The 112,298-nt window shown below is 71.4% G+C and carries 108 protein-coding genes and 1 pseudogene (2 of these 109 only partly in view); 67 read left to right on the top strand and 42 right to left on the bottom strand.

Annotated features, from left to right (window positions below; all coding sequences use genetic code 11):
- Both FB382_RS10615 and FB382_RS10610 read right to left on the bottom strand, forming a co-directional pair.
- Positions 1 to 228: the 5' end (the start) of a sigma-70 family RNA polymerase sigma factor gene (locus FB382_RS10615; RefSeq protein WP_125036422.1), read on the bottom strand. Its footprint begins 729 nt before the window's first position; only the first 228 of its 957 coding nucleotides appear in the window; the start codon lies at positions 226 to 228; its stop codon lies beyond the left edge, outside the window.
- Between the two features lie 171 nt (positions 229 to 399).
- Positions 400 to 2,571 carry a S9 family peptidase gene (locus FB382_RS10610; protein WP_182538990.1) on the bottom strand — a complete coding sequence of 724 codons (2,172 nt, stop codon included), beginning with the start codon at positions 2,569 to 2,571 and terminating at the stop codon, positions 400 to 402.
- A 23-nt stretch (positions 2,572 to 2,594) separates the two neighbouring features.
- On the opposite strand from FB382_RS10610, the gene FB382_RS10605 reads away from it, so the two are divergent.
- The 3 genes from FB382_RS10605 to FB382_RS10595 all read left to right on the top strand — a co-directional run bounded on the left by FB382_RS10605 (position 2,595) and on the right by FB382_RS10595 (position 5,157).
- Positions 2,595 to 3,317 (top strand): 5-oxoprolinase subunit PxpA, encoded by a 723-nt coding sequence (locus FB382_RS10605; protein ID WP_182538988.1) that lies wholly within the window; start codon positions 2,595 to 2,597, stop codon positions 3,315 to 3,317.
- Positions 3,318 to 3,706: 389 nt separating this feature from the next.
- Entirely contained in the window at positions 3,707 to 4,300 is a 594-nt protein-coding gene (locus tag FB382_RS10600; protein WP_343055558.1) for a 5-oxoprolinase subunit B family protein, read from the top strand.
- Positions 4,297 to 5,157: a 5-oxoprolinase/urea amidolyase family protein gene (locus tag FB382_RS10595; RefSeq protein WP_182538984.1), complete on the top strand. Its 861-nt coding sequence runs from the start codon at positions 4,297 to 4,299 to the stop codon at positions 5,155 to 5,157. Before FB382_RS10600 ends, FB382_RS10595 begins: the two co-directional genes overlap by 4 nt.
- On the opposite strand, the gene FB382_RS10590 is transcribed toward FB382_RS10595, so the two are convergent.
- Positions 5,132 to 6,457, bottom strand: a complete 1,326-nt coding sequence (locus FB382_RS10590; RefSeq protein ID WP_182538982.1) for a DNA polymerase IV — start codon at positions 6,455 to 6,457, stop codon at positions 5,132 to 5,134. The genes FB382_RS10595 and FB382_RS10590 overlap by 26 nt on opposite strands.
- A 137-nt stretch (positions 6,458 to 6,594) precedes the next feature.
- On the opposite strand from FB382_RS10590, the gene FB382_RS10585 reads away from it, so the two are divergent.
- Together FB382_RS10585 and FB382_RS10580 are read left to right on the top strand one after the other, a co-directional pair.
- Positions 6,595 to 7,599, top strand: coding sequence for a DUF4192 domain-containing protein (locus tag FB382_RS10585; protein ID WP_182538980.1), 1,005 nt, complete (start codon positions 6,595 to 6,597; stop codon positions 7,597 to 7,599).
- Between the two features lie 9 nt (positions 7,600 to 7,608).
- On the top strand, positions 7,609 to 9,072 hold the full coding sequence (locus FB382_RS10580; protein WP_182538978.1) for a glutamate-cysteine ligase family protein: 1,464 nt from the start codon (positions 7,609 to 7,611) through the stop codon (positions 9,070 to 9,072).
- A 4-nt stretch (positions 9,073 to 9,076) separates the two neighbouring features.
- Here the strand turns inward: FB382_RS10580 and FB382_RS10575 are convergent, their stop codons facing one another.
- Positions 9,077 to 9,538: a hypothetical protein gene (locus FB382_RS10575; RefSeq protein ID WP_246377149.1), complete on the bottom strand. Its 462-nt coding sequence runs from the start codon at positions 9,536 to 9,538 to the stop codon at positions 9,077 to 9,079.
- A gap of 125 nt (positions 9,539 to 9,663) precedes the next feature.
- On the opposite strand from FB382_RS10575, the gene FB382_RS10570 reads away from it, so the two are divergent.
- Positions 9,664 to 10,065, top strand: a complete 402-nt coding sequence (locus tag FB382_RS10570) for a universal stress protein (RefSeq protein WP_182538976.1) — start codon at positions 9,664 to 9,666, stop codon at positions 10,063 to 10,065.
- A gap of 7 nt (positions 10,066 to 10,072) precedes the next feature.
- On the opposite strand, the gene FB382_RS10565 is transcribed toward FB382_RS10570, so the two are convergent.
- Positions 10,073 to 12,115, bottom strand: coding sequence for a fibronectin type III domain-containing protein (locus FB382_RS10565; RefSeq protein ID WP_182538974.1), 2,043 nt, complete (start codon positions 12,113 to 12,115; stop codon positions 10,073 to 10,075).
- Positions 12,116 to 12,150: 35 nt separating this feature from the next.
- Here FB382_RS10565 and FB382_RS10560 point away from each other — a divergent pair, with 35 nt between their 5' ends.
- The 8 genes from FB382_RS10560 (at position 12,151) to FB382_RS10525 (ending at position 20,742) form a co-directional block, all read left to right on the top strand.
- Complete coding sequence (locus FB382_RS10560; RefSeq protein WP_182538972.1) at positions 12,151 to 12,717, top strand: HhH-GPD-type base excision DNA repair protein; 567 nt, start codon at positions 12,151 to 12,153, stop codon at positions 12,715 to 12,717.
- Between the two features lie 165 nt (positions 12,718 to 12,882).
- Positions 12,883 to 14,382, top strand: a complete 1,500-nt coding sequence (locus FB382_RS10555; RefSeq protein WP_343055557.1) for an RNA polymerase sigma factor — start codon at positions 12,883 to 12,885, stop codon at positions 14,380 to 14,382.
- 135 nt (positions 14,383 to 14,517) lie between these two features.
- Positions 14,518 to 15,951: an FAD-binding oxidoreductase gene (locus FB382_RS10550; RefSeq protein WP_220481320.1), complete on the top strand. Its 1,434-nt coding sequence runs from the start codon at positions 14,518 to 14,520 to the stop codon at positions 15,949 to 15,951.
- A 202-nt stretch (positions 15,952 to 16,153) separates the two neighbouring features.
- On the top strand, positions 16,154 to 17,416 hold the full coding sequence (egtA, locus tag FB382_RS10545; RefSeq protein WP_182538968.1) for an ergothioneine biosynthesis glutamate--cysteine ligase EgtA: 1,263 nt from the start codon (positions 16,154 to 16,156) through the stop codon (positions 17,414 to 17,416).
- On the top strand, positions 17,409 to 18,686 hold the full coding sequence (egtB, locus tag FB382_RS10540; protein WP_182538966.1) for an ergothioneine biosynthesis protein EgtB: 1,278 nt from the start codon (positions 17,409 to 17,411) through the stop codon (positions 18,684 to 18,686). Before egtA ends, egtB begins: the two co-directional genes overlap by 8 nt.
- Positions 18,679 to 19,371, top strand: a complete 693-nt coding sequence (egtC, locus tag FB382_RS10535) for an ergothioneine biosynthesis protein EgtC (protein WP_182538964.1) — start codon at positions 18,679 to 18,681, stop codon at positions 19,369 to 19,371. Before egtB ends, egtC begins: the two co-directional genes overlap by 8 nt.
- Positions 19,371 to 20,342, top strand: a complete 972-nt coding sequence (gene egtD / locus FB382_RS10530; RefSeq protein WP_182538962.1) for an L-histidine N(alpha)-methyltransferase — start codon at positions 19,371 to 19,373, stop codon at positions 20,340 to 20,342. Before egtC ends, egtD begins: the two co-directional genes overlap by 1 nt.
- A gap of 34 nt (positions 20,343 to 20,376) precedes the next feature.
- Complete coding sequence (locus FB382_RS10525; RefSeq protein ID WP_182538960.1) at positions 20,377 to 20,742, top strand: VOC family protein; 366 nt, start codon at positions 20,377 to 20,379, stop codon at positions 20,740 to 20,742.
- 6 nt (positions 20,743 to 20,748) lie between these two features.
- Here the strand turns inward: FB382_RS10525 and FB382_RS10520 are convergent, their stop codons facing one another.
- The 3 genes from FB382_RS10520 to FB382_RS10510 form a co-directional block, all read right to left on the bottom strand.
- A complete protein-coding gene (locus FB382_RS10520; RefSeq protein WP_182538958.1) occupies positions 20,749 to 21,588 on the bottom strand; it encodes an EamA family transporter in 840 nt (279 codons plus the stop codon).
- Positions 21,588 to 22,064: a DUF456 family protein gene (locus tag FB382_RS10515; protein ID WP_182538955.1), complete on the bottom strand. Its 477-nt coding sequence runs from the start codon at positions 22,062 to 22,064 to the stop codon at positions 21,588 to 21,590. The genes FB382_RS10520 and FB382_RS10515 overlap by 1 nt, the downstream gene beginning before the upstream one ends.
- A gap of 79 nt (positions 22,065 to 22,143) precedes the next feature.
- Positions 22,144 to 22,377 carry a DUF7455 domain-containing protein gene (locus FB382_RS10510; protein ID WP_125036407.1) on the bottom strand — a complete coding sequence of 78 codons (234 nt, stop codon included), beginning with the start codon at positions 22,375 to 22,377 and terminating at the stop codon, positions 22,144 to 22,146.
- Positions 22,378 to 22,748: 371 nt separating this feature from the next.
- On the opposite strand from FB382_RS10510, the gene FB382_RS10505 reads away from it, so the two are divergent.
- Together FB382_RS10505 and FB382_RS10500 are read left to right on the top strand one after the other, a co-directional pair.
- On the top strand, positions 22,749 to 24,830 hold the full coding sequence (locus FB382_RS10505; RefSeq protein ID WP_182538953.1) for a DNA gyrase/topoisomerase IV subunit B: 2,082 nt from the start codon (positions 22,749 to 22,751) through the stop codon (positions 24,828 to 24,830).
- Between the two features lie 38 nt (positions 24,831 to 24,868).
- A complete protein-coding gene (locus FB382_RS10500) occupies positions 24,869 to 25,465 on the top strand; it encodes a GNAT family N-acetyltransferase (RefSeq protein ID WP_182538951.1) in 597 nt (198 codons plus the stop codon).
- Here FB382_RS10500 and FB382_RS22160 read toward each other — a convergent pair.
- The 5 genes from FB382_RS22160 to FB382_RS10475 all read right to left on the bottom strand — a co-directional run bounded on the left by FB382_RS22160 (position 25,371) and on the right by FB382_RS10475 (position 31,716).
- Positions 25,371 to 26,195, bottom strand: a complete 825-nt coding sequence (locus FB382_RS22160) for a COG4705 family protein (RefSeq protein ID WP_220481319.1) — start codon at positions 26,193 to 26,195, stop codon at positions 25,371 to 25,373. The genes FB382_RS10500 and FB382_RS22160 overlap by 95 nt on opposite strands.
- Positions 26,196 to 26,259: 64 nt before the next feature.
- Positions 26,260 to 26,754, bottom strand: coding sequence for a carbonic anhydrase (locus tag FB382_RS10490; RefSeq protein WP_182538949.1), 495 nt, complete (start codon positions 26,752 to 26,754; stop codon positions 26,260 to 26,262).
- Between the two features lie 21 nt (positions 26,755 to 26,775).
- Positions 26,776 to 28,527: an MFS transporter gene (locus FB382_RS10485; protein WP_182538947.1), complete on the bottom strand. Its 1,752-nt coding sequence runs from the start codon at positions 28,525 to 28,527 to the stop codon at positions 26,776 to 26,778.
- The gene (locus FB382_RS10480) at positions 28,524 to 29,237 is read right to left on the bottom strand and encodes an LppX_LprAFG lipoprotein (protein ID WP_182538945.1); all 714 of its coding nucleotides are present in this window, start codon (positions 29,235 to 29,237) and stop codon (positions 28,524 to 28,526) included. Before FB382_RS10480 ends, FB382_RS10485 begins: the two co-directional genes overlap by 4 nt.
- A gap of 4 nt (positions 29,238 to 29,241) precedes the next feature.
- The gene (locus tag FB382_RS10475) at positions 29,242 to 31,716 is read right to left on the bottom strand and encodes a DNA gyrase/topoisomerase IV subunit A (protein ID WP_182538943.1); all 2,475 of its coding nucleotides are present in this window, start codon (positions 31,714 to 31,716) and stop codon (positions 29,242 to 29,244) included.
- A gap of 87 nt (positions 31,717 to 31,803) precedes the next feature.
- On the opposite strand from FB382_RS10475, the gene FB382_RS10470 reads away from it, so the two are divergent.
- The 3 genes from FB382_RS10470 to FB382_RS10460 are packed head-to-tail and all read left to right on the top strand — an operon-like array spanning position 31,804 to position 36,251.
- Positions 31,804 to 34,497 carry a bifunctional acetate--CoA ligase family protein/GNAT family N-acetyltransferase gene (locus FB382_RS10470; RefSeq protein WP_182541461.1) on the top strand — a complete coding sequence of 898 codons (2,694 nt, stop codon included), beginning with the start codon at positions 31,804 to 31,806 and terminating at the stop codon, positions 34,495 to 34,497.
- Positions 34,498 to 34,518: 21 nt separating this feature from the next.
- The gene (locus tag FB382_RS10465) at positions 34,519 to 35,106 is read left to right on the top strand and encodes a DUF5998 family protein (protein ID WP_125036397.1); all 588 of its coding nucleotides are present in this window, start codon (positions 34,519 to 34,521) and stop codon (positions 35,104 to 35,106) included.
- Positions 35,103 to 36,251, top strand: coding sequence for an alkaline phosphatase family protein (locus tag FB382_RS10460; protein ID WP_125036396.1), 1,149 nt, complete (start codon positions 35,103 to 35,105; stop codon positions 36,249 to 36,251). The genes FB382_RS10465 and FB382_RS10460 overlap by 4 nt, the downstream gene beginning before the upstream one ends.
- A 30-nt stretch (positions 36,252 to 36,281) precedes the next feature.
- On the opposite strand, the gene FB382_RS10455 is transcribed toward FB382_RS10460, so the two are convergent.
- Together FB382_RS10455 and FB382_RS10450 are read right to left on the bottom strand one after the other, a co-directional pair.
- Positions 36,282 to 37,505 carry an SGNH/GDSL hydrolase family protein gene (locus tag FB382_RS10455; RefSeq protein ID WP_182538941.1) on the bottom strand — a complete coding sequence of 408 codons (1,224 nt, stop codon included), beginning with the start codon at positions 37,503 to 37,505 and terminating at the stop codon, positions 36,282 to 36,284.
- Between the two features lie 70 nt (positions 37,506 to 37,575).
- Positions 37,576 to 38,229: a thymidine kinase gene (locus tag FB382_RS10450; RefSeq protein WP_125036394.1), complete on the bottom strand. Its 654-nt coding sequence runs from the start codon at positions 38,227 to 38,229 to the stop codon at positions 37,576 to 37,578.
- 44 nt (positions 38,230 to 38,273) lie between these two features.
- Between FB382_RS10450 and FB382_RS10445 the strand changes: the two genes are divergently transcribed.
- Positions 38,274 to 39,083: a sulfurtransferase gene (locus FB382_RS10445; protein ID WP_182538939.1), complete on the top strand. Its 810-nt coding sequence runs from the start codon at positions 38,274 to 38,276 to the stop codon at positions 39,081 to 39,083.
- Positions 39,084 to 39,329: 246 nt separating this feature from the next.
- On the opposite strand, the gene FB382_RS10440 is transcribed toward FB382_RS10445, so the two are convergent.
- From FB382_RS10440 to sepH, 3 genes are all read right to left on the bottom strand, one after another.
- Positions 39,330 to 41,423, bottom strand: a complete 2,094-nt coding sequence (locus FB382_RS10440) for an AAA family ATPase (protein WP_182538937.1) — start codon at positions 41,421 to 41,423, stop codon at positions 39,330 to 39,332.
- Positions 41,424 to 41,809: 386 nt separating this feature from the next.
- Positions 41,810 to 43,816 (bottom strand): SDR family oxidoreductase, encoded by a 2,007-nt coding sequence (locus FB382_RS10435; protein ID WP_182538935.1) that lies wholly within the window; start codon positions 43,814 to 43,816, stop codon positions 41,810 to 41,812.
- Between the two features lie 69 nt (positions 43,817 to 43,885).
- Entirely contained in the window at positions 43,886 to 44,833 is a 948-nt protein-coding gene (gene sepH, locus FB382_RS10430; protein WP_246377147.1) for a septation protein SepH, read from the bottom strand.
- Between the two features lie 130 nt (positions 44,834 to 44,963).
- Here sepH and FB382_RS10425 point away from each other — a divergent pair, with 130 nt between their 5' ends.
- The gene (locus FB382_RS10425; RefSeq protein ID WP_260430682.1) at positions 44,964 to 45,605 is read left to right on the top strand and encodes a trimeric intracellular cation channel family protein; all 642 of its coding nucleotides are present in this window, start codon (positions 44,964 to 44,966) and stop codon (positions 45,603 to 45,605) included.
- Between the two features lie 7 nt (positions 45,606 to 45,612).
- Here the strand turns inward: FB382_RS10425 and FB382_RS10420 are convergent, their stop codons facing one another.
- Complete coding sequence (locus FB382_RS10420) at positions 45,613 to 46,917, bottom strand: D-arabinono-1,4-lactone oxidase (protein ID WP_182538931.1); 1,305 nt, start codon at positions 46,915 to 46,917, stop codon at positions 45,613 to 45,615.
- Positions 46,918 to 46,926: 9 nt separating this feature from the next.
- On the bottom strand, positions 46,927 to 48,111 hold the full coding sequence (locus FB382_RS10415; RefSeq protein WP_182538929.1) for an MFS transporter: 1,185 nt from the start codon (positions 48,109 to 48,111) through the stop codon (positions 46,927 to 46,929).
- 43 nt (positions 48,112 to 48,154) lie between these two features.
- Here FB382_RS10415 and FB382_RS10410 point away from each other — a divergent pair, with 43 nt between their 5' ends.
- From FB382_RS10410 to FB382_RS10400, 3 genes are all read left to right on the top strand, one after another.
- Positions 48,155 to 49,252 carry a ferrochelatase gene (locus FB382_RS10410; protein WP_182538927.1) on the top strand — a complete coding sequence of 366 codons (1,098 nt, stop codon included), beginning with the start codon at positions 48,155 to 48,157 and terminating at the stop codon, positions 49,250 to 49,252.
- Positions 49,249 to 50,094, top strand: a complete 846-nt coding sequence (locus FB382_RS10405) for an inositol monophosphatase family protein (RefSeq protein WP_182538925.1) — start codon at positions 49,249 to 49,251, stop codon at positions 50,092 to 50,094. Before FB382_RS10410 ends, FB382_RS10405 begins: the two co-directional genes overlap by 4 nt.
- Before the next feature lie 201 nt (positions 50,095 to 50,295).
- The gene (locus FB382_RS10400) at positions 50,296 to 50,586 is read left to right on the top strand and encodes a DUF4193 domain-containing protein (RefSeq protein ID WP_125036386.1); all 291 of its coding nucleotides are present in this window, start codon (positions 50,296 to 50,298) and stop codon (positions 50,584 to 50,586) included.
- A 79-nt stretch (positions 50,587 to 50,665) separates the two neighbouring features.
- Here the strand turns inward: FB382_RS10400 and FB382_RS10395 are convergent, their stop codons facing one another.
- Positions 50,666 to 50,983, bottom strand: coding sequence for a DUF4235 domain-containing protein (locus tag FB382_RS10395; protein ID WP_182538923.1), 318 nt, complete (start codon positions 50,981 to 50,983; stop codon positions 50,666 to 50,668).
- Positions 50,984 to 50,992: 9 nt separating this feature from the next.
- Entirely contained in the window at positions 50,993 to 51,454 is a 462-nt protein-coding gene (locus FB382_RS10390) for a DUF3093 family protein (RefSeq protein ID WP_182538921.1), read from the bottom strand.
- Positions 51,455 to 51,491: 37 nt separating this feature from the next.
- On the opposite strand from FB382_RS10390, the gene dut reads away from it, so the two are divergent.
- From dut to FB382_RS10370, 4 genes are read left to right on the top strand one after another with little or no spacing between them, the layout of a single operon-like run.
- Positions 51,492 to 51,956 (top strand): dUTP diphosphatase, encoded by a 465-nt coding sequence (gene dut / locus FB382_RS10385; protein ID WP_425490077.1) that lies wholly within the window; start codon positions 51,492 to 51,494, stop codon positions 51,954 to 51,956.
- 31 nt (positions 51,957 to 51,987) lie between these two features.
- Entirely contained in the window at positions 51,988 to 52,635 is a 648-nt protein-coding gene (locus FB382_RS10380) for a DUF3710 domain-containing protein (protein ID WP_260430680.1), read from the top strand.
- Positions 52,636 to 52,637: 2 nt separating this feature from the next.
- Positions 52,638 to 53,000 (top strand): OB-fold nucleic acid binding domain-containing protein, encoded by a 363-nt coding sequence (locus tag FB382_RS10375; protein ID WP_125036384.1) that lies wholly within the window; start codon positions 52,638 to 52,640, stop codon positions 52,998 to 53,000.
- Positions 52,997 to 53,722, top strand: coding sequence for a DUF3159 domain-containing protein (locus FB382_RS10370; protein WP_182538919.1), 726 nt, complete (start codon positions 52,997 to 52,999; stop codon positions 53,720 to 53,722). Before FB382_RS10375 ends, FB382_RS10370 begins: the two co-directional genes overlap by 4 nt.
- Positions 53,723 to 53,735: 13 nt before the next feature.
- Here the strand turns inward: FB382_RS10370 and FB382_RS10365 are convergent, their stop codons facing one another.
- Positions 53,736 to 54,407, bottom strand: a complete 672-nt coding sequence (locus tag FB382_RS10365) for a potassium channel family protein (protein WP_125036383.1) — start codon at positions 54,405 to 54,407, stop codon at positions 53,736 to 53,738.
- Positions 54,407 to 55,069, bottom strand: coding sequence for an NAD-binding protein (locus FB382_RS10360; RefSeq protein WP_182538917.1), 663 nt, complete (start codon positions 55,067 to 55,069; stop codon positions 54,407 to 54,409). Before FB382_RS10360 ends, FB382_RS10365 begins: the two co-directional genes overlap by 1 nt.
- 46 nt (positions 55,070 to 55,115) lie before the next feature.
- On the opposite strand from FB382_RS10360, the gene FB382_RS10355 reads away from it, so the two are divergent.
- The 5 genes from FB382_RS10355 (at position 55,116) to FB382_RS10335 (ending at position 62,795) form a co-directional block, all read left to right on the top strand.
- Entirely contained in the window at positions 55,116 to 57,164 is a 2,049-nt protein-coding gene (locus FB382_RS10355) for an APC family permease (protein ID WP_343055555.1), read from the top strand.
- Positions 57,161 to 58,357 carry a class I SAM-dependent RNA methyltransferase gene (locus tag FB382_RS10350; protein WP_182538913.1) on the top strand — a complete coding sequence of 399 codons (1,197 nt, stop codon included), beginning with the start codon at positions 57,161 to 57,163 and terminating at the stop codon, positions 58,355 to 58,357. The genes FB382_RS10355 and FB382_RS10350 overlap by 4 nt, the downstream gene beginning before the upstream one ends.
- A gap of 51 nt (positions 58,358 to 58,408) precedes the next feature.
- Positions 58,409 to 59,239: an SDR family oxidoreductase gene (locus FB382_RS10345; RefSeq protein ID WP_182538910.1), complete on the top strand. Its 831-nt coding sequence runs from the start codon at positions 58,409 to 58,411 to the stop codon at positions 59,237 to 59,239.
- A gap of 141 nt (positions 59,240 to 59,380) precedes the next feature.
- A complete protein-coding gene (gene acnA, locus FB382_RS10340; RefSeq protein ID WP_182538908.1) occupies positions 59,381 to 62,056 on the top strand; it encodes an aconitate hydratase AcnA in 2,676 nt (891 codons plus the stop codon).
- Between the two features lie 4 nt (positions 62,057 to 62,060).
- Entirely contained in the window at positions 62,061 to 62,795 is a 735-nt protein-coding gene (locus FB382_RS10335) for a TSUP family transporter (RefSeq protein WP_182541459.1), read from the top strand.
- A gap of 152 nt (positions 62,796 to 62,947) precedes the next feature.
- Here FB382_RS10335 and FB382_RS10330 read toward each other — a convergent pair whose 3' ends face one another.
- Positions 62,948 to 63,529: a TOPRIM nucleotidyl transferase/hydrolase domain-containing protein gene (locus FB382_RS10330; RefSeq protein WP_182538907.1), complete on the bottom strand. Its 582-nt coding sequence runs from the start codon at positions 63,527 to 63,529 to the stop codon at positions 62,948 to 62,950.
- Positions 63,530 to 63,626: 97 nt separating this feature from the next.
- Here FB382_RS10330 and FB382_RS10325 point away from each other — a divergent pair, with 97 nt between their 5' ends.
- Genes FB382_RS10325 through FB382_RS10315 form a run of 3 tightly spaced genes read left to right on the top strand, consistent with a single transcriptional unit; the run spans position 63,627 to position 65,238 of the window.
- Positions 63,627 to 64,289, top strand: a complete 663-nt coding sequence (locus tag FB382_RS10325; protein ID WP_182538905.1) for a phosphatase PAP2 family protein — start codon at positions 63,627 to 63,629, stop codon at positions 64,287 to 64,289.
- Positions 64,286 to 64,585, top strand: coding sequence for a thiamine-binding protein (locus FB382_RS10320; RefSeq protein WP_125036374.1), 300 nt, complete (start codon positions 64,286 to 64,288; stop codon positions 64,583 to 64,585). Before FB382_RS10325 ends, FB382_RS10320 begins: the two co-directional genes overlap by 4 nt.
- Positions 64,585 to 65,238 carry a thioredoxin-like domain-containing protein gene (locus FB382_RS10315; RefSeq protein WP_182538903.1) on the top strand — a complete coding sequence of 218 codons (654 nt, stop codon included), beginning with the start codon at positions 64,585 to 64,587 and terminating at the stop codon, positions 65,236 to 65,238. The genes FB382_RS10320 and FB382_RS10315 overlap by 1 nt, the downstream gene beginning before the upstream one ends.
- A gap of 3 nt (positions 65,239 to 65,241) precedes the next feature.
- On the opposite strand, the gene FB382_RS10310 is transcribed toward FB382_RS10315, so the two are convergent.
- Both FB382_RS10310 and folE read right to left on the bottom strand, forming a co-directional pair.
- Entirely contained in the window at positions 65,242 to 66,429 is a 1,188-nt protein-coding gene (locus FB382_RS10310; protein WP_182538901.1) for an NAD(P)/FAD-dependent oxidoreductase, read from the bottom strand.
- Complete coding sequence (gene folE / locus FB382_RS10305; RefSeq protein WP_125037666.1) at positions 66,426 to 67,043, bottom strand: GTP cyclohydrolase I; 618 nt, start codon at positions 67,041 to 67,043, stop codon at positions 66,426 to 66,428. The genes FB382_RS10310 and folE overlap by 4 nt, the downstream gene beginning before the upstream one ends.
- Before the next feature lie 104 nt (positions 67,044 to 67,147).
- On the opposite strand from folE, the gene FB382_RS10300 reads away from it, so the two are divergent.
- Genes FB382_RS10300 through FB382_RS10290 form a run of 3 tightly spaced genes read left to right on the top strand, consistent with a single transcriptional unit; the run spans position 67,148 to position 68,548 of the window.
- Positions 67,148 to 67,555, top strand: a complete 408-nt coding sequence (locus FB382_RS10300; protein WP_125036371.1) for a YjbQ family protein — start codon at positions 67,148 to 67,150, stop codon at positions 67,553 to 67,555.
- Positions 67,552 to 68,139 carry a GNAT family N-acetyltransferase gene (locus FB382_RS10295; RefSeq protein WP_220481318.1) on the top strand — a complete coding sequence of 196 codons (588 nt, stop codon included), beginning with the start codon at positions 67,552 to 67,554 and terminating at the stop codon, positions 68,137 to 68,139. The genes FB382_RS10300 and FB382_RS10295 overlap by 4 nt, the downstream gene beginning before the upstream one ends.
- Before the next feature lie 37 nt (positions 68,140 to 68,176).
- Positions 68,177 to 68,548: a hypothetical protein gene (locus tag FB382_RS10290; RefSeq protein WP_182538899.1), complete on the top strand. Its 372-nt coding sequence runs from the start codon at positions 68,177 to 68,179 to the stop codon at positions 68,546 to 68,548.
- On the opposite strand, the gene FB382_RS10285 is transcribed toward FB382_RS10290, so the two are convergent.
- The 3 genes from FB382_RS10285 to FB382_RS22150 all read right to left on the bottom strand — a co-directional run bounded on the left by FB382_RS10285 (position 68,532) and on the right by FB382_RS22150 (position 71,531).
- A complete protein-coding gene (locus tag FB382_RS10285; protein WP_182538897.1) occupies positions 68,532 to 69,335 on the bottom strand; it encodes a class I SAM-dependent methyltransferase in 804 nt (267 codons plus the stop codon). The genes FB382_RS10290 and FB382_RS10285 overlap by 17 nt on opposite strands.
- 137 nt (positions 69,336 to 69,472) lie before the next feature.
- Positions 69,473 to 70,108 (bottom strand): helix-turn-helix transcriptional regulator, encoded by a 636-nt coding sequence (locus FB382_RS22155; RefSeq protein WP_343055554.1) that lies wholly within the window; start codon positions 70,106 to 70,108, stop codon positions 69,473 to 69,475.
- Positions 70,109 to 70,223: 115 nt separating this feature from the next.
- Entirely contained in the window at positions 70,224 to 71,531 is a 1,308-nt protein-coding gene (locus FB382_RS22150) for an HNH endonuclease signature motif containing protein (RefSeq protein WP_246377139.1), read from the bottom strand.
- 267 nt (positions 71,532 to 71,798) lie between these two features.
- Between FB382_RS22150 and FB382_RS10270 the strand changes: the two genes are divergently transcribed.
- From FB382_RS10270 to FB382_RS10250, 5 genes are read left to right on the top strand one after another with little or no spacing between them, the layout of a single operon-like run.
- Positions 71,799 to 72,233: an NUDIX domain-containing protein gene (locus FB382_RS10270; RefSeq protein ID WP_182538895.1), complete on the top strand. Its 435-nt coding sequence runs from the start codon at positions 71,799 to 71,801 to the stop codon at positions 72,231 to 72,233.
- Positions 72,230 to 73,159, top strand: coding sequence for an SMP-30/gluconolactonase/LRE family protein (locus FB382_RS10265; protein ID WP_182538893.1), 930 nt, complete (start codon positions 72,230 to 72,232; stop codon positions 73,157 to 73,159). Before FB382_RS10270 ends, FB382_RS10265 begins: the two co-directional genes overlap by 4 nt.
- A gap of 18 nt (positions 73,160 to 73,177) precedes the next feature.
- Entirely contained in the window at positions 73,178 to 75,082 is a 1,905-nt protein-coding gene (gene dxs, locus FB382_RS10260; RefSeq protein WP_182538891.1) for a 1-deoxy-D-xylulose-5-phosphate synthase, read from the top strand.
- Positions 75,063 to 76,313, top strand: coding sequence for a gluzincin family metallopeptidase (locus FB382_RS10255; protein ID WP_182538889.1), 1,251 nt, complete (start codon positions 75,063 to 75,065; stop codon positions 76,311 to 76,313). The genes dxs and FB382_RS10255 overlap by 20 nt, the downstream gene beginning before the upstream one ends.
- Positions 76,310 to 77,221, top strand: coding sequence for a homocysteine S-methyltransferase family protein (locus FB382_RS10250; protein WP_182538887.1), 912 nt, complete (start codon positions 76,310 to 76,312; stop codon positions 77,219 to 77,221). Before FB382_RS10255 ends, FB382_RS10250 begins: the two co-directional genes overlap by 4 nt.
- On the opposite strand, the gene FB382_RS10245 is transcribed toward FB382_RS10250, so the two are convergent.
- The 3 genes from FB382_RS10245 to FB382_RS10235 form a co-directional block, all read right to left on the bottom strand.
- The gene (locus FB382_RS10245; protein WP_343055553.1) at positions 77,218 to 77,907 is read right to left on the bottom strand and encodes a peptidoglycan-binding protein; all 690 of its coding nucleotides are present in this window, start codon (positions 77,905 to 77,907) and stop codon (positions 77,218 to 77,220) included. The genes FB382_RS10250 and FB382_RS10245 overlap by 4 nt on opposite strands.
- A 63-nt stretch (positions 77,908 to 77,970) precedes the next feature.
- The gene (locus tag FB382_RS10240) at positions 77,971 to 80,043 is read right to left on the bottom strand and encodes a 3-hydroxyacyl-CoA dehydrogenase NAD-binding domain-containing protein (protein ID WP_182538885.1); all 2,073 of its coding nucleotides are present in this window, start codon (positions 80,041 to 80,043) and stop codon (positions 77,971 to 77,973) included.
- Between the two features lies 1 nt (position 80,044).
- Entirely contained in the window at positions 80,045 to 81,259 is a 1,215-nt protein-coding gene (locus FB382_RS10235; RefSeq protein ID WP_182538883.1) for an acetyl-CoA C-acyltransferase, read from the bottom strand.
- A gap of 199 nt (positions 81,260 to 81,458) precedes the next feature.
- Here FB382_RS10235 and FB382_RS10230 point away from each other — a divergent pair, with 199 nt between their 5' ends.
- Genes FB382_RS10230 through FB382_RS10220 form a run of 3 tightly spaced genes read left to right on the top strand, consistent with a single transcriptional unit; the run spans position 81,459 to position 84,085 of the window.
- Positions 81,459 to 82,394: a PAC2 family protein gene (locus tag FB382_RS10230; RefSeq protein WP_125036357.1), complete on the top strand. Its 936-nt coding sequence runs from the start codon at positions 81,459 to 81,461 to the stop codon at positions 82,392 to 82,394.
- 1 nt (position 82,395) lies between these two features.
- Complete coding sequence (locus FB382_RS10225; RefSeq protein WP_125036356.1) at positions 82,396 to 83,253, top strand: acyl-CoA thioesterase; 858 nt, start codon at positions 82,396 to 82,398, stop codon at positions 83,251 to 83,253.
- On the top strand, positions 83,246 to 84,085 hold the full coding sequence (locus FB382_RS10220; protein ID WP_182538881.1) for an acyl-CoA thioesterase domain-containing protein: 840 nt from the start codon (positions 83,246 to 83,248) through the stop codon (positions 84,083 to 84,085). Before FB382_RS10225 ends, FB382_RS10220 begins: the two co-directional genes overlap by 8 nt.
- A gap of 18 nt (positions 84,086 to 84,103) precedes the next feature.
- Here the strand turns inward: FB382_RS10220 and FB382_RS10215 are convergent, their stop codons facing one another.
- Together FB382_RS10215 and FB382_RS10210 are read right to left on the bottom strand one after the other, a co-directional pair.
- Positions 84,104 to 84,610 carry a hotdog fold thioesterase gene (locus tag FB382_RS10215; RefSeq protein WP_182538879.1) on the bottom strand — a complete coding sequence of 169 codons (507 nt, stop codon included), beginning with the start codon at positions 84,608 to 84,610 and terminating at the stop codon, positions 84,104 to 84,106.
- Complete coding sequence (locus tag FB382_RS10210) at positions 84,607 to 85,023, bottom strand: winged helix-turn-helix transcriptional regulator (protein WP_182538877.1); 417 nt, start codon at positions 85,021 to 85,023, stop codon at positions 84,607 to 84,609. Before FB382_RS10210 ends, FB382_RS10215 begins: the two co-directional genes overlap by 4 nt.
- A 17-nt stretch (positions 85,024 to 85,040) precedes the next feature.
- Here FB382_RS10210 and FB382_RS10205 point away from each other — a divergent pair, with 17 nt between their 5' ends.
- The gene (locus FB382_RS10205) at positions 85,041 to 86,432 is read left to right on the top strand and encodes an MFS transporter (protein WP_182538875.1); all 1,392 of its coding nucleotides are present in this window, start codon (positions 85,041 to 85,043) and stop codon (positions 86,430 to 86,432) included.
- On the opposite strand, the gene FB382_RS10200 is transcribed toward FB382_RS10205, so the two are convergent.
- Positions 86,377 to 87,225, bottom strand: a complete 849-nt coding sequence (locus tag FB382_RS10200; RefSeq protein WP_182538873.1) for a MaoC family dehydratase — start codon at positions 87,223 to 87,225, stop codon at positions 86,377 to 86,379. The two genes, FB382_RS10205 and FB382_RS10200, sit on opposite strands and share 56 nt — an antisense overlap.
- A 1-nt stretch (position 87,226) precedes the next feature.
- Positions 87,227 to 88,561, bottom strand: a complete 1,335-nt coding sequence (locus FB382_RS10195) for a 3-oxoacyl-ACP reductase (RefSeq protein WP_182538871.1) — start codon at positions 88,559 to 88,561, stop codon at positions 87,227 to 87,229.
- A gap of 153 nt (positions 88,562 to 88,714) precedes the next feature.
- Between FB382_RS10195 and FB382_RS10190 the strand changes: the two genes are divergently transcribed.
- Entirely contained in the window at positions 88,715 to 89,995 is a 1,281-nt protein-coding gene (locus FB382_RS10190) for an acetyl-CoA C-acetyltransferase (protein ID WP_182538869.1), read from the top strand.
- Positions 89,996 to 90,024: 29 nt separating this feature from the next.
- Here FB382_RS10190 and FB382_RS10185 read toward each other — a convergent pair whose 3' ends face one another.
- Positions 90,025 to 90,711 carry a TetR/AcrR family transcriptional regulator gene (locus FB382_RS10185; protein ID WP_182538867.1) on the bottom strand — a complete coding sequence of 229 codons (687 nt, stop codon included), beginning with the start codon at positions 90,709 to 90,711 and terminating at the stop codon, positions 90,025 to 90,027.
- A 110-nt stretch (positions 90,712 to 90,821) separates the two neighbouring features.
- On the opposite strand from FB382_RS10185, the gene FB382_RS10180 reads away from it, so the two are divergent.
- On the top strand, positions 90,822 to 91,589 hold the full coding sequence (locus FB382_RS10180) for a helix-turn-helix transcriptional regulator (RefSeq protein WP_182538865.1): 768 nt from the start codon (positions 90,822 to 90,824) through the stop codon (positions 91,587 to 91,589).
- Between the two features lie 108 nt (positions 91,590 to 91,697).
- Here the strand turns inward: FB382_RS10180 and FB382_RS10175 are convergent, their stop codons facing one another.
- Positions 91,698 to 93,227, bottom strand: a complete 1,530-nt coding sequence (locus FB382_RS10175; RefSeq protein ID WP_182538863.1) for an ATP-dependent DNA ligase — start codon at positions 93,225 to 93,227, stop codon at positions 91,698 to 91,700.
- Positions 93,228 to 93,275: 48 nt separating this feature from the next.
- On the opposite strand from FB382_RS10175, the gene FB382_RS10170 reads away from it, so the two are divergent.
- From FB382_RS10170 to FB382_RS10160, 3 genes are read left to right on the top strand one after another with little or no spacing between them, the layout of a single operon-like run.
- A complete protein-coding gene (locus FB382_RS10170) occupies positions 93,276 to 94,211 on the top strand; it encodes a DNA-3-methyladenine glycosylase family protein (RefSeq protein ID WP_343055552.1) in 936 nt (311 codons plus the stop codon).
- Between the two features lie 13 nt (positions 94,212 to 94,224).
- Entirely contained in the window at positions 94,225 to 95,175 is a 951-nt protein-coding gene (locus tag FB382_RS10165; RefSeq protein ID WP_182538861.1) for an SCP2 sterol-binding domain-containing protein, read from the top strand.
- 2 nt (positions 95,176 to 95,177) lie between these two features.
- On the top strand, positions 95,178 to 96,533 hold the full coding sequence (locus FB382_RS10160; RefSeq protein WP_182538859.1) for an alpha/beta hydrolase: 1,356 nt from the start codon (positions 95,178 to 95,180) through the stop codon (positions 96,531 to 96,533).
- Positions 96,534 to 96,536: 3 nt separating this feature from the next.
- Here the strand turns inward: FB382_RS10160 and FB382_RS10155 are convergent, their stop codons facing one another.
- The gene (locus tag FB382_RS10155) at positions 96,537 to 97,799 is read right to left on the bottom strand and encodes a phospholipase D-like domain-containing protein (protein WP_343055551.1); all 1,263 of its coding nucleotides are present in this window, start codon (positions 97,797 to 97,799) and stop codon (positions 96,537 to 96,539) included.
- 64 nt (positions 97,800 to 97,863) lie between these two features.
- Here FB382_RS10155 and FB382_RS10150 point away from each other — a divergent pair, with 64 nt between their 5' ends.
- Entirely contained in the window at positions 97,864 to 98,268 is a 405-nt protein-coding gene (locus FB382_RS10150; protein WP_182538857.1) for an NUDIX domain-containing protein, read from the top strand.
- A 59-nt stretch (positions 98,269 to 98,327) separates the two neighbouring features.
- Positions 98,328 to 98,912, top strand: a complete 585-nt coding sequence (locus FB382_RS10145; RefSeq protein WP_182538855.1) for a hypothetical protein — start codon at positions 98,328 to 98,330, stop codon at positions 98,910 to 98,912.
- Between the two features lie 51 nt (positions 98,913 to 98,963).
- On the opposite strand, the gene FB382_RS10140 is transcribed toward FB382_RS10145, so the two are convergent.
- Complete coding sequence (locus FB382_RS10140) at positions 98,964 to 99,419, bottom strand: hypothetical protein (RefSeq protein ID WP_182538853.1); 456 nt, start codon at positions 99,417 to 99,419, stop codon at positions 98,964 to 98,966.
- A gap of 58 nt (positions 99,420 to 99,477) precedes the next feature.
- Between FB382_RS10140 and uvrB the strand changes: the two genes are divergently transcribed.
- From uvrB to FB382_RS10115, 5 genes are read left to right on the top strand one after another with little or no spacing between them, the layout of a single operon-like run.
- A complete protein-coding gene (gene uvrB / locus FB382_RS10135) occupies positions 99,478 to 101,589 on the top strand; it encodes an excinuclease ABC subunit UvrB (RefSeq protein ID WP_182538851.1) in 2,112 nt (703 codons plus the stop codon).
- Complete coding sequence (locus tag FB382_RS10130; protein WP_182538849.1) at positions 101,586 to 102,869, top strand: MFS transporter; 1,284 nt, start codon at positions 101,586 to 101,588, stop codon at positions 102,867 to 102,869. Before uvrB ends, FB382_RS10130 begins: the two co-directional genes overlap by 4 nt.
- A gap of 35 nt (positions 102,870 to 102,904) precedes the next feature.
- Positions 102,905 to 103,459 carry a hemerythrin domain-containing protein gene (locus FB382_RS10125; RefSeq protein WP_182538847.1) on the top strand — a complete coding sequence of 185 codons (555 nt, stop codon included), beginning with the start codon at positions 102,905 to 102,907 and terminating at the stop codon, positions 103,457 to 103,459.
- On the top strand, positions 103,449 to 103,838 hold the full coding sequence (locus FB382_RS10120; protein WP_246377137.1) for an MmcQ/YjbR family DNA-binding protein: 390 nt from the start codon (positions 103,449 to 103,451) through the stop codon (positions 103,836 to 103,838). The genes FB382_RS10125 and FB382_RS10120 overlap by 11 nt, the downstream gene beginning before the upstream one ends.
- Positions 103,835 to 104,275 (top strand): VOC family protein, encoded by a 441-nt coding sequence (locus tag FB382_RS10115; protein WP_220481317.1) that lies wholly within the window; start codon positions 103,835 to 103,837, stop codon positions 104,273 to 104,275. The genes FB382_RS10120 and FB382_RS10115 overlap by 4 nt, the downstream gene beginning before the upstream one ends.
- Here FB382_RS10115 and FB382_RS10110 read toward each other — a convergent pair whose 3' ends face one another.
- A complete protein-coding gene (locus FB382_RS10110) occupies positions 104,276 to 104,809 on the bottom strand; it encodes a DUF1707 SHOCT-like domain-containing protein (RefSeq protein ID WP_182538843.1) in 534 nt (177 codons plus the stop codon).
- 183 nt (positions 104,810 to 104,992) lie between these two features.
- Here FB382_RS10110 and FB382_RS10105 point away from each other — a divergent pair, with 183 nt between their 5' ends.
- From FB382_RS10105 to FB382_RS10075, 7 genes and pseudogenes are all read left to right on the top strand, one after another.
- Positions 104,993 to 105,766 carry an MlaE family ABC transporter permease gene (locus tag FB382_RS10105; protein WP_125036333.1) on the top strand — a complete coding sequence of 258 codons (774 nt, stop codon included), beginning with the start codon at positions 104,993 to 104,995 and terminating at the stop codon, positions 105,764 to 105,766.
- Positions 105,766 to 106,602: pseudogene (locus FB382_RS10100) on the top strand (MlaE family ABC transporter permease); the annotation flags it as partial. The gene FB382_RS10105 and the pseudogene FB382_RS10100, both read left to right, overlap by 1 nt.
- Positions 106,603 to 107,769, top strand: coding sequence for an MCE family protein (locus tag FB382_RS10095; protein WP_182541452.1), 1,167 nt, complete (start codon positions 106,603 to 106,605; stop codon positions 107,767 to 107,769).
- The gene (locus FB382_RS10090; RefSeq protein WP_182538841.1) at positions 107,766 to 108,839 is read left to right on the top strand and encodes an MCE family protein; all 1,074 of its coding nucleotides are present in this window, start codon (positions 107,766 to 107,768) and stop codon (positions 108,837 to 108,839) included. Before FB382_RS10095 ends, FB382_RS10090 begins: the two co-directional genes overlap by 4 nt.
- On the top strand, positions 108,836 to 109,816 hold the full coding sequence (locus tag FB382_RS10085; RefSeq protein ID WP_182538839.1) for an MCE family protein: 981 nt from the start codon (positions 108,836 to 108,838) through the stop codon (positions 109,814 to 109,816). Before FB382_RS10090 ends, FB382_RS10085 begins: the two co-directional genes overlap by 4 nt.
- Before the next feature lie 9 nt (positions 109,817 to 109,825).
- Positions 109,826 to 111,016 carry an MCE family protein gene (locus tag FB382_RS10080; protein ID WP_182538837.1) on the top strand — a complete coding sequence of 397 codons (1,191 nt, stop codon included), beginning with the start codon at positions 109,826 to 109,828 and terminating at the stop codon, positions 111,014 to 111,016.
- Positions 111,013 to 112,298: the 5' portion of an MCE family protein gene (locus tag FB382_RS10075; protein WP_182538835.1), read on the top strand. Its footprint extends 22 nt past the window's final position; the window shows 1,286 of its 1,308 coding nt (coding positions 1–1,286); it begins with the start codon at positions 111,013 to 111,015; its stop codon lies beyond the right edge, outside the window. Before FB382_RS10080 ends, FB382_RS10075 begins: the two co-directional genes overlap by 4 nt.

Below are 112,298 nucleotides of genomic sequence, written 5' to 3'. Positions count from 1 at the left end.
CTCGAGCTCCTCCTCCGTCGCCGCGAGCGGCGCACCGCCCTTGCGGCGGCCCACGCGACCCTCGGCCAGGAGCGCCTCGGCCATCAGGCCGGCCTCGATGGTCTTGGAGAGCTCGACCTCGGTGGCGGCGTCGAGGAGGGGGTTGCGTGCGATCTCGTCGAGGTAGAGGCCGACGCTGTCGCGGCCTTCGATCTCCCGGGTCCCGGCAGTTGCGGTCCGTGTCGCCATGGGACGCCCTCCTCAGCTGATGGGCACTCTCACCGGAGTGCCTCGCGATTTGTCCAACGTCCCGGCGTACCCGGAGATTCCCGGGGCATGTGGGGTTGTGTTGGGCCTTCGTTGCAAAGGACGCGTGGGGATTGGTCAGAGTTGCACGCAACGGCAACTCTCAGGGACTTCTCAGTCGGCGGCAGGGTCGGCGAGGCCCATCCGGTCCAGGATCCAGGCCAGCGAGAAGGCCCGGTCGTGCCATGACTTGTAGCGCCCCGAGACGCCCCCGTGCCCGGCCGACATCTCGGTGCGGAGCAGCACGTCGCGCCGCCCGACCGCCGTCGCGCGGAGCTTGGCGACCCACTTGGCCGGCTCGACGTAGAGCACCCTGGTGTCGTTGAGGGACGTCTCGGCCAGGATCGGCGGGTAGTCGGTGGCGATCACGTTCTCGTACGGCGCGTAGCCGCGCATCGTCGCGTAGACGGTGGGGTCGTCCTCGGGGTTGCCCCACTCGTCGTACTCCGTGACAGTCAGCGGCAGGCTCGCGTCGAGCATCGTGGTCAGCGCGTCCACGAACGGCACCCCGGCGACGATGCCGCCGAAGAGCTGCGGCGCCTGGTTGGCGACCGCGCCCATGAGCAGGCCGCCGGCACTGGCGCCCTCGGCGACGAGGCGCTCGGGGGTGGTCCAGCCGGTGTCGACGAGGTGGCGGGCGCAGGCGATGAAGTCGGAGAAGGTGTTCTGCTTGTTGAGCATCTTGCCGCCGTCGTACCACCGGCGGCCCATCTCGCCGCCACCGCGCACGTGCGCGATCGCGAAGCCGGCGCCGCGGTCGAGCAGGGAGAGCCGGGCCACGGAGAAGTAGGGGTCGATGGAGGCCTCGTAGGCGCCGTAGCCGTAGAGCAGGACCGGGATCGGGCCGTCGGCCCGGGCACCGCGGCGGCACACGATCGAGATCGGCACCTGCTCGCCGTCCTCGGTGGGCGCCCAGAGCCGGTGCTCCTCGTAGTCGGCGGGGTCGTAGCCGCCGAGGACGGGGGTGCGGCGGAGCAGGGTGAGCTCGCGGGTGCGGACGTCGTAGTCGTAGACCGAGGACGGGATGGCCATCGAGGTGTAGCCCAGCCGGACCGTCGGCTGGTGGAAGCCGGGGTTGCCGCCCGAGCCGACCGTGTAGACCTCCTCGTCGAACTCCACGAGGTAGTCGTCGGTGACCGGCGCCGCCGGGTCGTCGCCGAGCTCGAGCACGCGGAGCTGGGTCAGCCCCTGACTGCGCTGGTGCACGACGAGGTGGCCGGCGAAGGCGTCGACGTCCTCGAGGCGTACGGCGCTGTCGTGCGCGATCAGCGGCAACCAGGCGTCCGGTGCGGTGGTGGCGCAGGGGGCCGTGGCCAGCTCGAAGTCGTCGCCGGTGTGGTTGTGCAGCACCAGGAACCGGTCCTGGCCGCCGAGGACGGCGTGGTCGAGGTTGTACTCCAGTCCCTCGACGCGCGGCGCGAAGACCTGCAGGCCCTTCTCGGGCGCCTCGGCGTCGAGGAAGTGGTACTCCGACGTGGTCTTGGAGCCCGAGGCGACCATGAGGAAGCGGTCGCTGCGGGTCCGTCCGGTGCCGACCCAGAAGCGCTCGTCGGTCTCGTGGAAGACCAGCTCGTCGTCGGTCTGGGGCGTGCCGAGCCGGTGCCGCCAGATCTTGTCGGCGCGCCACGCCTCGTCGGTGGTCGTGTAGTAGAGCTCCCCGCCGTCGCGGTCCCAGGTCGCGCCGCCGAGCACGCCGGTGATCTCGTCGCCGAGCAGCTCGCGGGTCCGCAGGTCCAGGACGCGCACGGTGTAGCGCTCGTCGCCGACCACGTCGGTGGAGTAGGCCAGCAGGTGACCGTCGGGGCTCACCGCGGAGCCGCCGAGGGAGAAGAACTCGTGGCCCTCCGCGAGCGCGTTGAGGTCGAGCAGCAGCTCCTCGCCGGGCAGGGCCGGCTCGTCGGGCGCGCAGTCCTGGGCCGGCTGCGGGGGAGTCCAGTCATCCGGGTCGCTGACCGGCACGCGGCAGGAGACGCCGTACTCCTTGCCCTCGAAGGAGCGGCCGTAGTACCAGTAGCCGCGGTTGCGGGTCGGCACCGACAGGTCGGTCTCGAGGGTGCGGGCCTTGATCTCGTCGAAGATCGCGGCGCGCAGGTCGGCGAGGTGGGCGGTGCGCGCCTCGGTGTAGGCGTTCTCGGCCTCGAGGTGGGCCACCACGTCCTCGGAGTCCTTCTCGCGCAGCCACTCGTAGTCGTCGGTGCGCGTCTCGCCGTGGATCTCGCGGGTGGTGGGGCGACGGTCCGCGACGGGCGGGTGCGGGACGACGTCGGGTGTTGCTTCGGGGGACATGCCGAGAACGCTAGCGTCGGGGGGTGCACCGATCCTCCATCGACCTCAACGCCGACCTCGGCGAGGAGGTGACCGACGACGCGGCGCTGCTCGCGGTGGTGACCAGCGCGAACGTCGCCTGCGGCTACCACGCCGGCAACCCGGTGATCATGCGCCGGGTCTGCGAGGAGGCCGTGAGGCTGGGCGTGGCGGTGGGGGCCCAGGTCTCCTACGCCGACCGGGAGAGCTTCGGGCGGGTCGCCCGGGACGTCCCGTTCGACCGCCTACGCGAGCAGGTGCTCGACCAGGTGGGGGTGCTGACCGCGATCGCGGTGTCGTGCGGGACCACGGTCGACTACGTCAAGCCGCACGGCGCGCTCTACCACCGGGTGGTGCGCGATGCCGAGCAGGCGGCCGCGGTGCTCGCCGGCTCCGGCACGCTGCCGGTGCTCGGGATGCCAGGCGGCCTGCTGCTCGACCAGGCTGCCGAGGCCGGGCGACGCGTGCTCCGCGAGGGCTTCCCCGACCGGGCCTACGGGGACGACGGGCTGCTGCTGCCGCGCACCGAGCCGGGTGCGGTGCTCTCCGACGGGGAGGTGATCGCCGCCCGTGCGGTCGAGCTGGCGGGCTGGACCGAGCCGCGCCTCGACTCGCTGTGCGTGCACGGCGACAACCGCGGCGCGGTCGACCACGCCCGCGCCGTACGACGGGCGCTGGAGGCGGCTGGTCTGGTCCTGTCGGGGCTCGGGAATCCTCCACAGGACTGAGCCAATCCTGTGGAGGAACGGGCTCGACCTGTGCACTCGCGGGGCCCTTCTGTGGAGGGCGTTGTGGGACCGCAGGAATGTCGGGAAATGTTCCCCGAAAGCCTTGCGGGCCGACGCCACGGGGCATAGAACTCTCCCTACCAGATCGACACCGGCCCAGCCGGCGAAGAGCTGGGGATCGACCAGGAGCAAGGATCCAGACGGCGAGGCAACTCGCCGCGTCGGCCCGGTGACGGGGGCGGCGGGGTCGGAGCGAGAGGTCGGTGGACCGGGCGTCACCGTTTCCGGTCAAAGCCGAGGGGTTCGGTGATGCTCATACCATCGCCGAACCCCTCACCCCATTTTCCCACCCTCGCGCACCCCGGGTCCACGCGGTGTTCACTGGTCCCGTGCTGACCAGGACCGCCGGACCCCACGCCCTCCTCGTGGAGGTCCCCGACGCGGCCGAGGCGCTGTCGCTGGCCACGTGGGCGCGGGCGCTCCCGGTCGATGCGGTCGAGGTCGTCCCCGCCGCCGCGACCGTGCTGTTCGACGGCGTGCCGGACCCCGCCGGCCTGGTCGCCGCCCTGGCGGCGTGGTCGCCGTCCGGGTCGGTGCCCTCGGGACCGTCGGTCACCGTCCCGGTCCGCTACGACGGGCCCGACCTGGCCTTCGTCGCCGAGCGGTGGGGGACCGACGAGGCCGGGGTCGTCGCCCGGCACACGTCCCTGGAGTTCGTGGCGGCCTTCTGCGGCTTCGCGCCCGGCTTCTCCTACCTCACGGGTCTGCCCCAGGAGCTCGCCGTGCCGCGGCTGGAGACCCCGCGCCCGAGCGTGCCCGCCGGGTCGGTCGGCCTGGCCGGCTCGTGGTGCGGCGCCTACCCCACGTCCTCACCCGGCGGCTGGCGGCTGCTCGGGACCACCGACGCGCCGCTGTGGGACCAGGAGCGCCCGTCGCCGGCGCTGCTGCCGCCCGGCACGCGCGTGCGCTTCGAGGCCGTGTGAACGCCGACTGGACCGTGCTGGCCGCCGGGACGCTGACCACCGTGCAGGACCGGGGGCGGCTCGGACAGGCCCACCTCGGCGTGCCGCGGGCGGGTGCGCTCGATCCGCCGGCCGCCGCCCTGGCCAACCGGCTCGTCGGCAACCGGCCCGGGGCCGCGGTGCTCGAGGTGACGATGGGTGGGCTGGTGGTGCGGGCCGGGTCGGGGCGCTGGGTCGCCGTGACGGGTGCTCCGGTCCCGGTGGCGGTCGACGGCGAGGCCCGGGCGCACGGCGCACCCGTGTGGGTCCCCGCCGGGGCCACGCTCGCCCTCGGCACCCCGTCCGCCGGGGTGCGGTCCTGCCTGGCGGTGGGGGGTGGCGTCGCGGTCGAGCCCGTGCTGGGCTCGCGGTCCACCGACACGCTGGCCTGGGTCGGGCCGCCGCGGGTCACCGACGGCACGGTCCTGCCGGTCGGGGAGCCGACCGGCGACCCGCGCTCCCACGACACGCCGCGGCCGCCCCGGCCGGGCCGGCTGCGGCTGCACGCGGGGCCGCGCGCGGACTGGTTCGCGCCGCGGGCCCTCGAGCGGCTCGCGGGAGCGACGTACACGGTTCGGACGGAGTCCAACCGGATCGGGCTGCGCCTCGACGGGCCCGCCCTTGAGCGGGTCCGCGACGGCGAGCTGGCCAGCGAGGGGATGGTGCTGGGGGCGGTGCAGGTCCCGCCGGACGGGCAGCCCGTGGTGTTCCTCGCCGACCATCCGCCGACCGGGGGCTACCCGGTGGTCGCGGTCGTGGACGAGGCCGACCTGTGGCAGTGCGCGCAGCTGCGCCCCGGCGACGAGGTGGGGTTCAGCCTGCTTGCTCGTCCTCGGTGACGGGCGGCCGCCACGCGCTGAGCTGCGGGTCGTCCTCGGGGTAGGACCGGACCGGCCCGGCGGGGGACTCGGCCGTCTCGAACCGCACGGTGACCACGCCGCGCCCGGCGCCCCAGACCCACCCGCGGCCCATCTCGGCGTGCTCGACGTCCATGCCCGGCGCCCAGGTGCTGCGCCGGATCGAGGGCGGCTCCACGACCTCGGGAGGCTCCTCCGCCTCGTCGGTCGTCTCCCCGAAGAGGTCCTCCTGGATCCAGTCGGCGAGGCCGGAGACGCCCACCCCCAGCAGCCGGACGCCACCGGAGGTGTCGAGGTCGGTGAGCAGGCCGCGGGCCAGGCGCGCGATGGTCGCCGTCGAGTCGGTGGGGGAGTGCAGGGTGGAGGAGCGGCTCAGCGTGGTGAAGTCGTGGAGCCGCACCTTGATCGAGACCGTGCGTCCGGAGAGCCCGTGCTTGCGCAGCCGCTCGGCGACCTCGCCCGCCTGCCGCGTCAGCAGGCCCTCCATGAGCCGCCGGTCGGTCAGGTCGGTGTCGTAGGTGCCCTCGACGCTGACCGACTTGGCCTCGCGCTCGGGCACCACGGCCCGGTCGTCCTCGGCGCGGGCGAGGTGGAAGAGGCCGGTGCCGTGGGCCTTGCCCACCAGGCGCACCAGCTCGTCGAGGCCGACCGCCTCGAGGTCGAGCACCGTGTGGATGCCGGCGCGGCGCAGCCGCTCGGCGGTGGCCGGGCCGACGCCGGGGATCACCGTGACGTGCATGGGGCGCAGCAGCTCGGCCTCGGTGCCGGGCGGCACCACGACCAGGCCGTCGGGCTTGTCGAGGTCGCTGGCGACCTTGGCGATGAACTTCGAGGTGCCCAGGCCGACCGAGGCGGTGAGGCCGCGCGTCACCTCGCTGACCCGGCCGCGCAGCTCCTCGGCGAACGCGGTCACCGTCGGCACCTCGAGGTCGGGGAGCCCGGCCTGCTCGAGGTCGATGAACGCCTCGTCCAGCGACAGCGGCTCCACCAGGGGGGACACCGACCGGAGCAGCGTCATCACCGCGGTGCTGGCCTCGCGGTAGGCGTGGAAGCGGCCGGTGAGGAAGGCGGCGTGCGGGCACCGCGACCGTGCCTCGCGGGTCGACATGGCCGAGCGGACGCCGTACTTGCGGGCCTCATAGGACGCCGTGGCCACCACGCCCCGACTCCCGACACCGCCCACCACGACCGGCTTGCCCCGCAACGAGGGTTTGTCACGCTGCTCGACGGCCGCGAAGAAGGCGTCGAGGTCGAGGTGGAGGAGGGAGGCGTGCGCGCGCACGGGCGCAACGTACCGCGAGCCACCGACGGTCCCGCCCAGCGCCACGAGTCGTCCACAGGCCGCTCCCGCGTACGCCGTGTGCACAACCGCGCCCCGGCCACCCCGGCACGGTCGGCAGCGGTGGGGAGCCTCTGCCCATGACACGAGAGACCAGCCGCCATGCCCCCACGTTCGTCGCCCGCACCCCCGAGGACCTCCTGGCCGTCGTGCCCGTGGTCCTCGGCTTCGCCCCGACCGACTCCGTCGTGATGCTCACCTTCGGCGGCGCCCGGCCCTTCCACGCCCGCGTCGACCTGCCCCACGACCCGGATGACGTCGCGGAGGTCGTCGGGGCCCTCGTGGACCCGGCCGTGCGGCACCGCGTCGGGCGGGTCGTGCTGGTCCTCTACTCCGGTGGCGACCAGCCGGCGCGGCGCGTCGCCAACGCGCTCGCGAGGTCGCTGGAGCGGTCCGGCATCGCCGTGGTCGACTGCCTGCGCTCGGACGGCAAGCGGTGGTTCCCGCTGCTGGGGCGCCACCCCGGAGTGCCGGCCCACGGAGTCCCCTACGACGTGACCGGCCACCGCTTCGCGGCCGAGGCCGTGGTCGAGGGCTTCGTGACCCACGCCAGTCGTGACGACCTGGCGCGCTCGATCGCCGCCGACCCCGCCCGGGTCGCCGCGCTGGAGGCGGCACTGGCGGGGGTGGACACCTCGTCCGGGAGCTGGCGGGACGCCGCACTGCGGATGATCCGGCTGGTCACCACCCACACGGGTCTCGGCACCGTCGCCACCGACGATGAGCTGGCTCAGCTGGTGGCCGACCTGGCCGACCGCCCCGTCCTCGATTGCGCCCTCGGCCTGCTCGACCGCGAGACCGCCCGCGCCGACGTCGCGTTCTGGACCGACGTGGTGCGCCGCGCGCCCGACGAGCTGCTCACGGGGCCGGCCGTCCTGCTGGCCTTCGCGGCCTGGCTGGCCGGGCACGGGGCCCTCGCGTGGTGCGCGCTGGACCGGGTCCCCGCGGGCGGCCGCGACCATGCACTGGTCGGTCTGGTGACCCGCCTGCTCGAGCAGGCGGTCCCGCCCCAGGTCTGGGGCGACCTCCACACGCCCGGGACGGACACGGATTCACACGCTCACGAGAGCCCCGATGTCGCCTAGGGTGCGCGCATGGGCGAAGAAGTCGAAGCACAGGAGTTCTCCCGCGCCGACCGCACACGGCACCGGGAGAAGGTCCGGCGCTGCCTCGACGTCTTCGCCCGGATGCTGCGTGAGGAGCGCTTCGACACCGACGACCCGATGACCGGGCTCGAGGTCGAGCTCAACCTCATCGACGAGCGCGGCGACCCGGCCCTCAAGAACGCCGAGGTCCTCGAGGCGATCGCCGACCCGGCGTTCCAGACCGAGCTCGGCCAGTTCAACATCGAGATCAACGGCGCCCCGGCCAAGCTCCGCGAGGGCGGGCTGACGACGTTCGAGGAGTCCCTGCGCCGCAGCCTCAACGACGCCGAGACCAAGTCCGCCGCGGTGGGCGCCCACATGGTCATGATCGGCATCCTTCCGACGCTGGCCGAGGGCCACATGTCCCTCGGCAGCCTGAGCGCCAACCCGCGCTACCGGCTGCTCAGCGAGCAGATTCTCAACGCGCGCGGCGAGGACATCACGATCTCGATCTCGGGGCCGGAGCGCCTCGAGACCACCGCCGACTCGATCGTGCCCGAGGCGGCCTGCACCAGCACGCAGTTCCACGTGCAGACATCGCCGGACCAGTTCGCCGCCTACTGGAACGCCTCCCAGGCGATCGCGGCCGTCCAGCTCGCCGTGGGCTCCAACTCGCCCTACCTGCTCGGCAAGCAGCTGTGGCGCGAGACCCGGATCCCGTTGTTCGAGCAGGCCGCCGACACCCGCAGCGAGGAGCTCAAGGCCCAGGGGGTCCGGCCCCGCGTGTGGTTCGGCGAGCGCTGGGTGACCTCGGTCTTCGACCTGTTCGAGGAGAACGTCCGCTACTTCCCGGCCCTGCTGCCCGTCACGGAGGAGGAGGAGCCGCTCGAGGTGCTCGAGGCCGGCGGCACTCCGACGCTGGCCGAGCTGCGCCTCCACAACGGCACGGTCTACCGCTGGAACCGCCCGGTCTACGACATCGCCGCCGGGGTGCCGCACCTCCGCGTCGAGAACCGCCTCCTCGCCGCCGGCCCGACCGTGGCCGACACGATGGCGAACGCGGCCTTCTACTTCGGCCTGGTCCGCACGGTCGCCGAGAGCGAGCGGCCGCTGTGGTCGCAGATGTCGTTCAGCGCCGCCGAGGAGAACTTCCAGATCGCCGCCCAGCAGGGCGTCGACGCCCAGATCTACTGGCCGGGAGTCGGCCAGGTCCGCGCGACCGAGCTGATCCTGCGCCGCCTGCTGCCGATGGCCCACGCCGGCCTCGACGAGTGGGGCGTCGAGCCCGAGGTCCGCGACCGGCTGCTGGGCATCATCGAACAGCGCTGCCTGACCGGCACCACCGGCGCCGACTGGTTCGTCCGGCGGATGGAGGAGCGGTCCGGCATGGAGCGCTTCGACGCCCTGCGCGCCACGCTGCTGGACTACCGCGAAGCCATGCACAGCAACGAGCCGGTGCACACCTGGTCCTGACGGCTCACCGGTCGGCCGGACGGACCCGCTTCCAGACCCGGCCGACGCCGCTGCGCGGGTCCCGCCAGCCGCGACGGGTCACCACCACCATGGTCAGCGGCCTTTTTGCCTCCGCGGTGGCCGCCCGCGCGGCGGCCAGCCACGCGGCGTCGGCGTCCTGGAGCTCCAGCCCGCCGGTGCGGGTCAGCCAGACGACGGGGGAGTCGTCACCCGTCCGGGCGCAGCGGCGCAGCATCGCGGCGACCACGTCGGTCCGCAGCGTGTGGTCCTGCGGCTCGTCGGGGCCGAACGCGAAGACCGCCTGGGCGCCGCCCGGCTGCCCGACGTGCAGCAGGGCGGGGTGCACGCGCCGCGGCTCGGAGCGCGCGTGGTCGACCACCGCGAGGCGCAGCAGTGACCGGAGGGCGGGCTCGACCGGCGCCGCGATCCCTTCGCCGCGCTCGTCGGTCCCGCCCGTCCCGTCCATCCGGCCAGCGTGCCGCACGGCGACGCATCGTGGGCGCGCCTCTCCACAGGCTCCCCCTCGGGGGCGGAGTTCGGTAGGTTGCCCGCACGGGCCGCAAGGCCGGCACAGCATCGGGAGGAGCGACGATGACCGTCGTGGTGGGCTACGTGGCCAAGCCGGAGGGCGAGGCAGCACTGGTCAAGGCGATCGAGGAAGCGAAGCTGCGCGGCACCAAGCTGGTGGTGGTCAACTCCCACCGGGGTGGCCAGGAGTTCGACGCCGACGCCGCCAAGCAGGCCGAGACCGAGATGGACGCCGTGCGGGCCCGCCTCGACGAGGCCGGAGTGCCCTACGACCTGCGCCAGCTCGTGCGCGGCTTCGAGCCCGCCGAGGACCTGATCAGCATCGCCGAGGCCAACTCCGCCCAGCTGATCGTGATCGGCCTGCGCCGGCGCTCGCCCGTCGGCAAGCTCATCCTCGGCAGCAACGCCCAGCGCATCCTGCTCGACGCGCACTGCCCGGTCCTGGCGGTCAAGGCCGGCGACTGACTCGGAGTCAGCGAACGCGTGCGTTGACGGGGGCGCTCGCCGATCCGACTCCTACGACGTTGCGGGCGGCGACGGTGAATCGGTAGGTGCCGGGAGGGAGCCTGGAGAAGACGGCCTTGCGGGTAGTCGCCGCCACCCTCAGCGTGCGGCCGCTGCTGCAGTGCACGACGTACTGCGTGAGGGCGGAGCCGTTCGCCACCGGAGCGGCCCACCGAAGGGTCACGGAGCGACCCGCGACCGAGGCAGCAGGCCGTGCAACCTGGCCAGGCTTGCCCGCCGGGACCACCGCGTCGCTCCACACTGCCTGGCTTGTTCCCGCCATGCTCGCGGCCGCGACCGTGAACGAGTAGGTCACACCGTTGCGAAGTCCAGTGACGAGGTATGAGGACGCGTCGCCCCCGAAGACCTGGATCTGCCGGCCACCGGGATACGCGGTCAGGACGTAACCGAGGACCTCGGCACCGTTGGCCTTCGATGCCGTCCACGTGACGAGTGCGGAACCGTCGCCGGGCGTCGCCGTCACCGTGGCGGGGGCATCGGGAGCGCGCGCTGCGACCACCTCGTTGGACGTGCCGGACGGAAGCGACGTGCCGACCGAGTTCGTTGCCGAGACAGTGAACGAATAGGCGGTGCCGAGCTGGAGGTCGGAGAAGGTGGTCTCGGTCGTTCCACCCGGCACGGCCATGGTCCGACCACCGGGTGACGCTGCGACCGTGTAGCCCGTTACCGGAGCGCCGTTGGACTCCGACGTCGACCACACGACGCGGACGAATCCGTCGCCCTGTTGCGCGAGCACGTGCTCCGGGGCCGACGGGACGGCGGCAGGGGTGATCGCAGCTGTGGACGACGAGGCGGGGGAGGTACCGACAGCATTTGTTGCGGTGACCGTGAAGGTGTAGGACGTGCCGTTGGTCAGCCCGTCGACCACCCCGGACGTGACATCGCCCGGGAGGTCGATCGTCCGGTCTCCGGGACTCACGGTGACCCGGTAGGTGGTGATGGGGGAACCCCCGTCCGTCGGTGCCGTCCACGAGATCGTCGCTTGCCGGTCCCCGCCAATGCCGATGACGCTTGATGGCTGGGCTGGTGCCGTGGCAGGCGTCTCGGCCGTGGGCGCTGCCAGCAATGGTTCGACCGTCACGACGCTCGGCAGGTTGAGGTCGTCCTCCTGGTCGACGACGCGTGCCTTCGCGGCACTGACGCTGGTCGTGCCCCAGTCGTTGCTGCTGGCGTCGATCTTGCCCGCGGATCGTACGGTCATGACGGGGTTCGGTCCCGGCTCGAAGCTGTTCCCATGGACCTGAAGGGGCTGCTGGTAGGCAGCCCACGACTCCAGGTAGTGGCGGTAAGAGCTGGAGGTCGAGTAGCCGCGGAAGCGGTTGCTGGCCACGGTGGCGACGGCATTGGTCGTGCCGAAGGTCATCGAGGCGGCGTTGACGAAGACGTTGCGCTCGACTCGTGCGTAGTTCACCGGGTACCAGAAGTAGCTCATGTAGGTGGTGCCCGTCACTACCGAGTCGGCGAGCTCGTAGTCGGCGTGCCCGGAACCGCCGGTCGGCGGGAAGACGGAGGCGAATCTTGAGACGTTGACGTGCTTGAGCGTGAGAACGGCGTGAGTCGCGCTGCTGACCGGGCCGGCGAGGCCCGCATACCCCTGGCCGACCAGGGAGACGGGCTCTTCGCTCGAGCCTTCAACGTCGAGCGTGCCGGCGACCTGGAAGATCGGGGCGTAGTTGTTGGGGTTGTACGCAAGGACGACTCGCGTCCCTGGTGCCACGTGCAGGGTGACGCCGGAGGCGATCTGCACCACCCCGTCGACGTAGTACGGACCCTCGGCCGCCGTCCACGTGGTGTCGGTCGTCAGGATCCCGCTTACGTGGACGCCAGGCTCATCGGCGTGGGCCGAGCCCGTCCACGAGATCAGGGGGAGGAGTGCGGCGGCAAGGACCAGCCGGAGAGTGGAGCGCGACTTCATGGGACCTTTTTCGAGACGTGGCAACCCAAGTTGCCGAGAGTGGGCGTCATGAGGACGGGGCTCCACCACGTCCATGACGCGGGTTCTCCCCGCTCGTGCAGAATTCATCCATGGCCATCCACATCACCGGCGACGACCACGCCGACCAGGTCCTGACCGACGACGCGTTCGCGCTGCTCGTCGGCATGATGCTGGACCAGCAGTACCCCATGGAGCACGCCTTCCGCGGCCCGGCCAAGGTGCTCGACCGGTTCGGCACCCTCGAACCGGCACGGATCGCCCAGGCCGACCCCGAGGAGTTCAAGGCGCTCTGCTCCACGCCGCCGGCGATCCACCGGTTCCCGGGCTCGATGGCCGCCCGGCTCCAGGAGCTGGCGGGCCTCGTCGAGGAGAAGTACGACGGTGACACCTCGCGGCTGTGGTCGGAGGCCACCAGCGGCAAGGACCTGCTCAAGCGGGTCATGGAGCTGCCGGGCTTCGGCAAGCAGAAGGCCCAGATCTTCGTGGCCCTGCTGGCCAAGCAGCTCGACGTACGCCCCGAGGGCTGGGAGGCCGTCGTCGGGGACTACGCGCTGGAGGGACACCGCTCGGTCGCCGACGTGGTGGACCCGGCCTCGCTGCAGAAGGTGCGGGACTTCAAGAAGGAGAAGAAGGCCGCGGCGAAGGCCCAGGCCTGACCTCTTTCTCCGCCGCTGGGCGTGGATGACGCGGCGCACATCCGGGGGAATGCCCGGACCTCAGGTGCGCCGTGGCAGAATGAACCCCGCGGCTCTTGACGATAGCGGGCCTTGCCGCGCCCCCATGTGGCCCGCGACCTTGTTTTGACTGTCAGTTGACGAGAGGTGTTCGTGTCCTCGAACGCGCGCAAGATGCTCCTGCCTGCCGAGGTGCTCACGCACCCTGCCGTCGTGGCCCTGATCGATCGAGGGACCCCCACCGGCAGCCTGACTCCGGAGGAGGTGCGTCAGGCCAGTGAGGACGCCCGCATCGAGCCCAAGCACCTGAAGGGCCTGCTGGGTCACCTCAGCTCCCTGGGCATCTCCGTGCACGTGACCGCGTCCAGCACGCGTGCCGTCGCGGCCACCTCGGCCCGCAAGACGACCACGGCCAAGACTGCCGCCAAGAAGGCGCCCGCCAAGAAGACCGCGGCCGCCACCACGGCGTCCGCGACCACGGCCGCGCCGGCCAAGAAGGCCGCGGCGAAGAAGACCACGACCCGCAAGGCGACCGTGGTCGACGCCGAGACCGTCGAGGTCGAGGTCCCCGTCGTCGGACCCGACGGCAAGAAGATCCTCCCCGACGTCCCTGACGAGCAGTTCGAGAAGGACGTCGCGACCGACCCGACGATCAAGGAGGACGAGAAGGAAGGCTCCTTCGTCGTCTCCGACGCTGACGACACCGGCGAGCCCGAGCAGCAGGTCATGGTCGCCGGCGCGACCGCCGACCCGGTCAAGGACTACCTCAAGCAGATCGGCAAGGTCCCGCTGCTCAACGCCGAGATGGAGGTCGAGCTCGCCAAGCGCATCGAGGCCGGCCTGTTCTCGGAGGAGAAGCTCAGCAAGGGCGGCAAGATCACCCCGAAGGTCCTCGAGGAGCTCGAGTGGATCGCCGAGGACGGCCGTCGCGCCAAGAACCACCTCCTCGAGGCCAACCTGCGCCTCGTCGTCTCGCTGGCCAAGCGCTACACCGGCCGCGGCATGCTCTTCCTGGACCTGATCCAGGAGGGCAACCTCGGTCTGATCCGCGCGGTCGAGAAGTTCGACTACACCAAGGGCTACAAGTTCTCGACCTACGCCACGTGGTGGATCCGTCAGGCCATCACCCGCGCCATGGCCGACCAGGCCCGCACCATCCGCATCCCGGTGCACATGGTCGAGGTCATCAACAAGCTCGCGCGCGTCCAGCGCCAGATGCTCCAGGACCTGGGCCGCGAGCCCACCCCGGAGGAGCTGGCCAAGGAGCTCGACATGACCCCCGAGAAGGTCATCGAGGTCCAGAAGTACGGCCGCGAGCCCATCTCGCTGCACACCCCGCTGGGTGAGGACGGCGACTCCGAGTTCGGCGACCTGATCGAGGACTCCGAGGCGATCGTCCCGGCCGACGCCGTGTCGTTCACGCTGCTCCAGGAGCAGCTGCACGCCGTCCTCGACACGCTCTCCGAGCGCGAGGCAGGTGTGGTCAGCATGCGCTTCGGCCTCACCGACGGCCAGCCCAAGACCCTCGACGAGATCGGCAAGGTCTACGGCGTGACCCGCGAGCGGATCCGTCAGATCGAGTCCAAGACGATGTCGAAGCTGCGGCACCCCTCGCGCTCGCAGGTCCTGCGCGACTACCTGGACTGATCCCTCGCGCCCTACCTGCTGGACGGGCTCCGCACGTGCCCAATAGTGGGGATTCTTCGGCTGTCCGCGCGGCCTAGGTTCGGAAGTTGGTGAACCACCGACAACCGGGCGAAGGGCAGAGCAATGACAGTCTCCATGGCGACCCTCTCGGGACCCCAGACACAGATCAGTGACGAGAGCCTCGGCGAGCTCAGGATGATCGTCCGCGGCGACGTGCTGACCCGGGAGGATCCCGGGTACGCCGCGGTGCGGCCTGCCTACAACGCGATGCATCCGGGACGTCCCGCGCTGGTGGTCCGGCCTACGGGAGCCGCCGACGTGATCGTCGCGATCAACTTCGCCCGGGCCAACGGGCTGGTCGTCGCCGTCCGCGGCGGTGGGCACTCGGTGGCCGGACTCTCGAGCGTGGACGGCGGCCTCCTCATCGACCTCGCGCGGATGAACGGCGTCGTGGTCGATCCGGAGGCTCGGACGGTCCGTGTCCAGGGCGGGGCCCTGATCGGCGACGTGGACCACGAGACGCAGGCGTTCGGGCTCGTGGCCCCGTCCGGCATCGTCTCGGACACCGGCGTCGCCGGGCTGACCCTCGGTGGTGGGGAGGGCTGGCTGCGGCGCAAGCACGGGCTCGCGATCGACAACCTGCTGTCGGCGCAGGTGGTCTGTGCCGACGGCGAGCTGCGGACCGCCTCGGCGGACACGAACCCCGACCTGTTCTGGGCGCTGCGCGGCGGTGGCGGCAACTTCGGTGTCGTCACCTCGTTCACCTTCCGGTGCCACCCCGTGGGCCCGATCGTGGCCTTCGCCGGTGTGTTCCACCCGGTCGAGGACGCCGAGAACGTCTACCGGAAGTTCCGGGAGTGGGCGGCGACGGTGCCCGAGGAGATCTCGGCGATGATCGGGTGCACCACGCTCCCGGCCAGCGAGAACACGCCGCCGGAGATCCACAACAGGCCGTTCATCGTGACGGGTGCGCTCTACTCCGGTGACTCCCTGGAGGGCCAGAAGATCATCCAGCCCCTGCGCGAGATCGGCACGCCCCTCGCGGACATCTCGGGCCCGCTGCCGTTTGCCGCCGTCCAGGCGGCCTTCGACGAGTTCTTCCGGCGCGGCACCCTGCGCAGCTACTGGAAGTCGACGTTCGTGGAGGAGCTGACCGACCCGATCCTCGACATCATCATGGACAAGGCGCGCAGCCGCCCGAGCGACCGCGTCTTCGTGATCGCCTTCCAGATGGGTGGTGCCATCAACCGGGTGGGCGCGGGGGAGACGGCCTACAGCGAGCGGTCGGCGAACTGGATGATCTCGATCGACGGCAACTGGGCCGACGAAGCGGACGACGACCGGGTGATTTCGTGGGTCCGCGACGCGTGGGCCGAGGTGCACGCGCACGGCACGGGCACCCAGTACCTCAACTTCACCGGCGTCGAGGGCGAGGGGGTGACGGCGGGCGTGGAGAGCGCGTTCGGCCAGAACCTCGTCCGGCTGGCCGAGATCAAGGCGAAGTACGACCCCCAGAACCTGTTCCGCCTCAACAACAACATCGTCCCCGCAGCCGGAGCCGGCATCTAGGGCCGGCCGGAGGAGCTCTGGGCGGGCAACGCCCCGTCGAAGGTTCGCCGAACAGTCCGCTCGGGTGGTTGGGATTGTCGGTGCCATGCGGTAGGCATGGGACAGCACGACAACTTTCAACGAGGACGGTCCCCCGGGGCCGCCCCCGCACCGACCCGCGGCTGCCCGCAAGGGTGGCCGGTCCGGACCTGGAGGGGGCGGAATGACCGCTCAGAGCATCACCAGCACGATCCCCGACGACCCGCTCGATCTCGTCCTCGACGACATCGACGACGCCCGCACGCGCATCGCCGCCGACGCCCTGCGGCCCGACACCGACCACCGGGTCGGCCTCGAGCTGGAGTTCCACCTCGTCGACCACGCCGAGCCCGCGCGGCGCCCCGACTGGCCGGCCGTCCAGGCCCTCCTCGCCGAGCTCCCGCCGATGCCCTCCGGCAGCTCGGTGACGCTCGAGCCCGGTGCCCAGATCGAGCTGTCGACACCCCCGCGGGCCGACGTGGGCGGTGCGGTCCAGGCGCTGGCCGCCGACCGGGAGGAGCTGCGCACCGCCCTGGCCGAGGCCGGCTTCGGGGCGGCACCCCTCGGGGCGGACCCGGCGCGACCCGTGCGGCGGGTCAACCCGCACCCGCGCTATGCGGCCATGGAGGGCCACTTCTCGGCAATCGGCTGCGCCGGCCCGGGCCTCGAGATGATGACCGCGACGGCCGCCCTCCAGGTCAACGTCGACGCCGGCCCCGTCGCCGGGTGGCCCGACCGGCTGGCGCTCATCCGCTCGCTGGTCCCGGTGCTGGTGGCGACCTCGGCGAGCTCGCCGTACCTCGCGGGACGTTCCTCCGGCTGGCACTCCATGCGCCAGGAGACCTGGTACGGCATCGACCACGGCCGCACCGACCCGATCACCGCGGGCGCCCCGCCGGAGCGGTGGGCCGACTACGCCCTCGCCGCACCGGTGATGCTGGTCCGCGACGCCTCCGTGCTGACCCCGGTCACGCGCCGAGTCTCCTTCGGCGAGTGGGTCGCCGACCCGCGTGCGATCGGGCGGCCCGCGACGGTCGCCGACCTCGACTACCACCTCACGACCCTGTTCCCGCCCGTCCGACCCCGCGGCTACGTCGAGATCCGCTGTCTTGACGCCCTGCCCGACCGGTGGTGGCCGGCGCTGGCCGCCCTGACCGTCACGCTCCTCGACGACCCCGTCGCCGCCGACGCGGCAGCCGAGCTGTGCGAGCCGGTCGCCGGGTCGCTCGACGAGGCGGCCCGCAGCGGCCTGGCCGACCCGGCACTGCGAGCGGCCGCCGCGGCATGCGCGGAGGTCGCCGCCGCCCACTGCCCGCCCTCCCTGAAGGCCGACGTCGAGCGGCTCGCCGAGCTCCTGGCTGCCGGGCGGACGCCCGGCGACGAGCTCCGGCACGTCGCCGAGACCCGGGGACCGCTGCACCTGCTCGAGGAGGAAGCCCGTGCGTGAGACCGCCGCGCGCGGCCTCGAGGATGCCCGCACCCGCACCCTGCGCCTCACCGACTTCGACGACGGCGAGCTCACCGCCCAGCACAGCGTGCTGATGAGTCCGCTCGTCTGGGACCTCGCCCACATCGGCCAGCAGGAGGACCTCTGGCTGCTCCGCGGCGGCAACGCCGCGGCCCAGGGGCTCCTGTCGGCCCAGGTCGAGAAGCTGTACGACGCCTTCGAGCACCCCCGCGCCAGCAGGGTGACCCTGCCGCTGCTGACGCCGGGGGAGGCCCGCCGCTACCTGACCGACGTCCGGGGTCGCGTCCTCGACGGCCTCGAGCAAGCCGACGAGGAGCGGCTGTTCCCCTACGTCATGGTCGAGCAGCACGAGCAGCAGCACGTCGAGACGATGCTCGCCACCCACCAGCTGCGCGACGGCGAGCCCCTCCTCGGCCGAGGTGCAGCCCTGCCCCCGGGGCGTCCGGTGCCGGCCGACAGCGTGCTCGTCCCCGCCGGCCCGTTCACGCTGGGCGTCGACGGCGACCGGGAGCCGTGGTCGCTCGACAACGAGCGTCCGTCCCACACCGTCGACCTGCCCGCCTTCCGGATCGCCCGGGTGCCGGTCACCAACGCCGAGTGGCAGCGGTTCATCGACGCCGGCGGCTACGACGAGCCCCGGTGGTGGTCCGCGCGCGGGTGGGAGCACCGGGTCGCCGCGGGCCTCGAGCGTCCGCTCTTCTGGGCCGCCGACGGCTCGCGCCGCAGGTTCGGGATCGTCGAGGACCCGCCGCCCGACGAGCCCGTCCAGCACGTCTGCTTCTTCGAGGCCGAGGCCTATGCCGCCTGGGCGGGTGCCCGGCTGCCCACCGAGCAGGAGTGGGAGAAGGCCTGTGCCTGGGACCCGGTCGCGGGGCGGCGCCGGCGGTGGCCCTGGGGCGACTCGGAGTGGACGCCCGCCCTGGCCAACCTCGGAGGTGACGCGCTGCGTCCGGCGCCCATCGGCGCCTACGGGGGCGGCGCCTCCGCCTACGGCGTGGAGCAGATGATCGGCGACGTCTGGGAGTGGACCTCGTCCGGCTTCGAGCCGTGGCCGGGCTTCACCCCGATGCTCTACTCCGACTACAGCGCCCCGTTCTTCGGCGGCGACTACCGCGTCCTGCGGGGCGGGTCGTGGGCCGTCGGTGGCGCCTCGATCCGACCGTCCTTCCGCAACTGGGACCACCCGGTCCGGCGGCAGATCTTCTCGGGGCTGCGGCTCGCGTGGGACGTGGAGGCGCCGCATGTGTAGGCACCTGGCCTGGCTGGGCGCCCCACGCAGCGTGTCCTCGCTGGTCCTCGAGAACCCTCACGGGTTGCTCCAGCAGTCCTGGGCGCCGCGTCGCCAGCGGCGCGGCCTCCTCAACGCCGACGGCTGGGGTGTCGGCCTCTACGTCGAGGGCCGCCCGGAGCCGGTCCGCTGGCGGTCCTCGCGGCCGCTGTGGAGCGACGCGTCGTTCGCCTCGGTCGCGCCGGTGCTGGCCTCGGGGGCCGTGCTCGCGGCTGTCCGGTCCGCCACGGTGGGCATGCCGCCCGACGAGACGGCCGCGGCGCCCTTCACCGACGGCCGCTGGCTGCTCTCGCACAACGGCCGGGTGGACCGCTCGGTGCTGCCGGCCCGCAACGACGCCGAGTCGGTCTGCGACTCGGCGATCCTGGCCGCCCACGTCTTCGCCGAGGGGCCCGAGCGCGTGGGCGACACGGTCCGTGCCGTCGCCGCCCTGGACCCCGGCGCCTTCCTCAACCTGCTGCTCGCCGACGGGCGGCAGGTCCTCGCCGTGACCTGGGGCGACCCCCTCAGCTACCTCGTCGAGCCCGACGGGGTCGTCGTCGCCAGCGAGCCCTGGGACGACGACCCGCGCTGGGTCGACGTACCCGACCACCACCTGTTGAGCGCGACCCCGTCGGGGGTCGCCGTGACCGCACTGGAGCCCTGATGTCCGTCTCCGACTTCGACGTCCACCTCGACCCCGGCGCCCTGGCCGACCAGATGGCCCGCGACGTCCGGGCCGGCCTCGGCTCGACCCCGAAGACCCTGCCGCCGAAGTACTTCTACGACGCCCGCGGCAGCGAGCTGTTCGACGAGATCACCCGCCTCCCGGAGTACTACCCGACCCGGACCGAGCGACTGATCCTCGACGAGCGGGTCGCCGAGATCGCGCGGACCACCCGCGCCGAGACGCTCATCGAGCTCGGCAGCGGCACGTCGGAGAAGACCCGCCTGCTGCTCCGGGCGCTCTCCGACGCCGGCACCCTGCGCCGCTTCGTGCCCTTCGACGTGGACCCGGCGGTCCTCAAGGACGCCAGCGCCGCCGTCGCGGAGGAGTTCCCCGGCGTCGTGGTCTCACCCGTCGTCGGCGACTTCGAGCACCACCTCGGCGAGCTGCCCCGCGGCGGCCGCCGGATGCTGGCCTTCCTCGGCTCGACGATCGGCAACCTCGACCCCGGCCAGCGCGCCCGGTTCCTCGCGGACGTGCGTGGCACGCTCGCCGCGGGGGACTCCTTCCTGCTCGGGACCGACCTGGTCAAGGCGCCCGACCGGCTCGTGGCGGCGTACGACGACGCCGCGGGCGTCACCGCCGCCTTCAACAAGAACGTCCTCGCCGTCCTCGATCGCGACCTCGGCGCCGACCTCGACCCCGACGCGTTCGAGCACGTCGCGGTCTGGGACGACGAGCAGGAATGGATCGAGATGCGGCTCCGCTCGCTGCGTGACCAGACCGTCCGGATCGCGGCCCTCGACCTCGAGGTGTCCTTCGCCGAGGGCGAGGAGGTGCGCACCGAGATCTCCGCCAAGTTCCGCCGCGAACGGGTCGCCGCGGAGCTCGCGGCGGCCGGCCTGCGGCTCACCCACTGGTGGACCGATCCGGCCGGCGACTTCGCGCTGTCGCTGTCCGAGCCCGCCTGAGAGCGCTGATCCACGCGGCTCTAGGTTGACCGCCATGAGCAGCCCGATCCAGCGGTCCATCGGCCAGGTCTTCATCCCCGTTCGGGAGATGGATCGAGCGGTGGAGTGGTACGCCCGGCTGCTGGGGTTCGACCCCGGCGAGGTGTCGCACGAGGGGACGATCTTCGACATCCCCACCGAGGGCGAGACGCGACTGGCCCTCGACGCGAACCGACCGGACTTCGAGACCTCGGGGCCGCCCCGGTTCTTCTTCTGGACCCACGACATGGCCGCAACGGTGGGCCACCTGCGCCGTCTCGGGGTCAGGATCACGTCGGATGTCGAGGACATCGGGAGTGTCTTCTTCGTGCAGTTCGAGGATCCGGACGGCAATCCCCTGATGGTGTGTCAGCGCGCCTGAGGGTCCTCAGCCCGCCGCGACCATCGCCACGGCGACCGCGCACAGGCCCAGGCCGACCGCTTGGGCACGGTGGACGTGCTCGCGCAGGACGGTGGCGGCCAGCAGCACGGTGAAGGCGGGGTAGAGCGAGGCGATCACCGCCGTCACCGAGAGGTAGCCGTGGTGGGTCGCGACGAGGAAGGCCCCCATCGCGAGGCCGCCGAGGGCACCGCTGACGAGGCCGGTGAGCGCGAGGGGCTCCCGCGGCAGCCACGGGGTACGCAGAAGGGAAGCGATCGCGACGACCGTGAGCGCGGCGACGACCTGGTTGAGTGCGAGCGGCAGGAAGCCGGCCCGCTCGGGGACCTGGGCGAGCGCGGCGAAGAGCGTGCCGAAGCCGAGGCCGGCCAGGACGCCGTCGGCCAGCCCTGCGCCCAGCCCTCCGGCCGAGGCGTGCCCGTCGACCGGCTCGCGGGACACCAGCCAGATCCCCGGCAGGGCGAGCGCGATCCCGATCCACACGAGCACCGCGGGGCGCTCGCCGCCGAGCAGGCCGGTCAGCACCGGCAGGAGAGCGGCGCCGACGCCGGACACCGGGGCGACCACGCCCATCCGGCCCGAGGCGAGGCCCCGGTAGAGGAACGCCGTGCCGAACCCGTTGCCCAGCCCGGCCACCACGCACCAGGCCAGGTCGGTGCGGGTGGGGGACCCGGAGGTCACGAGGGTCAGCGTCAGCACGAGCAGCCCACCGCCGAACTGGGAGAGCAGCGCGACGGCCCAGGGGCTTACCCGCTGGGAGAAGAAGCCGCCCACGAAGTCGGACAGCCCGTAGGCAACCGCCGCGAGCAGGGCGAGCGCGATCGCCATCAGGTGACCACGACCCCGATGATCCAGACCCACGTGGCGGCGACGGCCGCGACGAGCTCGATGAGGATCGAGAGGCCCACGACCCGGAGCGCGGCCATCGTGGAGGGCCAGGCCCGTTCCTGGCCGACCCGGCCGACCTCGGCGAGGTAGACGCCCAGGACGAAGCCGAGGAAGAGCCCGACGACGGGGACGACGAAGAACCCGACGAGACCGAGCGCTGCCCCCATCCACTGCGTCGAGGCCGGGATGCCGGACGCCTTCAGCCGGCGGCCGGGGACGACGTACTTCACGACGGTGCCGCCCACCAGCAGGACGGAGGCCAGGCCGGCGACGGTCCAGGCGGTGGCCGTGCCGAGGGAGACCGCCCACGCCAGGATCGCCAGCAGGACCAGCACCGAGCCGGGGAGCACCGGGACGAGGATCCCGACGAGCCCCACGGCGATCACCAGGGCGACGAGGACTTCGGTGCCGGTCACGGTCGAGAGCCTCTCACGGGGACGACGAAGGCCCCGGACCGTGGTCCGGGGCCTTCGTGGGTGTCTAGGGAGTGGGTGTTCAGTGCTCGGCGTCAGGCGCCGCCGCGGGAGTGTCAACCAGCTTGTGGGTCTCGTCGACGACGTTGGCCGCGATCTCGCGGAGCTTGTCGCCGTGCTCACGAGCGTGGTGGGCGCAGAACAGGAGTTCTCCGCCGGTCTGAAGCTCCACGCGAAGGTAGGCCTGGGCTCCGCAACGGTCGCAGCGGTCCGCAGCGGTGAGCGCGGCGGAGCTGGGGGCAACTGCAGTGGTCACATCGGCCTCATTTCTTGATCGGTGTCTGGATCAACGTAACCGCCGGGTGGTTGATTCCCGTCGGGCTGTGTCACCGGACACGTCATCTCATCATGGTCTGTCTTCCCCGCCGTCATGGGTTTCAAGCCTCGAAATCCACTTCTGTGATGAAGACGCCTAGCCCTTGCAAGTGTGACGCGAGTGCGACCTGGCTGGTTGCGGTTCGAAAAACCCGAGCCCATCGTGTCCACATCGTGACAAGTCCACCTGCGTCCAACGCTAGACCTGTGCCCGGCCCACCCCCGGCAGGCGAGCCTTCTACGAGCTCCGGCGTGTCGCAGGTAGATTCGTAGCCGTTCACCCGGCCGGATTTCCCGACCCGCCGGACCCCGTTGCGCTGCAGGAGCCCCACGATCGACAACACGTACAACGCCGCCCATCTCCTGGTCCTCGAAGGCCTCGAGGCGGTTCGCAAGCGTCCCGGCATGTACATCGGCTCCACCGACACACGCGGCCTCATGCACTGCCTGTGGGAGATCATCGACAACGGCGTGGACGAGGCCCTCGCGGGCGCTGCCCACCGCGTCGAGGTCACCCTGCACGCCGACGGCTCGGCCGAGGTCCACGACGACGGGCGCGGCATCCCGACCGACAAGGAGCCCAAGACGGGCCTCCCCGGTGTCGAGGTCGTGGCGACCAAGCTGCACGCCGGCGGCAAGTTCGGCGGCGGCTCCTACGTCGCCACCGGTGGCCTGCACGGCGTCGGCCTCTCCGTGGTCAACGCCCTCTCGTCGCGCATGGACATCGACGTCGACCGTTCGCCGTCCCAGCAGGGCCTCTCGTTCCGCCGTGGCACCCCCGGCGTCTTCGACGGCGACGCCCCCGACGCGCCGTTCGAGCCCCGCTCCGGGCTGACCCGCAAGGGTGGTCGGGTCGCCAAGGGCAGGAGCGGCACCCGCATCCGCTTCTGGCCCGACCGCCAGATCTTCACCAAGGACGCCCGCTTCGAGTTCGAGGGGCTGCTCGGCCGGGCCCGCCAGACGTCGTTCATCGTCCCCGGCCTGGAGCTGGTCATCCGCGACCTGCGCGGCGACCAGCTGGTCGAGGAGAAGTTCCGCCACGACGGCGGCATCGCGGAGTTCGCGGAGTTCCTGGCCAAGGACGAGGCCGTCACCGACATCCTGCGCCTGCAGGGCACCGACACGTTCACCGAGACGGTGCCGCTGCTCGACGAGAAGGGCCACATGACCCCGCAGGAGGTCGAGCGCGAGCTGGGCGTGGACGTGGCCGTCCGTTGGGGCACGGGCTACGACACCGAGCTGCGCTCCTTCGTCAACGTGATCGCCACCCCCAAGGGCGGCACCCACGTCAGCGGCTTCGAGCAGGCCATCACCAAGACGTTCAACGACGTGATGCGCTCCACCAAGGCGCTCAAGGTCAACGACCCCGACGTCATCAAGGACGACGTGCTCGAGGGCATGACCGCGGTCGTGACCGTGCGGCTCGCCGAGCCGCAGTTCGAGGGCCAGACCAAGGAGATCCTGGGCACCCCGGCGGTCCGCACCGCCGTGCGCAAGGTCGTCTCCGCCGAGCTCAAGGCGTTCCTGACCTCGAGCAAGCGGCTGGAGAAGGCCCAGGCCAAGCTGGTCATGGAGAAGGTCGTCGGAGCGTCCAAGACGCGCATCGCGGCCCGCCAGCACAAGGAGACCCAGCGCCGGAAGAACGCCCTGGAGTCCTCGGCGCTGCCCTCCAAGCTCGCCGACTGCCGGGCGTCCGACAACGACCGCACCGAGCTGTTCATCGTCGAGGGTGACTCTGCGCTCGGCACGGCCAAGCTGGCCCGCGACTCGGAGTTCCAGGCGCTGCTGCCGATCCGGGGCAAGATCCTGAACGTCCAGAAGGCCTCGGTCGGCGACATGCTGAAGAACACCGAGTGCGCCTCGATCATCCAGGTCGTCGGCGCGGGCTCGGGCCGCACGTTCGACCTCGAGGCCCGCCGCTACGGCCGGATCATCTTCATGGCCGACGCCGACTCCGACGGCGCGCACATCCGGTGCCTGCTGGCGACGCTGTTCTTCAAGTACATGCCCGACCTGATCACCGAGGGCCGCGTCTACACGGCGGTCCCGCCGCTGCACCGGATCGAGCTGTCCAACCCCAAGAAGGGGATGGACAAGTACGTCTACACCTACTCCGACGCCGACCTGCAGCGGAAGCTCGCCGAGCTGAAGAAGAAGAACGTCCGGTGGAAGGATCCGGTCCAGCGCTACAAGGGTCTCGGTGAGATGGACGCCGACCAGCTGGCCGAGACCACCATGGACCCGCGCCACCGCACGCTGCGCCGGATCACGGTCGACGACGCCGAGGTCGCGGCCGGCGTCTTCGAGCTGCTGATGGGCTCCGAGGTCGCGCCGCGCAAGGAGTTCATCGTGCAGGGGGCCTACGAGGTCGACGTCGAGGCCCTCGACGCCTGAGACTGCGGCCCACCAAGTCGATCGATCGGGGGATCACTGTGGAAGACGTCGTACCGCGGGTCGGGCTGACCAGCGATCCCGCGGTCGGCTCCGACGTCTGGGCCGTGCACGACGCCGTCTTCGGAGACCAGGACGACGAGGCGTCGTGGCGTGGGAACGTGTGGGACCGGCACGCGGCGCGTGAGGGATTCCGGGTCGCGACGGCGTACGCCGGTGAGGTGCTGGTCGGTTTCGCCTACGGGCACACGGGCGAGCGCGGTCAGTGGTTCTCCGACCGGCTCACCGAGGTCCTCGACGACGAGGTGTCACGCATCTGGGTCGGTGGCCACTTCGAGGTCGTCACCCTGGGTGTGCTGGAGCAGCACCGGGGCGCGGGGGTCGGACGCCGGCTGCTCGACATCCTGACCGCGGGTCTTCCGCACGAGCGGTGGCTGCTCCAGACGACCGCCGATCCCGACGAACCGGCGCGGCGCCTCTACGCCGCGGCCGGGTGGTCCGTGATCGGCCCGGGCACCGGGCCCGGCACGGTGGTCATGGGGTTCAGGCGTCGACCGGGATCGGCTCCTGGATGTCGTGACCGGAGCGGTGCGCCCAGGTCACCAGCGCGGCGATCGCCACGCACAGGATCGCCGTGAGGCGCAGGTCGCCGAAGCCCAGGCCGTTGCCGATCGCGTGGTCCTTGCCGATCCAGTCGGCGAACGACGCGCCCAGCGGGCGGGTCAGCACGTAGGCGGCCCAGAACGCCAGCGTCGCGTTGACGCCGAGGCGCCAGGCGGCGAGCGGCACGAGGATCGCGGCCAGGAACAGGAAGCCCGACGGCAGGAAGCCCAGGTGCATGGTCAGGCCGGTCAGGTCGCCGACCGCGGTGCCCAGCGCGAACGTCGCCAGGACCGTGGCCCAGTAGAAGCGCTCACGGCGGCGGGTGTCGACGTGGTGGATCGACAGGGTGCCCTCGGAGCGGTGCCACCACCTGAACAGCACGGCCACCGCAGCGGCGTAGAACGCCGAGGTGACGTAGTAGGACAGCCCGGTAGCCACGTGCAGGATGTCGGCCATGATCGTGCCGAAGACCGCGACCATCGAGACGCAGAACCAGTACGTCGGGGCGTGGTAGCGATCGCTGCGCAGCTGCAGCCACAGGGCCAGGACGAAGCCGCCGACACCGACGATGCCGCCGAGCGCCAGGCTGGTCTCGCCGAGGCCGTCGGAGGCCGCCTCGCCCATGCCGGTGGTGAGGATCTTGATCACCCAGAAGAGCGCCGTGATCGCGGACACCTTCGCCGCCAGCGGCTCGCTCGGGCCCTGGGGTCGCTGGGTCTCGACCGGGCGGTCCTCGGACAGGGACGTGATGGGGGAGGAAGTCACCCGGGCGACGGTAGGAACGCCTTCCTGCAGCGAACCTGAACGCTCGGGGACACCCCCACCGGCGTCAGAACTTCGGGTCGAGCAGGCCCGTGTCGACGTCGTAGACGAACCCACCGACCAGCACGGTGTCGGGGATCAGCGGGTGTGAGCGCACCCGGCGCACGTCCTCCTGGAGGGAGGCGAGCTGGTCCTCGACGACGTGGAAGTGCTGCCACGAGGCGTCCTGCCCGGCCGAGGCACCGACCCGCTCGCGCAGCTCGGCCTCGGTGTTGGAGGCCATCGCGCACCGGGTGTGGGGGACCACGAGGATCCGCTCGACGCCCAGGAGGTGCACGCCCAGCACGAGGGCCTCGAGCGCGGCCTCGGTGACGCGGCCACCGGGGTTGCGGAAGATCTTGGCGTCGCCCGGCTTGAGCCCGAGCATGTTGAGCGGGTCGATGCGCGAGTCCATGCAGGTCACGAGCGCGACACCGGCGTGCGCCACGCCGTCGAAGCCGCCGAGCGCGAAGTCGGCGGCGAAGGAGCGGTTGGCCTGGAGGAGGTCGTCGAAGTCGTTCACGGGGGTGACGCTAGCGAATCCTCAGCCGCCGGCGCGGAGCACCTGCGCAGTGTGGACAGCCCGCGTGCGCGCCGTACGGAACAGGGCGAGGGCGAGCACAGCGGCGAGCACGGCACAGACGGCGGCACCGGCGAAGACGGTGTGCTCCTGCGCGATGCCTGCGACACGCAGCAGGTCGCTGAACTCCTGGCAGCGGCTGGAGCCGTGGCAGACCTCGCGGGCGGTGGGCAGATCGGCCTGCTCGGCGTAGTAGCGCCGCAGCCCGATCGTGGTCAGTGCCGAGATCCCGACCAGCATCCCGACCATCCTGCTCACCACGACCAGCGCGGCGGACAGGCCGTGCACCTCGTCGTCGGTGCTGGCCAGGACGGCGGCGTTGACCGGCGCCAGGGCCAGTCCGAAGCCGAAGCCGCCCAGCAGGAGGGGGACGTTCGCGGACAGGTCGTCCAGGCTGGAGAGGCCCCAGTGGCTCATCAGCGTGAAGCCGATCGCCGCCAGGACCATGCCCACGGCCGTCACGACGCCGGCCGGGAGGGTCCGGGTGAGGTATCCGCCGAGGACCGCGCCCACGGGCAGGGCGACGAGGAAGCGGACGAGGACCAGCGCGGCAGACAGCTGCGAGTCGGGGTAGACGGTGGTCCGGGCGAAGATGGGGATGTCGATGAGGGCCGCGATCAGCGCCGCCCCGATGAAGAAGCTGACGAGCATCGCGCCCCAGGCCGGGGCGCGGCGCAGGGCACCGCGCGGCACCAGCGGCGCCTCGGCCCGGCGCAGGTGGACGGCGAAGCCGACGGCGGCGACCGCGGCGCCGAGGAGGTACCAGAGCCCCTGGTCGGAGAAGACCTGCACCTTCGGGTCGGCGGTCGCGAAGGCGAGGATCACGCCCGCCAGCGCGGCGGCCAGGAAGAGGGCGCCGACCAGGTCGGCCTCGCGCATGCTCCGGCCCCAGCCGCGCAGGTCGACCAGCGGGCGCCGGGCAGTCAGGCAGCGGGCCACGAACAGGACGGCGGTCATGATCGCGACCGTGCCGAGCGGGGTCAGCCAGCGTCCGTCGCCGGCCCACGGGATGAAGAGCTGGCCCCACGTCAGGTCGCGCATGAGCTGGCTGGGCCGGGTGAAGGCGAGCGCTCCGGTGACGAGCGTGAGGGCGAGGAGGACCGCGCCGACCAGGTCCGGGCGTGCGGGCCTCGAGACGCTCGCTGGCGCTCTCTCCTCGGCCACCGAGAGACCGCGGATCGCGGCGGCGAGGACGAGCCCGACCGCGAGGTTGACCAGGAAGATCGCCCGCCAGTCGGCGACGGCGAGGACGAGCGCGCCGAACAGCGGCCCGATCACGCTGCCGAGCTCCTGGACGGCGGAGACGACGCCGAGGGGCACGCCGCGGCGCTCGGTGGGGTAGAGGTCCGCGACGAGCGCCAGCGTGGCCGGGACGAGCCCGCCGCCGCCGACGCCCTGGAGGAACCGGCCGCCCACCAGGGTCGGCATGTCGTAGGCCAGCGTGGTGACCAGCGAGCCGGCGGCGAAGAGCACCAGCGCGGCGACCAGCACCGGCACCCGGCCGCGCAGGTCGGCGATCCGGCCGATCAGCGGGAGCATCGCGACGTACCCGAGCAGGAACCCCGAGACGATCGGGGCCGCGCGCTGGAGCTGGTCGATCGGGATGCCGACGCTGCCCATCATGTCCGGCAGGGCCAGCACCACGACGTAGGTGTCGGCCGCGGCGAACGCGACGGCGACCGCCGCGAGGCCCAGCAGGAGCCGGGCCGACCTCATGGGGCCGTGATGTCCTTGTCGGTCCCGTAGTCGTCGAAGCCGATCGTGTAGGTCATCGAGTCGGAGTCGGCGTAGAACACGCCCGTGAGGGTGGCCTCGCGGAGCTCGCCGTCGCTGGTGACCGTGTAGGTCGCGTCGAAGTCGCCCGACGCGCTCGGGATGACGTTCTTGACCGCGGTGTCGGGGACGGTGCCGGTGTACTCGGTGAGGATCTCGGAGTTGTCGGCGCCGCCGCGGACGCTGTCGCCCTCCTTGAGGTCCGTGGTGGCCGCGAGCAGCGAGGAGAAGCCCTGGTCCGGGCTCATCAGCTGGGCCGGGTCCGGAGCGCCGTAGTCGGCCGGGTCGACGTCCTGCCAGCCCGGGGTCAGCGGGATCTGGGCATAGACCTTGCCGTCGACCGCGATCACCGGTACGTCGAAGGGCTGGCCGGCGAGCACGACGGTGATGCTGCCGTCGAAGGCGGGTGCGTGGGTGCCGATGCCGGAGGCGTCCTGGATGCCCTGGACGCCGGCGGGCAGGTCCTTGGTGGACAGCGAGATGTTGACGCCGGTGGTGTCGTCGAGCGTCGACTTCGCCTGCGCCAGCACCTGCTCGGGCGACTTGCCGTCCGAGGCGTGGGAGTCAGCGCCGCTGCAGCCGCTCAGGGCGCCGGAGAGGGTCACGGCGCCGGCGAGCAGGAGGGCAGCGAGTCGCGTCGTGGGAGGGAGCATGGCGTCACCCTTCCACAGAGGTGGCTGCGGGCAGCCGCAGGCCGACGGGGCCGGCACAGGCGTGCAGGGCCTGGCTCAGCGGCACGCCGGAGCCGTCCCGCCGCCCGTTGGCCTCGGGCAGGTCGACCGGCGCGCCGCTGGAGGCGGCCGCCCGCGCAGGAGCGTCGCCCGCCCAGGCGAACACCAGGGCGTCCTCGCCCTTGAGGAAGCGGTGGCAGCGGACGCCGCCGGTCGCGCGGCCCTTGGGTGGGTACTCGGTGAACGGGGTCACCTTGACCAGGCCGGGCTCGGTGCCGGGCAGCGCGGTCGAGGAGCCGGACGAGGTGACGACCACGGCCGTGGCCGGGTCGACGGCGCCGAACCACCGGACGTGCTCGCCGGGCGAGAGCCGGATGCCGGCGATGCCGCCGCCGGAGCGGCCCTGCGGGCGGACGCCGTCGGCGCCGAAGTGCAGCAGCTGGGCGTCGGTGCTGATGAAGCAGAGGGTCTCCTGGCCCGTGACCAGGTCGAGCGCGCCGACGACCTCGTCACCGTCCTTGAGCCCGATCACCTCCCACTCGTCCTTGCCGAGGACCTCGGGGTTGACCCGCTTGACGACGCCCTGGCGGGTGCCGAGCGCGAGGCCCGGGCCGTCGGTGGGCAGCGAGGTCAGCGCGAGGGCGCGCTCGCCGGGCTCGAGGAGGAGCACCTCGCTCAGCGGCACCCCGCCCTGGAGGTTGGGGTCGTTGGCCGAGCCCGGGATCGAGGGCAGGTCGAGCACGCCCAGCTTGAGCACCCGGCCGCGCGAGGTGACCGCCCCGATCTCGCCGCGCACGGTGGTGCGGACCGCCGAGACGATCACGTCGTGGTTGGTGCGGCCGCCTCCCGACCCCAGCGCCTCGTCGGAGGACGAGCGGGCCAGCAGGCCGCTGGAGGACAGGAAGGCGAAGCACGGGTCGTCGGCCACCTCGAGCGGCACGGCCGTGGCGGTCACGGTGGTGCCTGCCGACTCCAGCAGCACGGTGCGTCGGGGCGTGCCGTAGGTCTTGGCGACCTCGGCCAGCTCGTCGGAGACGACCTTCCGCAGCAGCGCCTCGTCGCCGAGGATCGCGTCGAGCTCCTCGATGGTGCGCTGGAGCTCGGACTGCTCCTTCTCCAGCTCGATCTTGCTGAACTTCGTCAGCCGGCGCAGCTGCATGTCGAGGATGTACGTCGCCTGCGGCTCGGTCAGGTCGAAGACCGACATCAGCCGCCCGCGCGCCATCTCGGAGTTGTCGCTGGTCCGGATCAGCTGGATGACCTCGTCGATGTCCAGGATCGCGATGAGCAGCCCCTCGACCAGGTGCAGCCGGTCGGCGGCCTTGGTACGCCGGAACTGCGAGCGGCGGCGCACGACGTCGTACCGGTGCCCGAGGAAGACCTCGAGCATCTCCTTGAGGCCCAGCGTGCGCGGCTGGCCGTCGACGAGCGCGACGGTGTTGATGCCGAACGAGTCCTCCATCGGCGTCTGCCGGTAGAGCTGCTCGAGGAGCGCCTCGGGGTGGAAGCCGTTCTTGACCTCGATGACGAGCCGCAGACCGTTGCTGCGATCGGTGAGGTCCTTGATGTCGGAGATGCCCTGGATCTTCTTGCCCTGGACGAGGACCTTGATCCGCTCGACGACCTTCTCGGTGCCCACGCCGTAGGGGAGCTCGGTGATCACGATGCCCTTGCGGCGACCGATCGTCTCGATCCGGGCGGTGGCGCGCATCTTGAACACGCCCCGGCCGGTCAGGTAGGCGTCGCGGATGCCCTCGAGGCCGACGATCTTGCCGCCGGTCGGCAGGTCGGGGCCCGGGATGAAGCGCATCAGCCCGTCGACGTCGGTCCCGGGGTGCAGGATCAGGTGGCGCAGGGCCTGGACGACCTCGACCAGGTTGTGCGGCGCGATGTTGGTGGCCATGCCGACCGCGATGCCGGTCGTGCCGTTGACGATCAGGTTGGGGATCGCGGCCGGCAGCACCGACGGCTCGAACTCCCGGCTGTCGTAGTTGGGCTTGAAGTCGACCGTGTCCTCGTCGATCGAGGCCGTCATCGCCACGGCGGCCGGGGCCATCCGCGCCTCGGTGTAACGCATGGCGGCGGGGGAGTCGTCCGGCGAGCCGAAGTTGCCGTGCCCGTCGATGAACGGCACCCGCATCGACCAGGGCTGGGCCATCCGCACCATCGCGTCGTAGATCGCGCTGTCGCCGTGGGGGTGCAGCCGACCCATGACCTCACCGACGACGCGCGCGCTCTTGACGTGGCCGCGGTCGGGCCGCAGGCCCATGTCGTTCATCGTGTAGAGGATCCGGCGCTGCACGGGCTTGAGGCCGTCGCGAGCATCCGGGAGCGCGCGCGAGTAGATGACGGAGTAGGCGTACTCCAGGAAGGAGGAACGCATCTCGTCGCCCACGTCGATGTCGAGGATGTGCTCCTCGAAGTCGTCGGGCAGGTCCTGCTTCGTCGTACGCCGCGCCATGGGTCCATTGTCCTTGCTGATGTTCCGGGATTCCGCACGGGCACGCCGCGTTGGCCCCTGCACGCTAGATTTCCCCGTGTGACTGGCGTGACTTCCTCCGACGAGGCCCCCCCGAGGCACTGGGAGGCCGACGTCCTGCTGCGGGACGGACGCACGGCCCACATCCGGCCGATCACGTCCGCCGACGCCGAGCTGCTCGTGGAGTTCTACGCCCGGGTGTCGGACCAGTCGAAGTACTACCGCTTCTTCTCCCCGATGCCGCACCTCTCCGAGCGCGACGTCGCCCGCTTCACCCAGGTCGACCACGTCAACCGCGTGGCCTTCGTGCTCACGCTGTCGGGCAAGATGATCGCCGTCGGACGGTACGACGTGGTCCGCCCGCGCGAGGCCGAGGTGGCCTTCCTCGTGGAGGACCAGCACCAGGGCCGCGGCATCGCCCAGCTGCTGCTGGAGCACCTCGCCCAGGCCGGCCGCGAGCGGGGGGTCGACCGCTTCGTCGCCGAGGTGCTGCCGGACAACAGCCGGATGATCCAGACCTTCCGGGACGCCGGCTACCGGGTGGCCAGCGAGTACGAGGACGGCGTCCTCATGCTGGAGTTCCCGATCGATCCGACCGACACCGCGATCGGCGTGATGATCAACCGCGAGCACCAGGCGGAGTCGGCCTCGATCCACAAGTTCTTCAACCCGCGCTCGGTCGCGGTGATCGGCGCCAGCCGCCGGCAGGACACGATCGGCCAGGCGCTGGTGCGCAACCTGGTGATGGGCGACTTCACCGGCCGCGTCTACGCCGTCAACCCGGCGGCGGCCGCGGTGTCCGGCATGCCGGCGTACAAGTCCGTGGCCGAGATCCCGGACGAGGTCGACGTGGCGATCGTGGCCGTGCCGGCCGAGGCCGTGCAGGACGTGGTCCTGGACTGCGCCGCCAAGGGCGTGCACGGACTGGTCGTCATCTCCTCCGGCTTCGCCGAGACCGGCGAGGAGGGCCGTCAGCGGCAGCGCCGCCTCGTGGGGCTGTCCCGCTCCTACGGGCTGCGCCTGATCGGCCCCAACTGCCTGGGCATCATCAACACCGACCCGCAGGTCGGCCTCAACGCCTCGCTGTCCTCGCTGATGCCGCCGCGTGGCCGCGCCGGCTTCTTCTGCCAGTCCGGCGCGCTCGGCTCGGCGATCCTGGAGAAGGTCAACAACCGGGGCCTGGGACTGTCGACGTTCGTCAGCGCCGGCAACCGTGCCGACGTCTCGGGCAACGACCTCCTGCAGTACTGGGAGGAGGACGACTCCACCGAGGTCGTGCTGCTCTACCTCGAGTCCATCGGCAACCCGCGCAAGTTCTCCCGCATCGCCCGCCGGGTCTCGCTGCGCAAGCCGATCATCGCCGTCCGGTCCGGCCGCACCACCCAGGGCGTGCCCATGGGCCACGCGGTCCGCCGGATCGCCGCGCCGCCGCAGGCCGTCGACGCGATGTTCCGCCAGGCCGGCGTGATCCAGGTCGACACCCTCGAGGAGATGTTCGACGTCGCGCAGCTGCTGGCCCACCAGCCGCTGCCGCGTGGACGCCGGGTCGCCATCGTCGGCAACTCCGACGCGCTCGGCCTGCTGGCCGCCGACGCCGCCGCGGCGGTCGGCCTCGTCGTCAACAAGTCGGTGCCGCTGGGCGCCGACGCGACCGCCGAGGACTTCGAGGACGCGCTCGACGCGGCCATCGACGACCCGGAGGTCGACTCGGTCGTCGCCGTCTACATCCCGCCGCTCAACGTCTCCGGCGAGGACGTCGCCAACGTGCTGGCCGCGGTGGGCGAGCAGTCCGACAAGCCGCTGGTCTCCTCCTTCCTCGGCGCCGAGGGCGTCCCCGAGCTGCTCCGTGTCCCCGACGTCGCCGGCTCCACCGCCGGCCGCGGCTCGGTGCCGTCCTACCCCGCCGTCGAGGCCGCGGTGCGCGCGCTCGCCCGCGTGGTCGAGTACGCCGTGTGGCTGCGCACCCCCGACGGCCCGCCGCCCGGCCCCGACGAGGTCGACCACGCCACGGCCAAGCGGATCGTCAACAAGCTGCTGGCCGAGCACCCCGACGGGACCGAGCTCGCCGACGACGTGCTGACCGAGCTGCTCGCCGCCTACGGGATCGAGCTGTGGTCGGCGCGCCCCGTCGCCAACGCCGACGAGGCCCGCGAGGCCGGTGCGGCCTTCGGCTGGGACGTCGTGCTCAAGGCCACCGCCGATCACCTCCGCGAGCGGCCCGACCAGGCCCACGTGTGGCGCAACATCGACACCCCCGAGGAGATGGACGACGCCTGGGAGTCGCTCAACATGCGGATCACCGACGCCGACAAGGCCGGGTTCGTGGTGCAGAAGAACGCCCAGCCGGGAGTCCCGATCGCAGTCCGCAGCATCGAGGACCCGCTGTTCGGCCCGGTCGTCTCCTTCGGCATCTCCGGTCCGCTCATCGAGCTGGTCGCCGACAAGGCCTACCGGATCCCGCCGCTGGGGGAGCGCGACGCCGCCGCCATGGTCCGCGAGATCAAGTCGTCGCCGATGCTCTTCGGCTACCGCGGCAGCGAGGTCGTCGACGTCGCCGAGGTGGAGCGGCTGATCCGGCGGGTGGCGCAGCTCCAGAACGACGTACCCCAGATCAGCTCGCTGGAGCTCTCGCTCGTGCTGGCCGGCGCCAACGGTGCGACGGTGCTGACCGCCGCCGCGCGGGTCGACCCGGTGGCGGACCCGCGCTCGGACTGGTTCGTGCGCCGGATGCCCGACCACCCCGGCGACACCATCCCGAACTGATCCGCGTGACAGACTGCACGCATGCGTAGCAGGACGACCGACGACTCCGACCGTGCCCTCGAGCTGAGGGAGGCCATCGACCGCACCGGCTACTACCCGGAGGTCGTGGCCGACGGGGTGGAGGCCGCGGTCGGCGGCGAGCAGGTGGTGTCGTTCTACGTCCACCACGAGCCGACCTTCGAGCGCGACGAGGTGCGCCGCCACCTGAGCGTCGTCGTGCTGACGCCGACCCGGCTGGTGCTGGCGCACACCGACGAGCACACCGGCGACGACCTGCTGCCCGAGCCCTACACCTCCACCTCGACCGAGGCGGTGCGGCTGAGCGCCGTGAAGTCCGTGGTGGTCACCCGGATGATCGCCAACCCGACGTCCGGCCCGCAGCCCGCGGCCGAGGCGGTCATGACCATCGGCTGGGGCGGCGTCAGCCGGATCGACCTCGAGCCGGCCGCCTGCAACGACCCCGAGTGCGACGCCGACCACGGCTACACCGGCGTGCTCGCCTCCGACGACTTCTCCCTGCGGGTCTCGGCCGCCGCCGACGGCAAGGACGCCGTCGCCGGGCTGCTCTCCTTCGCCGAGTCGCTGTCCGCGCGGACCCACCAGGCGTGAGCCCCGGGGTCCCGGACGTCGGCTTCGTCGAGCCGGCGTACCACCAGCGCTCGCTCGGCGACGTCGTCCCGGCCGTCGCCGACGCGCTGGGCACCCCGCTGCTCCCCGGGGTCGACCCGGAGCCGAGCACCCTGGTGCTGCCGCCCGCTCCGGCGTACGTCGTCTTCCTCATCGACGGGCTCGGCGCCCGGCTGCTCGAGCGCTACGCCCACGCCGCGCCGTACCTCTCGAGCCTGCTGGTCGGCCAGGAGCCCGCGACCGCGGGCGTCCCGTCCACGACGGCGACCAGCCTGACCTCGCTCGGGACCGGCCTGACGCCCGGTGCGCACGGCCTCGTCGGCTTCACCTCACGCGTGCCTGGCACCGGCAAGCTGCTCAACGCCCTGTTGTGGGACAAGGACGTCGACCCCACCGAGTGGCAGCCGCACACCACCGCCTTCTCCCGGCTGCGCAGCCGTGGCGCGACCGTCACCGTGGTGAACAAGCGGTCCTTCGCGGGCTCCGGCCTGACCGTCGCAGCCCACCGCGGTGCCGACTTCGTCGGCGCCGACAAGGTGGGGGAGCGGATCGCGGCGGTGCTGGAGGCGTCGTCGGAGCGTCCCTCGCTGACCTACCTCTACGACGGCGACCTCGACTGGACCGGGCACCGCTACGGCGTCGCGTCGAGCCAGTGGCTGCTGCAGCTGTCGATGATCGACTCCGAGGCCGAGCAGCTGCGCGAGACGCTGCCGCCCGCGACCCGGCTGCTCGTCGTCGCCGACCACGGGATGATCGACTCCGCGCCGGAGTCGCGCGTCGACGTCGACGAGGTCCACGAGCTCCGCGACGGGGTGGCGCTGCTGGGCGGCGAGGCCCGCTTCCGGCACCTCTACTGTCAGCGCGGCGCCGTCGACGACGTCGTCGCGACCTGGCGCGAGCACCTCGGTGACCGCGCCGACGTGATGACCCGGCAGGCGGCGGTCGAGCGCGGGTGGTTCGGTGTGGTGCACCCCGGCGTGCTGCCGCGCCTCGGCGACGTCGTCGTCGCGTGCCGCGCGGACACCGCGATCCTCTCGACGACCGACTTCCCCTACGAGGCCACGCTCGTCGGCCTGCACGGGTCGCTGACGCCGGAGGAGATGCTCATCCCGATGGTCGTGGACTGAGCATCCCCTCCGGGGCGCGTCCGACCAGCGTCAGTTGAGCGCCATCCGGGGCTCGCCGTTGAGTAGCCCGGTGCCGGAGATGGTGCAGGTCCCGCTGCGCGGGGCGCCGGCGTTGTAGGCCTGTCGCACGCAGGAGCGGGTGGCCAACTGCGCCCAGTAGTTCGGGTGCAGCGACTCCTGGACGTAGTACGGCGAGCCCGAGCAGCAGGTCGAGACGGTGCGGATCTGGTTGACCCACTCGGTCTTGTCGACCGCGCCGGCCTGGGTCCAGCTGGTCAGGCCCTTCTCCTCGTAGAGGCCCACGGTGTTCTCGCACAGCCGGCGGCCGTTGAACGCCGAGACCAGGTTGAGGGTCTTCACGTTGGTCAGGCCGGCGTCGGTCGCGGCACCGGTCACCGCGGTGTTGATCGTCGGCAGCGCCACGTCGTTGGCCCAGTCGGCGTCGGAGTTCCAGAAGCCGCAGCCGCCGGTGTCCTGCCGGCTGAAGCCGGACTCGCCGTACCGGATCCCGGCGCCGCGGGGGAGCGGCGAGGCGTAGTTCTGCACCAGCAGCGTCCACGAGGTGTCGGCGTAGCCGGCGTTGCGCATGGCCGTGCGGATGTTGGTGTACGCCGCGGCAATGCGCGCGCGGACGGCGGCGACGTTGGCGGTGGTGAAGTTGGACGTGACCGAGCTGTCGTCCTTGCAGTAGTCCTTGGCCCAGGTGGGCGAGGTCAGGAAGTCGCTCACGCAGGTCTGGACGATCGAGCCGAAGTTGAAGTCGTTGCCGCCGATCGAGACCGCGACCATCTTCACGTTGTGGGTGCCGGCGAAGTTCTGCAGCAGCTTGGCCTGGCCGAGGTGTCCCGCGCCGTCGTCGTAGAAGTCGAGACCGGGCTTGAAGTAGCTGCCGGTGGTGGTGTTGGTCTGCGAGCCCGAGCAGGCGAGGTTCATGCCGCTGACGCCGCCACCGATGTAGGCCTCGGCGGACTTGCTGCGGTGGCAGCGCTCGATGGTCTCGCTGGTGCCGTTGTCGTAGTACGCGGTCGAGCCGAGGGCATCGGCGTACGCGCTGGAGGTGTTGGAGCTGCCGGCCCAGCGGCCGGCCTCGCCGGAGATGTAGGAGTCACCGACGGTGACCACCCAGGGCGAGCCCACGCCGGGGCCGTCGGCCTGGGCGGGGGCGGCCGCGGTCAGGGCGACGAGGAAGCCGGCGCCCAGGGTGAGGACGAGGCCGAGGAGGAACCCGGAACGGGCAGGACGGAATGTCGACACGTGGTCTCCCGAGAAGGATACGTGCGGAGCGGCGACGGGGGTGACGCCTCGGGAAACGTAGTGGCGCGGATCAGCCGAAGGGAAGGGGCTCGGGCGCCAGTGAGACAGCCTTGGCCCGGGCGGCCGTGAGCCGACGGCGGTGGTGCTGGCGGCACAGGACCTCGTAGGCGACGTCCGCGGGCACCGCGTCCATCTCGTCGACGTCACCGACCACGATCACGTCGCCCTCGACGACCATCACGCCGTTCTCGGTGCGGGCGTTGTGGGTGGCCCGTTTGCCGCACCAGCACAGCGCCTCGACCTGCAGCACGTTCATCCGGTCGGCGAGCTCGACGAGCCGGGCGCTGCCGGCGAACAGGTTGCTGCGGAAGTCGGTGAGGATGCCGAACGCGAACACGTCGATCTGCAGCTCGTCGACGACCTTGGCGAGCTGGTCGATCTGCTCGCGGGTGTAGAACTGGGCCTCGTCGCAGATCATGTAGTCGATCCGGCTGCCCGCGGTCAGGCTGCGCACGACGTAGTTCCAGAAGTCGAAGTCGGAGGCCACCTCGGTCGCCTCCAGCGTCAGGCCCAGCCGGCTGGACAGCGTCGCCTCGCCGGCCCGGTCGTGCGTGGTGAAGATGCGGCCCACCCGCCCACGCGCCGCGTGGTTGTGGTTCGTCTGGAGCGCGAGGGTGCTCTTGCCCGAGTCCATGGTCCCGGTGAAGAAGTGCAGTTCAGCCACGGGTCACGATCCTTTCACAGACCCGTGTGCGTGAGGATGTCCGCATGACCGGTCCGTTGATCTCGGCGTCCGAGCTGGCCACTCTCCTGGCGTCCGGCTCGCCCCGCCCCACCGTCCTCGACGTCCGCTACCGGATGGGCGGACCGTCCGGACCGGACGAGTTCGCCACCGGCCACGTCCCCGGCGCGGCGTACGTCGACATGGACAGCGAGCTCGCCGCGCCCCCGGGTCCGGGCGGTCGCCACCCGCTGCCCGACGTCGCCGTCTTCGAGGCCGCGATGCGCCGCGCCGGGGTCTCCGGCTCGCGGCCTGTGGTCGTGTACGACGACTGGGCGGGCCACGCCGCCGGCCGTGCCTGGTGGCTGCTGCGCTTCCACGGCCACCCCGACGTGCGCGTGCTGGACGGCGGCTGGGCCGCCTGGGTTTCCGAGGGCGGCGACGTCGAGACCTCCGACTTCGTCGCGCGTCCCGGCCACCTGCCGATGGTGGAGGCAGACGACGTCCCCGGCGTCGCGGTGCTGGTCGACGCACGCGCCGCCGAGCGCTATCGCGGGGAGACCGAGCCCATCGACCCGGTGGCGGGGCACATCCCCGGCGCCGTCAACGTGCCCACCGCGTCCAACCTCGCCTCCGACGGCCGCTTCCGGCCGGCCGAGGAGCTGCGGGAGCTCTACGCCGCCGTCGGCGCCACGCCCGAGGCGGGGGAGCGCGGCGAGGTGGCGGCTTACTGCGGGTCCGGCGTCACCGCCGTCCACGACATCATCGCCATGGAGCTCGCCGGCATCCGGGCCGCGCTCTACCCCGGCTCGTGGTCGGGGTGGATCAGCGATCCCGCGCGACCCGTCGAGCGGTAGCCGTCACCGGCGCTGCATCTCCCAGGCGAGCTTGATGGCGGTCTGCACCGCGCGAGGATCCGCCTGGTCGAGGTAGCACTCCACCTTGTGGTGCGACTCCATGGGAGGCGGGACCCCGAAGCAGGCGGGGGGCCTGCATCGCAACCCACGGGGCCCGGGACGCGCGAGATTCCCCATCGCCGCCGGCTTACCAAACCCTCCCCGCGGAGGCTGCGATTTCGTTGCTTCCGCAAGTCAAGAGGCGGATCACGCGGTAAGGATGCGTTCAAGGACGTCCGACATGCCGGATGGTTGGACATCATGTTCGACCATCTTGTCGAGGATGACGTTGGCGAGTGCCTCATACTTCACCCCGTTAACGTGTATCTCCGCGAACCTGTGCAGTATGAGGCGTCCCGGAAATCGAGACCACCAGGTCCCGTCTTCCAGCGACACATTCAAGTCCCGGGTGATCTCAGCCACTCGCGCCTCGATCTCGTCAACATCCAGTCGGGCCGCTAGCGTCGTCAGGCGCTCAACCGACGCACGAATCGAAGGCTGAAGCGCGTGCGCAATCGAGGTAGCGTCTCTCGGCGCACCAATATTAAGTTCGCGTCTGAACTCGTCGTTGATGGCAGTCTGCACTTGCTCAAGGACCAACCGATCGACTATCAGTCGCGCGCATTCCTTAAGTGCCACCGAAACATCCTCGTGTGACGAAAATACCTCTCGTCCAGTCAGGGAAACTACGGCCAATCTGATACTTTCGGCATCGAGCAGATAATTCTCGATATGATATACGTCCCAGGCGAACTCTTGTGCCCCGGACTCTTGGGTGGGCGAAGGCCCACTGTCCCGGTCGACGATGGCGAAGAATCGGTTGGTAATTCCTGTCTTCTCGACCGCTTCGGCTAAGACGCGGTAAAGGTCACGTACGCGTCGCTTGGGTCCTCCACTCACAAGATTGACACGTTTCGCGACATCAGGGAAGAGTCGTCGCACCATGTTGACGTCAAATTCGGACGGACTCTCGCCCTCTAGGATCACTACTTTCGCATGAGGACGATACGACGCCAGATCTCCAACTAGGTCTATGGCGGCCCGCTCCACATCATCGTCTAGAACGACTTCCGCCGCCTGGTTCTCCAAACCGCCTGTCGACGCGGATGATGAAACCATGTGATAAACGCGGTAGTTTCCGTTCCCTACAGTTTGTCGAAGTAGGGTGTCCGAGTGCGTGACAAGCCACAATTGGTTGCCCTGGGCCCTGCCCAGATGGTCATGGTAGAAGTCGGTAAAACCCTGCAGGAGACTCGGGTTCAGGTGCAGTTCTGGTTCGTCTAAAAGTACGATGGAATGCTTTGGAGTTGCGTTTCGCAATCGAAGGTAGCCGTAGAGGATTTCCTTTTCCCCAGAGCTCAGGTCATCGATGTCATGTGTATGCCCGTTAGGCAGGCGAACGGGGAACTCCAGACCGCCACCGGCTACCGGACGAACGCCGAGATACTCCTTATCGGGGAAGAACGTCTGAAACAGCTGCTTCAGCGTCTCATTTAGGTCTTCTCGGTTTGGGTCTTCGGTCCCTCCTGCGGCTTCGATCAAGTTATGCACATATGCAGAAGCCAGTTCGGTCTTGACGTTCTGATACTTGCCCTGCGAGTTGTACAGCGTCTGCTGGCGCCGCTGGTCGGCAAACTGGCGCGTATCAAGAGTGATGCCGCCGACCTGCTGCCTCGAGTAGGTCCGCGATGCGCTGTGATATTCGATAATCCCAAGGTTTTCTGGCCGATAGGACTGGAATGCGACCTCAGCAGGGCGACAATCGCTGAGGCGCAGCATTCCGTCGGTCTCGATCTCGGCTGCAAGAGTGATCGTATCGTGACTTAAAGCCGCCTCGACATCTTGCTTTATGGAGGCCAACTGGACTTCGAGCTGTGCTCGATACTGTTGCAAGACGCTCGCAACGGCCATCCGATTGAAAGACCATGGATCCATTCGCTGACCAGTTACCCGCTGCCACGCCAGTGGCCATGCTAAATCACTGATGTTATCCAGTAGGTACTTCTTCTCGCTCGGAGCGAAGGCCATTTCTGCGCGTATGAGCATTGGCTCCGCCGGGTTGCGGAAGAGTTGCTGCATTGCCTGGCGATCTTGAACGTTGACAGCAAACTCGCCAAACCACTGCATGTGCTCGTCGGCTTGATAGCCACCATAGAGGCTTTTCAGGAGCCGGATACCATCAAAGACGCAGGACTTCCCGCAACCATTCGGTCCGGCAATCATGATGAAGTCAGTTAGGTCCGAGACGAAGAATCTTTCGATCGCACGGAGGTTTCGAACCTCGAGTTCCAGAAATCGCATGTAACCCCCCGGGAACGGCCGTCTTTCGGCGGAGTCTAGTTGTCGACGAATGCTGTTGTAGCAGAACTCGCTGGGGGCTATCAGCAACTTGCGACGTTGAGAGTGTTGGTCTGACCGGGTGGGTCGTGTTCGTAGTTCGGGACGATGTGGTCGGAGTTTGCGGCGGCCCGAGCCACCCCGGGTGTTGCGGCCGGATTGACTGCGTCAGGGGAAGACGCAGTCGCGTCGCGGAGCCGGACGTGTTCGGCGACACGGTCGGGGATCGGTGATTGCTTCGATCTTGCGGATCGCTCCGAGGGCGCCGACCCGTCGCAAGCCGCCCTCCTCCGCTTCGCTCCTCCGGTGCGTTTGCGACGGGTCGGCTTCCATTCACTGGCTCGCTGCGCTCACCAGTGAATGCCCTTGAAGACCTTCGCGAGCATGATCTGCTCCGACTCCCGTGTGCCGCCGGAGACGTCGCCCTTGGCGGCGGCCGAGTCGGGGAACACGTGGTAGGCCATGTTGAGGACCCGGAAGGCGAGCTTGGGGGCGACGGTGTGGGCGATCGCGCCGGCGTTGCCGAGCATGGTGTTGATCTCGTGGGGACGCTCGACCATCGCCTTGATGACCAGGTCGGCCGCCTGTGCGGGCGAGATCGTGGGGAACTTGTCGTAGATCTTGGTCGGCGCGATCATCGGCGTCCGCACGAGCGGCATGTGGATGCCGGTGAAGGTGATCCCGTCGCCGACGAGCTCGGAGGCGACGACGTTGCTCCACGAGTCGAGCGCCGACTTGGAGGCGACGTACGCCGAGAAGCGCGGCGGGTTGGTCTGGACGCCGATGGAGCTGATGTTCACGACGTGGCCGCGCTTCTGCTCGCGCATCGTCGGCAGCAGGCCCATCACGAGGCGGATCGCGCCGAAGTAGTTGAGCTGCATGGTGCGCTCGAAGTCGTGGAAGCGGTCGTGCGAGAGCTTCAGGGACCGGCGGATGGAGCGACCGGCGTTGTTGACCACGAAGTCGACCGAGGGCAGCTCGGCGGTGATCTGCTCGCACAGCGCGTCGATCGCCTCGAGGTCGGACAGGTCGCAGGGGAAGACGTGGGCCTGGCCGCCGCGCAGCTCGATCAGCGACTTGGTGTCCTCCAGCTTGTCCTTGCCGCGGGCCACGAGCACCGGGATGCCGCCCGCTTGGGCGACCTTCAGCGCGGTGACCTGGCCGATGCCGGACGAGGCGCCGGTGATGACGACGTACTTGCCGGCGAGCGCGGCCCGGATGGTGGAGTCGCGGCCGGTGGACTCGTCGAGGTTCTCCTCCCAGTAGCCCCACAGGGTCCGGGCGTAGGACTCCAGGTCGGGCACACCGATGCCGGAGCCGGCCAGCGCCTTCTCGGTGCGGCGGGAGTCGAAGACGGCGGAGAAGTTGACGTGGCCCAGGACCTCGGCAGGCACACCGATGCGGCCGGTGACCTGGTCGAGCGCCGACTGGACGAGGCCGTTGCGGACCAGGCCGGAGACGATCGAGGAGGGGCGCAGGGCACGGGGGACGAGCGAGAACGGCAGCGCGCGGGTGAGGCGGCGGTCGACGGGCGTCGCGAACTGCGGGGCACCCGCGGCCGCGCAGAACGCGTTGATCATCTCCACGACCGGCTGCGGCTCCGGGTTGACCAGGTGGAAGGCCTCGCCGTCGTGGCCGGGCACGTGGGCCAGGTGGTCCATCGCCTTGGCGACGTAGTCGACGGGCACCACGTTGGTGTCGCCGAGGTCGACGCCGACCAGCGGCAGCCAGGCCGGCAGGTTGTCGCGCATGAGCTTCATGAGCGGGAAGAAGTAGTAGGGGCCGTCGACCTTGTCCATGGCCCCGGTCTGCGAGTCGCCGACCACGATCGCGGGCCGGTAGACGCGCCACGGCACGGTGGCCTCGTCGCGGACGATCTTCTCCGACTCGTACTTCGTGCGGTGGTACGGCGAGGGGAGGTGCTGGCCCTCCTCGAACATCGTCTCGTCGAAGGTGCCGTGGTACTCGCCCGCCGCGGCGACCGAGGAGACCTGGTGGAAACAGCCGGCCTTCAGGGCGTCGGCGAGCTCCAGGGCGTTGCGGGTGCCGCCGACGTTCATCGTCTGGTTGGTGGCGTCGTCCGCGGTCATGTCGTAGATCGCGGCGAGGTGGAAGAAGTGGTCGATCGAGCCGGCGTGCTCGGTGACCCACTTCTTGGCGACGCCGAGCCCGGACTCGGAGAGGTCGCCGGTGACCGGGGTCACCCGGTCGGAGCCCCAGCGCTTGATGAGCTTCTGCATGCGTGGCAGCGAGCCCTCGCGCACCAGGACGAAGATCTCGCCCTCGCGGTGGTCGATGAGCTCCTGGACGAGGTGTCGGCCGATGAATCCGGTGGCGCCGGTGACGAAGTACGACATGGCACGCGAGACTACCCGTAAGTAACCTCCGGCGTCAGGGCCCAAACTGTGACGGCGTACGTCACACGGTCAGTCGTTCTTGCCGCCGCCGAACATGATCTCGTCCCAGCTCGGGACCGACGCGCGGCCCCGGCTCTTCTTGACCGGACGGCGGCTCGGGGGCTCCTCGTCGGCGGGCTGCGCCGGCTCGGGCTCCGGCTCGTGCTCGTCGAGGGCGGCCGCGTCGGCGGCCTCCTCGGCGAGCTCGGCCTGCTCCTCGACGACCTCCTGCGGCAGGTCGTCGGCCGGGGGCTCCTCGGTGAGGAACGCCTCGAGCGGCGTGTCGCTGACCAGGTCGATCGCGTCGTCGCCCAGGGGCAGCTCGTCCTCGGGGACCGAGGTGAGCCGGCGCTGCCGGGCCTGGCGGAGGTCGTCGCGCGGGGTCGGGGCCGCGACGCTCGGGACCTCGCCGAGCAGCCAGCGGGCGTCCTCGTTCTCGGCCGTGACGTAGTTGCCCGGGGCGTCGAAGGTGAAGTGTCCCGAGCCCTTGCGCTTGCTGGTGGCGTACTCGCCGGTCAGCGCCCAGCGGCCGTCCTCGCGCCGCCAGGCGTCCCACTCGACGCTGGCGGGGTCGACGTTGATGGAGCGCAGGTGGTGGGCCACGACGTCGCCGAGCGTGCGCGCGCCGCCCGCCGAGTCGGCGTTCTTGCGCCGCACCGAGGAGCGCTGGGCGCGGTCGGCGACGTGCTGGCGCTCGGCCAGCACGGGCGCGGCGAACGCCATGATCTTGTCGACCGTCGTGTGCGCGGCCTCGGCGACCGCGTCCGGGGTCTCGCCGGCGCGGATCCGCGCCTGGATGTCACGGGGGCGAAGGGTGCTGTCCATCTCAATCTCCAACTTGCCGGTGCGACCGTGATCACCGCGTAGGGCGGACCGGAGACGGGTGTCGATGTCGAGGGTGAACTCGACCCCCTCCTCGTTGACCAGGAGCAGGCGCTTCCCGTCGTCGCTCACTCCAGCGAGCGTCAGGTGCGCCATGGGTGTCGGGCTCCGTATCGGGTCGGTGCGGGGTCTCCGCGTCTTCGGTGCGCCGAGCCTACGCCAGCGACCCCGCTCCGTCGGGTTGCCTTGCCGGGTCGGGAGCGGCGGCCGACGCTAGCCTCGTCACGTGTCTGCCCCGATCAACGAACCCGCCGCCACCCTGGTCGTCCTCGACCTGGCCGGCATCTTCGTCTTCGCCATCTCCGGCGCGCTCGTGGCGGTCCGCAAGGAGCTCGATGTGTTCGGCGTCCTCGTGCTGGCCGGTACGACGGGCCTCGGCGGCGGCTTCCTGCGTGACGTGCTGATCGGGGCGACCCCGCCGGCGGCCCTGGCCGACTGGCGCTACCTGCTCGTGCCGGTGGGTGCCGGGCTGCTGACGTTCTGGTTCCACCCCGCCCTGGGCCGGATGGAGCGCAGCGTCAACGTCCTGGACGCCTTCGGGCTGGGGCTCTTCTGCGTGACCGGGGCCCTCAAGGCGCTCGACTACGGGCTCGGCCCGGTGCCCGCGGCCCTGATGGGCATGGTGACCGGGATCGGCGGCGGCATGGTCCGCGACGTCCTGGCGGGGCGCGTGCCGACGATCTTCCGGGGTGAGCTCTACGCCACCCCCGCCCTCGCCGGGGCCTTCCTCGCCGTCCTGGGCGACCATCTCGACGCGCCGCTGTTCGTCACGGCCGCGGTCGGCGGTGGCCTGTGCACCGTGTGGCGACTGCTCGCCATCTGGCGGCACTGGCAGGCCCCGGTGCCGACGGGGTCCGCCAGCGTGTGAGCGTCGCTCAGTCGCCGAGAACCTTGCGGAGGTGGCCGTTGGCGAAGACCCGGTCGGGGTCGAGCCGGTCGCGCAGGGCGAGGAAGTCGGCGAACCGCGGGTAGGCCGGAGCGAGGTCCGCGGCGGTGCGGGTGTGCACCTTGCCCCAGTGGGGGCGGCCGTCGACGTCGCGCATGATCGCCTCCACCCCCGCGAAGTACGCCGTGTGGTCGGCGTCCCGGTGGGTGTGGAACGCCAGGTAGAGGGAGTCCCGGCCGTAGGCGGTGGACAGCGGCACGTCCTCAGCCGGGGCGACCCGGATCTCGACGGGGAAGCTGATCCGCCACGGCGAGGCCTCCACCGCGCGGCGTACCTCCCGCAGGGCGTCGAGGCCGGCCTCGCGCGGCAGGGCGTACTCCATCTCGCGGAAGACCACGTCCCGCCGGGCGGTGAACACACGGTGCGCCACGTCGCTGTAGGTGCGCGCCGACAGCACCCGCGACGAGACCTGGTTGACCCGCGGGATCGCCGCCGGCACCCGGTTGGTGGCCCGGCACAGGGCGCCGAAGAAGGTGTTGGACAGGAAGTCGTCGTCCAGCCAGGACCGCCAGCGGGGGAGCGGCCGCGCCTCGCCCGGGTCGGCGTCGAGCCGGTCGTTGCGCTTGGTGAGCATCCGGTCGGTGTGCGGGAACCAGTACATGTCGACGTGGTGGCTGCCGGCCACCATCTCGTCGAAGGTGGCCAGCGCCTCGTCCCAGCCCATCGGCTGCTCGTGCGCCTCGAGCAGGAACAGCGGCTCCACGCGGAACGTCACCGTCGTCAGGATGCCCAGCGCCCCGAGGCCGACCCGGGCGACGTCGAGGACGTCGGGATTCTCGGTCGGCGTGGCCCGCAGCACCTCGCCCGTGCCGGTGACCATCTCGAGGCCCGCGACCTGCGCGGCCAGCCCGGCGGCGACCCCGCCGGTGCCGTGGGTGCCGGTCGAGATGGCGCCGGCGAGCGTCTGCTCGGCGATGTCGCCCATGTTGTGCAGGCTCAGCCCGAGCCGCTCCAGCCCGGCGTTGAGGACCTTGAGCGGGGTGCCTGCCAGCGCCGTCACGGTCATCGTGTCCCGGTCGACGGCGACGATGCCGGTGAGGGCGGTGGGGGAGAGCAGCGTGTGCTCGGGCGCCGCGATCGAGGTGAAGCTGTGCCCGGTGCCGGCCATCTTGACCGTTGTCCCGTTGGCCCGCGCCTTCTCGACCAGGGCCACGATCTCCGCGGTGTCACGCGGCTCCTCGACCACCACGGGCGTCGCCGACTCCAGCCCCGACCAGTTGCGCCACTCGCTCACGTCGCCAGCCTAGGTCGGGGGCCGGTCGCGCGGCAGCGTCTGCGCGGCCAGCGCGCCGACGAGTCCGGCCGCGACGCAGACGAGGTACGCCGCGGAGGCGCCGTGCGCATCGATCACCAGGCCCGCGACGGTCGCCCCGGGCGCCACGCCGGCGACCAGGCCGGTCTGCAGGATCGCCATCCCCTCGGTCAGCCGGCCGGACGGCACGGTGCCCTCCGTGAGCGACAGCGAGGCGATCAGGGTCGGGGCGATGGCGAAGCCGCCGACGAGCAGGACCACGCCCATCAGCCAGATCGTCCCGACGAAGTGCAGCGGCACCATCGCGGCGAGCATGCCGACCGCACCCCAGCGGACCCGGATCGTGGGGCCGCGTCGCCAGGACACGGCGCCGCTGAGCAGCCCCGCGACCATGCTGCCGAGCGCCCACAGGGCGAGCAGGCCGCCCGCCCAGCCGGGGCTTCCCTGCTCGGCCGAGAACGCCACGGTGGTCACCTCCGCCGCCCCGAAGAGCACGCCGAGCGAGGCCGCCACGACGGTGAGCGGGGCGACGGTGGCCCACGGCATCGGCGGTCGCGGTCCGCTGGTCTCGTGGTGCGGGTGGGCCGGCGGCTCGGTGGCGCGCTGCGCGCAGAAGGCCAGCGTCCCGCCCACGCAGGCGACGACGGCCACGGCGAGCCCGGCCGCGGGATCCCATGCGGTGGCCAGGACCGTGATGACGATCGGCCCCACCATGAAGACCACCTCGTCGGCGACCGCCTCGATCGCGAAGGCCGTCTGCACCTCGCGCGGGTCGTCCAGGGCGTGCGACCACCGGGCGCGGACGCACGACCCGACCTGGGGCAGGGTGCCGCCGGCCGTCGCGGCGAAGAGGAAGGAGGCGGCAGTCGGCCAGTCGGCCCGCACCGAGACGACGAGCAGCACCATGGTGACGCCGAAGGCCGCGGCCGCCACCGACAGGACCCGGGCCTGTCCGAGGCGGTCCACCATCCGGCCCTGGAGGATCGCCAGCACCGCGTTGGTGAGCATGTAGGCCGCGGAGACGGCACCGGCGACGCCGTAGGAGCCGGTGGCCGTGGAGATCAGCAGGACGATGCCCAGGCCCACCATCGAGATCGGCAGCCGCGCCACCAGCCCGGTGGCGCTGAACAGCAGCGTGCCGGGCCGCGTGAGCACCCGGCGGTAGGACGTGAGCACCGGGCGACTCTAGGCGTGCGGACCCCCTCCCTACGATGGGGCCATGCCGACGCCCGACCCCGCCCAGCCCTGGGCGCCGTACGACGCCCTCCTGCTCGTCTCGTTCGGTGGACCGGAGGGCCCCGACGACGTGGTGCCGTTCCTGGAGAACGTCACCCGCGGCCGCGGCATCCCCCGGGAGCGGCTGGAGCAGGTCGGGGAGCACTACTTCCAGTTCGGCGGCCGCTCGCCGATCAACGACCAGAACCGCGAGTTCATCGCCGCGCTGCGCGACGACCTGTCCGCCGCGGGCATCGACGTGCCCATCTACTGGGGCAACCGCAACTGGGACCCCTACCTCGCCGACACGCTGCGCCAGATGGCCGCCGACGGCATCACGCGCGCGGCCTGCTTCGTCACGAGCGCCTACTCCTCCTACTCCAGCTGCCGCCAGTACCGCGAGAACCTCGCCGACGCCGTGGCCGACGTGGAGGGCGCGCCGCAGCTCGACAAGCTGCGCCACTACTTCAACCACCCCGGCTTCGTGGAGTCCGTGGTCGACGCGACCCTGGCCGCGCTGGCCGACCTCCCGGCGGCCGTCCGCGAGGGCGCCCACCTCGCCTTCGTCACCCACTCCGTGCCCGAGACGATGGACGAGGCGAGCGGCCCCGACGGTGGCGCCTACACCGCCCAGCACCTCAGCGTCGCCGAGGAGGTCGTCGAGCGGGTCCGCCAGGAGACCGGTCGCCGCCACCAGCACGAGCTCGTCTTCTGCTCGCGCTCCGGCGCCCCCCACGTCCCGTGGCTCGAGCCGGACGTCAACGACCACCTGCGCGAGCTGCACGACCTCGGCACGTCCGCCGTGGTGATGGTGCCGATCGGCTTCGTCTCCGACCACATGGAGGTCATCTACGACCTCGACACCGAGGCGATGGCCACCGCCGAGAAGCTCGGCCTGCCCGCCACCCGGGCGGCGACGGCGGGCATCGACCCGCGGTTCGTCGCGGTCGTCCGCGACCTGCTCCTCGAGCGGGCCGCCGTCGAGCGCGGTGCGGAGGTGTCGCGCCGGGCGGTCGGCAGCATGCCGGCACTCTGGGACCGCTGCCCGGTGGGCTGTTGCGCCAACCCGCGCGGTGAACGCCCGGCCCTGTGCGGCTCATGACGTCCGGGCCGGCGGACCTCGACGCGGCGGACCTGGCCCGGATCGCCCTGGAGGTCGCCCGGGAGGCGGCCGCCCTGGTCCGGGGCCGCAAGGCCGGCGGCGTCACGGTCGCCGACACCAAGACCAGCGTCGTCGACGTCGTGACCGAGGCCGACCGTGCCAGCGAGGAGCTGATCCGCCGCCGCCTGCTCGAGCACCGTCCCGACGACGCGATCCTCGGCGAGGAGGGCAGCGACCGCCCGGGCACCACCGGTGTCCGCTGGGTCGTCGACCCGATCGACGGGACCGTGAACTTCCTCTACGGCATCCCGCAGTACGCCGTCTCGATCGCCGCCGAGCTGACCACCCCCGACGGGGTCGAGGTCGTGGCCGGAGTCGTGCTCAACGCCGCCACCGGCACCGAGTACGTCGCCCACATCCGCCCCGACGGGTCCGCCACCGCGACCCGGGACGGCGCGGCGATCGGCGTACGGGGTCCGGCGCCGCTGGCCCAGCGCCTGGTCGGGACCGGCTTCTCCTACGACGCCGGGCTGCGCGAGATCCAGGCCCGCGCCCTGGTCGACCTGCTGCCGCGGATCCGCGACATCCGCCGGCTGGGCGCCTGCGCCCTCGACCTGTGCGGGGTCGCCGAGGGCAGCCTCGACGGCTACGTCGAGGAGGGTGTCAACCTCTGGGACCACGCCGCCGGCGGGCTGGTCGCCAGGGCCGCGGGGGCCACCACGGAGCTCACCACGGGCGCCGGTGGTCGAGACCTGCTGCTGTGTGCTCCGACACACGGCTTCGAGGAGTTCCGGGAGGCCGTCCGCACAGCGGGGTTCCTCGCCCGCTCAAGGGTCAAATGACCCCGGAACTCCCACGAATCCGCGGGCGTTGTGGGGGAATAGCCGGACACCACCAGATGTTCATGCGTCGCACGGCGAGACCGGCGTGCACACATCCCTCCGGATGGTGCACAATCTGGCGCCGACGCGAGGACAACGGTCGTACACATGGCCAGCCACACGGCAGCCACATGGGATGCAGGGTTTTGAGGGGAGTGACGGATGGCGACTGACTACGACGCACCGCGCAAGAACGAGGACGAGCAGTCCGAGGAGAGCATCGAGGAGCTCAAGGCACGTCGCCACGACAAGAACTCCGGCAAGGTCGACGAGGACGAGGCGGAGGCCGCCGAGTCGTTCGAGCTGCCGGGTGCCGACCTGTCGCACGAGGAGCTCGCCGTCGAGGTGAAGCCCAAGCAGGACGACGAGTTCACGTGCATGAGCTGCTTCCTGGTGCACCACCGTTCGCAGCTGGCGGATGCCAAGAAGATGATCTGCAAGGACTGCGCCTGAGCGCAGGCCGCACGGACCGACAGCAAAGGCCGCAACCCCTCGGGGTTGCGGCCTTTCGCGTTGCTGGAGCGTGGGTGGGTCAGCTGGTGGGGGCCGGGGCCTTCGAGGCGTCCTGGCCGTCCTTCTGGAGGTCGGGCGGCAGGTGGCCGGTGGACTTCGCGTAGTACTCCGCGGCCCGGCGGGTGGCCAGCATGCGGGCCAGCGCGATGAACGTGCCGCTCACGCTCGCCCACGCCACGGCCTCCCACAGGGCCACGTCGGGGTCGGCCGGGTTGGCGGGAGGGTTCTTGCCCGTCGCCGCCCTCCAGCCGGTGTTGAGGGTCTTCTTCGCGACGGCGGCGGCGCCGAGCGCCGCACCGAGGGAGAAGACGGACCAGACCTTCGAGCCAGATGCCATGGGACGACCTTACCCAGCCGTGGGCCGGGCATTCAGGGCGGCGGCCAGCTCCTCGGGGTGGCGGGTGCTGACCAGCCAGTACGGCGTGGGGTCGGCCGGGTCGCTGATCGCGACCTTGACGGCGCGCTTGAGGTAGGGCCGCAGCAGCAGGAACGCCCGCGCGTCGGCCTCGCGGCCGGCGGTCCGCCGGGTCGCGTCGGCGTCGAGGGCCTCGGCCGCACCCAGGTGGGCGGCCTCGATCCGGGCCCGACCGGCGGTGAGCACGCCGTCACGGACGCTCACCCGGGCGCTGCCGTAGGAGAGGAACACCCCGGCGAGCAGGGCCATCGCGACCGCGGTCACGGCCCAGGCGACGCTGCCGGGCAGGGCCACGACGACCGCCAGCCACAGGGTGGCGACCAGCATCGTGCCCTGGACCCACCAGCGCAGGGGCACGCCGAGGCGCTCGTCGTACTCCGGCCGTGACTCCACGGGGAGAAGACTTCCATGACCGGTAGGGTCACCCGCCGTGACCCCCGACTTGCCCCACCTGACCGTGGACGTCGTCCGCCTCGACACCGACCTGCCGCTGCCGTCGTACGCCCACCCCGGCGACGCCGGGGCCGACCTGCTGACGACCGTCGACGTGACGCTGGCGCCGGGGGAGCGGGCCATGGTCCCCACCGGGATCGCGCTGGCGCTGCCCGACGGGTACGTCGCCCTCGTGCACCCGCGCTCCGGCCTCGCGGCCCGGCACGGCCTGTCGATCGTCAACACGCCCGGCACCATCGACGCGGGCTACCGCGGCGAGGTGAAGGTGATGCTGATCAACCACGACCCGCGCGAGCCGATCGAGCTGCGACGGGGCGACCGGATCGCCCAGCTGGTCATCCAGCGCTTCGAGCGGGCGCGCTTCGTCGAGGTGGGGGAACTCCCCGACTCGGCGCGTGGCGACGGGGGTTACGGTTCTACCGGAGGGTTCGGTCGGTCGTGACCACCCTGCGCCCGCCAACCGAGGAGTCGTCGTGAAGTTCCGCCGAAAGTCCACCGAGCCCGCCCCGGGCGAGGCCGTCGAGACCGCGGGGGCGAGCGACGCCGTCGCCGAGCCGGCGGTGGCGGCGACGGGTCCCTTCGACGCCGACGACCTGCCCCAGGACGGCGTCCAGCGCGTCGACCTCGGCTCACTCCTCATCGAGCCCCAGCCGGGCCGCGAGCTGCGTCTCCAGGTCGACGAGTCGACCGGGGAGGTCCAGTCGGTGGTGCTGGCCGGCGCCGACGGCGCCCTCGAGCTGCGCGCGTTCGCCGCCCCCCGCCACGGCGACCTGTGGGGCGAGGTGCGCCCGCAGATCGCCGCCGACATGGCCCAGCACGGCGGCATCGCCAGCGAGCGCGAGGGCCGCTTCGGCACCGAGCTCGTCTGCCAGATGACCGTGCAGCGCGGCGACGGCACCACCGGCACCCAGCCCTCGCGGATCATCGGCATCAACGGGTCGCGCTGGATGCTGCGCGCCACCCTGCTCGGCCGCCCGGCGATGGACCTCGAGGGGTCCGGCGACTGGGAGGACACCATCGAGAAGGTCGCGGTCCGCCGCGGCAACGGGGCGATGCCCGTCGGCGACGTCCTGCCCGTCGCCCTCCCCGACGACGCACGCCGGCTCGATCCGAACGCCTGACCATGGGCGAGAAGAGCCGCCTGCGGCGGAACCTCAGCAAGTGGGCCAACAGCACCGACCAGCACGCGCGTGACCTGCGCAAGACCTACGGCGAGTCCGGGCTGGCCACGATCGCCGAGGCCCCGGACCGCGAGCGGGTCCGCGTGCGCGGCACCATCCGCACGGTCACCCTGCGGCCCCGCGGCGGTGTCCCCGCGCTCGAGGCCGAGCTGTACGACGGCTCCGGGGTGATCACGGTCGTGTGGCTGGGTCGGCGCCAGATCGCCGGCATCACCCCCGGTCGGGCCATGGAGATCCAGGGCCGGATCGGCGCCCACGAGGGCGTCCGGATCATGTACAACCCGCGTTACGAGCTCATGCCGTGACCGATCCCGCACCCCGGTCGTCGGAGCAGGCGCCCGCCCAGGCCTCCGTCGAGACCGTCGAGTCCGTCGTCCGCGCCCAGCTCGCCAAGGCACTCGGCGGCCGCCGCGGCATGGTCGAGGCCGCCGTGCCGACCATCCTGTTCACCCTGATGTGGCTCACCACCCGCGAGCTCAACCTCGCCCTGGGCGTGAGCGTCGCGGCCGCACTGGTCATGCTCGCGGTCCGGCTGGTCCAGCGCTCGACGGTCCAGTTCGTCGTCAACGCCCTCGTCGGCATCGGCATCGGCTGGCTGTTCGTCTCGATGTCGGCGCACCGCGGCGGCAGCGCCGACGACCAGGCGCTGGCCTACTTCCTGCCGGGGATCATCTACAACACGGCGTACACCGTGGTGCTGGCGACGACCTGCCTGATCCGCTGGCCGATCATCGGCTTCATGGTCGGCAGCGTCACCGGCGACCCCACCGCCTGGCACAAGGACCGCCAGGTCGTGCGGCTGTGCACGCTACTCACGTGGTTCCTCGTCCTGCCGTGCCTGCTGCGCGTCCTCGTCCAGGGCCCGCTCTGGCTGGCCGGCTCCCACGGCGCCATGGACGCCGACGCGGCCGTCGCCGCCCTCGGCGTCCTCAAGGTCGTGCTCGGCTGGCCGCTCCAGCTCGCCGCCCTCGCCGGCATGGCGTGGGTGCTCGGTCGCAACCACACGCCGGTGGAGTCGGCTGTCTGACCCGCCCGGTGGCTCAGCCGCCGTGGTTCTGCGGGGCGAGCAGCCGCTCGAGCTGGTCCTCGACGTCGGCGGGGACGACGAAGAGCAGCTCGTCACCGCTCTCGATGGGCTGCTCGGCCTCGGGGACGTAGACCTGGCCGTCGCGCAGGATCGTGACGAGGGCACAGTTCTCCGGGAAGGGGATGAGCCCGATCGGCTTCCCGACGTACGGCGAGTCGGTGGGCAGCGTCATCTCGACGAGGTTGGCGTTGCCCTGGCGGAAGGTGAACAGTCGGACCAGGTCGCCGACGGTCACGGCCTCCTCGACGAGCGCCGACATGATCCGCGGGGTCGACACGTTGACGTCGACGCCCCAGGCCTCGGTGAACAGCCACTCGTTGTTGGGGTGGTTGACGCGGCCGACGGTGCGGGGCACGCCGAACTCGGTCTTGGCCAGCAGCGAGGTGACCAGGTTGGCCTTGTCGTCACCGGTCGCGGCGATGACCACGTCGCACTGGTCGAGGCGGGCCTCCTCCAGGGAGGACATCTCGCACGAGTCGGCGAGCAGCCACTCGGCGTCCGGGACGCGCTCGGGCTTGATCGAGCCCGGCTCCTTGTCGATGAGCAGGACCTCGTGGCCGTTGGTGATCAGCTCGCGGGCGATGGACCGCCCGACCGCGCCGGCTCCGGCGATGGCGACGCGCATCAGTGCTCCTCGGGGCCTTGTTCGATCACGGAGTAGGCGTGCGCGGCGTTCTCCTCGCGCATCACCAGGTGCAGCAGGTCGCCCTCCTGGATGACCGACTCCCGGGTGGGCAGCATGCCCTCGCCCAGCCGGTCGATCCAGGCGATGCGGCTGTGCGACTGCATCTGAAAGTCCACCGTGCGGTGGCCGATCCACGCGTCGCTCGCGGGAATCTGGTCGAGGCGGATCGTGCCGGAGGGGTCGCGGAAGTCCGGCTCGGCGCCGGCGGGCAGCAGCCGGCGTAGCACCTGGTCGGCCGTCCACTTGACCGTGGCGACCGTGGTGATGCCGAGGCGCTGGTAGACCTCGGCGCGACCGGGGTCGTAGATGCGGGCGACGACCTGCTGGATCCCGAACGTCTCGCGGGCCACGCGGGCCGCGATGATGTTGGAGTTGTCACCGCTGGAGACGGCCGCGAAGGCATCGGCGCGGCGGATGCCGGCCTTCTCGAGGACCTCCTGGTCGAAGCCGTAGCCGGTCACCTTGTCCCCGTTGAAACCCGGGCCCAGACGCCGGAACGCGTCCGGCTCGCTGTCGATGACGGAGACGGTGTGGTTGCGGTCCTCGAGGCTGCGGGCGAGCGTCGAACCGACGCGGCCACAGCCCATGATCACGACGTGCACGACGCAGACGCTACCGCAGCAGGTTTGTGGTCTAGCCTTGCCGCTCGTGGGAGTCGGCGACGTATCTAAACGCATCCTGTTGGGCCGCAAGCTGCGGAGCTCCCAGCTGGGGGAGACGCTGCTCCCCAAGCGCATCGCGCTCCCGGTGTTCGCCAGCGACGCGCTCTCCTCGGTGGCCTACGCCCCGGACGAGGTCTTCATCATGCTGTCGCTCGCCGGGGCCTCGGCGTACGTCTGGTCCTGGAAGATCGGCATCGCGGTCGCCCTGGTGATGAGCGCGGTCGTCATGTCCTACCGGCAGACCGTGCACGCCTACCCCAGCGGCGGCGGTGACTACGAGGTCGCCACCGTCAACCTCGGCGCCATGGCCGGCACCACCGTGGCCAGTGCGCTGCTCGTCGACTACGTCCTGACCGTGGCGGTGTCGATCTCCTCCGGGGCGCAGTACGCCGCCTCGGCCATCGGCGCGCTCAGCGGGCACGAGGCGACGTTCGCCTCGATCATGGTGCTGGTCCTGATGGCCATCAACCTGCGCGGCATCCGCGAGTCCGGGACCTTCTTCGCCTTCCCGACCTACGCCTTCATGGTCGCGATCCTCGGCATGTGCGGCTTCGGGCTGCTCCGCCTCGCGACCGGCGACCTGCCCCACGTCGAGAGCGCCGGGCTGCACATCCAGCCCGATCCGGGCTACGGCTCCTCGATGTCGACGTTCGCGCTGCTCTTCCTGCTGGCGCGGGCGTTCTCGTCCGGCTGTGCCGCGCTGACCGGTGTCGAGGCGATCTCCAACGGCGTGCCCGCCTTCAAGAAGCCCAAGAGCAAGAACGCCGCGACCACGCTGCTGCTGCTCGGCATGATCGCGATCACGATGATGATCAGCGTCATCGTGCTGGCCAAGAAGATGGGCCTCAAGTACGTCGACCCCAACCAGATGGACCGGCTCACCCTCGACGGCAAGCCGCTGCCGGCCGGCTACGACCAGCACGCCGTGATCGCCCAGATCGCCCGTGCGGTCTTCTCCGACTTCTCGCCCGGCTTCTATGCCGTCGTCACGGTGACCGGCATCATCCTGGTGCTGGCCGCCAACACCGCCTTCAACGGCTTCCCCGTGCTCGGCTCGATCCTCGCCCAGGACGGCTACGCGCCGCGGGCGCTCGGCTCGCGTGGCGACCGGCTGGCCTACAGCAACGGCATCGTCTTCCTCGCGTTCATGGCGATCATCCTGATCGAGATGTTCAACGCCGAGACCACCAAGCTGATCCAGCTCTACATCGTCGGCGTCTTCGTCTCCTTCAACCTCAGCCAGCTCGGGATGATCCGGCACTGGACGCGCCACCTGAAGACCGAGACGGAGCCCTCGGAGCGGCGCCGGATGGTCCGCTCGCGGGCGATCAACACCGTGGGCCTGACGTTCACCGCAGTCGTGCTCGTGATCGTGCTGATCACCAAGTTCCTCGCCGGCGCCTGGATCACGATCCTGGCGATGATCATCTTCTTCCTGATCATGCGCGGCATCCGGAGGCACTACGACAACGTTCAGGCCGAGCTCGCCGCCGACGAGGAGGACAAGATCATGCCGACGCGGGTCCACGCGATCGTGCTGGTCTCCAAGCTCCACAAGCCCACCCTGCGGGCGCTGGCGTTCGCCAAGGCGACCCGCCCCAACGTCCTCGAGGGCGTGTACGTCGCGTCCGACCCCGCGGCCACGAGCCGGCTGCTGGAGGAGTGGGACGAGCGCAACCTCGGCGTCCCGCTCAAGGTGCTGCACTCGCCCTACCGCGAGCTGATCAAGCCGATCGTCGACTACGCGATGGAGATCAAGAAGGCCAACCCGCGCGGGGTGGTCGCGGTCTACATCCCGGAGTACGTCGTCGGCCGCTGGTGGGAGCAGCTGCTCCACAACCAGACCGCGCTGCGCCTCAAGGGCCGGCTGCTGTTCGCCCCCGGCGTCATGGTCACCTCGGTGCCCTACCAGCTGCGGTCCTCCCAGATCGCCCGCGAGCGCGAGGAGCGCGAGCTCGCCCGGGTCCGCCCCGGCGACCTGCGGCGGGGCCAGGTCAGCGGCGGCGAGAGCCACAAGGGGCAGATCCAGCGATGAGCAACCGCAACACCCGTCCCGGCCGCCGGCCGCGGCAGCGCCAGGCGCGGGGCGCCTCGATGGTCGGCCGCCGCTTCGAGGCCGAGGTCGGCCCGGTCGCCCACGGCGGGCACTGCATCGTCCGCGTCCCGACCGGTTCGGAGGTCGAGCCTGCCGAGACCCGGGTGGTCTTCGTCCGGCACGCGATCCCGGGGGAGCGGGTGGTCGTGGAGATCACCGAGGGCACCGAGGGCGACCGCTTCTGGCGCGGTGACGCCGTGGAGGTCCTCCAGGCCTCGTCCGAGCGCGTCGAGCCGCCCTGCCCGTACGCCGGCCCCGGGCCCGGGCTCTGCGGCGGCTGCGACTTCCAGCACGTGACCATTGCGCACCAGCGCGAGCTCAAGGCGGCCGTGGTCCGCGAGCAGCTCGCCCGGCTCGCGAAGATCGACGTACCCGTCACCGTGGAGCAGGTCGCCGGTGACGAGGACGGGCTGCGCTGGCGCACCCGCGTCCAGTGGGCGTCCGGCCCGGGCGGCACCCGCGGTATGCGGGCGCACCGCTCCACCACCGTCATCCCGGTCGAGGACTGCCTGATCGCGCGCACCGACGCCCGCGAGGTGCCGGGTCCGGCCGGGGTCGTGACCGAGCAGGTCGTCACCGCTGCCGGCACCCACAGCTTCGCCGTCGACGCCGACGGCTTCTGGCAGGTCCACCCGGGGGCGCCGCGCGTCCTCGTCGAGACCGTGCTCGACTTCCTCGACGCCCAGCCGGGCGAGCGGGTCATGGACCTCTATGCCGGGGTCGGGCTGTTCGCCCGCTTCCTGGCCGACGCCGTCGGCCCCACCGGCCGGATCGCCGCGGTGGAGGGCGATCGCGACGCAGCGAAGCACGCGCAGGGCAACCTCGCGGGCATCCCGGGCGTGCGCGTCGAATGCGGCAGCGTCGACAAGGTCCTCGCGACCTCGTTCGACGAGCCCTTCGACCTCGTCGTCCTCGACCCACCCCGCGAGGGCGCGCGCCGCGAGGTCGTCGAGCAGGTCGTGGACCGTGCCCCGCGCGCCGTGGCGTACGTCGCGTGCGACCCGGCCGCGCTGGCCCGGGACGTCGCGTTCTTCGCCGAGCACGGCTACCGCCTCGAGCGGATCCGGGCCTTCGACCTCTTCCCGATGACCCACCATGTCGAGTGCGTGGCGCTCCTCACCCGGGACCGCTGAGCACACCCTCCGGTTGTCCTCGAGCGCGCTCCAAGGCCTAGCGTCGCGGACATGACTGAGAAGACCTGGTTCATCACCGGTGCCTCCCGCGGCTTCGGCCGCGAGTGGGCGATCGCCGCCCTCGAGCGCGGCGACCGCGTCGCGGCCACCGCCCGGGACACCGCCACCCTCGACGAGCTCGTCCAGAAGTACGGCGACGCCGTCCTGCCCCTCCAGCTCGACGTCACCGACCGCGCGGCCGACTTCGCCGCCGTCGCGCAGGCGCACGCGCACTTCGGCCGCCTCGACGTGGTCGTCAACAACGCCGGCTACGGGCACTTCGGCTTCGTCGAGGAGCTCGGCGAGCAGGAGTTCCGCGACCAGCTGGAGACCAACGTCTTCGGCGCGATGTGGGTCACCCAGGCCGCGCTGCCGTTCCTGCGCGAGCAGGGGAGCGGCCACATCCTCCAGGTGTCCTCGATCGGCGGCATCTCGGCGTTCCCGATGCTCGGCGCCTACCACGCCTCCAAGTGGGCGCTCGAGGCGTTCTCGCAGTCGCTGGCCGCCGAGGTCGCCGGCTTCGGGATCCACGTGACCCTGATCGAGCCGGGCGGGTTCGCGACCGACTGGTCGGGACCGTCGGCCGTGCGGAGCGAGCCGTTGGCGGCGTACGACGAGGTCCGCGAGCAGGTCGCCGAGCTCCGCAAGGCGCGCTCGGCCGGCTCCGGACCGGGCGACCCGCAGGCCTCGGCCCGCGCAGTCCTCAAGGTCGTCGACGCCGAGGAGCCGCCGCTGCGCGTGTTCTTCGGCGCCGCGCCGCTGGGCATCGCGAAGGCCGACTACGAGTCCCGGATCAAGGGCTGGGAGGACTGGCAGGACGTCGCGCTCCTGGCCCACGGCTGAGCGCACGGGGATTGAGGCGTGTCTCGACTTCGTGTATCTTGACGTCAAGACATTCCGCCGAGGCCACCCCCGTTGTTGTGGGGGAGCGAGCCACGGCAGTATGACCCCAGACCCCCACAAGCCTTCGAGGAGATGCGGCTGATGGCCAGTCAGGACAGCTTCGGTGCCAAGAGCACCCTGGACGTGGACGGCAAGTCCTACGAGATCTTCCGTCTCGACGCGGTGACCGGCGAGGGGCTCGACGTGGCGTCGCTGCCCTTCAGCCTCAAGGTCCTGCTGGAGAACCTCCTCCGCACCGAGGACGGCGCGGACATCACCGCCGACGACATCAAGGCGCTCGCCGGCTGGGACGCCGACGCCGAGCCCGACAAGGAGATCCAGTTCACGCCGGCCCGCGTGATCATGCAGGACTTCACCGGTGTGCCGTGCGTCGTCGACCTCGCCACCATGCGCGAGGCGATGGCCGACCTCGGCGGCGACCCCTCGAAGATCAACCCGCTCGCGCCGGCCGAGATGGTCATCGACCACTCCGTCATCGCCGACGTCTTCGGCACCCCCGAGGCGTTCGAGCGCAACGTCGAGATCGAGTACGAGCGCAACCGCGAGCGCTACCAGTTCCTGCGCTGGGGCCAGGGCGCCTTCGACGACTTCAAGGTCGTCCCGCCGGGCACCGGCATCGTCCACCAGGTCAACATCGAGCACCTCGCCCGCACGATCTTCACCCGTGAGGTCGACGGCGAGCTGCAGGCCTACCCCGACACCTGTGTCGGCACCGACTCCCACACCACGATGGTCAACGGCATCGGCGTGGTCGGCTGGGGCGTCGGCGGCATCGAGGCCGAGGCGGCCATGCTCGGCCAGCCCGTGTCGATGCTGATCCCGCGCGTCGTCGGCTTCAAGCTCAACGGCGACCTGCCCGAGGGCGCGACCGCCACCGACCTGGTGCTCACGATCACCGAGATGCTGCGCAAGCACGGTGTCGTCGGCAAGTTCGTCGAGTTCTACGGCCCGGGTGTCTCCGCGCTGCCGCTGGCCAACCGCGCCACCATCGGCAACATGAGCCCGGAGTTCGGCTCGACGATCGCGGTCTTCCCGATCGACGAGGAGACCACCAAGTACCTCAAGCTCACCGGCCGCTCCGACGAGCAGCTCGCGCTGGTCGAGGCCTACGCCAAGGCCCAGGGCCTCTGGCACGACCCGTCCGCCGAGCCGCGCTACTCGGAGAAGCTCGAGCTCGACGTCTCGACGGTCGTCCCGTCGCTCGCCGGTCCCAAGCGCCCTCAGGACCGCGTGTCGGTCACCTCCGCCGGTGAGTCGTTCCGCACCGCGCTGGCCGACTACACCGACAACGTGGACGCCACGGCCGACGTCGAGATCGACGGCCAGAAGGCCACCATCGGCCACGGTGCCGTCGCGATCGCCGCGATCACGTCCTGCACCAACACGTCCAACCCGTCGGTGATGATCGGGGCCGCGCTGCTGGCCAAGAACGCCGTCGAGAAGGGCCTGTCCCGCAAGCCGTGGGTCAAGACCACGCTCGCGCCCGGCTCCAAGGTCGTCTCCGACTACTACGAGAAGTCCGGCCTCACGCCGTACCTCGACAAGCTCGGCTTCAACCTCGTCGGCTACGGCTGCACGACCTGCATCGGCAACTCCGGCCCGCTCATCCCCGAGGTCTCGGCCGCGGTCAACGAGGCCGACCTCGCGGTCACCTCGGTGCTGTCGGGCAACCGCAACTTCGAGGGCCGGATCAACCCGGACGTGAAGATGAACTACCTCGCGTCCCCGCCGCTCGTCGTCGCCTACGCGCTCGCCGGGTCGATGGACGTCGACCTGTTCAACGACGCGCTCGGCCAGGACACCGAGGGCAACGACGTGTTCCTCCGCGACATCTGGCCGTCGGCCCAGGAGGTCGAGGACGTGATCGCCACCGCGATCACCTCCGAGATGTTCGCCACCGACTACGCCGACGTCTTCGCCGGTGACGCCCAGTGGCAGTCGCTGCCCACTCCCGAGGGCAAGACCTTCGAGTGGGACCCCGAGTCCACCTACGTCCGCAAGCCTCCCTACTTCGACGGGATGCCCGCGGAGCCGGTGGCCGTCACCGACATCGAGGGCGCTCGCGTCCTGCTGAAGCTGGGCGACTCGGTCACCACCGACCACATCAGCCCGGCCGGTGCGATCAAGAAGGACTCGCCCGCGGGCAAGTACCTCGCGGCCCACGGCGTCGAGCAGCGTGACTTCAACTCCTACGGCTCGCGCCGTGGCAACCACGAGGTCATGATCCGCGGCACGTTCGCCAACATCCGCCTCCGCAACCAGCTCGCGCCGGGCACCGAGGGTGGCTTCACCCGGGACTTCACGAAGGACGACGCCCCGGTCACCACCATCTACGAGGCCTCCGAGTCGTACGCCGACGCCGGCACGCCCCTCGTCGTCCTCTGCGGCAAGGAGTACGGCTCCGGTTCGTCGCGCGACTGGGCGGCCAAGGGCACCTCGCTGCTCGGCGTGAAGGCCGTCATCGCCGAGTCCTACGAGCGGATCCACCGCTCCAACCTCATCGGCATGGGCGTCATCCCGCTGCAGTTCCCGCAGGGCGAGACCGCCGAGTCGCTGGGGCTGACGGGTGAGGAGACGTTCTCGATCACCGGCATCACGGAGCTCAACGAGGGCCGCACGCCGAAGACCGTGAAGGTCAGGGCCGGCGACGTCGAGTTCGACGCCGTCGTCCGCATCGACACCCCGGGCGAGGCGAACTACTACCGCAACGGCGGGATCATGCAGTACGTCCTGCGCAACCTGCGCAAGCAGGGCTGATCTCCTGACCGAGCTGTTCTCCGGGCTCACGGCGAGCGCGACCGTCCTGGTCGCGCTCGCCGTTCTCGTCGGGGCCTGGATCCAGTCCGTCGCGGGCCTCGGGATGGGCCTGGTCGCGGCGCCGGTCGTGGCCGTCGTCGCCCCTGAGCTGATGCCGGAGCTGCCGCTCTTCTTCGGCCTGATGGTGAGCACGAGCGTGCTCGTCCTGGACCGTCGCCACGTCGACTGGCGCGCCGTCGGCTGGACGCTCCCGGCCCGCGCGCTGGGCACCGTCCCCGGCGTGTGGCTGGTGGTCGTCTTCACGAACGCGCAGATCGGCATCGCCGTGGCCACCATGGTGCTGGTCGCCGTGCTCGTCTCCTGGCGCACCATCACCGTCCCGGTGAACCCCGCCACCATGGTCGCCGCCGGCTTCATCGGAGGAGTGGGCGGGACCGCGACGTCCATCGCCGGCCCCGCCGTGGCGCTGCTCTTCCAGCACGGCCGGCCCTCGGAGGTGCGTGCCACGCTCGCGGTGTTCTTCGCCGGAGGCGTCCTGATGTCGCTGGGAGCGCTGGCCGTCGTCGGCCACTTCAGCACCGCGTCGATCGGCCTGGCGGTCCTGTGCGCCCCGCTCGTCGGGCTCGGCCTGTGGCTGGGCCACCACACCCGCGACCACCTCCCTCGGGAGCGTTTTCGCCGCGTCGTGCTCCTCGTCTGCGCCGCCTCTGCGGTCGCGCTCCTGCTGAAGTCCCTCTGACGTCGAATCGGTACCTGTGACCACTCGAATCGGGACTTCTGGACAGTTGAGTCGGTAGTTCCGGTCACTTCAATCGGGACTTCCCGTCATCGGGGTCGGCGGTCGTGACCGAAGGTCCCGATTGGCGTGGTCACAACCCCCGATTGAACTGGTCAGAAGTCCCGATTCGACTGGTCGAGGACCGCCCGCAGCGGGGCCGGGACCCGGTCGGGAGCGAGGGCCTCGACCATGAGGGCGGCGTACTTCGCCTTGCGTCCCGACCTCGAGCCGAGGAAGCGCCGCAGCACCATCGCCGGCGTCCAGCCCTGCTGGGCCGGCATCTGCCGCAGCCTCTCCAAGGAACGGCGCTCACCGGCGGCGTCGATCACGGCCTCGACCCCGTCGACGCCCAGTGCCCGGATCAGCTCCTCCTCGAGGTCGGCCTCGCAGCGGAAGAAGCCCAGGTGCTCGAGCCCGCCCGGCTCGGCCGCGGCGGGGAGCCCGGCGGCGACCAGGCCGCGACGTACGAACCCCTCCTCGCCGGCGTCGTAGAGCCCGGCCAGCGCCAATCCCAGCCCGCGGGGGCCGAAGTGCAGGGCGAAGGCGCGGATGTTGGTGATCCCGCCCATGGGCACGACGTCCACGGCGTCGGACGCCAGGTCGCGCTGCTCGCGGGCCGCGAGCGCGTGCAGCGCGGCGCGGTCGCTGTTGCCCTCGACGAGGAGGGCGATGCGGGGCGCGTCCACGGTGACCATTGGCTGCCCTCGGGCGGCGCGGGTCAACTGGTTTCCCCGACCCGACGGGTGCGGGGGATCACACATGCCGCGGTCGCAGGGTGGGTATGTCTTCGGCATGAACACCCCACGTCACGAGGTCCTGCCCACGCTCGCTCGGATCGTGGGCCTCTGGGTGGCGGTCACCGCCGTGGTGGTGGGCCTCGGCTGGCTGATCACCCACCCGCTCGCCAGCGGCCTCGACGGCTTCGACAACCCGATCAGCCGATGGTTCGCCGACCAGCGCACCGGCTCCCTCGACAGCCTGGCCGACGTGGGCACCCTCCTCGGCGAGACGATCACCGGACTGTCCGTCGCCGCCGTCACCGCGCTGGTGTTCTCGCTGTGGCAGCGCTCGATCCGCCCGGCCCTCTTCGTCGCGCTCGCCGAGGCCTGCATCGGCGGCCTCTACTTCGTGGCCACCCACCTGATCTCGCGGGACCGGCCCCCGGTCAAGATCCTCGACGCCGGCCTGGTCCCGGACCACAGCTTCCCCTCCGGTCACGTCGCCACCGCGATCGTCGCGTACGCCGGCATCGTGGTCCTGCTGCGCGCCTACGCGGCCGCGGCCGCCCGGTGGGCGGTCGTGCTGCTCCTGCTCCCCGCCTTCACCCTGCTCGCCCGGCTCTACCAGGGCGCCCACCACCTCACCGACGTGGCGACGAGCGTCTGCTACGCCAGCGTGTTCCTGCTGGTCCTGGCGCGGCTCCTCCTGCCGCGCCCGGATAGCGTTGCCACATGATCGTTGCGTTCAGCATCTCCCCGACGACCGGCGACGAGACCGGCGGCGTCTCCGAGGCCGTCGCGGCGGCCGTCCGGGTCGTCCGCGAGTCCGGCCTCCCCAACGAGACCAACGCCATGTTCACGAACATCGAGGGGGAGTGGGACGAGGTGATGGCCGTGGTCAAGCAGGCCGTCGACGTCGTCGCGGCGGTCTCGCCGCGCGTCGGCCTCGTGCTCAAGGCCGACATCCGTCCCGGGTTCACCGGCCAGCTGACCGCCAAGGTCGAGCGGGTCGAGCGCGCGCTCGAGGCCTGATGTCCCAGTTCTCGACCGGCCAATCGACGCCCGAGACGCCCGAGACGCCCGACGCGCCGGAGGGCCACGAGCGGCCAGGTCGCAGTCGGCTGCCGCTCGTGATCGCCGTCGTCGCCTCCGTGGTCGTGCTGCTCCTCGCTGTCGCCGTGCCGCTCGTGGTCCAGAAGGAGCGGGCGGGCAGCACCCAGAAGGTCGACGCCTCGACCGCGACGCTCGACGACGTCCAGGTCTTCGAGAACCTGCCGCGCGACCACGTCGAGGGCGACGTGGACTACGACCAGACCCCGCCCGTCGGCGGCCCGCACGACCCGGTCTGGCTGGACTGCGGCGTCTACGACGCTCCGGTCCGTGACGAGAACGCCGTGCACGACCTGGAGCACGGCGCCGTCTGGATCTCCTACTCGCCCGACCTGTCGGCGGACGACGTCGCGAAGCTGGCCGAGCAGCTGCCTCAGAACGGCATCATGGCGCCGTACGTCGGCCTGCCCTCGCCCGTGGTCGTCACCGTCTGGGAGCGCCAGCTGGACCTGACCGGCGCCGACGACCCGCGGTTGCCGATGTTCCTCGCGGGGTTCAGCGACGGCCACACGGCGCCGGAGCCGTTCGCGTCGTGCGCCGGCGGCGAGCGCGACCCCGGCACCGTCGGCGTCTGACCCCTACGACTCCAGCCACGCGGGGTCGACGGTGGTGCCGACCCGGCTGCGTACCTCGTCGATGGCGTCCCAGTCGTTGGCGTGCATGCCCGCCACGATGCGGTCGCCGGCGAGCCACCAGGCCGTGAACACCCGGCCCGCGGCGTCGCCGCGGACGAGCACGCGGTCGTAGTCGCCCGGGCCGGCGTTGCCGACGTACTCCATGCCGAAGTCGTACTGGTCGGTGAAGAAGTAGGGCTGCTGGTCGGCGACGGCATCGACGCCGGCGAGGGTGGCCGCGGCGACCTTGCCGTGCTGGATGGCGGTGTCCCAGTGCTCCACCCGCAGCGGCCTGCCGAGCAGTGGGTGGTCGACGTTGGCGACGTCGCCCGCGGCCAGGACGGTCGCGTCGTCGGTCCGCAGGTGGGCGTCGGTGCGGATGCCGTTGTCGACGGTCAACCCGGCCGCCTCGGCCAGCTCGGTGTTGGGCTGGGCGCCGATGCCGACGAGCACGTGGTCGACGACGAGGTCGTCCCCGTCGTCGAGGGCGAGGCGGGTGCCCTCCGAGGTGGCCTCGACCGCGGTGACCTGGGTGCTCGTGCGCACGTCGACGCCGTGCTCTCGGTGCATCGCGGTCATGATCCCCGCGACCTCGCTGCCGAGCACGCGCACCAGCGGCAGCTCGAGCGCCTCGAGGACGGTGACCTCGGCCCCGGCGATGCGGGCGGCCGCGGCGGCCTCGAGGCCGATCCAGCCGCCGCCGATGATGCCGAGACGCAGCCCCGGCCGCAGCAGTCCCCGGAGCGCCACGGAGTCGCCGATCGTCCGGAGGTAGGTCGCGGGCACCCCGCTCTCGTCGACGAGGGGCAGCCGTCGGGCCCGGGCTCCGGTCGCGATCAGGAGCTGCCCGTAGCCGATGTCCTCGCCGGCCGCGTGCACGGTCCTGGCGTCGCGGTCGATCCGCTCGGCGCGGGTGCCGGTGCGCAGGCCGACGTCGTGGTCGGCGTACCACTCGGCGGGCCGGACGATCGCGGTGGTCGCCTCCTTCTCGCCGAGCAGCACGGCCTTGGACAGCGGCGGGCGCTCGTACGGCGGGTGCGCCTCGTCGGCGAGCACGGTGACCGGTCCGGTGAAGCCGTGGGTGGTGCGCAGCTCGTGGACGGCCGTGGCGGCGGCGAGGCCGCCGCCGATCACCACGATGCGGTTGGTCATCGCACACCTCCTCGGGTGAGCGCGAGGAACTCGGCGCGGGAGGCGGGGTCCTCGCGGAGCGTGCCGCGCAGGGTCGAGGTGACCGTGCGGGCGCCCTCGGCGCGGGCGCCGCGCAGGGACATGCAGGAGTGCTCAGCCTCGATGACGACGCCGACCCCGGCCGGGGCGAGTCGCTCGAGGAGGTGGTCGGCGATCTGCGTGGTGAGGCGCTCCTGGGTCTGCGCGCGGCGTGCGAAGAACTCCACGAGCCGGGCGAACTTCGACAGGCCCAGGATCCGGTCGTCGGGCAGGTAGCCGACGTGGGCGACCCCGACGAAGGGGAGCAGGTGGTGCTCGCAGAGCGACCGGACGGGGATGTCGTGGACGAGGACGAGCTCGTCGTAGCCGGCGCTGTTCTCGAAGGTCGTCAGGTCGAAGTCGGGGACCGTGAGCATCTCGGCGTACGCCGCCACCAGTCGGCGTGGGGTCTCGCGCATGTCGTCGCCGTCGATCGGCAGGCCCAGCGCCCGCAGCATGGTGTCGGCCGCGGCCTCGGCGGCCTCGAGGTCGACGTCGGGGGCGGGCTGGGCGATGCGCTGCCGCCAACGGTCGCGGGGGTGCTCGGACTTCGCCAAGTGGGTCACGGGACGCCTCGTGCTTTCTAAAAGAGCGGTATGGGTACGTTAGAGACGTGGCGCCGGAACGTCAAGGCGTGGGGTCCGCGTGGCACGATCGCGCCGTGGACAGCGAGACCAGGACCTACCGCACCGGCGACCGCGAGACCGTGCTCGACCTGACCCGCGACTGCGCCGCGTGGGTGGAGGGACGCGGCGACGGCCTGCTGCACGTCTTCGTGCCGCACGCGACGGCCGGCATTGCGATCCTCGAGACCGGCGCGGGGAGCGACGACGACCTCCTCGCCGCGCTCGCCGACCTGCTGCCCGCCGACGATCGCTGGCGGCACGCGCACGGGAGCCCGGGGCACGGCCGGTCGCACGTGATGCCGGCGCTCGTGCCGCCGTACGCCACCGTCCCGGTGCTGGGTGGGCGCCTGGCGCTCGGCACGTGGCAGAGCATCTGCCTGGTCGACCTGAACGTCGACAACGCCGTCCGCGAGGTCCGGCTGAGCTTCCTGGCGGGCGCGTGAGCACCCCGACGGTCCTGGTCCGCTCCGCCCGACCGGGGGATGCTGCCGCCGTGCGCCGGGTGGTGGTCGCGGCCTTCGAGGACCACGGCGAGGACGTCGCCGCCATGGTCGAGGCGCTGGAGTCCGCCGGACACCGGCGCGCGAGCCTGGTCGCCGAGCTCGACGGCGAGGTGGTCGGCCACGTGCAGCTCTCGCACTCGTGGCTGGACGCGCGGCAGCGCCTGGTCGACGTGCTCGTGCTCTCCCCGCTCGGCGTCCTGCCCGCCCACCAAGGGGCGGGCATCGGCACCCGGCTGCTGGTGGCGGCCGTCGAGGCTGCCCGCGACTCGGGTGCTCCCGCCGTCTTCCTCGAGGGGTCGCCGGACTACTACTCCGCCCGTGGGTGGCAGCGGGGGAGCGCGCTCGGCTTCGAGCGGCCCTCCGTGCGGATCCCCGACCCGGCCTTCCAGGTCGTCACGTTCGCCGCGCGCGAGGAGTGGATGACTGGTCGGCTCGTCTACTGCGACCCCTTCTGGGCGCTCGACTGCGTGGGGCTGCGCGACCCGCTGCTGGCCACGCTGGAGGAGAAGTTCGCCGAGGGCTAGTTCGAACAATTGTTCGAACTCGGCGTATCGTGGGGCCATGCCCACCTACGTCGCCCCGCCCGGCTGGCCCGGTCTCGTCCGGCCGCCCGACGCCCCCGACTGGGAGCGCACCGCCCAGAACTGGCTGCTCGACATCTGCCCCCCGGAGTACCGCTCCTACCCGGCGCTCCGCAACCACCTCGTCGTCCTGGCGCGCTTCGCCGTGCTCCACGTCGAGGCCCAGCAGGCCGCCGTCCGCCGCGGGCTCAGCGAAGCGCGCGCCGACCTCCGCGAGGTCGCCCAGCTCGACGTCGTCGACGCCGCCGTCGCGACCTGGCAGGCGGAGGACGCCCGGCTCTCCGGCGTACGCCGCTCGGCCGGCCTCGTCGAGGAGGCGCTGCGCGGGCGGCGGTTCATCGCCCGGCTGTGACTCGCGCGATCCCCATCATGTGGTTGGACATGTCCCGGACGCCGGGCAGGTGGCCGACCGCTCGGACCATCCGGAGCGCCGCCTCGTGCAGCGCCTCGTCGGCCTCGGCGAGCTGCTCGAAAGCGAGGCCGTCGGGGCCCTCGATCGCGCACACGCCGACGTCGCCCAGGCCGGCCTCGCGCATCTCGTCCTCGAGCTCCTCGGCGGTGTGGAAGTGCGCACCCGGGAAGCGTCCCCAGTCCGGCGCGTCCCCGTGCTCGAGCAGGGCAATCCAGTCCGCCGGGTAGGGGCGCGGCACGCCCGCGACCATCGTCATCTGCGTGTGGCGCGCGAAGCGGGGGATCGCCGCGACGAAGACCCAGCCGCCGGGACGCACCACCCGCCCCGCCTCACGCAGGGCCAGGAGTCGGTCCTCCCGCGTTGCCAGGTGGTACATCGGGCCGAAGGCCAGCGCCACGTCGAACACGTCATCCCCGAAGTCCAACTCCCGCGCGTCGCCCACCATCGCCGCGAAGCTCCCGTGCCGCTTCGCCTCCTGCACCTGCTCAGGGACCGGGTCGACGAGCACCACCTCGTGGCCCAGTGCCGCCAACGGCGCCGCGTGCACGCCCGTCGCCCCACCGATGTCGAGGATCCGTGACCCGGCCTCGATCCGGGCGGCGATCAACTCCTGGACCCGCTCGAACTCCAGGCGTCCCTGCGCCGAGCGCACCGTGAGGCGATCGGCCTCGGTGAACTGCTGCGCGTAGTACGTCTGGATGCGCGCGTCGACGTCCCCCTGCTCCATGCGCGGCAGGGTAGTCCCCGGTCACCAACTTCACCCGCGCGCCGAAGGTCTACAACCTCAACGACGAGAGTGACGCCGACAAGGACCACATCGCCTGCGAGAAGCACTGACCCCTGGGCCTTCGGGGCGTGGGCGGGTCAGCGGCGGCGGCGCGCCTCGGACATCCAGCGCACGTAGAGGGTGGGGTCGATCATGCGCAGCGTGTCGGGCTCGAAGCCGTTCTGCACGCCCCACAACACTGCTTGTGCTCGCCGGTCGACGCCGATCTTGCGGTAGGCGGTGCGGATGTAGGTCTTGACCGAGTTGATGCTGATGAACGCGCGGTCAGCGATGTCCTGGTTGCTGAGTCCCTGCGTGATGAGGGCGATGACCTCGGCCTCACGCGGGGACAGTCCGGCCGAGCGTCCGGGCCAGTCTCCGGCTCCGCCCACGCTGGTCTCGTCGTCGCCGGTGATGATGACCTTCTCGCCGTCCATGACCCGATGGAGGGCCGCCACGATCTGCGGCCCGGTGAGCACCTTGGAGACGTAGCCGTGTGCGCCCCCGGCCATCGCCTCCTCGATGAGCTGCGGGTTGAGGTTCCAGCTGTACACGACCACCTTGGCGCCGCTGTCGCGGATGAAGTCCTCCAGGTCGATCCCGCTGCCCTGCGTCTGGGCGAAGGTGTCGAAGAGAACGATGTCGACGTCGGAGATGACCGGCGTCGAGGCACCGGTCTCGACCACGTCGATGTGCTCGTGGGCGAGGATCGCCGCGACTCCTGCGACCACCACTGCGTAGTCGTCTACGATCGCCAAACGCAACGGACGCTTCACGGGTGCACCATGGCGTGCACTGTAGGCGTGGTTCGGTCCGGGGCGGCGCTCCCTGCCGTGTCCGGCGGGACGGTCAGTTCTCGGAGAACGTCCCCCGTGACGTGACCGTGTAGGTCCGGCCGTGGGGTCCGGTCCAGGTGTAGGTGCCGTCGGTGTTGCGACGGTAGTGCCATCGTCGGCTGGTCTTGCAGCGGTGATGCCGCCGACACAACGGACCGAGATTCCGTGGGTTCGTCTGACCCGGCGGGCCACCCTCGTCGAGGGGGATGTAGGGCTCGATGTGGTCGAGGTCGCAGCCCCTCGAGTCCTTCTGGCACCAGGGGAACACGCAGTGGGCGTCGCGGAGCCGCACCTGCTCGGCCATCCAGGCCGGCGGGTCGTGCCGGTCCACCGCGTCGGTGCGGCGCATGTCCAGCACGGGGAGGATCGTGGCCCTAGTCCCGGCGAGCCAGTCGCGGATCTTGGACAGGGTGGCCGGGCCGAGGCGTTCGGCCCAGCCGGTCGCGGTCGGGTCGGCCAGGTCATCGACGTCGATGTGGACGTACATCCGGGTCACCGGCTTCACGCCGTGCCCGCCGGATTGTGTGGCGATGACGCCGACCGCGCGGGCCTTGCGGACCTCCAACGACTCCTGGTTGAACGGGCTGTCGTCGGTGAGGAGCTGGTGGGCGGTGGCGCAGATCAGGTCGTGCAACGCGGTCACCTCGGCGGTGTCGCCGGTGATCTCCAACGTCGAGGTGCCCGCCCACACCCCGAGGGCGTGCGGGGACCGGTGGGTCAGGTGCACACCCCACGCGGCCTTGGCCTCGTCCTCGGCGTCCGAGACGTTCTCGGGGTCGAGGTCGGCCAGCGCCGCGGCGATGGCGTTCTCGATCGTGGTCACACCCCACGCACCCATCCGGTCCGCCAGGGCGGCATCGACGTGGGCTGCGACCGCCGCGGACTGGGAGGCGCACATCTGCGCGACCCGCCGGGCCCGCCACGCAGGCACCTCGAGGGCTTCGACCTTGGCCCAGATCCGCGGGTGCCGGTGGTGCAGGTTGAGCCCGTCGGCGATGAGTGCGATCCCGGCGGCGGTGGAGATGCCCATCGCGGCCGCAAACGGCTCGGCGGCGAACGCCGCGACCAGCGGTGCGCCATCGCCCGCGATGGCCTCGTCGCAGTCCAACCCACCGCCACCGCGGCCGACCTCGGCCCAGGTCGCAGCATCCGACTCGCCGGTGGCGGGGTGGCGGTGGGCCCACTGCACGGCGTAGCGCAGCTTGCGGCGCTGGGCCTGGCGGTCCTGGACCTCCGCATCGGAGACCAGGGAGAGCAGGAAGTCGTCGTCCAGGTCGTCGACCTGGATCCCCATCCCGCCGTTCATGGTCTCCACCAGCATGGGTCCATTCCAGCAGCGACCACCGACAATCCGAGGCCGCATGAGCCCGTTCCACAGACTCTGGAAGTAAAGAATTTTGGACCTTGATCACAGCGGTCGAGCCAGGCGACCGAAAGCCACAAAGCAGGGCCCGGAGCCACCTCGTGCGAACCCTGCGGCGACCACGAATTTCTGGAAATACGCGCCGAAGGCGCGAGGTCCCGCACCCGACAGCGCGCACCAAGCTCCGGCAGTTGCGCCGAGTCGACAGTGGTTAGGTTGGACGGCATGCATCGTTTCAGCAGCATCGCCCTGGTCGACCAGCGTGGCTGGATCCTCCTGCAGGAGCGCGACGAGCACCCGCTGATCGACCCCGAGAAGTGGGGGTTCCCGGGCGGGGGAGTCGAGGAGGGGGAGAGCTACGAGGAGGCGGCCTACCGCGAGCTCGCGGAGGAGACCGGGGTGAAACTGACCGACGGGCTCGAGCTCTTCGACCGGGTGACCTTCTACAGCGAGTCGTGCGGCGGGTTCGACGAGTTCGAGCTCTGGACCGCCCCCACGACGCTGACCGACGCCGAGATCGAGTGCAACGAGGGTCGCCAGATCGTCTTCGTCGACCCCCACGAGGCGGTCAACCTGCCGCTGACGACCGCGGCCGGGATGGTGCTCCCGCACTTCCTCACCTCGAGCCGCTACGCCGCGATCACGCGCAAGCGCGCATGACCCGCCCCCTCATCGTCGTCCCCGTCCCCGGCGAGGGCGCCGAGGACGTCGTGATCGGTACGACGGGCCGCGACGAGGGCGCCGTCTTCACCGGCACCGCCGACGGCAGCATCTTCCGGATCAGTCACGACGCGCGTCGCATCGACCGGATCGCCCGGACCGGGGGCCGCCCGCTCGGCCTCGAGCTCGACCCGGACGGCCGGCTCCTGGTCTGCGACGCCCACCTCGGCGTGCTGCGCGTCGACACCGCGAGCGGCGCCGTCGAGCCCGTCACGGACAGCGTCGACGGCGCCAGGATGGTCTTCTGCAACAACGCGGCCATCGCCTCGGACGGCACCGTGTGGTTCTCCGACTCCACCCGGGTCCACCCGGTCGAGCACTGGCGCGCCGACTTCGTCGAGAACACCACCACCGGCCGCCTCCTGCGGCTGACGACGGACGGCACCGTCGAGACGGTCCTCGACGACCTGCGCTTCGCCAACGGCGTGGCCCTGCCGGTCGACGAGACGTTCGTGGTGGTCGCCGAGACCGCCGGACGCAGGCTGCTGCGGCACTGGCTGGCCGGCCCGCACCAGGGCACGACCGAGACGTTCGGGGACGACCTGCCGGGCTACCCCGACAACATCGCACGCGGCTCCGACGGGCTGATCTGGGTCACCATCGCCAGCCCCCGCAACGCCCTCGTCGAGCGCCTCTGGCAGGGCCCCCTGTGGGTGAGGAAGTCGGTGACCCGCATCCCCGAGCGCCTCCAGCCGCAGCCCGCCCGCACCGTTCGCGTCCAGGCGTACGACGACGCCGGCGCGCTCGTGCACGACCTCGACGCCGACGCCTCCGGCTACCACATGGCCACCGGCGTGCGGGAGCACGACGGACGGGTCTGGGTGGGCAGCATCGAGGAACCCGCCGTCGCGGTCCTCACGCCCTGAACCCGTAAACTCGCCGGCATGGCCATCCTCGAGTCGATCACGTGTCCGCAGGACCTGCGCGCGCTCAGCGACGACCAGCTGGAAACGCTTGCAGCAGAGATCCGTGACGTCCTGATCACCACGGTGGCCACCAACACCGGCCACCTCGGCCCCAACCTCGGCGTCGTCGAGCTCACGCTGGCGATCCACCGGGTCTTCGACAGCCCGCGCGACCGGGTCGTGTTCGACACCGGCCACCAGGCCTACGTCCACAAGCTCGTCACGGGCCGCAACGCGACGTTCGGCACCCTCCGCAAGGAGGGCGGGGTCAGCGGCTACCCGAGCCAGGCCGAGTCCGACCACGACATCGTCGAGAACTCCCACGCCTCCACCTCGCTCAGCTACGCCGACGGCATCGCCAAGGCCTACGCCATCCGCGGTGAGGACCGCCACGTCGTGGCCGTCATCGGCGACGGGGCGCTCACCGGCGGCATGGCCTGGGAGGCGCTCAACAACATCGCGATCAACCCACGGAGCCGGCTGGTCATCGTCGTCAACGACAACGGCCGCTCCTACACCCCGACCATCGGCGGCCTCGCCAACGCCCTCACCGGCCTGCGCACCAACCCGCGCTACGAGCACGTCCTCGACATGGTCAAGAAGCGCCTCAACGCGGTGCCGGGCGTCGGCCCCGCGGCGTACGACGCCCTCCACGCCATGAAGAAGGGCCTCAAGGACGCATTGGCGCCGCAGGGCCTCTTCGAGGACCTCGGCCTGAAGTACGTCGGCCCCGTCGACGGCCACGACCGCGCCGCGATGGAGCACGTCCTGGCCCAGGCCAAGCGCTTCAACGGTCCGGTGATCGTGCATGCCCTCACCCGCAAGGGCTACGGCTACGACCCGGCCGAGCAGCACGAGGCCGACCAGTTCCACGCCCCCGGGCCGTTCGACGTGCAGACCGGCGCCGAGAAGCCCAAGGGCCGGATCTGGACCGACCACTTCTCCGAGGCCATCGTCGAGATCGGTGAGCGCCGACCCGACATCGTGGCCATCACCGCCGCGATGATGCACCCGGTCGGCCTCGACAAGTTCCAGGCCCGCTTCCCCGAGCGCACCTTCGACGTCGGCATCGCCGAGCAGCACGCCGCCACCTCGGCCGCGGGCCTCGCGATCGGCGGGCTGCACCCGGTCGTCGCGGTCTACGCGACGTTCCTCAACCGTGCCTTCGACCAGGTCCTCATGGACTGCGCGCTGCACAAGTGCGGCGTCACGTTCGTGCTCGACCGGGCCGGGGTCACCGGTGACGACGGCGCCAGCCACAACGGCATGTGGGACATGTCGATCCTCCAGGTCGTGCCCGGGCTGCGGCTGGCCGCGCCCCGCGACGCCGCGACCCTGCGCGAGGTGCTGAACGAGGCGGTCGACGTCGACGACGCCCCGACCGTCGTCCGCTTCCCCAAGGGCCCGCCGCCCGAGAACATCCCGGCCGTCGGCAAGGCCGGCGGCGCCGACGTGCTCGTCCGCAAGGGCACCAAGGACGTCCTCGTCGTCGCGGTCGGCTCGATGGCCTCGGTGGCCGTCGACGTCGCCGACCGCCTCGTCGCCCAGGGCATCGGCGTCACCGTCGTCGACCCCCGCTGGGTGATGCCGGTCGACCCCGCCCTGGTCGACCTGGCCCGCGAGCACCAGCTGGTCGTCAGCGTCGAGGACAACGGCCGCATCGGCGGCTGCGGCTCGGTCCTGCTCCAGACCCTCAACGACGCCGGCGTCCACACGCCCTTCCGCCTGCACGGCATCCCGCAGGAGTTCCTCGACCACGCCAAGCGCGCCGCGATCCTCGAACGCATCGGCCTGACCCCGCAGGCGCTCGCCCTCGGCATCGTCGAGGACATGACCGCCCTCAGCGAGGGCCGCACGCTGGTCGATGCCGACCGGCAGCCCTAGGACGCTCCTCGCCGTCGCGCTGCTCCTGGGCGCCCTGAGCGGGTGCAGCCAGGACGCGCCGACGTCGGCCCCGGGGGCCGGCGGCCCCACCGCGCACTCCGCGCCAGACGTCGTGCGGGGCATCACCCGCGCCCTGCACCGGCGCGCGGACGCGATCCGCGACGGCGACGAGGCGGCCTTCCTGGCTGGCCTGGCCGCGGGTCAGGACACCGGGCAGCAGCAGGCCTACTTCGCCAACCTTCAGCAGCTCCCGCTCGAGCGGTTCGACTACGTCCTCGACCCGGCCAGCGTCGTCCGTGACGGCCACGACTACTGGGCGACGGTCGACGTACGCCTCCAGCTCGAGGGGTACGACGCGGTGCCGGTCACCTCGCCCGACCGCTACCTCTTCGCGCCGGTCCGCCGCCATCCCGGACGGTTCGCGCTGGCGTCCGTGACCGATGCCGCCTGGGAGCAGCGCAACCACGTGCGGCCCGAGCCGTGGGACGTCGGCCCGGTCCAGGTCCGCACCGCCGACGGCGTGCTCGGCATCTTCGACGACACCAGTGTCGACGCCGCCCCGGCCCTGCTCGCCTCGGTCGAGACCGGCCTCGGCGAGGTGGCCGCGCACGTGCCCTACGACTGGCCGCACGACGTCGTGGTCTACGCGCTCTCCGACGACGCGTTCCTGACCGGGATCGAGGACCTGCCGGGCGGTGACCCCGAGACCCTCGACGGCGTCGCGTTCCCCGTACGGGCGCGCCCCGACGGGGGCCCGATCGCCTCGACCCGCTTCGCGCTCAACCCCCGCCTGCTCGACGCCGCCGGCCCGGCCCGCGACCGCCTCGTCCGACACGAGCTGACCCACGTCGCGGTGGGGGAGCACGACGACCACGCGCCGGTCTGGCTCAGCGAGGGCCTGGCCGAGTGGGTCTCGGTGCAGGCGCTCGCGCCCGAGGAGCGCCGGATCGCACCGGAGGCCGTCGACGCCGCCGAGGCGGGCCTCACCGACCTGCCGGACGACGACAGCTTCAACGACGACGACTCGGCCGTGCACTACGCCACCGCGTGGTGGGCCTGCGACTACCTCGCCGGCACCTACGGCGAGGACACTCTCTGGTCGCTGCTCGACCTCATGGACGAGCCCGGCGCCGACCCCGACCGGGTGCTGCGCGACCAGGTCGGCATCACCACCCGCGAGCTCGCGCGCAAGGCCGGCAAGCTGATCGTCGCGACGTACAGTGAGCCATGACCCACGCCCTGCCGCAGCTGGCCGGGACCGCCTTCGTCACCGACGGTGGCCTCGAGACCGACCTGATCTTCCACCACGGCGTCGACCTCCCCGAGTTCGCCGCCTTCCCGCTGGTCGAGGACGACCGCGGGCGTGAGCTGCTGACCGCCTACTACGACGCGTACGCCGGGATCGCCCGGCGGGCCGGCGCCGGGCTCCTGCTCGAGGCGCCGACGTGGCGGGCCAACCCCGACTGGGCGGCGCTGGTGGGCTACGACGCGACCGCGCTCGACCGCGTCAACCGCGCCTCCATCGACCTGATGAACAGCCTCCGCGAGGCCCACGCCGACCTGCCGGACGTCCTCGTCGGTGGGGTCGTCGGACCGCGCGGCGACGGCTACGTCGCGGCCGACGGGATCGACCCCGACGAGGCCGCGGACTACCACTCCGCCCAGATGCGGTCCTTCGCCGCGGCCGGTGCCGACATCGTCACGGCGCTCACCCTCACGGGCACCGAGGAGGCCATCGGCGTGGTCCGAGCCGCCCGTGCGGCGGGGCTGCACGTCGCCATCGGGTTCACCGTCGAGACCGACGGGCGGCTGCCCGACGGGACGCCGCTGGGCGCGGCGATCGAGCGGGTCGATGCCGAGGCCGCCCCCGACTACTTCGTCGTCAACTGCGCCCACCCGACGCACGTCGCGCCCGGCCTGGACGGCGGGGCGTGGGCCGAGCGGATCATCGGCTTCCGGCCCAACGCGTCGACGCTCACGCACGCCGAGCTCGACGAGGCCGAGGAGCTCGACGCGGGTGACCTGGCCGAGCTCGCCTCGTCGTACGTCGCCCTGCGCCGCTCGCTGCCCAACCTCAGCGTCCTGGGTGGGTGCTGCGGCACCGACGCGACCCATGTCGCCGCGCTCTGGGGCGTCTAGAGCACCCGCACCGGCGTGTGCCGGGTCGTGAAGTTCCAGACCTTCAGCGACATCTCGCGCGACAGCCGGATGCAGCCGTGCGACTGCGCCAGGTTGGTGCCGAGCAGCCAGTCGGCGTGGATCTGGTGGCCGTTGGACTTGTAGGTCGGGATCCGGTGGAAGCCCACGCCGCACGGCGCGAACCGCACGAAGTTCCACAGCCACTCCGAGCCGCCGACCGACGAGTTCTTCTTGATCCGCGCGTTCCGGCCGCAGTAGGAGCCGGTGCCGTGGCTGCCCGGCCGCAGCACCGAGGTGTTGTCGACCATGCCCTCCTGGGCGACCACCCCGCCCTTCGGGCCGACCAGCCAGACCCAGTTCTGCCGCTGGCTGATCACGATCCGGCGGCCTCGGCCCGAGCCGGCCGGGACGGGGCGCACGTCGCACCGCGGAGCGGTCCTGGCGTAGAGCCGCTTGCGGGTGATCGGGTCCAGCCGACCGTTCTGCGCGACGTGCCGCGCCGACTGGAAGCGGAGCACGGCCGAGCGGGTCCAGCGCCCCAGGTCGCCGTTGACCGGCCCGGCGTGGCAGCCGAGGGAGTTGAGCCGCTTCTGCGCCTTCTCGACCCAGGCCTCACCGGCGTGCGCGGGCGAGGCCGGCAGCACGGCCGCAAGGACCAGGGCGAGCACCACGAGCAGACGTCGCACGATTCCTCCCGAAAAGGACACTGACCCGCCGGAGATCCCGGCGGGTCAGCATCATTGCAAGGTTCAGTGGAACTTGCCGAGGCCCTCGCGCTCGAGCAGCATCGTGAGGCCGCCGTTCCAGAACGAGAAGCCCGCGCCCGTGATCATGGCGAGGTCGAGGTCCTCGGGGCCGACGACGACGCCCTCGTCGAGCATCAGGCGCACCTCCTCGGCGAGCCCGGTGAGCGCCCGCGTGCGGACCTCCGCCGGCTCGAGGACGACCGGGTTCTCCGGCTTCTCCAGCAGCGCCTCGACCTCGGGGTCGATCGCGCCGTCGGGGCCGTAGTACGACGGCTTCCGCGCCGCCACCACGCGCTCGAGCGCGGGGGAGACGTAGAACCGGTCGGGGAAGGCGCCCTTGAGCGTCTCGTTGTTGTGCAGCGCGATGGCCGGACCCACGAGCGAGAGCAGCATGAAGGGCGGCATCGGCGCGACACCGGCGAACGCGCTGTCGACCACCGGCACCGGGGTGCCCTCGTCGACGATCCGGCCGACCTCGCCCATGAAGCGGCCGAGGAGCCGGTTGACGATGAAGGACGGGCTGTCCTTGACCAGGATGGTGGTCTTCTTCAGCGCCTTGCCGGTCGCGAACGCCGTCGCCAGCGTCGCGTCGTCGGTCTGCTCGCCCTTGACGATCTCCAGCAGTGGCATGACCGCGACCGGGTTGAAGAAGTGGAAGCCCACGACCCGCTCGGGGTGCTCGAGGTCGGCCGCCATCTCGCTGATCGACAGCGAGGAGGTGTTGGTCGCCAGGATGCACTCCGGCGACACGGCCTTCTCGACGTCGGCGAAGACCGACTTCTTGACCGACATCTCCTCGAAGACGGCCTCGATGACGAAGTCGGCGTCGGCGAAGACCTCGCCCTTGTCGACCGCGCCGGTGACCAGGCCCTTGTGGCGGTTGGCCTTGTCGGCGTTGATCCGGCCCTTGGCGAGGAGCTTGTCGATCTCCTCGTGGACGTAGGCCACGCCCTTGTCGACGCGCTCCTGGTCGAGGTCGGTGAGGACCACCGGCACCTCGAGGCGGCGCACGAAGAGCAGTGCGAGCTGCGAGGCCATCAGGCCCGCACCCACGATGCCGACCTTGGTCACCGGGCGGGCCAGCGACCGGTCGGGGGCACCCGCCGGGCGCTTGGCGCGCTTCTGGACCAGGTCGAAGGCGTAGAGGGAGGCGAGCAGCTCCGGCGTACGGGACATGGCCTCGAGGGCCTCGTCCTCGCGCGCGAAGCCGGCGTCGCGGTCGTTGTCGCGCGCCTTGTCGATCAGCTCGACGGCCTTGAGGGCGGCCGGGCTGGCGCCGCCGGTCTTGGCCTTGGCGACCTTGGCGCCGCGGGAGACCGCCGCGTCCCAGGCCTCGCCGCGGTCGACCTCGGGACGCTCGACGGTGACCTTGCCGGTCAGCACGTCCGCGGCCCAGAGCAGCGAGCGCTCGAGGTAGTCGACGCCGCCGAACACCGCGTCGGCCAGCCCGGCGTCGTACGCCGCCTTGCCACCCAGGGTCTTGCCCTGGTTGAGCGGGTTCTCCACGATCAGCGTCACGGCCGTGTCGGCACCGACCAGGTTGGGCACGAGGAACGCGCCGCCCCAGCCGGGGATGAGGCCGAGCATGACCTCGGGCAGGCCCAGGGCCGGCGCGGAGTCCATGACGGTGCGGTAGGTGCAGTGCAGCGCCACCTCGAGGCCGCCGCCGAGGGCGAGGCCGTTGATGAAGCCGAAGGACGGCTTGCCGCCGTCCTGCAGCTTGCGGAAGACCGCGTGGCCGAGCTCGGCGACGATGCGTACGCCGTCCTCGCCGCCACCCGCGATGCTCGTCAGGTCGGCGCCGGCCGCCAGGATGAACGGCTTGCCGGTCACGCCGAGCGCGGTCACCTCGTCGTCGGCCAGCGCCGCGTCGATGGCGGCGTTGAGCGACAGCAGGCCGCGCGGGCCGAACGTGTTGGGCTTGGTGTGGTCCTCGCCGTTGTCGAGGGTGATCAGGCCGAGGACGCCGGCACCGCCGGGGAGGGTGACCTTGCGGAGCTTGGCCTCGGTGACGCGCTCGGCGTCCGTGGAGATCTCCTGCGCACGCGCGAGGAGCGTGGTGATGTCAGCAGTCATGTCAGGCCGCCTCTCCGGTCCAGTGGGGGTTCTCCCAGATGACGGTGCCGCCCATGCCGATGCCGATGCACATGGTCGTGAGGCCGTAGCGGACCTCGGGGCGCTCCTCGAACTGGCGAGCGAGCTGGTTCATCAACCGCACGCCAGAGGAGGCGAGCGGGTGGCCCATGGCGATCGCGCCGCCGTAGGGGTTCACGCGGGCGTCGTCGTCGGCGATGCCGAAGTGCTCGAGGAAGGCGAGCACCTGCACGGCGAAGGCCTCGTTGACCTCGAAGGCCTGGATGTCGTCGATGGTCAGGCCGGCCTGCTTGAGGGCCTTCTCTGTCGCCGGGATCGGGCCGGCGCCCATGACCTCGGGCTCGACACCGACGAAGGAGTAGGACACCAGGCGCATCCGGATCGGGAGGCCGAGCTCCTTGGCGGTCTCCTCGTCGGCCAGCAGGGCCGCGGTCGCGCCGTCGTTGATGCCCGCCGCGTTGCCGGCGGTCACCTTGCCGTGGGCGCGGAACGGCGTCTTCAGGCCGGCCAGCGACTCCATGGTGGTGCCGGGGCGCATCGGCTCGTCGGTGGTGGCCAGGCCCCAGCCCTGCTCGGCGGAGCGGGTGGCGACCGGGACGAGGTCGGGCTGGATCTTGCCGGCCTCGTAGGCCGCGACCGTCTTGTCCTGGGAGCGGACCGCGTAGGCGTCGACGCGCTCCTTGGTGATCGTCGGGTAGCGGTCGTGCAGGTTCTCGGCCGTCTTGCCCATCACCAGGGCGTCGGGGTTCACGATGCGCTCGGAGAGGATCCGCGGGTTGGGGTCGACGCCCTCACCCATCGGGTGGCGGCCCATGTGCTCGACGCCGCCGGCGATGGCCACGTCGTAGGAGCCGAAGGCGATGCCCGAGGCGGTGGTGGTCACGGCGGTCATCGCGCCGGCGCACATGCGGTCGATCGCGAAGCCGGGCACCGACTGCGGCAGGCCGGCCAGCAGGGCGGCGGTGCGGCCGATGGTCAGGCCCTGGTCGCCGATCTGGGTGGTGGCGGCGACGGCCACCTCGTCGACCCGCTCGGGGGGGAGCGAGGGGTTGCGGCGCATGAGCTCGGAGATGCACTTGATGACCAGGTCATCGGCGCGGGTCTCGGCGTACTGGCCGTTGGCCTTGCCGACACCGAAGGGGGTGCGGACGCCGTCGACGAAGACGACCTCCCGCAGCTGCCGGGGCGCTCTGGACACGGCTGACTCCTTGGTTGTGTTCGGGGGATCGGGGATTCCGCCGTCAGGTTACCCCGCAGTAACAATCGGAGGACAGGCTCCGCGATGTGGGTGTCGTCACCCGTCCGGGGCGGCCTCCCGGGCCTGGCGCGCCGGGGGAATATCGTGGGCAGTCCCGGCGCTGCCCCGGCGCAGCCCGCCCCAGACTGGAAGGACCCCCGTGTCCCAGGACAACCGGCTCGTGCACATCGTCGACGAGGTGCCCGAGCTCGACGCCGCCCGTGCCGAGGGGCACCTCACCATGGTGCTCGTGCTCGACGGCTTCCTCGACGCCGGCAACGCCGCGGCCCGCGCCGCGCAGCACCTCATCGACCTCACCGACGGGGGCGGCTCGGTGGTCGCGACGTTCGACGTCGACCAGTTCCACGACTACCGCGCCCGCCGGCCCGCGATGACCTTCAACCGCGACCACTACGAGCAGTACGACGCCCCGCGCCTGCTCGTGCGGCTGCTCAAGGACAGCGGCGGGACGCCGTACCTCCTGCTGAGCGGCCCCGAGCCGGACAACCGCTGGGAGGCCTTCGCTCGCGCCGTCCGCTCCGTCGTCGAGCGCTTCGGCGTCACCCGCGTGGTCAGCATGGGCTCGGTGCCGATGGCGGTGCCGCACACCAGGCCGATCGCGATCACCCACCACGCCAACAACCCCGACCTCCTCACGGGCGAGAGCCCGTGGCGCGGCGAGCTGCGCATCCCCAGCTCCGCCCAGGCGTTGCTGGAGGTCCGGCTGGCCGAGTGGGGCCACGACGCGATGGGCTTCGTCGCGCACATCCCGCACTACCTCGCCCAGCTGGACTACCCCAAGGCATCCGGCGCCCTGCTGGAGAACGTCGAGATCGCCGGCCGACTGACCATCGACCTCTCCGGCCTGGCCGCCGAGGCCGAGGACCGTGAGGCCGAGATCGCTCGCTACCTCGCCGCCAACGACGAGGTCGAGGACGTCGTGCGCGCGCTCGAGCAGCAGTACGACGCCTTCGAGCGCGCCGAGGAATCCGGCAGCAGCCTGCTCGCCGAGAACCAGCCGCTGCCCACGGGCGAGGAGATCGGCGAGCAGTTCGAGCAGTTCCTGGCCGGGCTCGACGGGCCCGACGAGTCCTGACGTGCCCGCCTCCGCCGACGACCTGGTCGCCCTGCTCGACCTCGAGGACCTCGACCTCAACCTGTTCCGCGGCCGCCAGCCCGACACCGCCCTCCAGCGCGTGTTCGGCGGGCAGGTGGCCGCGCAGGCGCTGCTCGCCGCGGCCCGGACCACCGACCCGGCGTACGTCGCCCACTCGCTGCACTCCTACTTCCTGCTGCCGGGCGACACGGCGGTGCCGATCATCTACGACGTGGAGCGGCTCCGGGACGGGCGCTCGTTCGCGACCCGCCGGGTCGTCGCGCGCCAGCACGGCCGCGCGATCTACTACCTGACCGCCAACTTCCAGCGGCCCGAGGAGGGCTTCGAGCACCAGGACGTCATGCCCGACGTCCCGGCGCCGGAGGAGGGCATCGACCTCGGGGCGATGTTCCGCGCGCGGGGCTCCGGCAACACCGCGGAGTGGGAGCGCGAGTGGGCCGCGCTGGACGTGCGCTACGTCGGCAACTCCCAGCAGGGGCTGCCCGAGGACCCGTCCCGGCCGGCCCGGGCGCGGCTGTGGATCCGGGTCAACGGCGAGCTGTCCGACGACCCGCTGCAGCACCTCGCGGCGTTCACCTACGCCAGCGACATGACCCTGCTCGGCTCCACGCTGGTGCCGCACGGCGTGCACATCTCGACGCCCGGCATGCAGGTCGCCTCGCTCGACCACACCGTGTGGTTCCACCGGCCGTTCCGGGCCGACCAGTGGTGGCTCTACGACCAGGAGAGCCCCTCGGCCTCCGGCGGTCGCGGGCTGGCCATCGCCCGGGTCTTCACCCAGGACGGCGTCCTCGCCGCCTCCGTCGCCCAGGAAGGCCTGATCCGCCGCCGTGACTGACTCGCTGACCGACCTGCTCGACCTCGAGGACCTCGACGCCGACCTGTTCCGCGGCCGGCCCGCCGACACCTCGCGACCCCGCGTCTACGGCGGCCAGGTCGCCGCCCAGGCGCTGATGGCGGCGGTGCGCACCGTCGACCCCGACTACGTCACCCACTCGCTGCACTCCTACTTCCTGCTGCCCGGGGACACGGCGGTGCCGATCATCTACGACGTGGAGCGGCTCCGTGACGGACGGTCGTTCGCGACCCGTCGGGTCGTGGCGCGCCAGCACGGCCGCCCGATCTACTACCTCACCGCGAGCTTCCAGCGCCCCGAGGAGGGCTTCGACCACCAGGACGTGATGCCCGAGGTGCCGTCGCCCGAGGAGGGCGTCGACATGATCGCGCTGATGGTCGCCGGGGGAGCGCCCGAGGCCGACGCGCTGGCCAAGGAGTGGTCGGCCCTCGACGCCCGCCACCTCGGCACGTCCCTGCGCGGCCTGCCCGAGGACAAGGCCCACCCCGCCCGCGCGCGGATGTGGATCCGGATCAACGAGCGGCTCTCGGACGACCCGGTCGACCACCTCGCGGCGTTCACGTTCGCGAGCGACATGAGCCTGCTCGGCGCCACCCTGTCGGCGCACAGGACCAACCCGGCGAAGGTGCAGATGGCCTCGCTGGACCACACGATCTGGTTCCACCGGCCGTTCCGCGCCGACGAGTGGTGGCTCTACGACCAGGTCTCGCCGTCGGCCCAGGGCGGCCGCGGCCTCGCCCACGCCCGGGTGTTCACCCAGGACGGCCTGCTGGTCGCCACCGTCGCCCAGGAGGGGCTGATCCGGCCGCGGTGAGCGACGTACGGGGTCTGGTCAGGGCAGGTCGAAGACCAGCAGCGTGCTCGACGCGGTCGCCACGACCGCACCCGACTCGTCGGTGACGACGCCCTCGGTGAAGCCGACGCGGGAGCCGGCCTTGGTGACCGTGCCGGTCGCGGTCAGCAGGCCGCTGTCGGCGCGGACCGCCTTGAGGTAGTTCACCTTGATCTCGACCGACGTGTAGCCGCGCCCCTGCGGCAGCGTCGTGTGCAGCGCGCAGCCGCACACCGAGTCGAGCAGTGTGCAGACCAGGCCGCCGTGCACGGCGCCGATCGGGTTGTAGGCCGACTCGTCGGGGCGGCAGGTGAAGACCGCGCGGCCGGGCTCGGCCTCGACGATCTGCATCTGCACGAGGCCGGCGATCGGGGGCGGGGGCAGCTCGCCGTCGACGATGGCGCGCAGGTGCTCCAGGCCGGGCAGCTTCAGGCCGTACGACGCCGCCTGCAGCGGGTCGTGCCAGGTGACGGTGCGGGCCCGGGCCTCGCTCCAGGCGTCCTTCACGGGTGCTCCTCGAGTCTCTGGGTGACGGGCTTGTAGTGGGTCATGCGGTCCGGGTCGTCCTCGGCCACGGCGTGCCGGAGGCCCCAGGCCAGCAGGCTGTCCAGGATCGGAACGAGCTCGCGGCCCGCCTCGGTGAGGACGTACTCGTGGCGGGCGGGGGAGGGCTGGTACTCCTCGCGCGCCACGACCCCGGCATCCTCCAGCGCCTTGAGCCGGACCGAGATCCGGTCGCGGGGCGCGCCGGTGCCGCGGACGATGTCGGTGAAGCGGCGGCTGCCCATCGCGATCTCGCGGATCACGAGCAGCGACCAGCGCTCGCCGACGACCTCGAGGGAGGCCGCGATCGGGCAGGGCCGGCCGGGGAGGGCGGCCAGGGGCCCGGGCTGGCTGCCGGGCTGGTGGCGTGTGCTCACGGTGCTAGTCTCCCAGCATGAGTTTGAAAGTCAAACTGACAACGCTCCCGCTCGTCTCGCTCGGCACGGCGCTGGTCCTGGTCACCTACGTGACGCCGATGGCCACCGTCCCCCGCACCGCCGCCGACCTCGCGGCCGGACCCGTGGCGCGGGCCTGGATCCTGAGCTCGATGAGCGTCGGGCTCGCCGCCGCGCTGCTCGCCACCGGCGTGCTCGGCGACGCGTTCGGCCGCCGTCGTGCGTACGCCGCCGGGCTGGCCGCACTGGCCGTCGGCGCCCTCGTCTGCGCCGTCGCCCAGGAGCCGGTGCTGTTCGTCGCCGGTCGGGTGGTCGAGGGAGTCGGTGGCGCGGCCGTTCTCGCCTGCGGGCTGGCCGTCCTGGCCCACACGTTCCCGCCGGGCCCGGAGCGCGTGCACGCGACCTCGGTCTGGGGCGCGAGCGTGGGGCTCGGCATCGCCGGCGGCGCCGTCCTGTCCGCAGCGCTGGACTTCGGGACCGGCTGGCGCGAGAGCTACGCGGTGACCGGCCTGCTCGGGCTGCTGCTGCTGGTCCCGAGCCGCCGCGGGATCGCCGACTCGGCCGCCGACCGGCCCCGCGGGATCGACGTACCGGGTCTGGGGCTGCTGGTCAGCGGCATCACCCTGCTCGTGGCCGCGCTGACCCAGGGCCGCAACGGGATCGACGGCGTCACCACGGTCCTCGGCGTGCTGGCGCTGGTCGCGCTCGTCGCGTTCGGGGTCGTCGAGTCCAGGGTCGCGGCGCCGCTGGTCGATCCCGACCTGCTCCGCGCCCCGCGGTTCCGCGCCGCCACGACGGGGTCGCTGGTGCTGGGGGCCGGCATCATCGGGATGGCGTCGTTCGTGCCGACGATGGCCCAGCTGGGGCTGGGCTCGAGCCTGTGGGTGGCGAGCCTGCTCGTGGTGGCGTGGGCCGGCGCCAGCGTGGTCGCCTCGATACTGGTGCGGCACCTCCCGCACCCGCTCGAGGGCCCCTACCCGGTGGCCGTCCTGCTCGTGCTCGTCGCGGTCGGGCAGGCGCTCGGATACGGGCTGCACGAGGGCTCGAGCCCCGCGCGGCTGGTGCTGCCGATGGTCGTGAGCGGCGTCGCCACGGGGCTCCTCAACGCCGTCCTCGGCCGCGAGGCCGTCGCCAGCGTGCCGCCGGACCGCGCGGCCATGGGCAGCGGCGCCAACAACACCGCCCGCTACCTCGGCGCAGCGGTCGGCATCACGCTCTTCGTCACCGTCGCGACCCACGTCGGCGGCTCGCTGGTCGACGGCTGGAACGCCGCCGTCCTGGTCGCCACCGCGCTCACCCTGGCCGGAGCCGCGGTGATCGCGGTGGCCGGTCGCGCTACAGCGCCGTCGTCCGCCCCGCGAGGTGCGGAGCTCCCGACGACGGGTTCGTGAGCGCGAAGGCGTAGCCGCCCTCGACCGGCGACGACCCGAGCTCGACCTTGCCAGGCAGGAGGATCGGCTTCTTGAACGCCACGTCCACGCGGACGGCGTCGGGGAGCCGGTTCTCCAGGGCCGCGATGCAGCGCGCCTTGCTCCACATGCCGTGCGCGATCTGGCGCGGGAAGCCCAGCGCCTTCGCGGTCAGCGGGTAGAGGTGGATCGGGTTGTGGTCGCCCGACACCGCGGCGTACTGGCGCCCGAGGTCGGCCGGCAGCCGCCAGACCGTGCCGGTGGGGCGGGCGTCCGGGAACGACGAGCCCGCCGAGGCGGATGCGTCACCGCGGCCCCGGCGCAGGTAGGTCGACGTGCTCTCCCAGACCACCTCGTCCGCGGCGCGGACGGTGGTCACGAACTCGAAGACCGTGCCCTTGGGGTGCGGCAGCGGCGCGCCGACCGATGCGCTGACCGCGAGCTCCTCGCCGATCCCGATCGGGCGGTGACCGGTGATGGAGTTCTCCAGGTGCACGGTGCCGATGGCCGGGGCGGGGAACGCCGCGTCGGTCATGATCGCCATGTGCAGCGGGAACGCCAGCATGTGCGGGTAGGGCAGCGGCACGGTGTCCTTGGCCGGGAAGCCGCACACCGCGGCGTACGCGTCGACGTGGTCGCGCTCGACCGTCACCGGCGGGCGCTCCCGGGTCAGGCCCGTGAAGCCTTCCAGGGGCGCCTTGCGTACGCCGGGGAGCTGGCCGACCACGGGCAGCGACGGCAGCGCGGCCTTGAGCAACAGGCCGATCTCGGCCATCTCAGGCGCCCAGCATCATCTGGCCGCAGACGCGGACCACGTTGCCGTTGACGGCGGTGGACCCGGGGGAGGCGTACCACGCGATCGTCTCGGCGACGTCGACCGGCAGGCCGCCCTGCGACATCGCGTTGAGCCGCTGGCCGACCTCGCGGGTCGCGAACGGCACGGCGGCGGTCATCGCGGTGATGATGAAGCCGGGGGCCACGGCGTTGATCGTGATGCCGTCCTTCAGCTCGTCGGCGAGGGAGTCGACGAAGCCGATGACGCCGGCCTTGGAGGCGGCGTAGTTGGTCTGGCCGACGTTGCCCGCGATGCCGGCGATCGACGCGACACCGATGATCCGGCCGTTCTTGTTGATGACCTTCTGGTCCAGCAGCTCGCGGGTGATCCGCTCGGGGGCGGTGAGGTTGACCCCGATCACCGACTCCCAGCGGGCCTCGTCCATGTTGGCGAGCTTCTTGTCGCGGGTGATGCCGGCGTTGTGGACGACCACGTCGACCCCGCCGTGCTTCTCGGTCAGGTGGTGGGCGATCCGCTGCGGGGCGTCCTTGGCGGTGATGTCGAGGGCGAGGTGGTCGCCGTCGAGCTCCTTCATCAGGTGCACGAGGTCGTCGGCCGCCTGCGGTACGTCGACCCCGACGACGGTCGCGCCGTCGCGGTGAAGCACCCGGGCGATCTGCTCGCCGATGCCGCGGCTGGCGCCGGTGACCAGGGCGATCTTGCCCTCGAGCGGGCGCTGCCAGTCGGCGACCTCGACGGCCTTCTTGGTGCCGGTGGCGCCGATCCGCACGACCTGGCCGGAGACGTAGGCCGACTTGGGGGAGAGCAGGAACGCCAGGGTCGAGGCGACCGCCGCCTCGGCGCCGTCGGCGACGTAGACGAGCTGGACGGTGCCGCCCTTGCCGATCTCCTTGCCGAGGCTGCGGGTGAAGCCCTCGAGGGCGCGCTGGGCGACGCGCTCGCCGCCGCTGACCTGCTCCGGCGGGGTGCCGAGCACGACCACGCGCGGGCAGGACTCGAGGCTGCGCAGCAGCGGGGTGAAGAAGTCGCGGAGGGCGACGAGGTCTGAGGAGGAGGTCAGCCCGGTCGCGTCGAAGACGAGCGCCTTGTAGCGCTGGCCGTCCTCGGTCGCCTCGGTCGAGGCGATCCCGAGCAGGTCGAGGAGGCCGGTCAGCGACTCGGCGAGGCGGCCCTTGCCGCCGACGACAACGGTGCCGTCCACGAGCGGGGCGCCGGCGACGTACCGCTCGAGCTTCGTGGGGGCGGGCAGGCCGAGGTTCTTGACCAGCAGCTTGCCGATCGGCGACTGGGTGAAGCCCTGGTAACGGTCGCTCATGGGTGTGCGTTCCTCCGCAGGTCGGTGGTCGAGCCCGTCGAGACTCGGTCGGGTCCGCCATCATGTAACTAGAGGTGTAACTCAGAGTCCACATTTCGTGAGATGGCCCTCATAGCCTTCACGCGCGAGGCCGCGAGGGCAAGGATGTGGCCCATGAACTCCAGCACTCGCCGCGTCGCCGTGATCGGTGGCAACCGCATCCCGTTCGCCCGGTCCAACACTGTCTACGCGACCGCCTCCAACCAGGACATGCTGACTGCCGCGATCGACGGCCTGGTCACCCGGTTCGGCCTCGAGGGTGAGCGGGTCGGCGAGGTCGTCGCCGGCGCCGTGCTCAAGCACTCGCGCGACTTCAACCTGACCCGCGAGTCGGTGCTCGGCTCGAAGCTCTCGCCGGAGTCGCCCGCGACCGACATCCAGCAGGCCTGCGGCACCGGCCTCCAGGCCGCGATCCAGGTCGCCAACAAGATCGCGCTCGGCCAGATCGAGGTCGGCATCGCCGGTGGCACCGACACCACGTCCGACGCCCCGATCGCCGTGGGCGAGGGCCTGCGCAAGATCCTGCTCGAGCTCAACCGCGCCAAGGACCTCAAGGGCCGCCTCGCGGCGCTGGCCAAGGTGCGCCCCGGTGACATCGTCCCGGCCATCCCGCAGAACGGCGAGCCCCGCACCGGCCTCGCCATGGGCGACCACGCCGCCCTGACCGCCCTGGAGTGGCAGATCGGCCGCGAGGAGCAGGATGAGCTCGCGGCGCTGTCGCACCAGCACCTCGCCGCGGCGTACGACGCCGGCTTCCTCGACGACCAGATCACGCCGTTCCGCGGCCTCGAGCGCGACCAGAACCTCCGCGCCGACTCCACCGTCGAGAAGCTCGCCAAGCTCAAGCCGGTCTTCGGCAAGGGCGAGGCCGCCACCATGACCGCCGGCAACTCCACGCCGCTCACCGATGGCGCGTCCGTGGTGCTGCTCGCCTCGGAGGAGTGGGCCAAGGCCCACGGCCACGAGCCGCTCGCCTACCTCACCGCCTACGAGACGGCCGCCGTCGACTACGTGCACGGCGGCGAGGGCCTGCTCATGGCTCCGGCGTACGCCGTGGCGCGGATGCTCGAGCGCGAGGGCCTGACCCTGCAGGACTTCGACTTCTACGAGATCCACGAGGCGTTCGCCTCGCAGGTGCTCTCCACGCTGAAGGCCTGGGAGGACCCGGTGTTCTGCAAGGAGCGCCTCGGCCTCGACGCCCCGCTCGGCTCGATCGACCGCAGCAAGCTCAACGTCAACGGCTCCTCGCTCGCCGCGGGCCACCCGTTCGCCGCGACCGGCGGCCGGATCGTCAACGTGCTGGGCAAGCTCCTCGCGCAGAAGGGCTCGGGCCGCGGCCTGATCTCCGTGTGCGCCGCCGGCGGCCAGGGCGTCGTCGCCATCCTGGAGCGCTGAGCGCCGTCGCTCCTCCGTCGCCCTCCGCGTCAGCGCTTCTCGGCGAGCGCGAGCGCGGAGGCGACGAGGTACTCCTTGACCTGCTGCGGCGAGATCTCGCCGACGGTCGGGATGCCGGGCGCGACTTCGGTGACGAGGATGCCCACGCGGGCGAGCTGCAGCGCACCGAGGCCGCTGGCGTAGAGCGTGTTGGCGAGCAGCGTCGGGTCGGCGACGGTGAACTCGCCGGAGTCCACGCCCGCCTGGAGGGCCGCGGTGAGCGTCGCGAGGCACCCGGAGATGCCGCGGCCCAGCCGGAAGAGCGCGCTCTCGCTCATCTCGTCGAGCAGCTCGGGGCCGCTGCGGCGCATCAGGGTCTGGGCGCAGTCGATGAAGGCGGGGTACTGCAGGCCGTAGTCGACGAACGCGCCGACGATCGCCTGCAACCGCTCGCGCACGTCCTCGTGGGCCTCGGTGGCCCGGGTCAGCGCCTCCCGCAGCTCGTCGAGGTAGCCGACCAGGGTGAGCGCGAACAGCTCCTCCTTGCCGGTGAAGTGGCGGTAGACGATGGCCCGGTTGATGCCGACGGCCTTCGCGACGTCCTCGATCTGGGCGTCACGCACACCGCGCTCGTCGAAGAGGGCGCGGGTCGCGGCGAGGATCTCGCGCTCCCGGGCCCGCCGTCGCACCGCGGCCGCCGAGCGGCGTCCGTCGGTCTCGGGGGTCGGACTGGACATGGATCCATCGTAGCGATGTTGCAACGGTGTGTGACACGTCCGTGCCACGAGAGTGACGGGGTGTCCCGGCTAGCATGCGGCCCGAGGATTCCGGGAACGTGGGGGAAGCGATGACATCGGACGTCGGCGAGGGACTCGGTCCCCGCAACCGGATCGATGAGGCGGCTCGCCAGGCGGTGCTCGACGCCGCTGCGCTGCTGCAGGTGCGCCGCAGCCAGGTGGCCGCGGCCCTGTCCCGGGGCGAGGACGTCGAGGCGCAGGTCATGGCCCGCGGCATCGACGGCACCAACGACTGGATGATGCGGGCGGCGTACGACTGGCGTGAGCTCTGCTCGGTGCGGCCGGCGGCGACCGTGGCCCAGCTCCGCGTCAGCCTGCCCAACAACCGCGCCCTGCTCGAGCGCGGGCTGCGGATGGTCAGCCTCTTCGACTACGACCGCCTCGACCGCGGAGCCCGCCTGCTGCTGGCCGGCGAGGGGAGCGAGTGCTACCGCTTCGCCTTCGCCACGGTGCAGATGAAGATCGTGGACCGACGCACCGTCCTGCTCCAGGGGCCGTTCGTCGACGGCGAGCCGACCGTGATGGCCGTGCAGTCGCCCGCGTGCCTGGCGGCCGCCCGTGGCTACTGGGAGGCCGTGGTCGCGTCCTCCTTCTCGACCTCGGAGGAGCCCGGCCAGGTCGACGGCCTGACTCCGCGGCAGCAGCAGATCGTGGCGATGCTGGCGACCGACGCGCGGGACGAGGTGGTCGCCGCGACGCTGGGCGTGAGCGTCCGGACCGTGCGGTCCGACATCGCCGCCCTGATGGAGGCGCTGGGGGTCCGGTCCCGCTTCTCGGCGGGTCTCCGGCTCCAGCAGGTGGCCGACACCGAGGAGTGACGGGCCCGGCTTGCAGGATCCTGCAACCGGCGTGACGCCAGCGCCGTGCCTGGTGAGGATGGCGCCCGACCCGAGGCTGCCCGGCCCCGCGGGGGAGGGACGGGCGTCTCAGTGTCCGAACATCTCCCGCACGCCTGCGAGGGTGTCGGCCTCGGCGGGCGTCTTGTCGTCGCGGTAGCGCACGACGCGGGCGAAGCGCAGGGCGATCCCGCCGGGATAGCGGGTGGAGCGCTGGATGCCGTCGAGGGCGATCTCGACCACCTGCTCGGGCCGGACCGGGACGACGTAGTGGTCCTTGACCGTGGGCGGATCGAGGGCCAGGTCGGTGAACCGCTCGGTCTGCCAGGCGAGCATCTCGTCGGTCATCCCCTTGAAGGTCTTGCCGAGCATCACGAAGCCGTCGCCGTCGTCGGCCCGGGCGCCGAGGTGGATGTTGGACAGCCAGCCCTGGCGCCGGCCCGAGCCCCACTCGACGGCGAGCACCACGAGGTCGAGGGTGTGCACCGGCTTGACCTTGACCCACGACGAGCCGCGTCGGCCGGCCTCGTAGGCCGCGGCGAGGTCCTTGACCACGACGCCCTCGTGGCCCGCGCGGATCGCGTCGGCCAGGAAGTCCGACGCGGCATCGGGGTCGCCGGTGACGAGACGCGGCACCCGGTGGCGCTCGGGGACGAGCCGCTCGAGGGCCGCGAGCCGGTCGGTGCCGGGGGAGTCGAGGAGGTCCTCGCCGTCGAGGTGCAGGACGTCGAAGAAGTAGGGCGTGACCTCGACGCCGGACTCCATCGCCGTGCGGGAGGCGGTCTCCTGGAAGGGGCGTGGCCGGCCGTCGTCGTCGAGCGCGATCGCCTCGCCGTCGAGCACGAACCGCTCCGCGGGCAGGGCCCGGGCGACGGCGACGACCTCGGGGAGGCGGCCGGTGATGTCGTCGAGGGTGCGCGTGGCGATGCGGACGTCGTCGCCCTCGCGGTGCACCTGGATGCGGATGCCGTCGAGCTTCACGTCGACGGCCACCGGGAGGTCGGGCGAGCCGCCGGCCTTGGTGATCGCGGCGCCCACGTCGGGGGCGCTGGAGGCCAGCATCGGCAGGACCGGACGCCCGACCTCGAGGCCGAAGGCGGCGAGTGCCTCCTCGCCGCCGGTCATCGCCGCCACCACGACCTGGGTGGTCGAGCCCGCCAGCATTGCTGCCCGACGAACGGTGGGGAGCGGCACGCCGGCCGCGACCGCCACGGCCTCCTGGGCCAGCGCGTCCAGCGCCCCTTGGCGGAGCGCGCCGGTCACGACGCCGCGCAGCCAGGCCTGCTCGTCGGCGGTCGCGCGGCCGAACAGGTCGACCACCGCGGCCGCGCGGGCGGCCTGCGAGCCGGCGCCGCCGATGGACGCGATCGCCTCGAAGGCGTCGTGCACGCCGAGGACGGTGAGCGACGGCTCGTCCGCCGGCGCCGGCAAGTCGCTGACGCTGCGCCAGCCCAGGCCCGTGCGCCGCTGGCGCAGCGCGCCACCGAGGTAGGACGTGACGGTCTCGACCTCCTCGGACGAGGCGGCCGCGAGCAGCGTGGCGATCGCGGCGACCTTGGCCTTGCGGGACCGGGTGGCCGCCACGGCGCCGGAGGTGGCGACGAGGTCGGAGAGGAGCACGCAGCCATTGTGGCGGGACGCACCGACAGATCGGCTAGCGTCGTGCGGGTGAGCTCCGGACGCACCCGCACCTGGCGCCCGGACTGGGCCTGCCCTGCCGGTCGGATCATGGCGCAGCAGCGCCACGGCGGGAGCGACCCGACCTACCGCACCGACGAGTCCGGCCGGATCTGGCGGGGCATCCGGACCCCCGAGGGCACCGCCACGCTCGCGGTCACGCCGCGCCCTGCCGACGGCGAGATCGAGGCCGCGGCCTGGGGCGAGGGGGCCGACTGGGCGCTGGAGTCGGTGCCCGGCCTGCTCGGTGCCCTGGACGACGTGTCCGGCTTCGAGCCCCGTCACCCCGTGCTTGCCGAGGCCTGGCGCCACCACTCCACCTGGCGGCTGGGCCGGAGCGGCCTGGTCATGGAGGCGCTGGTCCCGGCCATCATCGAGCAGAAGGTGACCGGCCAGGAGGCCTTCGCCGGCTTCCGCGCGCTGGTGCACCGCTTCGGCGAGCGCGCCCCCGGACCGGGCCACGACCTCAAGCTGTGGGTGCAGCCGACGCCCGAGCAGCTCCGCCAGATCCCGTCGTGGGAGTGGCTCCGGCTCCACATCGACCCGGCCCGCTCCCGCACGGTCGTCACCGTGGCCCGGGTCGCGGACGCGCTCGAGCGCGCCGCCGGCGTACCCGTCGAGGAGGCCGACCGCCGCCTCCGCAGCCAGCCCGGCGTCGGGGTATGGACGAGTGCCGAGGTGCGCCAACGAGCCCTCGGCGACGCCGACGCGGTGTCCTTCTTCGACTACCACGTGGCCAAGGACATCGGCTGGGCGCTGACCGGTACGCCGTTCACCGACGAGGAGCTCGAGGCCTACCTCGAGCCCTGGCGGCCGCACCGTGGCCGGGTGCAGGCGCTGGTGGGCCTCGCCGGACTGCACCGGCCCCGGCGCGGGGCGCGGATGTCGCTGCCGACCCACCTGCCCTCGTCGGTGCCGCACTCGTGATATCTGTGACCCGATGACACAGGTACATCTCGACCTCGGCCACCTCCGCACCGACGGCCTGGAGGAGGCCACCGCGTTCTTCGCGACGGTGGACCCCGAGGCGCTGGTCGACGCGATCCGCGCCACGTCCGACGACGAGCTCCTCGAGCTGCTCGCCCGCGACGACATCCGGCCCGCCGCGGTCCGGGGCCTGCTCGCGCGCCTCCACGAGTACGCCGTCGCCGAGCGGCTCGCCGAGCTCCGCGGGATCGTCCGCTTCGACCTCGAGCGTCGCGGCACGCTGCTGGAGCGACGGGCGCTCCGGTTCGACGCCGGCGCGATGACCCTCGTGCCCGACCTGGACGCACAGACCCCGGTCGACGTGGTCATCTCCACCAGCCTGGTCCGCTTCGTGCGGCTCGTGTCGGGCGAGCGCAACGCCGGCCTGGAATACCTCTCCGGCAAGCTCGACATCGAGGGCGACGCGATGCTGGCGCTCGCCGTCGGGGGGATCTTCAAGCTGCCCGGCACCGGCGAGATCGCCCTCGACCCCACCACGCTGGACCCGGTCGACGTGGCGACGGCCCTCGCCGACGTACGCCCCGACCACCTCAAGCGGGTGATGGCCTCGGCCTTCCGGCCGATCGTGCTGGGCGAGATCTTCCGCCGGCTGCCCGACTTCCTCAACGAGCGCAAGGCCGCCAAGGCTGACCTGACCATCGGGTTCCGGCTGCTGGGCAACCCCTCCGGCGAGGTCGAGCGCTACGTCGTCCGCGTCCAGGGCGGCGTCGCCACCGTTGAGCAGGGTGACGAGGGCGAGCGCCGCGACGCGACGGTGACGTGCGAGGGCCACGACTACCTGCGGCTCGCCACCGGTCACCTCAACCCGGTCACGGGTGTGCTCAAGGGTCAGCTGAAGGTCAAGGGCGACAAGGCCAAGGCGCTGCAGCTGAGCTCGATCATCGACATCCCGCGGGCGCGGTGACCATGCGCGCGCGCCGGCTGGCTGCTCCGTTGCTCCTGCTGGCGCTCGCCTCGACCGGAGTGCCCGCGGCCAGCGCGGCTCCGGCTGCGTCGGTCGCGGCGCACGCGTCGCCGTTCTCCGACGGGCACGGGCTGCACGTCGTCTCGGCCGAGGCGTCGAGCCCGCGCGAGTGGCACCTCGTCGTCGCGACCCGGCAGCTGCAGCGGCCGGTGCGCGTCACGATCCTGCTGCCGCGCGGCTACGACACGACGTCGCGGCGCTACCCGTCCCTCTACCTCTTCCACGGCACCAGCGGGGGAGCCAACGACTGGGTCGACTCGGGAGAGGCCCGCAAGGCGACGCGCGACCAACCGTTCGTCGTCGTGATGCCGGACATGGGCTACGACTCCAACGGCGGCTCGTGGTTCGCCGACTGGGCCGACCAGCACACCGCCCTGGGCCGGGCCAACTGGGAGACCTTCCACATCGACCAGCTGGTGCCGTGGGTGGATGCCAACCTCCGCACCGTCCGGGCGCGCTGGGGCCGGGCGATCGCCGGGCTCTCCCAGGGTGGCTTCGGGTCGTTCTCCTACGCCGCCCGCCACCCCGACATGTTCGTGTCGGCGGCGTCGTTCTCCGGTGCTCCCGACATCGCCGAGGACCCGCGGGCCCAGGCCCTCGGCCAGTCGCTTGTGCGCGCCATCACCGTGGGCCTCGACGGGGTGCAGCCCGACGCGATCTTCGGGGACCCCGTCGCGCGCGCCATCAACTGGAAGGGCCACAACCCCGCGTCCCTGGTCACCAACCTCGCCGACACCGACCTCCAGCTCTGGTGCGGCAACGGGCAGCCCGGGCCCTACGACGACCCGGCCGCGCCCAACAGCGGCGCCACGGCGATCGAGGCGGCGGTGCACGAGTCGACGGGCTACTTCGTCCAGGCCGCGGATGCCGCCGGCGTCGCCTACGCCTACGACGACTACGGTCCGGGCACGCACAGCTGGCCCTACTGGGCACGGGACCTGCGCACCTACCTCCCGCACCTCGCCGACGTGGTCGCCGAGCACCGGTCGCGCCCGGAAGCCATCGACTACCGGTCGGTCGACGGGACCTGGAGCCAGTGGCACTGGCGCGTGGTCACCCATCGTGCGGAGGCCCAGGCGTGGTCTCGCCTCGAGGACGCGTCCGTCGCCGGCTTCGGCTACGCCGGCTCGCCGGCGACGGTCCGCACGCCCGCGTCGTACGGGCCGGGGCGCGCCTACCGCGTCACGTACGTCGGAGGCACCGGCCCGGGCCGCGTGGTCGCCGACGCGCGGGGCCGCCTGCACCTGCGGGTCGTTCCCGGTGAGGCGGGCGACCTCCGGGTGTCGATCGCGCGCTGACTGCTACAGCAGGGGCCGCAAGGGCGCGAGCACGAACTCGGTGAACTTGCGGTGCAGGTCGCGCGCCTCCCACTCACCGCTGGTGAGCTCGAGGCTGTTGGACTCGTCGACGCTGAAGATCTCCTCGAGCGTCTTGGCGAGCTCCTCGTCGATGACCTCGACGTTGATCTCGTAGTTGCCCTGCAGGCTGAGCCGGTCGACGTTGGCGGTGCCGACCGTCGACCAGGTGCCGTCGACGGTCGAGGTCTTGGCGTGCACCATCGCGTCGCGGAAGCGGAAGATCCGCACGCCCGCGTCGAGCAGCTGGCTGAAGTAGCCGCGCGAGATCCAGTCGGCCACGATGTGGTTGGACTTGTGCGGCACCAGCAGGCGTACGTCGACCCCGCGGCGCGCGGCCGCCTTCATGGCGTCGACGAAGTCCTGGTCGGGGATGAAGTAGGCGCACGTCATCCACACGTTGCGGCTGGCCCGGTTGATCGCCTCGAGGTACATCCCGCGGATGGGGAACATCCACAGCCGCGGCACGTTGCGGTGCAGCCGGATCCGCGGCTCCCAGGTCGAGGCGGTCTCGAGCAGCAGCGGCCGCTCGCTGGTGCGGATCCGGCGACGCCGGTTGAGGTTCCAGAAATCCGCGAAGGCCCGCTTGAGGTCCCAGACCCCGGGACCGGTGATCCGGACGTGGGTGTCGCGCCACTCGGTCTCGTAGGGCGTGCCGATGTTGTAGCCGCCGACGAAGCCGACCGCGTCGTCGACGACGAGGATCTTGCGGTGGTCGCGGCCGTAGCGGCGCAGGTCGAGGAAGCGCAGCCCGGCGGTGTAGACGGGGTAGCGCAGCACCTTCATCGTGGCCGGGAAGCGCTTGAACCGCGGCGAGACGACGAGGTTGGCGAAGCCGTCGTAGATGCAGTAGACCTCGACGCCCCGGTCGGCCGCGGCTGCCAGCGCGGCCTTGAACCGCTCGCCGATCTCGTCGCCCTTCCAGATGTAGGTCTCGAAGAGGATCTGCCGGCGCGCGCCCTCGATGGCGGCCAGCATGTCGTCGAAGAGGTCCTTGCCGAAGGTGTACGTCGTGACGGTGCCGTCGCCGATCACGACCGTCCGCGGGGGAGTCGTGGGGAACGGCCGGGGCTTCTTGCCGCGGCGCCGGTAGGAGTCGACGACCGACATCCCGATCGCCACCGCGAGCTGGACCCCGATGGCCGTGAGCAGCGTCCGCCGGATGGTCCGCACCAGGCGCTCGGGTGTGGAACGGGTGCGAGTGCTCACGGGATCAATCTAGTCAGTGGACGCACGTTCTCCGCGCAGGCGCATGCGCGCCTAGGGTGCCGCCATGCTTCCCCGGACCCCGATCGCCGTCGCCGCCCTGGTGCGCGACGGCCTCGTGCTCCTGGTGCATCGCCACCCGTCGCGCCGGTGGTATCCCGATTGCTGGGACCTCGTCGGCGGACATGTCGAGCCGGACGAGCTGCCCCACCAGGCCGTGGGTCGCGAATGCCTCGAAGAGCTCGGCGTCCACATCCACGACCCCCGACCCGTCCCGATGACGATCAGCGACGCCACCCTCGACATGCACGCCTTCCTCGTCACGCGCTGGGACGGGGAACCGGTCAACGCCGCACCCGACGAGCACGACGATCTTCGGTGGTTCCGGCCCGAGGATCTCACCGACCTGACGATGGCCCACCCGGCCAGCCTGCCGAGCATCCTGAGTGCGGTCCGGCTCGCGAATTACTAGTCGTTGCGGTTCGGTCACAAACGGTCGGGGGCGTCCGGTCTCGGGCATAGCGTCTGGGCATGAGGCTCCTGAGGACGACCGGCCTGCTGCTCTGCGGACTGCTCGTGTTCGGCTGCGGCGCGGCGACATCGCAGGAGAATGAGACCGCGGCACGTGCGGCTTCGGACTGGGTGACCTACCACCAGGGGATGCCGACGCTGCCCGACCGCTCCGTCTTCGACGCGGCCGACCAGGCTGCCCGACAGTCGGCGGCGGACCTGGTCGACCGGCAGGATGCGCACTTCGCCGGTACGTACGTCCGGGAGGCGGACTCGGTCGTCGTCCTGGTGGCGACTGACCACCGGGGTGTCGCGCTGGCGGAGGAGAGGTTCGCCGACTTCGGGGACGCGGTGGCGATCGAACGGGCCGAGCACAGCCACCAGGACATCAACGGCCTCGCCGATCGTCTCCGTGAGATCGTCCCCGGCTTCGCAGAGGACTTCCGCACGTGGGGCGCCAGCTACACCGGAACCGGGCTCATGGTGCAGGTGGGTGCGCCTCCCACGGAGGACCAACGTGCCGCCATCGAGACGTTCGCCCAGCGACACCGCTTGCCGATGGAGGTCTACGTAGTCGAAGGGGACAACTCTTCGACTGTGGACTAAGTGACCCGCCCGCCCGCGTTCGGCCCTGGTCTCCCCGCCATCTGCCGAACATCAATCGGGCGAGCTGTCACGACTGTCCAGCGGCACGAAGGTCATCTCCAGGTCGTCGCCGCTCAGGACGAGCGTGCGGTCGCCGCGCCGGGCATGGTCGACACGACGCAGCAGGTCGGGGTAGGTGCCGTCGAGCAGGTCCACGAAGTTCACCGGGCACGACATCATCGAGCCCACCGTCATGTCCGTGAACCGCACGTCCTCGCCGTCGGTGTGGGTCTTCCACTCGATCACCTGACAGCCGGAGAGCGCCTGGTACTCGAGGATGTAGGTCAGCACCGGCGGCCCGGAGGCCTTGGCGAACACCGTCTCGTCCCCCGCGTCGACCAGCCTCTCCAACCGCCAGCGCCCCTCGAGGCTGACGTCCGGCTCGTCGGCGTGGCCGCAGGCAGACAGGCCCAGGACCGCCAGCAGGGCGACCGCCCCGGCGAGACCACGACACCCCCGTGTGCGCACGAGCCCAGCGTCGCACGGCCCGGCGAGTACTGTCGGCGGCCCGCCGTACGCTGTCCGCATGCGCCCCGTGACCGACCTCGAGCGGAAAGTCGCCCCCTTCCAGGTGGTGTCGGACTACCAGCCCGCCGGCGACCAGCCCGCCGCCATCAAGGAGATCAGCAAGCGCATCGACGCCGGGGTCCAGGACGTGGTGCTGCTGGGCGCCACGGGCACCGGCAAGACGGCGACGGTGGCGTGGGTGGCCGAGCAGGTGCAGCGCCCGCTGCTGGTGCTCCAGCCCAACAAGACGCTGGCCGCGCAGTTCGCCAACGAGCTGCGCCAGCTCTTCCCCGACAACGCCGTCGAGTACTTCGTCTCCTACTACGACTACTACCAGCCCGAGGCCTACGTGCCTCAGACCGACACCTACATCGAGAAGGACTCCTCGATCAACGAGGAGGTCGAGCGGCTGCGCCACAGCGCGACCAACTCGCTGCTGACCCGGCGCGACGTGATCGTGGTCAGCACGGTCTCCTGCATCTACGGCCTCGGCACCCCGCAGGAGTACGTCGACCGGATGATCCGGCTCAAGGTCGGCGAGGAGCACGACCGCGACTCGATCCTGCGCCGACTGGTCGAGATCCAGTACACGCGGAACGACATGACCTTCACCCGCGGCACCTTCCGGGTCCGCGGCGACACCCTCGAGATCTTCCCGGTCTACGAGGAGCACGCCGTCCGCATCGAGTTCTTCGGCGACGAGATCGAGCGGCTGATGACGCTGCACCCGCTCACCGGCGAGGTCGTCACCGAGGACTCCGAGCTCTACGTCTTCCCCGCGACCCACTACGTCGCCGGCCCGGAGCGCATGGAGCGCGCCATCCGCGGCATCGAGACCGAGCTCGAGCAGCAGCTCGCGACCTTCGAGAAGCAGGGCAAGCTGCTGGAGGCCCAGCGGCTGCGGATGCGCACGACCTACGACGTCGAGATGATGCGACAGGTCGGCTCCTGCTCGGGCATCGAGAACTACTCCATGCACATCGACGGCCGCGAGCGGGGCACGGCACCCAACTGCCTCCTCGACTACTTCCCCGAGGACTTCCTCCTCGTCGTCGACGAGTCCCACGTGGCGGTGCCGCAGATCGGCGGCATGTACGAGGGCGACATGTCCCGCAAGCGCAACCTGGTCGACCACGGCTTCCGGCTGCCGAGCGCGATGGACAACCGGCCGCTGCGCTGGGAGGAGTTCCTCGACCGGATCGGCCAGACGATCTACCTCTCGGCGACGCCCGGCAACTACGAGCTCGACAAGGTCGGCGGCGACACCGTCGAGCAGATCATCCGCCCGACCGGGCTGATCGACCCCGAGGTGGTCGTCAAGCCGACCAAGGGCCAGATCGACGATCTGATCCACGAGATCCGCACCCGCACGGAGAAGAACGAGCGGGTCCTGGTCACCACGCTGACCAAGAAGATGTCCGAGGACCTCACCGACTACCTCCTCGACGCCGGCATCCGCACCCGCTACCTCCACTCCGAGGTCGACACCCTCAAGCGGATCGAGCTGCTGCGCGACCTCCGCCTCGGCGAGTACGACGTCCTCGTCGGCATCAACCTCCTCCGCGAGGGCCTCGACCTGCCCGAGGTGTCGCTGGTGGCGATCCTCGACGCCGACAAGGAGGGCTTCCTGCGCTCCGACAAGTCGCTGATCCAGACGATCGGCCGCGCGGCCCGCAACGTGTCCGGCCAGGTGCACATGTACGCCGACAAGATCACGCCCTCCATGGAGAAGGCGATCGACGAGACCAACCGGCGCCGCGAGAAGCAGGTCGCCTACAACACCGCCCACGGCATCGACCCGCAGCCGCTGCGCAAGAAGATCGCCGACATCACCGAGATGCTCGCCCGCGAGGAGGAGAGCACCCACGAGCTGCTCGAGTCGTGGCAGCACCAGGACCCGAAGGCCCGCAAGGCCCCGGTGCCCAACCTGTCGGCCAAGACCTCGGGCAAGCACGCGGCCGACCTGGCCGGGATGCCGAGTGCCGAGCTCGCGCAGCTGATCCAGGAGCTCACCGACCAGATGAAGGGCGCGGCCGCCGAGCTGCACTTCGAGGTCGCGGCCCGGCTGCGCGACGAGATCGGGGACCTCAAGAAGGAGCTGCGCCAGATGATGTCGGCGGGCGCGAAGTGACCCCTCCCTACAAGGGAGCTTTTGTCGTCTGGCTGGTCGGACTGCTCGTCTACCTGCTCGCGGTCTTCCACCGCAGCTCGCTCGCGGTGGCCGGCCTGGCCGCCACCGAGCGCTTCGACATCTCCGCCTCGCAGCTCGCGACGTTCACGATGCTGCAGCTGCTGGTCTACGCCGCGATGCAGATCCCGGTCGGCCTGATGGTCGACCGCTTCGGCCCGCGGCGGGTGATGCTCACCGGCACGCTGCTGATGACCGCCGCCCAGACCGGGTTCGCCCTCGCCGAGACCTACCCCGAGGCCCTCGTGGCCCGCCTCTTCGTCGGCATGGGCGACGCGATGACGTTCATCTGCGTGCTGCGCCTGATCGCGACCTGGTTCGCCGTCACCCGGATCCCGCTCATCACCCAGCTCACCGGCACCCTCGGCCAGCTCGGCGGAGTGCTCGCCGCCGTGCCGATGACCTGGGCGCTCGGCCACGTCGGCTGGACCAGGGCCTACCTCTCCACCGCCTCGCTCGGCATCGTCCTTGCGGTCGCCGTGCTCCTGCTGCTCCGCGACTCCCCGGCCGAGCGCAGCCGGCGCGGGCCCGCGCTGTCCCTGCCGGCCGTCCGCAAGAGCCTGGCCGCCTCGTGGGCGCTGCCCGGCACCCGGCTGGGGTTCTGGATCCACTTCTCCACCCAGTTCAGCTCGACCGCGCTGGCCCTGCTGTGGGGCTACCCGTTCTTCGTCCGCGGCGAGGGCCTCAGCCCCAACGCCGCCGGCGGGCTGCTCACCTGCCTGGTCGTCTCCGTGATGCTCGTCGGCCCGGCGCTCGGCTGGCTGATCGGGCTGCACCCCTGGCACCGCTCCAGCATGGCGCTGACGATCGTCGGCGCCATCGTGGTCGCCTGGACGGTGGTGCTGCTCTGGCCCGGCGACGCCCCGCTGCCGGTGCTCGTGCTGCTGGTGTTCGTGGTGGGGGTCGGCGGGCCGGCCTCGATGATCGGCTTCGACGTGGCCCGCACCTCCAACCCGCCCCACCGGCTGGCCAGCGCCAGCGGGATCATCAACCAGGGCGGCTTCACCGCCAGCCTGCTGCTCGTCGTCAGCATCGGCGTGATCCTCGACTGGCGCACGCCCGGCGGCGGCACCGACTACACGCCCGAGGCGTTCCGCTGGGCGATGAGCGCCCAGTACGTCCTCTGGGCGGTCGGCCTCACCCAGGTCTGGCGCTACCGCAAGCGCGCCCGCCGGCACACCAGCCGGGACGAGCTGGCCGCCAGCATCGCGTCGATGGGGTGAGGTCGGCTGTCCGTGCGGCTGGCTAGGGTCGTGCCATGACCACCATCGATCTCGGACACCCGGTCAGCGGCGACGTCGTCGAGCTGATCCTCGAGGACCACCGACGCTTCGAGTCGCTGCTCAGGGAGCTGCGCGACAGCAGCGCCGACCGCGACGCCGTCCGTCAGGCCTTCGCCACGCTGCACGTTGCCCACGCCCTCGCGGAGGAGACGAAGGTCTACCCCCAGCTGCGCCGCAAGGACGCGGTCTCCGACCACGAGGCGGAGCACGGCGAGGAGGAGCACGCCGAGGGCCACGAGGCACTGCTCGCGGTGCTGGAGCTCAAGGGCACCGACACCCAGGCCTTCGACGACGCCGTCGAGGAGCTCGCCAAGGTCGTCAACCACCACCTCACCGAGGAGGAGCTGACGATCCTCAACCCCGCCCGCGACGAGGTCTCGGAGAAGGTCCGCGCCGAGCTCGGCGAGGCCTTCGCCGCCGAGCGCAACGCCCGGATCGCCGACAACTGCGGCACCCTCGCCCACGTCCGCTCGATCGTCGCCGCCGCCCGCAAGGAGGGCCTGCTCGACGACGACGAGGATGACGACTGATGGACGCCGACTGATGGACGCGGCGGAGATGCAGGCGTTCTGCCTGGCCAAGCCCGGCGCCTGGCCCGACAACCCGTGGGACCACGACCACCCGGTCATCAAGGTGGGCGAGGGCGCGGCGGGCAAGATCTTCGCCTTCCTCGGCGGTGACGGCGTCGGCATCAAGGGCGGCCCGAGCCGCGAGGCTGCCGACGAGTGGCTCGACCGCTACCCCGGGGCGGCCACGGTGATGGCCTACATCGGTCGCTCCGGCTGGAACAACCTGTCGTTCTCGGGGGAGATCCCCGACGACGAGCTGTGCGAGGCCGTCGACGAGTCCTACCGGCTGGTCGTGTCCAAGCTGCCCAGGAAGCACCGACCCGCAGGATGGGACGCATGAGCGCACGCGAGGTCCAGATCACCTTCGACGCCCACGACCCGGGCGCCCAGGCGGAGTTCTGGGCGGTCGCCCTGCGCTACGTCCTCCAGCCGCCGCCCGACGGCTTCGACACCTGGGACGCCGCGCTCGACGCTTGGGGCGTGCCCCCGGAGGCGCGCAACGACCGGTCCGCCATCGTCGACCCCGATGGCGCCGGGCCGCGCGTGTTCTTCCAGAAGGTGCCCGAGGGCAAGGTCGCCAAGAACAAGCTCCACCTCGACGTCCGCGCCGCGGCCGGCGTGCCGCCCGAGGGTCGGATGGCCGTCCTCGAGGAGGCCTGCGAGCAGCTCCTGGCGCTCGGGGCGAGCCGGTTCCAGCGCTTCGAGCCCGGCGAGGAGCTCGGCAGCGGGTTCATCGTGATGCAGGACCCCGAGGGCAACGAGTTCTGCCTGGACTGATCAGTCCGACTCCGGGATGCCGGGCTCCTCGGGACCCTCGAGCGCCCGCAGGCGCTTCTTCTCCAGCTTGCGCTCGTGCCCGGCGATGATGTCCTGCCGCATCACGAGCGTGCGGACCAGGTTGATGCCGGTGCCGGCGATGACGAACCCCGGCCAGAAGAAGCCCATGGTGAGCACGAACCAGATCACCACGCAGATGAGCGACGGCCCCAGGAACCCCATGAACGCCTCGCGGCGGTCGCTGCGGTACTTCTCGACCGCCCGGGCGTGCAGGTCGCCGCTGACGACCAGCGCCGGCACCGATCCGGTCGGCGCGACCAGGTCGGCCACGATCGGCGGCAGCTCGCCCAGGGTCCGCGCGGCGGACGTCTGGCCCGACCGCAGGTCGAGCTCCTCGCGGTCGAGCCGCCCGTCGGCGTACGCCTCGCCGAGCAGCTGGTGGATCAGGTCGCGGTCGCGGTCGGCGGCCCGGAGGCCGGCGTTCGCGGGGGAGCGCGGATCGAGGGCAAAGGAGGCCCACAGGTCGTCGCTCATCGGTCTCGCCTCAGCACGCCCCGATCCTAGATGTGACGCGCGTCGCAGCCCGTGTGCGACGCGTTACCCGGCATGGCGTTGTTCGTTGACCAGTCGCTGGAACGTACTGGGGGCCCGTTGTGGGAAATGAGAACGCGTTCTAGTCTGTCACGGCGTCCGATCGATCCACAGGGGAGGTGACCGATGGCGTTCTCCGCTGTGTCCGTCATCCGGGGCCCCGGCGAGATCGCGGCGATGGTCGTCGAGGTCACCAAGCGGATCTTCACCACCCCCTTCCAGTTCCGCGAGTTCATCGAGCAGGCGTGGTTCATCACCAGCGTCACGCTGATGCCCACGATCCTGGTCTCGATCCCCTTCGGCGCCGTCATCTCCCTCCAGGTCGGCAACCTCACCGGCCAGCTCGGCGCCCAGTCCTTCGCGGGTGCGACCGCCGTCCTCGCCGTCGTCCGTGAGGCGGCGCCGATCGCGGCGGCCCTCCTCATCGCGGGAGCCGCAGGCTCCGCGATCTGCTCCGACATGGGCGCGCGCAAGATCCGCGAGGAGATCGACGCGATGGAGGTGCTCGGCATCGACCCGCTCGCCCGCCTGGTGGCGCCGCGCGTCGTGGCCACGATGTTCGTCGCGCTGATGATCAACGGGCTCGTGATCGGCGCCGGCATCGGTGGCGGCTACTTCTTCACCGTCATCGTGCAGGGCGGCTCCGCCGGGGCGTTCCTCTCCAGCTTCACCGCGCTCGCCAGCCTGCCCGACCTCTACATCTCCATGGTCAAGGCGGTCGTCTTCGGCTGGCTGGCCGCGATCGTCGGCGCCTACAAGGGCCTCAACGCCGGGGGCGGTCCCAGCGGCGTCGGCAAGGCGGTCAACGAGTCCGTGATCATCGCGTTCATGCTGCTGTTCTTCCTCAACGCGGTGATCACGGCGATCTACTTCCAGGTCGTTCCACCCCCGGGGTTGTGATGGCGAGCATCTCGGCGATCGGCAGCTCGATCATCCAGGGACGTCGCGCCTCCCTGGAGCAGTACGGCGACCAGCTGATGTTCTACGTCAAGGCGCTGGCGTGGACCCCGCGGGCGATCAAGCGCTACCCGCGCGAAATCGTCAACACCCTGGCCGAGGTCACCTTCGGTGCGGGCGGCCTGAGCCTGATCGCCGGCACGGTCGGCGTCATCGCGTTCCTCGCGTTCTTCGCTGGGACCGAGGTCGGCATCCAGGGCTACGCCTCGCTCAGCCAGATCGGCGTCGCGAAGTTCTCGGCCTTCATCTCCGCCTACTTCAACACCCGAGAGGTCGCCCCGCTCGTCTCCTCGATCGCGCTGGCCGCGACCGTCGGCTGCGGCTACACCGCCCGCCTCGGCGCGATGCGGATCTCGGAGGAGATCGACGCTCTCGAGGTGATGGCGATCCCCTCGCTGCCGTTCCTGGTGACCACGCGCATGATCGCTGCGTTCATCGCGGTGATCCCGCTGTACGTCGTGGCGCTCTGCGCGTCCTACCTCTCGCCGCGGCTGATCACCACCCTCGTCTACGGGCAGTCTCCGGGCACCTACGACCACTACTTCATCCAGTTCCTGCCGCCCATCGACATGCTCTGGTCCTTCGGCAAGCTGCTGTTCCTCGCGACCGCGATCATCCTGATCCACTGCTACTACGGCTACACCGCTTCCGGCGGACCGGCCGGCGTGGGCATGGCCGTGGGGCGCGCCATCCGGACCAGCATCGTCACCGTGGTGGTCGCCGACTTCTTCCTGAGCTTCGCGATCTGGGGCTCGACGACGACCGTCCGGATCACGGGGATGCTCGTCAACATCACCCACGACACCCCGGCCGAGCACCGGCGGCTGCTGGTCAGCGGCGTCGTCTTCCTGACCGTCATCGCGCTGCTCATCGGGCTGGCGATCGCGGTCTACCAGAAGACGTTCCAGTCGGTGACGATGGTGACGATCCAGGCCGACCGCGCCGGCCTCCAGCTCGCGAAGTTCGGCGACGTCCGCCTCCACGGCGTGCTGGTCGGCCAGGTCCGCGACATCTCCGACGACGGCAAGCAGGCGGTCATCAAGGTCGCGCTCCAGCCGGACGCCGCGCGCGAGATCCCCGAGAACGTCGACGTGCAGATCCTGCCGACCACGCTGTTCGGCCAGAAGTACATCTCCTTCAAGGACCCCGCCGACCCGGCGTCGGCCTCGCTCTCCGACGGCGACGTCATCCCGGCCGACCGGGTCGAGACCAACGTCGAGCTGAGCCGGATCCTGGCCAATCTCTTCCCGCTGCTCCGCTCGGTGCGGCCCGCCGACCTCAACGCCACGCTGAACGCCCTCGCCACCGCGCTCGGCGGCCGGGGCAAGCAGATCGGCGAGACGATGGACGAGCTCGACAGCTACCTCGGGGTCATCGACGACCACCTGCCCACGCTGCGCGAGGACCTCAGGCTGCTGGCCCAGGTCGCCGACACCTACGACATCGCCGCGCCCGACCTGCTCGGCGTGCTGCGGAACGTGACGGTGACGAGCAGGACCGTCATCGAGCGCAAGGACGACCTCAAGGCGTTCTTCGGCGACCTCGCCGGAGTCTCCGACACCGCGACCGGGATCCTGCAGGACAACGGCGCCGACATCGTCCGCGTCGGGCAGGTCACCCAGCCGATCACGGGCCTGCTCGCGGCGTACAGCCCGGAGTACCCCTGCCTGATGGCCGGCCTCGACCGCTACGAGCCGCTGCTGGCCAAGGTCTTCCAGGGCAACATGATCCGGCAGAACTTCGTCTTCAACACCCCGCAGTACCGCGAGTACGACGCGCGCGACCGTCCGGTCTACGGCGAGGTCGGCCACGGGCCGTGGTGCCTGGGCCTGCCCGACCCCGCCATCCCGATCGGCTTCCAGCCGCTCGACGACGGGACGGACCAGGACGACCACCCGCCCACGAGCACGGTCCCCGGCAGCGGGATGGTCGGGGGGACGCGATGAGCCGCAACTCGACCACGATCTCGGCCGGGATCAAGCTCGGGATCTTCACGCTCAGCTCGATCCTGGTGACCGGGCTGCTCGCCGCGATCATGGGCAACATCGGCTTCGGGGCCGGCAAGAACTACCAGGCGGTCTTCTCCAACGCCTCGATGCTCGAGAAGGGCGACGACGTCCGGATCGCCGGCGTCAGCGTCGGCGAGGTCAAGAAGGTCGAGCACTACGACCGCACCGAGGCGCTGGTGACGTTCCGGGTGAAGGCCGACGTGCCCCTGACGACCGCCTCCCGCGCGGAGATCCGCTTCCTCAACCTGGTCGGCGACCGCTACCTCGCCCTCGAGGAGGGCTCGGACGCCCACGCCGAGCCGCTCGCGGCCGACGCGACGATCCCGATCCGCAACACCAGCCCGGCGCTGGACCTGACTGTGCTGTTCAACGGCTTCCAGCCGCTCTTCCAGGCGCTGAACCCGAAGCAGGTCAACGACCTCAGCATGAACCTCGTCCAGGTGCTGCAGGGCGAGGGCGGCACGGTCGCCGGGCTGCTGCAGAAGACGGCGTCCCTGACCAACACGCTCGCGGACCGCGACAAGCTGATCGGGGAGGTCGTCACCAACCTCGGCCAGACCCTCACCACGGTCGACCAGCACCACCAGCAGCTGACCGAGCTGGTCGTCCAGCTCAAGCGCTGGATGGCCGACCTCGCCCGCGACCGCAACACGATCGGGTCGTCCCTGCAGAACATCTCGGACCTGACCGCGGTCGTCGCCGACCTGGTGAGCAGCAGCCGCCCGCTGGTGAAGTCCGACGTGGTCCAGCTGCGCCGGCTGGCCGCCACGCTGAACAAGCCGGTCAACCGCAAGGTGGTCGTGGAGATGCTCGACCGGCTGCCCGAGTCGATGACCGACCAGACCCGGACCGGCACCTACGGCAGCTGGTACAACTACTACCTCTGCGGCTTCAAGGGCTACATCAAGCTCCCCGTCATCAGCGACGTGCCGGGCCTGAAGGACCTGCAGAAGGAGCTCAACCACATCTCCTTCAACAGCTCCGCCGCGAGGTGTCAGACGCCATGAGGCGCTACACCGAGGCCCAGATCCTCCGCCTGGGCGCGATCACCCTGGTGGTGATGCTGCTGATCATGACGGCGGCCTTCAACCTCTCGAAGTTCCCCGGCTTCGGCGGCGACCTCTACCGGGCCGAGTTCGCCGACGCGAGCGGCCTGCACAAGGGCAACATGGTCCAGGTCGGCGGCATCCGGGCCGGCCGGGTCAAGGACATCAGCCTGGAGGACAGCCACACGGTCGTGGTCACCTTCGAGGTCGACCACGGCGTGGAGTTCGGCACCGACAGCCGGGCCTCGATCGAGGTCCTCAACCTGCTCGGCGAGAAGTACCTCGACCTCGTCCCCGCCGGGCCCGGCCAGCTCTCGACCGACGACCCGATCCCGGTCGACCGGACCCAGTCGGCCTACGACATCGTCGGGGTCTTCGGTGACCTGACGACGACCACCGAGCGGATCGACACCGGCCAGCTCAAGCAGGCGCTCACCACGATCTCGACGACGCTCGACCAGGCCGGGCCACAGATCCACGACAGCTTCGTCGGCATCGCCCGGCTCTCGCAGACCGTCGCGTCGCGGGACGAGCAGATCCAGAAGCTGCTGGCCAGCTCCAAGAACGTCAGCAAGGTGCTGGCCGACCGGAGCCGCGACATCGTCGACCTGATGAAGAACAGCGACATGGTCTTCCAGGAGGTGCAGCGGCGCAAGGCCGCGATCCACCAGCTCCTCGTCAACGCCCGGGTCCTGGCCGACGAGCTCCGCGGCGTCGCCCGGGACAACCAGGGCGAGATCGGGCCGGCCCTCCAGCAGGTCGACGACCTCCTCGACCTGCTCAACAGCAAGGAGAAGGAGCTGAAGGCGACGCTCGCGGCGGTCGGCCCCTACGCCTCCATCCTCGGCAACATCATCGGCACCGGCCCGTGGTTCGACGCCTACGTCGTGAACCTCGCCGCCATCCCGACCGGCGAGTTCGTCCCGGAGCAGGAGTAGGTGGCCGCCATGAAGGGTCGGAACGCACGCGTCCTCGTCGCGGCGGTCGTCGTCGCGCTGGCCGCCGCGAGCCTGCTGCTCCTGCGCGGCGGCGACGAGACCAAGACCCTCACCGCGCACTTCCCGCGCGCGGTGTCGATCTACGAGGGCTCCGACGTGCGGATCCTCGGCGTCAACGTCGGCCGGGTCACGGCCGTGATCCCCGAGGGCAACTCGGTCCGCGTCGAGATGCAGTACGACGCGGCGTACAAGCTGCCGGCCGACGCCAAGGCCGTGATCGTCACCCCGACCCTGGTCGCCGACCGCTTCGTACAGCTGACCCCGGCCTGGTCCGAGGGCGACCGGCTGATGGCCGACGGCGCCGACATCGCGCTGCCCGACACCGGGGTCCCGGTCGAGCTGGACCGGATCTACGCCAGCCTGCGCGACCTGTCCGAGGCGCTGGGACCCAACGGCGTCAACAAGGACGGCACCCTCAACCACGTGCTCGAGGCCGGCGCGAAGAACCTCGCGGGCCAGGGGAGGCTCGGCAACAAGATGCTGCGCAACCTCGCGGCGGCCGCAACCACCTTCGGGCAGGGGAGCGGTGACCTGTTCGCCACCGTCACCCAGCTCGCGAAGTTCTCCCAGGTGCTCGGCAACAACGACCGGCTCGTGCGCGCCTTCATCCGCGACCTCGCCGGCGTCTCCGGGTCGCTGGTCACCGAGCGCGTCCAGCTCCAACGGGCGCTGTCGTCGGTCGCCACCGCCGTCGGCACCGTCAAGGGCTTCGTCCACGACAACCGCAAGGCGCTCGTGACCGACCTGGAGAAGCTCACCCGCGTCATGCAGACGATCAACTCCGAGAAGGGCAGCATCGACGACGCCCTCCAGGTCGCCCCGCTCGCGCTGGGCAACCTCGCGGTCGCCTTCAACAACTCCAGCGGCTCCATCGGGTCCCGGATCGGCGTCAACGGCACGTTCGGCGACCTCGACGGCTTCCTCTGCTCGATCGTCATGCAGTCCGGCATGCCCAAGGCCAGCAAGGACCTCGCCTGCCGGATCTTCAAGCAGATCGAGCCCGCCGAGGACCAGACGAGCAAGAGCCAGACCTCCGGGCCCTCGGTCCTGTCCACCACGCAGCGCGACCAGGCCGCCGCCCAGCAGTACGTCGCCGGCAGCGGCTCGTCGCTCAGCACCCTGATCGGGGGTGGCCGGTGAAGCGCCTCGCCCTGGCCTCGCTCGGCCTCGTGCTGCTCGTGTCCGGCTGCAAGTTCGACGGTGCCTACGACCTGCCGCTGCCCGGCGGTCCGGTCGACGCCGACCACGCCTACGAGGTGACCGCGGACTTCGCCGACATCCTCAACATCGTGCCGAAGTCGCCGGTGATGGTCGACGACGTGACGGTCGGCGAGGTCACCGACGTGCAGCGCGTAGGCTGGCACGCCGAGATCACCATGCTGGTGCGCGACGACATCGTGCTGCCCGACAACGCGATCGCCGACATCCGCCAGGTCAGCCTCCTCGGCGAGAAGTACGTCGCCCTCCTCCCGCCCACCGGCGAGCAGCCGCACGGGCGGCTCTCGGACGGCGACAACATCCCGCTGTCCGCCACCGGCCGCAACCCGGAGGTCGAGGAGGTGCTCGGCGCGCTGTCGTTCCTGCTGAGCGGCGGCGGCGTCGGTCAGCTCGGCACGATCACGCAGGAGCTCAACAACGTGATGGACGGTCGCACCGACCGGCTGCGCCACCTGCTCGGGTCGCTCAAGGACGTCGTCGGCACCCTCGACGACCAGAAGGCCGACATCATCGACGCGCTCGAGTCGATGAACAACCTGACCGCCACGCTCAACCGCGAGAAGGACACGATCGGCGACGCCCTCGACGTGGTCGGGCCTGCGGTGAAGGTGCTCGACGACCAGCACGCCCAGCTGATCGCGATGCTCAAGTCGCTGGACCGCCTCGGTGCCGTCGGCACCCGCGTCATCGGCGCCAGCAAGGCCGACCTCATCCAGACGCTGGCCGACCTCAAGCCCGTGCTGACCAAGCTCAACGAGGCCGGCGACCACCTGGCGCCCGGCCTCAACATGGCCATCAGCTTCCCCTTCCCCAAGGAGGCGTCCGAGGTGGTCAAGGGCGACTACGCCAACGCCTTCATCCGGGCCCAGATCAACCTCGGGACGTTCGTGCCCAACGGGGGCGGTGGCCCGCTGCCGCCGGTCGACGTGCCCGACCCGTCGCAGGTGCTCAACCAGGTGCAGAAGTGCCTGGCCAGCGGCGACATCACCAGCAAGGCCTGCCTGAAGGTGCTCGACGACGCCAACGCGCTCAAGAAGCTCAAGAAGGCGTGCCAGAGGGACGAGAACAAGGACAACGCGGTCTGCCAGGTCGTCAACGCCGGTGACCTGCCCGACCTCCCCGGACTCCCGACGTTGCCCGGCCTCGACGGCTTCACCGCCTCCCTCGCCAGCGGCGCCGACCAGCCCGACGAGTCCGGCAGCGC

Source organism: Nocardioides ginsengisegetis (assembly GCF_014138045.1).
In the GTDB taxonomy this organism is placed as follows: Bacteria; Actinomycetota; Actinomycetes; order Propionibacteriales; family Nocardioidaceae; genus Nocardioides; species Nocardioides ginsengisegetis.
This window is presented reverse-complemented; position numbering and strand designations above follow the sequence as displayed.

Excerpts from the sequence above, each read along its gene's own strand:
- FB382_RS10310 (WP_182538901.1), bottom strand. The coding sequence starts at position 66,429 with ATGACCAACCGCATCGTGGTGATCGGCGGCGGCCTCGCCGCCGCCACG.
- FB382_RS10205 (WP_182538875.1), top strand. The coding sequence starts at position 85,041 with ATGAGTTTGAAAGTCAAACTGACAACGCTCCCGCTCGTCTCGCTCGGC.
- FB382_RS10145 (WP_182538855.1), top strand. The coding sequence starts at position 98,328 with ATGAGGCTCCTGAGGACGACCGGCCTGCTGCTCTGCGGACTGCTCGTG.
- FB382_RS10565 (WP_182538974.1), bottom strand. The coding sequence starts at position 12,115 with ATGGACGTGGTGGAGCCCCGTCCTCATGACGCCCACTCTCGGCAACTT.
- FB382_RS10165 (WP_182538861.1), top strand. The coding sequence starts at position 94,225 with ATGACACAGGTACATCTCGACCTCGGCCACCTCCGCACCGACGGCCTG.
- FB382_RS10190 (WP_182538869.1), top strand. The coding sequence starts at position 88,715 with ATGAACTCCAGCACTCGCCGCGTCGCCGTGATCGGTGGCAACCGCATC.
- FB382_RS22150 (WP_246377139.1), bottom strand. The coding sequence starts at position 71,531 with ATGCTGGTGGAGACCATGAACGGCGGGATGGGGATCCAGGTCGACGAC.
- FB382_RS10120 (WP_246377137.1), top strand. The coding sequence starts at position 103,449 with ATGACGACTGATGGACGCCGACTGATGGACGCGGCGGAGATGCAGGCG.
- FB382_RS10255 (WP_182538889.1), top strand. The coding sequence starts at position 75,063 with ATGCCGACCGGCAGCCCTAGGACGCTCCTCGCCGTCGCGCTGCTCCTG.
- acnA (WP_182538908.1), top strand. The coding sequence starts at position 59,381 with ATGGCCAGTCAGGACAGCTTCGGTGCCAAGAGCACCCTGGACGTGGAC.
- FB382_RS10110 (WP_182538843.1), bottom strand. The coding sequence starts at position 104,809 with ATGAGCGACGACCTGTGGGCCTCCTTTGCCCTCGATCCGCGCTCCCCC.
- FB382_RS10325 (WP_182538905.1), top strand. The coding sequence starts at position 63,627 with ATGAACACCCCACGTCACGAGGTCCTGCCCACGCTCGCTCGGATCGTG.
- FB382_RS10580 (WP_182538978.1), top strand. The coding sequence starts at position 7,609 with ATGGGCGAAGAAGTCGAAGCACAGGAGTTCTCCCGCGCCGACCGCACA.
- FB382_RS10250 (WP_182538887.1), top strand. The coding sequence starts at position 76,310 with ATGACCCACGCCCTGCCGCAGCTGGCCGGGACCGCCTTCGTCACCGAC.
- FB382_RS10080 (WP_182538837.1), top strand. The coding sequence starts at position 109,826 with ATGAAGGGTCGGAACGCACGCGTCCTCGTCGCGGCGGTCGTCGTCGCG.
- FB382_RS10200 (WP_182538873.1), bottom strand. The coding sequence starts at position 87,225 with ATGGCCGAGATCGGCCTGTTGCTCAAGGCCGCGCTGCCGTCGCTGCCC.
- FB382_RS10480 (WP_182538945.1), bottom strand. The coding sequence starts at position 29,237 with ATGCTCCCTCCCACGACGCGACTCGCTGCCCTCCTGCTCGCCGGCGCC.
- egtC (WP_182538964.1), top strand. The coding sequence starts at position 18,679 with ATGTGTAGGCACCTGGCCTGGCTGGGCGCCCCACGCAGCGTGTCCTCG.
- FB382_RS10445 (WP_182538939.1), top strand. The coding sequence starts at position 38,274 with ATGACCGGTCCGTTGATCTCGGCGTCCGAGCTGGCCACTCTCCTGGCG.
- FB382_RS10405 (WP_182538925.1), top strand. The coding sequence starts at position 49,249 with ATGACGTCCGGGCCGGCGGACCTCGACGCGGCGGACCTGGCCCGGATC.
- FB382_RS10180 (WP_182538865.1), top strand. The coding sequence starts at position 90,822 with ATGACATCGGACGTCGGCGAGGGACTCGGTCCCCGCAACCGGATCGAT.
- FB382_RS10485 (WP_182538947.1), bottom strand. The coding sequence starts at position 28,527 with ATGAGGTCGGCCCGGCTCCTGCTGGGCCTCGCGGCGGTCGCCGTCGCG.
- FB382_RS10090 (WP_182538841.1), top strand. The coding sequence starts at position 107,766 with ATGAGCCGCAACTCGACCACGATCTCGGCCGGGATCAAGCTCGGGATC.
- FB382_RS10345 (WP_182538910.1), top strand. The coding sequence starts at position 58,409 with ATGACTGAGAAGACCTGGTTCATCACCGGTGCCTCCCGCGGCTTCGGC.
- FB382_RS10375 (WP_125036384.1), top strand. The coding sequence starts at position 52,638 with ATGGGCGAGAAGAGCCGCCTGCGGCGGAACCTCAGCAAGTGGGCCAAC.
- egtD (WP_182538962.1), top strand. The coding sequence starts at position 19,371 with ATGTCCGTCTCCGACTTCGACGTCCACCTCGACCCCGGCGCCCTGGCC.
- dxs (WP_182538891.1), top strand. The coding sequence starts at position 73,178 with ATGGCCATCCTCGAGTCGATCACGTGTCCGCAGGACCTGCGCGCGCTC.
- FB382_RS10285 (WP_182538897.1), bottom strand. The coding sequence starts at position 69,335 with ATGGAGCAGGGGGACGTCGACGCGCGCATCCAGACGTACTACGCGCAG.
- FB382_RS10185 (WP_182538867.1), bottom strand. The coding sequence starts at position 90,711 with ATGTCCAGTCCGACCCCCGAGACCGACGGACGCCGCTCGGCGGCCGCG.
- FB382_RS10520 (WP_182538958.1), bottom strand. The coding sequence starts at position 21,588 with ATGGCGATCGCGCTCGCCCTGCTCGCGGCGGTTGCCTACGGGCTGTCC.
- FB382_RS10585 (WP_182538980.1), top strand. The coding sequence starts at position 6,595 with ATGACACGAGAGACCAGCCGCCATGCCCCCACGTTCGTCGCCCGCACC.
- FB382_RS10195 (WP_182538871.1), bottom strand. The coding sequence starts at position 88,561 with ATGAGCGACCGTTACCAGGGCTTCACCCAGTCGCCGATCGGCAAGCTG.
- sepH (WP_246377147.1), bottom strand. The coding sequence starts at position 44,833 with ATGGCGCACCTGACGCTCGCTGGAGTGAGCGACGACGGGAAGCGCCTG.
- FB382_RS10475 (WP_182538943.1), bottom strand. The coding sequence starts at position 31,716 with ATGGCGCGGCGTACGACGAAGCAGGACCTGCCCGACGACTTCGAGGAG.
- FB382_RS10160 (WP_182538859.1), top strand. The coding sequence starts at position 95,178 with ATGCGCGCGCGCCGGCTGGCTGCTCCGTTGCTCCTGCTGGCGCTCGCC.
- FB382_RS10115 (WP_220481317.1), top strand. The coding sequence starts at position 103,835 with ATGAGCGCACGCGAGGTCCAGATCACCTTCGACGCCCACGACCCGGGC.
- FB382_RS10315 (WP_182538903.1), top strand. The coding sequence starts at position 64,585 with ATGTCCCAGTTCTCGACCGGCCAATCGACGCCCGAGACGCCCGAGACG.
- FB382_RS10270 (WP_182538895.1), top strand. The coding sequence starts at position 71,799 with ATGCATCGTTTCAGCAGCATCGCCCTGGTCGACCAGCGTGGCTGGATC.
- FB382_RS10400 (WP_125036386.1), top strand. The coding sequence starts at position 50,296 with ATGGCGACTGACTACGACGCACCGCGCAAGAACGAGGACGAGCAGTCC.
- FB382_RS10440 (WP_182538937.1), bottom strand. The coding sequence starts at position 41,423 with ATGCGATTTCTGGAACTCGAGGTTCGAAACCTCCGTGCGATCGAAAGA.
- FB382_RS10610 (WP_182538990.1), bottom strand. The coding sequence starts at position 2,571 with ATGTCCCCCGAAGCAACACCCGACGTCGTCCCGCACCCGCCCGTCGCG.
- FB382_RS10290 (WP_182538899.1), top strand. The coding sequence starts at position 68,177 with ATGCCCACCTACGTCGCCCCGCCCGGCTGGCCCGGTCTCGTCCGGCCG.
- FB382_RS10095 (WP_182541452.1), top strand. The coding sequence starts at position 106,603 with ATGCTCGTCAACATCACCCACGACACCCCGGCCGAGCACCGGCGGCTG.
- FB382_RS10525 (WP_182538960.1), top strand. The coding sequence starts at position 20,377 with ATGAGCAGCCCGATCCAGCGGTCCATCGGCCAGGTCTTCATCCCCGTT.
- FB382_RS10410 (WP_182538927.1), top strand. The coding sequence starts at position 48,155 with ATGCCGACGCCCGACCCCGCCCAGCCCTGGGCGCCGTACGACGCCCTC.
- FB382_RS10435 (WP_182538935.1), bottom strand. The coding sequence starts at position 43,816 with ATGTCGTACTTCGTCACCGGCGCCACCGGATTCATCGGCCGACACCTC.
- FB382_RS10465 (WP_125036397.1), top strand. The coding sequence starts at position 34,519 with ATGCGTAGCAGGACGACCGACGACTCCGACCGTGCCCTCGAGCTGAGG.
- FB382_RS10550 (WP_220481320.1), top strand. The coding sequence starts at position 14,518 with ATGGCGACCCTCTCGGGACCCCAGACACAGATCAGTGACGAGAGCCTC.
- FB382_RS10570 (WP_182538976.1), top strand. The coding sequence starts at position 9,664 with ATGACCGTCGTGGTGGGCTACGTGGCCAAGCCGGAGGGCGAGGCAGCA.
- FB382_RS10125 (WP_182538847.1), top strand. The coding sequence starts at position 102,905 with ATGACCACCATCGATCTCGGACACCCGGTCAGCGGCGACGTCGTCGAG.
- FB382_RS10560 (WP_182538972.1), top strand. The coding sequence starts at position 12,151 with ATGGCCATCCACATCACCGGCGACGACCACGCCGACCAGGTCCTGACC.
- FB382_RS10330 (WP_182538907.1), bottom strand. The coding sequence starts at position 63,529 with ATGGTCACCGTGGACGCGCCCCGCATCGCCCTCCTCGTCGAGGGCAAC.
- FB382_RS10265 (WP_182538893.1), top strand. The coding sequence starts at position 72,230 with ATGACCCGCCCCCTCATCGTCGTCCCCGTCCCCGGCGAGGGCGCCGAG.
- FB382_RS10350 (WP_182538913.1), top strand. The coding sequence starts at position 57,161 with ATGAGCAACCGCAACACCCGTCCCGGCCGCCGGCCGCGGCAGCGCCAG.
- FB382_RS10575 (WP_246377149.1), bottom strand. The coding sequence starts at position 9,538 with ATGGACGGGACGGGCGGGACCGACGAGCGCGGCGAAGGGATCGCGGCG.
- egtA (WP_182538968.1), top strand. The coding sequence starts at position 16,154 with ATGACCGCTCAGAGCATCACCAGCACGATCCCCGACGACCCGCTCGAT.
- FB382_RS10240 (WP_182538885.1), bottom strand. The coding sequence starts at position 80,043 with ATGACTGCTGACATCACCACGCTCCTCGCGCGTGCGCAGGAGATCTCC.
- FB382_RS10320 (WP_125036374.1), top strand. The coding sequence starts at position 64,286 with ATGATCGTTGCGTTCAGCATCTCCCCGACGACCGGCGACGAGACCGGC.
- uvrB (WP_182538851.1), top strand. The coding sequence starts at position 99,478 with ATGCGCCCCGTGACCGACCTCGAGCGGAAAGTCGCCCCCTTCCAGGTG.
- FB382_RS10365 (WP_125036383.1), bottom strand. The coding sequence starts at position 54,407 with ATGCGCGTCGCCATCGCCGGAGCCGGCGCGGTCGGGCGGTCCATCGCC.
- FB382_RS10105 (WP_125036333.1), top strand. The coding sequence starts at position 104,993 with ATGGCGTTCTCCGCTGTGTCCGTCATCCGGGGCCCCGGCGAGATCGCG.
- FB382_RS10395 (WP_182538923.1), bottom strand. The coding sequence starts at position 50,983 with ATGGCATCTGGCTCGAAGGTCTGGTCCGTCTTCTCCCTCGGTGCGGCG.
- FB382_RS10085 (WP_182538839.1), top strand. The coding sequence starts at position 108,836 with ATGAGGCGCTACACCGAGGCCCAGATCCTCCGCCTGGGCGCGATCACC.
- FB382_RS10150 (WP_182538857.1), top strand. The coding sequence starts at position 97,864 with ATGCTTCCCCGGACCCCGATCGCCGTCGCCGCCCTGGTGCGCGACGGC.